The following is a 113,288-nucleotide window of genomic DNA, read 5'->3' as shown; positions in this document are numbered from 1 at the left end:
TGGCCGAACGGGTTCTCGTCTTCCTGCAAAAAGATCGCCTGCTCGAAGGGCGGCAAACCAAATCCGGCCGGGCGACCACCGACGCGATCGTGCTTGGCAATGACGCCGAGACATCGAAAATGATCGATGACCTCATGACCAACGTTCGTGTGATGAATGATGGCCGGTCGTATACGATTTACATCTCCTATTATGCCGGTGATCCGGCGCTTGCCGCAAAAGTCGCCAATGCTTTCGGGGAAGCCTATATCGACTATCAGATCGACCTCCAGACAACAGCAACCCGGCGTGTGAGCACATGGCTCGGGGAGCGGCTGGTCAGTCTGCGGACGGAACTCGAGGAGTCCGAACGCCAGGCGTCGCAATTTCGCGAAAAATCCGGATTGATAGACACGGGTGGCCTTCCCCTGCAGTCGCAGCGTCTTTCAAGTCTGAATGTCGAGCTGACGACGCTACAAGCCAAGCTGGCGGGGTCAAGGGCGCGCCTGGCCACAGCGCTCGAACTGCAGAAAAGCGGCGATGGGCTCGGGATCACCGAAGTTCTGTCCTCTCCATCGATCCAGCTTTTAAGGGCCGAGCAGGCAAGGGTCATCAGAGCCATTGCCCAGATCGATGAAAGCGGCGCCGTCATGAGTCCGGAGCGGCCACAGTTATCCTCCCAGCTCAGTTCACTCAACAAGCAGATCGATTCAGAGATCGCGCAGATCATCGCTGCCTTGCGCAACGAGATCGAGGTCAACGAAAAACAGCGGCAGGAAGTCGAGGCCAGTCTCAATGAAGTGCAACGCGCCATTTCCACGACGGATATGGCAATGGTTCAATCCGGGCAACTTGACCGGGAAGCAGCAGCGAACCGCTCGATCTACGAGACATACCTCGCACGCTACAAGCAGACCATCGAACAGGACGGTATTGCAACTGCCGAGGCGCGGATCATATCGAGCGCAATGCCGTCCCGTAAGCCGACCAGTCCGGACGCGGGTCTGTGGGGCCTCGTTGCACTTCTTCTCGGTTGCGGCACCGGTTTGGCAACGGCTTTCATCCTGAATTTCACTGACCGGTCCGTTGGCTCCATCACGTCTCTTCAACAGAAAACCGGACTGAACGTCATCGGGCGCATTCCACGCAGTTCCTTCGGAGAGTTCCAGAACAAGCCCGGGAAATTCAGCAGCGGCGCGGCGGATTTCTACAGCGCGTTTGCCGACCTTCAGACCCACCTGCAGTTGGCCGAGAGCAAGGCGAAAGTGATCGCCTTCACCTCTTCGGCCGATGGGGAAGGCAAGACGTTCGTGATTGCCAATCTTGCCAGATCTCTTTCCATGAGCGGCGTTAATCTGCTGCTGATCGATGCCAATCTGCGGAACCCGGCTCTCGGGGGCGAATTCGATGTGGGATCGACGTCGCATGTTGCCCAGGCGGTCAGCCGCGAGGTGTCCCTGGACGACGTCATGCAACGCGATCAGGCCTCCGGGGTCGACATCATCGTCGCCGAGAAAAGCGACCTGCCGCCAAATCTTGTTCTTGGAAGCAAGCGCTTCGCCGGACTGATTGCAGAGGCGAGACAGCGATACGAACTGGTATTGATCGAGGCCCCATCCGTTGCCCATGACCTCGACCTGTTGCGGATCGCCAGTCTGTCGGACGCCGTATCCTTCGTGGTCCGACAGGACGTCGCCGATGGCACGGGCATGAAAAACGCCGTCACCAAGCTGCGGGTCGCGGGCCGGTCGATCACAGGCATCATCCTCAACGGAATACGACGCCCGAGAAAGCGTCACCTCCCGGTCTGGCCGAGGATTTTCCGGGACTGGAATACTCATTTCAAGCTGCGGAAACGGGCGACCAGCCTGCGCGCCCCGGCTGTCGTCCATAGCGAGAGGTGAAACATGCGCGTCGCGAAAAAGTCCAAACCCTTTTCCCTGATGATCGCCAGTGCCGCCTTTCTGTCTCTGGCCGTTTGTCAGTTGCCGGCCGCTGCTGATGGAACCAACTACAAGGTCGCTGCCGGCGACGTCTTGACAATCTCCGTCTATGGTGACCCCGGGCTGACCGGCCTCTTCCCTGTCAGTGCGGATGGAACGATCGGTTATCCGCTTCTTGGCAATGTCAACGTTGTCGACGAGACGGTGAATGAAATCGGGGCGCGGATCAGCCGCGAGCTGGCGAGCCATGTGGCAAACCGCTCCGTTGCCGTTGCGGTCAAGGAATATGCTCCGATCTTCGTTGTCGGCGACGTCCAGAAGCCGGGAAAATATGAATACCGTCCCGGCATGATCGTGCTTGAACTCTTCGCACTCGGCGGCGGATTGCGCGAGTCGAATGCACAGAGGGATACCTCGGGCATACAGTTGATCGCTGCCCAGCAGGAATATGAAGATATGTCGATGCAACTCCTGTCGCAGGATATCCGGCGCGTCCGGCTGGAAGCGGAGCTGAACGACACCGAATTCGAATATAAGGGCGACGAAATCGGACTCGTCCGGGATCGCGCCGCATTGGAGAAGATCGTGGATTCTGAAAAAAGCCTTTTCCGCCTTCGCCTCTCGGCGCAGCAGGACGAAAAGACCAACCTCGAGGTCCAGCGACAGAACTTCATTCAGGAAATAGACACGCTTCAGAAAAGCAACGTCATGCGCAGCCAGCAACTTGAACTGCTCGACATGGACGTCAACGCCTCGAAGGAACTTGTCACGCGCGGGGCAGCCTCCGAAGCTGCCCTGAGAGAGCGCAAGCGCGAATTGCTATCCATGAACCAGCAGGTGCTGGAATCCACATCGTTCCTGGCGCGTGCGCAACAAAACAAGAGCGAGGTGGAGCGGCGTATCCTGGAGCTTAAGAGCAAAAGGCATAACGACGCCGCGACCGAATTGCGGGAGACCTCCCTGGACATCATGCGCCTGAAAAAGAAACTGGCCTTCAGCCTTCAATCCATGGCCGAGATCAGCTCGACCGCGCGGCGGGTTTCCAGCCTCGAGGACACGATCCAAACCAATTTCTTCATCGTGCGTCAGGTTGCCGGCACTTATCGCGAAATAGTTGCGGACGAGCATACTCAGGTCCGGGCGGGAGACGTCGTTCGCGTCCGCCTGTCGGTATCAGGCAGAGACCCGGTTTCGGAAACCATCGTCACAGGAAGCGTCAACTAGAGATCTGCGCGTCGCCGATGCCCTAGTCGAGCGGCCCTTAGATGGCAGCTACCGCTTTTGACGAGCTGTAGCCTCAGGCCGCAATTTGCTATCCTGAACAACTATATCGAACGTTCTTCTAAGAACCGCGCCCGCAAAAAAGAGTCCACCGCCGTTCCGACGGGCAGGCTGGCAACGTCCTTCGGAGAACAGGATTAATCGACACCAGTGGCGAGGAGACGGAGATGGAGCCTGCGATCGTTCCGGTTGGGTATCATATGGTCAAGCAGCATGCCGTCATCATCGTGAACGGCGAAAGAGGGCCGCAGCCCATCCATGTGACGCAAGATGCCCTGAACGACATCCTGTCTCCCCCGCAGTGCGATGCGCAACGTCTTGCGCAATTCGTCGACGTGTTTGCAACGATAGCGGCATGCAAAATCGAGAAGGGAATGTTTGCGTTCGATGGACAGATCTGGATCACAGCAACCGACGTCCGAGCCTGGCACAATTTGGCGACGGAGAACCGGCCGGCCGAGTGACATCTCCCAAACTCTGAAGCTTTTGTCCTTCTGCCAGCACCCAAGCTCGAAAAGTTGGCAGCCAGTAGGTGGATGGACGCGAACCCTACCGCTTGAAGCAAGATTGAACCGAAGCGATAAAAGCGGTTTGTAAGAATAACCCGTCGCCCCTGATACTTTAGCGGGTCCTTGGTAACGGGGGACAATTGGTGACTGGGAGGGGCCCGCTCGTTCAACCGGGCGAGCCAATTTGCGTTCTGCACAAACCGTCACCAGCGCCGCGCAAATCTTGTTGTGTCGACGGGTTCAGATTGAAATCTGCAAGAATATTGCCCGGCTCAAACTGGAACCACAGACCGCTCGCCACTCATACCACATTAGACGTAGTTTGCGCGGATTGTCCGAGAACAGACGCCGGCTCAATCCCGTGTTGGGCTTGCAGCATGGGAGGCACAATTTAACGGCGCTGACGGCGGGCTCCCGCTCTATATAGAGCCGTTTCCATCAGGTGGAGCTATCGTCAGTCAGCAAAGCAGACCCCATCTTCCTGATCAGAAATAGCGCCGTTGGCCCTTGTGGGCTTGTTAAATGGCTTGTCGTAATATGTCCGACTGCAACGACTTCGTTTGTCGCCACCGCTGATATAAATCCTGAATTCCGTCTCTGAGCTCGACGGTCGAGTTCCAGCCAAGCGCGTTTAGCAGAGAGCAGTCGAGCAGCTTTCTGGGGGCTCCATCCGGTTTGCTGGTGTCAAACACGATCTCCCCATCGTAGCCGACAATATCTGCAATCAGACGGGCCAGATTGCTTATGGATATCTCATGCCCCGAGCCTATATTGATCAGCGGAAAATGCGCCGCCGATTTCATGAGGAAACAGCACGCATCCGCCAGATCGTCCACATGGAGAAATTCACGCAAAGGGCTACCCGTTCCCCATAGAAGGATCCTGTTCTGACCATTGATTTTCGCTTCATGCATTCTCCTGATCATCGCAGGAATGACGTGTGAGCTTTGCGGATCGAAATTGTCGTTCTGCCCATAAATATTGGTCGGCATCACGGAGACGCAATTCAGGCCGTATTGACGGGAATAGAATTGGGAAAGCTTGAGCGCGGCGATCTTCGCAATCGCGTAAGCCTCGTTGGTCGGCTCCAGCGAACCCGTCAAAAGGGCATTTTCCGTGATCGGCTGCGCGGCGAATTTTGGATAGATGCAGCTCGACCCCATCCAGAGAAGCTTATCGACACCAATATCCGCAGCCGTTTTCATGATATTCATCGAAATCAGCGTGTTGGTGTAAAGGAAATCGGCCGGACGGGCCGCATTTGCAGCGATGCCTCCGACCTTCGCAGCAGCGACAAAAATGACCTCAGGTCTTGCCGCAGCCATCCATTGCTCCGTCTCGTGCTGCCGGGTCAGATCAAGTTCTTTGCGAGAGACTTCGAGGATTTCGCAATTCTCCTGCTGCAGGCGTCGCACAATTGCCGAGCCAACCATTCCCGTGTGGCCGGCCACCCAGACGCGCTTGCCATTCAAGCTGAACGGAATTCCTTGCGGTTCATGCGACGAATTCATTTCTTCCCTCTTCCAACATCACGAGGCGAAGATCCGCTTCGACCATTTCCTGAACGAGGTCGCAAAAGGAAGTCGTGTGGCTCCAGTCGAGTTTCCTGCGCGCCTTGCTGGGGTCGCCGAGGAGGAAGTCCACCTCCGCCGGGCGAAAATATCTGGGATCGATTTCGATGATCGTGTCGCCGGTTTTGGCATCGTATCCCACTTCGTCGCTGCCATCGCCGTGCCACTCGATGGCTTTGCCAACCACGCCGAACGCAAGCTCAACGAACTCCCGCACTGTATGCGCCTCACCGGTCGCAAGGACATAGTCCTCCGGTATTTCCTGCTGCACGATGCGCCACATGCCTTCGACATAGTCGCGCGCATGCCCCCAGTCCCTCTTGGCGTCTAGATTGCCAAGACGCAACTTGCTCACGAGTCCGCGTTCAATGGCCGCGACACCGCGGGTGATTTTCCGCGTGACAAAAGTCTCCCCGCGAATGGGACTCTCATGGTTAAAGAGAATGCCGTTGGATGCGTGAAAGCCGTAACTTTCCCGGTAGTTGACCGTCATCCAGTAGGCGTAGAGTTTTGCCGCAGCATAGGGGCTTCTCGGATAGAACGGCGTCCCCTCGTTCTGGGCAACGGTGCCCATCCCTCCGAACAGCTCCGATGTGGACGCCTGATAAAACCGGCAGCGGTCGCCAAGGTTCAAGATGCGCATGGCTTCCAGCAGCCTGAGCGTGCCAAGGGCGTCCGCGTTTGCCGTGTATTCCGGCGTCTCGAAGCTGACCTGGACGTGACTCTGGGCGCCAAGATTGTAGATCTCGTCGGGCTGAACCTCCTGAATGACACGGCACAGGTTTGTGGCATCCGTCAGGTCACCGAAGTGCAGACGAAAGCGAAGGTTTTCCTCAAAGGGATCTTGATAAAGGTGATCGATCCGGCCGGTATTAAATGAGGAGGACCGCCTTTTCAGGCCGTGCACGATATATCCCTTGGCAAGAAGCAACTCGCTGAGATAGGCGCCGTCCTGCCCGGTTACGCCGATAATCAAGGCTCTCTTGTCTACCATCCACGACATCTCCCAGCGGTTCCGGCCCCGCATGGCGCCCCCTTAAAAAAGGTATAACGAGGCCCTGCGCCACGGCAGCATACCAAAAGGGAGAGGACGGCGGCTCAGAACTGGCTGATTCACCGTCCACCACGCCGATATCTGCCTTTAAGGGGAGGCGGGGTGGGTATCCTCCCTTCCGACTTAAGCCTTTTGGCCGAGTTGCAGGTCGCGCAGGCCGTGTCAGACTTCGGAAATACGACGCCGGGTCGCGCACGATCGCTACAATTGCAGCGATCACGAGACGACATCATCTACGGTTGATGGAGACGGATTTGGATGGGTACGTTCGCGACGACTTACGAAAAAGTGCAGAACTTTAACTGGGTGACGCGCTTTCTGCATGCGGGCCGCTATCGAAAGCTGCTTGAGGTTCTGCAATCAGTGCAGAAGGACGTCGGCAATCGGAAGGTCAGAATACTGGATATCGGCTGCGGTCCTGGAACTGCGGTCGGACATATTCTGAAAAAATTCGACGTCGAGTATGTCGGTATCGATTACGATCCAATTTTTATCGAGGCCGCGCGCGATCGTTACAGCAAATACGAAAACTGTCGTTTCATCGTAGGCGACGCCACCGACAAGAGCCTTTACGAAACGATTGAGGCCGACCTCGTCATCGCTTTGGAAACGCTTGAGCATATCCACCTCAACCGGGCGGTCCGGGTCATAGAGCATGTCTGCATGATCGTTCGTCCCCGGATTTTCCTTGTCACGGTGCCGGTTGAAGTCGGGCCAGCCGTATGGATCAAGAACTGGGGCTCCGCCCTGATGGGCTACAATCGGCAATCCGGGAACCTGAAAGAAACGTTTTGGGCAGGGCTATACAAAATGGACCGGGTGCCCGCGCACCGTATGTCACATCAGGGCTTCGACTGGCGGTGTCTGGCGCAGCTCATACGCGTCAACGCGCCCTTGCGCGAAATAGACAGCCTGCCATTCTCCTTCGTTCCGCGCGCGATCAGCCCGAACGTCGCGCTGATCGCCGAGCCCGCAAAATCAATGATCGATCTGGCAAACGACGACCCCGAGGCATGGAAGATCAACCATGGCCAGTCAGCCTCGAACCACCTGCATGGTGTTCGCGACGATGCCCCCCTTCACGCCAAGTCCTTTTGAATAGCCCCGAGTTTCGTAGACACCCTCGAGTTGGATTTTCTGCTGCTTCTCGAACTCGATGTGCGACAGTGTTCCGTTTCTCACGTGCTTGCGTTTCGGGTTGTAGAACATCTCGATATAGTCGAATACATCGTAAAGAGCTTCATCGCGTCAAGGGCAGGCCTTGCGATGTATCCTCCCTGCTTCAGGAGATAGAAGAAGCTTTCGGCACCCCACCAGTCCGGATCGAGAAACCGTTATCAGTGAGGTCGAGGGCAATAAGGATGGATGAGAAGAGGCACAGTATAGCAACAGCTTTTCAAAGGTGTTCGTACCAAGATACTTATTCAGTGCCTTAGGGATTGGCAATGTCTGGACGGCAGTGACGGCGAAATAATCCAGCCATTCAAAAATCTTGTCGCCTTCCAGCTTAAGAATTCCCATGATCATCTCCCGCCTGTTTCAACGCCGTCGACACACTCAAACCGATCAAGCCATTCGGTGAGAACGCAATATCCAACGGAGAACAGCGGGTCCTCCGCCGCTCCAACAACGTTCCGCAGAAACCTGTTCCGGCTTCGGAATGGGCTGGGCATGGCAACTTCTCCTGCGCCAGTTGCCTCTGTCTTGGCCCGACAAGGATTTCAGCTCCCATACCTTTTCTAGCTTAATGATTTTTTCGCAATATACACTTTTTAGAGTAAGCGGCAAGCTGAGGCCGTTCAGGCCTTGTAGCTCCACGGCATAAGGACATCGATTTCGCTACTAGGCCAGCCATTTGCGAGGCGCTCGAGTGTTTGCGTCAGCCAGGCCTGGGGATCGACAGAATTCATCTTTGCAGTCTGCAGCAGCGTCGCGATTGTCGCCCATGTCCTGCCGCCGCCATCGCTGCCGGCGAAGAGGCTGTTCTTTCTCGTAATTGTCTGGGGCCTGATTGCGCGCTCAACTATGTTGTTGTCGAGCTCGATGCGGCCGTCGGTGAGAAAGCGCTCGAAGATGGAGCGACGCGAGGTGGTATAGCGGATCGCCTCGGCCAGCTTCGACTTGCCGGAGATCCGCGGTAGCGTCTTCTGCCAGAGGGCGAAGAGCTCCGTGACAACCGCAGCAGATGTCGCCTGGCGCGCGGCGACACGGGCGTCAGGGCTTTGGCCGCGGGCCGTTTCTTCCACCTGCCAGAGCTTCGCCATCAGTTCCACCGTCTCGGTGGCGATCCTGGAGCTGTCTGAGGCGTGGAGCTCGTAGAACTTGCGCCTGCTATGGGACCAGCAGTAGGCCAGCATCACGCCGTCATTGCCTCCGTCAGATCTGGCAAGCTTGTTATAGGCACCATGTCCGTCAACCTGCAGAATACCGCGATAGCCACTCAGATGCCGGGCGACCCGATCGCCAGCACGGCTATCTTCGAAGCGATAGGCAACCATCGGCGGGCTACTGCCACCAAAGGGTCTGTCATCCCGGGCATAAGCCCATAGCCAGGCCGTCCTGGCCGATCCGGATCCGGGCGCGAGTGTCGGCAACGTTGTCTCGTCAGCGAAGATACGCTCAGCCTTCTTGATCTCGGCGAGGATGTAGTCGGCCAGGATATCAAGTTCAAAGCCGAGCTTGCCCATCCATTGAGCCATCAGCTTCCGGTCAAGCTCGACCTTGTCGCGGGCATAGATTGCCTCCTGCCGATAGAGCGGAAGGCCATCGGCATACTTCGAGACCGCGATCTGGGCGAGAAGCGCTTCCGTCGGAATGCCGCCCTCGATGATGTGCGCGGGTGCGGCTGCCTGAATGACACCGTCTTCATCTTTGAAGGCATACTTCGGTCGGCGGGTGACGATGACGCGGAACTTCGCCGGCACGACGTCCAGTCGCTCCGAGACGTCTTCTCCGATCAGCACCTTCTGTTTGCCGATGTGTTCGGGCAGTTCATCCGGCTCGATCACCACTTCGACCCGCTCCAGATGAGGAGCAAAGCCCTTGCGCGGTCGCGGCGGACGCTTTTCGGTATGGGCGGCACCCTTGTTCACCTTGGCTCGGATCGCCGCGATGCCGGTCTCGATTTCCTCGAAGACAAAGGCCTGCTGCTCATCATCGATGCCTGGAGAGCCGAGCTTTTCCGATCGCCGGCCAAAGCGGGCACGATCGAAGGCTTTCAGGATCTGGGTCAGTCGTTCGATGCGTTCATCAGCATCGGCGTTTCTGGCTTTCAGGTCTGCGACCTCGCTCTCAAGAGCATCGGTGCGCGCGGCCTTCTCGGCCATGGCAAGAACCATGGCTTTCAGGGTATCTACATCATCCGGGAGCTGCAGATCGGGCGGCGTCATGACGTCTACCAGAGCATATTTTGCTCCGGTTTGCCTGCCCTTTCAGGCGGGTGATTCACTTTGCCGCAGGCATTTACCCAACAATCTCCGGCGGCTTCACCGCCACCGAGCGCACCCGTTTCCAGTCCATGCCGTCAACGAGCGCCATGAGCTGGGCATGGTTGAGCTGGACTCGGTTGTGGCCTATCCGCGGCCAGCAGAACTGCGCCTTCTCCAACCGCTTCGAGTAGAGGCAGACCCCGGATCCATCCCACCAGACGATCTTGATCCGGTCGGCCCGTTTGGCCCGGAAGACATAAAGCGAGCCGTTGAACGGATCACTGCCAGCATCGCGCACCAGCGACAGCAGGCTGTCCGGCCCTTTGCGGAAGTCGATGGGATGGCTGGCGAGGAAGACCTTTACACCTGCGGGGATCATGCTGAGCGAACCGCTCGGATGACACGCTGCAGATGCACTTCTTCGACATGCCGGCCGGCCCGCACGACGATACCGTCAATGACGATTTCGACGACGGGGTCGGGGTCAGGTGCGACGCTCTGCGGATCAACTGCCGCTGGTGCTTGTCCAGGCTCATCACTGCCCAACAATTCTCTACGCCAGCGGTAGAGTTGAGACGGCAAGATCCCGATCTGCCGCGCCACTGCCGACATGTTCACACCGGGCTGACAAGCCTGCTCAACCGCTGTGGCCTTGAATTCGTCGGACCAGAACCGCCGCAACTGTCGCGGCGACCCGTCAAGGCGATCGGGCACCGCCTCGATCATTCGCATCAACCCAAGGCTAGCCGCAGGTCTAGACATAGATCCTCACATTCAGAGAACTCCTACGCCCGAAATACCCTACTCAGCATCAGCCGCGCCAGATGGGGTTTCCTTGCCGCTTACGATTTGAACACGGTTCAAGCCGTCGGAACGCGTCGCCAAGCTTCGTGAGTTTCGTGAACATCAAGTGGGCAATGCCGGTTGAACAATGGAACAGCTAAGAAGGGATTCATACCAGATGGAACCAAAGCCTGATCAAATGATCCTATTTCGCAATACGATGAAGATTGCTGAAGGTCATGTTGACGCGTTCAAGCAAGCCATTCACGCCGCGGTGGATTTCGTGAGCGAAAATGGCCCGCAACTCATGGTGCAAACGTTCATCGACGAAAAGCAATTGACTGCCATCAGCTATCAACTTTATCGGGATTCCGAGGCGATCCTAGAACACTGGCGGCTTGCCGATCCGTACATTGCTGAAGTAATGCGGCATTGCACGGTTGCCGCATTCGAGATTTGCGGAGAGCCTAATGCCGCGGTTATGGAACGGATGAACACCATGCTTCAGGACGGTCGAGCTACCCAAATGGTCCGTCTCGCGGGTTTCGTTCGGCTATACGCTGACGCTTGATCGCCTTCACGCGCGCAATAAAGCTGAAAGGGGCCGGTGAGCAGCGCCCGGTTTACAGCAAGAGCTTCGCCCGCCTTGAGGGAAGTCGAGCAGACGACAAAGCGATGTCCAAGGCGACCGCCAAGTGCCGTTTCGCACCGGCGATAATGACAGAATGACCGGTTGAAGTGTCACATTCTTCTCCTAGATTCTTGCACGCCGACTGACCAAGAAAGGAGGACGCGATGACAGTCAATCTGTTCGAACACCCGCTATTCGTTCAGCGAAAGCACTACATTGAGGAGATTGCCAGCCTCGATGATGCCTTCGATCTGCTCGAGACTTGGCCCCACGACCAACGTGGGCTTCCCCATGAAACTCTGCTTCGGGCGTGCCGGGAAGCTGCGAGTGGGCGCTACCCGCTCGCAGCGGCGCGTAGCAATCTCGAGCGTTTTCTGAAGAAGGCGGGTATACTGGCAGCCATCGAGGACGTGCCGAATTTCGCCAATGTTGCGTATGACCGCAACATAAGCGGTATGTAGCGATGCCCGCGACCGCCAACAGCCGCCGCGGCCATCTTTCAAGATCGCCCAGATAGGACTCCATGGGAGATCTGCTCATCGAATCCCCGCAAGCTGCCACGAACGACTGGGCGCCGAGGCATGGCCGGGCGCCTGCTTGCGCACTGCACTGTGATGGAACCTTAAGCCGCCTGCTTTTCCGCCTCGATCTGCTTGATCTCGGCCTTCGGCGGAGCGTTTCCCTCGCAATCTCGATCCGACGCGGCCTCATCGCCTCAGGAATCTCGCGAACGAGATCGATAGACAGAAGACCGTTGCGGAGATCGGCGCCATTCACCCTGACATGGTCCGCCAGTTCAAAACGGTGTTCAAAAGGCCGGCCGGCTATACCGCGATGAAGGTATTCATCGGCGGAGGCGTCCTGCTTCTTGCCGGTAACGGTGAGAAGGTTGGATTGAAAGGTGATGTCGAGCTCGTCCTCGGCAAACCCTGCGACCGCGACCGAAATCTGGTAGCTGTCATCGCCAGTCTCGACGATGTCATAGGGCGGCCAGTCGCTGATCGAACGGGCGCGCTGGGCCAAAGCGCAATCGTCATAGCGCGACGATCGCGCGAAGACGGAACAGTGTTGGGATCGTCAGTGCACGGCCTTGCTCACCATCCGGTAGGGATGGACGGCATTGAACTGTGAGATCATGGCCGTGGCCTGCAGCAACACACGCTCGGCGTTTTGGATATCGTCGCGTGCCAGTTCATCGGCATTGACGCGGATCGCCTGCGCCATATTGGCCGAAAGTGCGGCAAAGTGGCGGTTCCCTTCGACATAGGCCTCGTATGCGGTCCCTTCCAGGACGCGCGCGACGTCGACAAACACCTCTTCGCGTTCCTCGATGCTGAGGTCTTTAATAATTTTCATCTTCTCTTCCATTTCGGTCTCACTCTGAACAGCGATGCCGACCGAGCTCATCAAGCCTCGGCCGCGAAAGAGCTAGGAATAGCAGATTTTAGTGTCAAGCCCTCATTGCAGCTTGAGCTCGCCTTCGACGCGTCGCCATTCGTTCGGCCCGATCAGCCTCTGGTGGGTGTAGCGGATGGAATGGAGCGGGCCGTCGAGACTCGCCTGCCAGAAATCGAGGAACTTGTGCATCTCGGGAAAATCAGGGGCCAGATCGTACTCCTGCCAGACATAGGTCTGCAGAACGGATTCGAAATCGGGAATGCGGTAGAGGATGTGTGCGGTGGTGAGGCCGTAGCCATTCAGTTGCCGTTCGAGATCGGATGAGAATTGCATGCTTCATCTCCATTTCATGACAATCCCAAGGTGGCGCAAAATTTTGCAGCCATCAACGAATTTCCGAACGCGTTAACTCAATAGTTGTTCCTTTCCAAAGCGTTAGCATCCATCTGGGCCGAGTGCTAATTTTTTCAGCCGCTCCTCTTGAAATCGAAAATCGCGAAACCAGATCATGTCGCGCAAAACGCTCGATCGAGGTTTTGCACCCGCCCGGACTGGTCATCCGGTCCGGCCAAGGGAACAACGTCACCATTGTTTGTCCATTGGAGGAAACATGTCGTTCCGACCGCTTCATGACCGAATTCTCGTCCGTCGGGTCGAATCCGAAGAAAAGACCAAAGGCGGCATCATCATTCCCGACACTGCCAAGGAAAAGCCACAGGAAGGCGAGGTCATCGCCGTCGGCCCCGGCGCGCGCAACGAGTCCGGCCAGATCCAGGCGCTCGACGTTAAGGTAGGCGATCGCATCCTGTTCGGTAAATGGTCCGGTACCGAGATCAAGATCAATGGCGAAGACCTGCTGATCATGAAGGAAAGCGATGTCATGGGCATCATCCAGGCTCAGGCCGAGCAGAAGAAAGCCGCCTGAGTATCCAGCACCACAACCATCAGTCAGATAGCTGCCTATTGAGGAGTAAAAAAATGGCTGCAAAGGAAGTCAAGTTCCACACCGATGCCCGTGAACGCTTGCTGCGTGGGGTCGATGTTCTTGCCAACGCTGTAAAGGTGACGCTCGGCCCGAAAGGCCGCAACGTGGTGATTGACAAGTCGTTCGGTGCGCCGCGCATCACCAAGGACGGCGTTTCGGTCGCAAAGGAAGTCGAGCTTGAAGACAAGTTCGAAAACATGGGAGCGCAGATGTTGCGCGAAGTCGCTTCGAAGACAAACGATCTGGCCGGCGACGGCACCACGACCGCAACTGTCCTCGCCCAGGCAATTGTCAAGGAAGGTGCCAAGGCGGTAGCCTCCGGAATGAACCCGATGGACCTGAAGCGCGGCATCGATCTTGCGGTCGATGCTGTCGTCAAGGAGCTGAAGACCAACGCTCGTAAGATAACCAGCAACTCCGAAATCGCCCAGGTTGGAACAATCTCTGCGAACGGGGATACGGAGATCGGCCGCTATCTTGCCGAGGCGATGGAGAAGGTCGGCAACGAAGGCGTCATCACCGTAGAGGAAGCAAAGACCGCAGAAACCGAACTTGAAGTCGTCGAAGGCATGCAGTTCGATCGCGGCTATCTGTCGCCCTACTTCGTCACCAACCAGGACAAGATGCGGGTCGAGCTTGAGGACCCCTATATCCTTATCCACGAAAAGAAGCTCTCGAACCTGCAGGCCATGCTGCCGGTCCTCGAAGCGGTGGTCCAGTCGGGCAAGCCTCTCCTGATCATCGCTGAAGACGTCGAAGGCGAAGCCCTTGCAACGCTCGTCGTCAACAAGCTGCGTGGCGGCCTCAAGATCGCTGCCGTCAAGGCGCCTGGCTTCGGCGACCGCCGCAAGGCCATGCTGGAAGACATCGCCATCCTGACCGGTGGTACCGTCATCTCCGAAGACCTTGGCATCAAGCTTGAAAACGTCACGCTCAACATGCTCGGACGCGCCAAAAAGGTGGCTATCGAGAAGGAGAACACCACCATCATCGACGGTGTAGGTTCCAAGTCCGAGATCGACGGTCGTGTTGCTCAGATTCGCGCCCAGATCGAGGAAACCACCTCCGATTACGACCGCGAAAAGCTGCAGGAGCGTCTCGCCAAGCTCGCCGGCGGCGTTGCCGTCATCCGGGTTGGCGGCTCGACGGAAGTCGAAGTAAAGGAAAAGAAGGACCGCGTCGACGATGCGCTGCACGCCACTCGTGCAGCGGTGGAAGAAGGCATCCTCCCGGGCGGTGGCGTTGCGCTGCTGCGGGCCGTCAGGGCTCTCGACAATCTCGTCACCGCCAACCAGGATCAGAAAGTCGGCGTCGAGATCGTCCGCCGTGCAATCGAGGCACCCGTCCGTCAGATCGCCGAAAACGCCGGCGCGGAAGGCTCCGTTATCGTCGGCAAGCTGCGCGAGAAGACGGACTTCTCCTTTGGCTGGAACGCGCAGACCGGCGAATACGGCGACCTCTACGCGCAAGGCGTCATCGATCCGGCCAAGGTCGTCCGTACCGCGCTCCAGGATGCCGCTTCGGTCGCCGGCCTGCTGGTGACGACGGAAGCCATGATTGCCGAAAAGCCCAAGAAGGAAGCCGCACCGGCGCTGCCGGCCGGCGCCGGCATGGACTTCTAAACTGATCGAGGAGGCCCGCAGCGTCCGTCAGAGGCGGGCCTCCCACCATTCAACCAAGTTCCATCGGTCAAGATCAATGGAGCCAAGCCATGAGAAAGGAAAACATCAGGAACTCGGTACCGGAGAAAGCCACAGCCGCGATCACCGCCGCGCATCTGCTTCACCCGGCCAAACATTTCGATCACCCTCGTGACGTGCTTGCTGCCGACGGCATCGGCGACGAGGAAAAGCGGGCCATTCTTGCCTCGTGGGCATCCGACATCTTTGCCATCAAGTCCATCCCGGGCTTTCGGCTTTATCCGGGTACGGATAACGCGGTCTCCTATGACGACATCATCGAAGCCCTGAAGGCGTTGGATAAGGACGATGAGCAAAGCGGGGAACTGGGCTCGTCTTCTCCCTTCAATCTCCAAAGAACCAATCGCCGGAGACCGAGAGTGCGCCGATTTGGCGTCCTGGGCCTGTGCAGCTACCGGAAAGAAGACAGCCGCCGACGGCCACTCGAGATCTAGCCCGTCCATCTGACCTGCCGCGTGCCTCCTTGAGGACGCGGACCTGATTTTTACCGACGACTCTTTGCTCAATTGAGGAGGTTTTGCCGATGAGCTGGGGACCTACGTCCTTGCGCTCGACGGAGACAAACGGTCCTGCCGGGTGCGATCCTCCAATGCAGGCCACGCGCTCTTCACCGGCATAGCCTATCCGGAACGGGCGAAACAGGTTGCCCACACGGTGATGAGCGCGTCGTCCTTCTGCGGTTGGGGCATCCGCATCATTCCTTCCACCGAGACGCGCTATAATCCTATGAGCTACCACAACGGCTCGATCTGGCCGCACGACAATGCCCTGATTGCCAGCGGACTTGCTCGCTATGGCTATCGCGCTGAAGCGGCGCGGATCTTCGAGGGGCTGTTTGCGGCTTCAACGTATATCGACCTGCGCCGGCTTCCGGAACTCTTCTGCGGTTTGCCTCGCCAGCGCGCACAGGGGCCGACCTTCTATCCCGTGGCCTGCTCTCCACAAGCATGGTCGGCCGCAGCGCCGCTCTTCCTGCTACAATCCTGCCTCGGCCTCGATTTCGATCCGCATGGTTTGCGCATCAAATTCGAGGAGCCACACCTGCCGGCCTTTCTCGACGAGGTCACACTGAAGCACCTGCTGGCTGGCACCGGCTCGGCCGACGTTGCTCTTCGCCGCTCCGGCCGCCATGTGGTGGTTGACGTGATCGACCGCAGGGTGATGTCCGGATTCTCACGACGGCATGACCGGTTCAGCGATTGCGCCAGCGGCAGCCTTGCCGACCGGGCTAATCGGCCTGCTCTTCCTCATCGGCGGTCAGCAGATCAACTAGCGCGGCCACCCTGCCTGCCGGCAGACGCCGCCCTTCGCCGATCAACGCTTCATCATTGTTGATCCACGCAACGGCCTCGGAGAGTTCAGCCTGCGTAGCGCCCGTCGCGATGACATCGGCCACAAGAGTTTCGTCGACAGGGCCAAGGATGGTGATGACGTCGTCGGACTTCATTGTCATGTCCATTGCTCCTTTCTTGGCTTCTTTGTATCTGCCCTCACCCGAATCTGGTGACGCAAACAAAAAAATCAATTTTTTACCGGGAGCCAGTTCCTCACCCCTTGAAACCACAAGTCACTGAATTATATCAGTATTATTCGATTGCCCAATCGGGGATCGACAAGTCCAGGAGGCGCCATGTGCTCTTGGCGTCTCCTTGTATCCATGTTGCTTATAAGGAGGATATGGCTATGAGGACAAACCTCGATTTCTCCCCCCTGTTCCGGTCGAGCATCGGTTTCGACCGAATGCTGAATGCACTCGAAGCCGCAAGCAGGATCGAGACGATCGACAACTGGCCCCCGTATGACATCGTCAAAACCGGCGATGACGAGTACCGCATTGCAATGGCAGTGGCGGGCTTCTTGCAGGACGAGCTGACGATCACCCAGGAACAGAATCTGCTCTTCATATCGGGCCAGAAGGCGAATGCCGACGATGTGCAGTATCTGCATCGTGGCATCGCCGGCCGGTCGTTCCAGCGCCGATTTGAGCTTGCCGATCATGTCAAGGTCGTGAGCGCTGGCCTCGTCAATGGTCTGCTGACCATCGACCTCAAGCGCGAAATCCCTGAAGCGATGAAACCGCGCCAGATCGAGATTTCGACCGATATGGCTCTGCCGAAGGCCGAGACGAAACAAATCGAGGCCGGAAAGCAGGCAGCTTAAGGTCATCAACAACAGCACAGTTAGCAAAGAGGGCGCCGGGTACATCGTCCGGCGCCGTCGGAAAGGCTTTGCTCATTGAACCAAACAGAAAGGAGAAAACCATGAGTGTTCGTGATTTGATTCCCTGGAACCGCAACAACGGTAACCAGGTTCCGAGTCTCCTGCGCGATGACGACCGTGATCCCTTCCTGTCGCTTCATCGCGAGGTAAACCGTCTGTTCGACGACGTCTTCCGTGGCTTCGGTACCGGCCTGCTGCCGTCCTTCGGCAGGGGCTCCGCCCTCAGCGCCGGCTGGCCGAACGTCGAGATTTCCGACGCCGACAAGGAGATCAAGGTGACCGCCGAAGTGCCCGGCCTTGAAGAGAAGGACATCGAGGTCCTGCTCAGCGACGGCGTGCTGACGCTGAAGGGCGAAAAGCGTTCCGAGAACGAGGACAAGGATCGCCAGTTTTCCGAACGTTATTACGGGCGCTTCGAGCGCCGCATCCCGCTCGGCGTCGAGGTTAAGGATGACCAGGTCGACGCCCGTTTCAGGAACGGCGTGCTGACCGTGACCTTACCGAAATCCGAGAAGGCGCAGTCGCAGGTCAAGCGCATAACCGTCAAGAGCTGATCGATGACACCTGGCTGGCGGCCGGCCTTTGGCGGCCGCCAGTATCCTTCGCCAACAGGGAGGGATGAACGATGGAGATTTCCAGAGAGATACAGCACGAAACCGCAACGCCAACTTCTGCCTTCCGCGCCTCGAACGATAACCGGCACAGTGAACCTGATGTAGGGCGTTCGCTGTTTCCCGAAGATGCCGTTGCCCGCATTTTCAAGCCGTCGCGCTCAGTGACGACGTCAGGGACCGTGCGCACGAAGGGATGGCGCCTGGTCTTCGATCGCCGCACCGCGCCGTTCATCGAGCCGTTGATGGGTTACACGGGCGGTGACGATACGCTGACACAGGTGGAACTCGAATTCCCCACCCTTCGATCCGCAATCCGTTATGCCGAGCGGCAGGGCCTGACTTATGTCGTGCAACCGGCAAAGAACGCTGCTGTCCCGGCGACGCACATAACCGCCTTGAGGCCTGACCGGTCGTCTCACGCCTTTGTGGGTGCCACACTTAAGCGGCTTGGCCTTGCCGCGCTGCATCAGACCTACGGGCAGGCGATGCACGGGATCGCAGACCGCGACGTTTCCGAACAGGCTGCATGGTCGTGTCCGATGGACGTCGTGTGCGATCCGACGCTATCACTCGAAGCGAAGCGCTCAATCCTAATGAACTGGGCCTGGACCGAATATCTGGCTGACCAGGCGACCAATGAAGGCATGCCGGAGAATGGACGGCCATCAGGCCTTCATGAGGTGGAACAGGCGCTGCTCGCACTGGAACGCGATGTCGAGCTTCGCAATGTCCATGTCACGACCGATCGAAACGCCGCATGAGGTATAGCCATGGACCCGCATGTCGTTTTCAATTGCCAGAAGGTTCTTCCAAACAGATATGCGCTGACGCTCGCTGCTGCCGCACGCTGTCGCTCGCTTGCTCGCGGAGCCGAGCCAAGACTTGGTCACCACTGCGGCAGGCCCGACCGAGCTTGCGCTCCACGAGATCGCGCAGGGCGCCTTCACTCCGGATGAACTCGCGCCGTACCTGATCGAACCGGGAGAGGCGACGCGGCGACTTTCCTGCGGTTCGAAACTCCCCCTTTGCGGCGGTGGAGATGCCGCCGCACCCGTCTCCTATTGTGAGGAGGCGGTCCATTGATGATGCAACCAACCGATGAGGAGAAATGAACGATGCCGAAGTCACTGTCTTCGAACAACCGATCGGCGCTTGATATCGCCAATATCGTTGCCGGTCTTGGTCTGCTGATCTCGCCCTGGCTGCTCGGCTATGCGGCAGAGACCTGGGCCGCCTGGAATGGCTGGATCGTCGGCGCGGCCATCGCCTTGGTCGCCGGGGCTGCGCTCTACGCGTTCCATGAAGCAGAAGAGTGAATCAACGTCGTGCTTGGGATATGGGCCATCGTCGCTCCATGGATTCTCGGCTTCTCGGCCGTGACCACTGCCATGTGGGCGCATGTTATTGCCGGCATGGTCGTCGCGGTGCTTGCCGCCGGTGGCATCTGGTTCAGTAACCACCGTCCATGGTCGACTGCATGAGCCAATCGAACGGGCCCGGGGCCGCCGGGCCCGTTCATTTATTCCTTCTATGCCTCACGCCAAAAAAGAAGAAATCCATCAATTTAAGGAGCAACCGATGTTCGATCTCGCCTCGAAGCGCGGGCTCGCCGCGTCCGCGGCCATCGCCGCCGGAGCCATCCTGTTCGCCGTCACCTCGGTCGTCGCGCAGATATCTGCGCTGGAACCTTCGTCCACCAGCCTTCCGACCCAGGCAATGACGCCCAGCCGTGGCGCCGCAGGCATTCCCGCCGTATGATACGAATTACTCGCTGAAATCGGCGGCGATGGTGGCGGAGCGCGGCGAGACCGGATTAGTCTTAAGCCTCGCGCTGCCGATCTTCATCCTAGTTAATGCCGCGATTGCTCTTATGGTCATCCTCAGCCTTGTCGCGCTCCTCCGAGGCAAGCTCATCCCGCGGTGAGCCTTCGATTACTCCGGGACAATATCCAAAGCGGCTTGGCGATCGCTGCGAGCGGATTGCCAATGATGTCTGGGACGGCAACCGACAACTCGTCAGAGCCGAAGAAGCTGCGGAGCGGCGAGGCGGTCTTTTGTCGTCTCGGAGATCGGCCGAGGCCAAGAGCCGCGTGTGTGCTTTTGCGGGTGGCATTGTTTTTCTGGAGGATTTGGTTGCGGGGCATGAAGCACAGAGACTTGTTAATTTTCTCGCTCTTGATGCGTTTCGAACCTGAGACCAGTCGCTCCGTCACCGTATTCGTATTAATTATCCAATCCGAGCTAATGGTTATTTTCGAAGCAGCTCGAAATGACCTGCCAGCAAACCATCCGCTCACTGAACAAATGTGAAAAAAGGCGGATAACGCCGCCTGAGCCGACCCACGTCCGCTATCTGCTCGCGCGACTACCTCTTGACCACTGACGGCAAGCGCAAACCTAGTCCAGTTTCCACCGCACCGAACGCGCGACCGATGGGTTACGGGATCTGACCTTACACCCGGACTGTAAAATCCTTCCACGATTGACCAGCTTATCAAGTGTGCCGAGTTGCGGCATTTTTCTCCTGCTTCTGTTTAAAGCAACATGCGCAATCTGATCGTCTCGCGCCATGGGAAATATCATGACCACCGCTGTTACCATCACGCGCCACCAAGCAAATGCCGCAGGTCCCTTCCTGATTGCGGGAGCGTCCTTGGCTGCCTTGACCGAGGCAATCGCGGGAACAGCCCTTTCGGTCGCGCGTCTCGACATGATGGGGGACGTTGCAGCAACATCAGACGAGTTTGCCCGCATGGATTTCGGCTATACGGCCGCAAAACTCATCGGGTTCGTGATGACCGCATGGCTTTCGGGACGCTTCACGCTCGGCTCATCGCTCGTTGCGGCAACGGTCACGATGACGGCCGCGTCGGGGCTTGCGGCCCTCACCGATGATCTGAACACCCTTTTTGCACTGCGCCTTCTCCAGGGCTTCTCCGGCGGTGTTCTCCTGGTGAGTGCCCAGTCATTGCTCCTGAAATCATTCCCTTGGCCGCAACAACCGCTCATCCAGAGTGTCTTTGCGGTCGCCGCCGTGGTCGCCCCCGCCACGCTCGTTCCTTACGTCCACGGCTGGCTGCTGGACAGTCATTCCTGGACATGGATATTCTTGGGCATCGTCCCGATCGGTATGATGGCTCTCGCTTTCCTGATCTTGGGTCCTCCGGCTGAGGATGAGGCGCCCAAGCGAATTGGAATGAACTGGCCGTCGCTTGCTTTGTTTGTGATCGCCGCATCTTCACTGACCTTCGTGTTGAACCAGGGCAATCGTTGGGACTGGTTCGAAGAACCCACCATTCTCCTGCTCGCTATGGTCGGTGTCGTTGCGCTTGCCGGCGTCCTCGCCTGCCAGTTCCTTGGAGACCAGGATCACTATCTGCTCGACTTCTCGGTATTCATGAACGGTGGTTTCAGCTTCGGCTTTCTGGCCAGCTTCGCAGCAGGCTTCGCCCTGCTTGGCAGCAGCTATTTGATCCCCTCCTTCGCCATTTCGGTTCTTCGAATGACGCCGACGGAGGCCGGAGCGCTCCTCCTTCCGAGCACGGCCGCCTTCATCACCACACTCTTCGCCACCGCCTTTGCCATTCGACGTGGTGTGCCACCGCCGCTCACCATTCCGCTCGGCATCCTCGGTCTTATGCTGTCGATGTGGATGCTGTCCGGCTCGACCAGTGGAAGCGGTATCCCGGATATGTTGCTGGGTGTCCTGGTTCGGGGATGTGCGCTCGGCTTCCTGTTTCTGTCGATCACGCTGATCACGATGTTCGGATTGAAAAACTCCGCAGTCGTTGTTGCTGTCGCCCTTTTCAACGTCGGCAGGCAAACCGGTGGTCTCGTGGGTATTGCGTTTCTTCAGACATTCCTGGAAAACCAGACCGCCCAGAACCGCGCCGTCCTCGCGGCCTACATCACACCCGGTCGCCCGGAAGTTATCGACCGTCTGTCCGGTGTCACACGGTATCTCTCGACCCATGGTCTGGAACATGGGGCGAGCAAAGCGTCTGCATTGCTCATCGGCAAGTCCGTCGCAGTGCAATCGACAACGATTGCCTTCAACTCGGCCTTCGTCGCTGTGGCCATGTTTTTCCTGGTAGCAGCACCTATCCTGATTGTTTCGAAGATACTTATCGGAAAGGTGATCGCAAAACGCCTTCAAGCACGCGTGCAAACCGCGATGGTTTAGGCCATCCATTTCCGATGCTCGACGAAACGTTCGACCAGAAGATCGATGAACAACCGGACTTTTGTCGGAAGCTGGCTTCGTTCCGGAAACAGGGCATCGATGGAAAATTCGACACCCCGGTAGTCGGGCATGTTGGACACGAGGCGTCCGGCCTTCAGATCGTCGAAAACCAGGAAGCTCGGCGCGAGGAACATGCCGTGTCCGGCGAGTGCCAGTTCCCTCAGCGTCTGCGGACTATTCGAAACGAGGGTCCCCTGGACTTTCACGCTTTCCTCAACGCCCGCAAGGCTCTCAAAATGCCAAGATGGCCCGAAAGCGTAATATGAATATTGAAGGCAGTTGTGGCTTGCCAGATCACTCGGACGTTCCGGCGCCGGATGTGATCTGAGATAGTCAGGCGAGCAGACGACAAAGTGCCGCCATGGTGTCAGCTTGCGCGCGATCAGTCTGGAATCCTTCAGCGTCGTGCGGATGACGAGATCATAACCCTCTTCAATCATATCGATCATTCGCTCGCCGATATCCAGCTCGATCATAACTGAAGGGTATTCCCGCATGTACTCGCTGATGAGCGGCACGAGAAACGGCGCAATCGCCGTGTTCGTATACAGTTTAAGTGTTCCCCTGGGCGTGGATACCAACGCGCTGGCGAAGAGATCTGCCTCCTCAAGGTCGGCAAGGATTTGCGAGGAGCGTTCAAAATAGAATTTTCCGGTTTCGGTGAGGCTGACCTTTCGCGTCGTCCGATTGAGCAACCGAACACCGAGACGATCTTCCAGAGACTGCACGTGATTAGCCACCATTGTCGTCGACATGTTCATGCGCCTCCCGGCGGCAGAAAATCCACCACATTCAACGACTTGTCCAAAGACCGCCAGGCTCGTTAGCCGATCCATGCTTCTCTCCGATTATCTAACCAGACTTTACGGTCCTCACACAATTTCCGAGATTATCATATTCGCTGCTAAGGCGCATTCTCCTTTCACAGACACAATGCCCCGTTGGACAGGAACGAAGAAATGGACACGGCTGAGCCAGCCCGCAATCCAGTGTTGAAAATCGTCGGAACACCTTCCGCCAAAATCCAGGATGAACCGTCGGCTGCCACATCGGTCGCGAACGACGGGAAGGGCAAGCGTGCCATCAAGCGCGGCGTGCTCTCGCTCGTTCTGCTTGCCGGTTTTGCCTACTCAGCTGAGTATGGACACCAATATTGGACGGTTGGCCGCTTTACCGAGACCACCGACAATGCCTACGTCAAAGCCGACTTTACCGCCATCGCCCCGAAGGTTTCTGGCTATATCAGGGAAGTTCTCGTCCAAGATAATGAGACAGTGAAGCAGGGTCAGATTCTTGCGCGCATAGACGACCGGGATTTCCAGGCGGCATTGTCGCAGGCCAAGGCCGACGTCAAGGCGGGCGACGCCGCGATCGCCAATATCGATGCCCAGATCGCGCTTCAGGTGTCTCTCATCGCTCAAGCCACGTCCGCCCTGGATGCGTCGAAAGCATCGTTCAAATACGCGCATTCGGAAGCTGCCCGTGCGGCACTGCTCATCACCAGTGGAGCAGGCAGCCAATCCCGCGTGGAACAAAGCCAGTCCATCCGGGAGCAGGCTTCGGCCGCAGTCGCGCGCGATGAGGCCGGTCTCGTCGCCGCACGCAACAAGGTTCCGGTGCTCCAGACCCAGCGCGACCAGGCTGTCGCACAGCGCGAAAGGGCCGCTGCGGGCCTCAGGCAAGCCGAGTTGAACCTGTCCTACACGCAGATAGTTTCGGCCGTAAACGGCACGGTCGGGGCAAAGTCAATTCGTATCGGCCAGCTTGTCTCTGCCGGAACCCAGCTTATGGCGATCGTGCCACTGGACGCCGTCTACGTGGTCGCGAATTACAAGGAAACGCAGCTTGCAGAGGTCCGTCCCGGCCAACCAGCCCAGATCGAAGTCGACGGTCTGCCAGGAGTAGTGATCAAGGGCCACGTAGACAGCATCTCGCCCGCAAGCGGCCTGGATTTCTCGCTGCTTCCGCCGGACAACGCCACGGGCAATTTTACCAAGATCGTCCAGCGCATCCCCGTAAAGATCGTCATCGACGATATTGGATTCATAGGGTCGCTGCGCTCCGGCATGTCCGTCGAGTCCACAATTAACACCAAGGTGGATGTCGAGACTTCATCGTGGTGAAGCTCGAAAAGAACCTTCCATATCGCATTCCGCATGAAACTCGCGGTTGCGATCGCAGCTGGAGTTGCGATGGACGGCGTTGGTCTGCGAAGAGAGCGCGGGCTTAGTCCCAAGGGAAGTCTTCAGTCTTCTGCGCCCTGACAGCTCCCCAACGGCGGAGCGGGCACTCGCCAAGGAACATCCGGTTTCTGATCTCCGATTCCGAGTTTCCGATAGTTGACCAGATTCCGGATTGACAATGTTACAATCCTGGATAATATCTATCCATGATTAGGAGAGGCATCATGAAACTAAGCGAAGGCGTAGAGCAGGCCATCCACTGCGCGGCATTCCTGGCGGGACTGTCCGAAGACGGCGTCCTGTCGGCTGCAGCACTGGCCGAACTCCACGGCGTTTCAACGAGCTACCTCCTTAAGCACCTGCAGGCGATGTCTGGCGCCGGGATCGTCGCAACGACGCCGGGTCCGAAGGGTGGATATCGGCTGGCCAAGGCGCCGAAGGATATTAGTGTCCTCGACATCGTCCTGGCGGTCGAGGGACCGGCCCCGGCCTTCCGCTGCGCCGAGATCCGCCAGCGCGGGCCAAATCCCCTTCCGGCGCGCTACTTCACTAAGCCCTGCCAGATCAACGCCGCCATGCTGAGGGCCGAGAAGGCCTATCGCGCAGAACTCGCCAAGGTGTCCGTCGCGGACCTTCTGGCGGACGTCGGCGCAGACGACGACGGCGGTATCGCCGCCCGCGGATGCGCCTTCCTCGAGCTCCACGAACGCAAGACGGGCAATCGCGCCGCGTCATAGGAGAAAGCAGAAATGAGTACGTTAAAGAAGGTCGCCGTCATCGGCGGCACGGGCCTGATCGGCTCGAAGGCAGTGAAACTCCTGCAGGACGCCGGTCACGAAGCCATCGTCGCAAGCTCCCGCAACGGCATCAACGCCTACACGGGCGAAGGACTGGCCGAAGCCCTCGCGGGCGCTGACGCCGTCATCGACGTGTCGAACATGATGTCCTTCGACAAGGCCGTCATCACCGACTTCTTCGACACGTCGAGCCGCAATCTGACGAGCGCCGAACAGGCAGCGGGCGTGCGTCATCACGTCGTCCTCTCGATCGTCAACGCCGACCGCCTCGCCGCGAACCCATACATGGCCGGAAAACTCGCCCAAGAAGAGGCCGTCGCGGCATCGGGCCAAGCCTACACCATCGTGCGTGCGACGCAGTTTCACGAATTCACGGAGACGCTTGTGAGCGCCTACTCGGCCGACGGCGCGGTGAAAGTGCCGGATATCGACTTCCAGCCGATCGCGGCTGACGACGTCGCCGCTGCTTTGGTGGAAGCCGCGCTCGGCGAGCCGAAGAATGGACCCGTCGATCTTGCCGGGCCCGAACGGGGACCGTTCGGATCCTTCATCCGGACCTATCTCAATGCCGAGGGCGACACTCGTCCAGTCGAGGCCGACGCGGCCGTAGACTACTTCGGCGCTCCCGTTGTCACCGGCTCACTGGTTCCCGGCGGAGATTACCTCAAGGGCATGATGACGTTCGCCGAGTGGCTCAGAACATAGGAAGAAAAGAATTATGAAGACAATGTTCTATGCCGCTACAGCACTTGCGGTCTCTCTGACCACAGCGTCCGCTCATGACGTCGCCAAGCCTGGACTTGCATATGACACGAAGGACGCGAAGGTGAGGCTGGTTTACGAGCATCCCCTCCCGGACGTTCCCGGCAAGAGCGTGAAGGGCGTCCTCGTCGAGTACGGCCCCGGCGGCTACAGTTCCGCTCATACGCATGCAAAATCCGCCTTGATCTATGCGACGGTTCTCGAAGGAGCGATCCTAAGCGCCGTGAACGGTGGCGAGACGAAGACCTTCACTGCCGGCCAGAACTTCACAGAGCTGCCGGGCGACCGCCACGACGTCAGCGCCAACGCCAGCAAGACCGAGCCGGCGAAACTGCTCGCGGTCTTCGTCGTCGATACTGATGACACCGCCCTGACGACGCCGCGCAAGCCGTAGCGCTACCTACCAGACTACCCCTCACCTACCACAAGCAACGACGCTTTCTCCGGCGAACGGAGAACCGTGTCCACGAGAAAGGAAAACAATATGTCCCGCATGAACTGGTCCGAAGTCGCCCCCGAGGGTGCCAAGGCGCTCTTCGGCGTCCATCACTACGTCACCAAGAAAACGAACCTGCCTGAAGAGCTGATCCATCTCGTCTTCCTGCGCGTGTCGCAGATCAACGGCTGCGCCCATTGCATCGACATGCATAGTCGCGATCTGCGCAAGACGATGTCCGTCGATAAGATCACGCTTGTTCCGGTCTGGGACGAGGTGCCTCACCTGTTCAGCGAGCAGGAACGAGCAGCACTGGCTTGGGCTGAAGAAGTCACGAATGTCAGCCAGACCCATGCCTCCGATGAGGCCTATGCCGCCGCCGCCGATGCATTCGAACCGAAGGATCTCGTCGATCTGACGATCACGATCGCTGCGATGAACGCGTTCAATCGCCTCGGGGCGCCATTCAGGCTTCCAGTTGCAGCCAAGGCCTGATCGCTCTGGCAGCGCAACGCATAGGCGACTCCCTGCCGGGCCGTCGAAGTCCGACCGGCTGTTCCGATTGTGGCGGCATCACGTCTGTCCGCGCTGCCATCTCCAATGACGGACGGCATTACCCGATCGGCAGGCATAGCAACGCCCTTGAATGGTCCCGGTCAGCACTCGGCAACGACCAGAGACTTCTGGCAGTCGTCGAGGTACCAGCCGAGACGTCCTCCACCAGCGGCGGCGCGCCGAGCAACACTGACGTTGACGCGCCCTGCTCTATCGTCTTGCGCAGATATTCGTCGGGCCAGAGGCCGTCGGTGTGTTTCTGAAATCCAATTGCTATCTCTGCGCGATTAAGGGCGTTCGACGTTATCCGTCCCGCTGTGCCGACCGGCATCAGGACTAGGCGACGTTCGCGCCCGATTGTCACGTAGGAGCTTGATCGCATCGACGATCACTTCGGGCTCGTATGTGGCGAGCGCGCCGAGGGTCTGCTTGATAAAACCGGCACGCGGAAGCCGCGTTGGCGTTCCGGCACACATTGAAGCAGAATGGCATCGAGCGCCGGAATTGAAGCCAAGATGATGGTAGCTGCACAGTTGGCACCGAGCAGATGTGAACCCAACCAAGGGAAGCTGCTCCGATCGAGCGAGCCATATGCCGCGGTCTTTAGCAGTGGGGGGCGCCCGCGGCAGAGGTATAAGAGAACGGAGGCACCATTGGGCGACCCACCTGGCGCAGTGCCGACCGCTGAGACGTGCCGACTGAACTGCGCAATCAAGCTCTGCAGGCTCCCGGCTTCTTAAGGCCAGCGCGTTGAACGCAGCACTTGATTGTTCGACCATGGCAGCATTTTGCGTCGTCTGATCCATAGGGTTCGAGGCAGAATTAACCTCAGTGAAGCCGGTGTGCATGGCAGACATAGCGATTGCCTATATGCGACGATAATCTGCGCGCAACATGCTGGCTATCGACCAGACACATAGCCGGACACCTTATGGGCCGGCAGCCACCTCCAATTTGGTAGGCACGCCGCGCCTCATCGAATTGGCTACCGTGCAGACCGCCCAGGCCCGATCGATCAACATCTGGGCGTCGGAGCCATCCAACGTCGCGCATCTAACCGACAAGACGGCGTTGGTAGCTATCAAAGGCGCACCGTCTAACTCCAGTTTCACCGTTACCTCGATCTCTCCAATAGCAACACCGACATCGTGCGCGACATATCGGAGGTCGTTGCAGTAGCAACCGCCGATGGCCAGAGCCAACAGTTGGCCGCCATTGAAGCCGAGACCCATGCCACCAGCTTTGCCATCCGGTCTATCCACCACCACAGTGTGACCACCAGCCCAACCGATTGCCGCTTCAGTACCCGGCATGTTCCGCAATTCCACGATCGACTGGACCATCTCATCTCCGTTGGTGCGAGGTTCGTCGCCAGCTTCTGAAAAATGCTCCACATGTCAACGGCAAGCACGAATGTTTTGCGGATAGACCGGAGCACCGTGCTCATTACTGATATTCTCTGTAACTACGGCGCTCCGTTGATCTCGATGACATTCAAGTCGGGGTCACGGAGGTAGAGCTGCGGAAAGCCGGCAAGTCCGGTACGAAAGATCAGCAGACAATGTGGATCGCTCTGAGGCAGGTCTTCGCGGAAACCAAGTCGCATCAGTCGATCGACGGCGCCGTCGAAATCGTCCGTGCGGAAAGCGAGATGCCAGTCGTTACGGTCGACAGCAGGGTGCTGCCGGAACGTGCCATCCGGATATTCGACAAGATGCACTTGTAGGTCGCCACACGCCAGCCAGGCACCGTTTACGGAAAAACTCGGCCGCGCGATCTCGGTGAGGCCGAACGCGTCGCGATAAAACGGCAATGATTTACCAAGGTCGGCGGTGATGATCGATACATGATGCAACGCAAGCAAAGACATGGCTGCCCCTAACGATACTGCAACGTCCTACACTACCAGAAGCCTGACGTGTATGCCATCGGAGGGGCTATTGCGCAGATAGTAGTTGCTGAGCCCGCAATCGAAGGAAAAAGCGACCGGGCACTGTCAGCCGGCTCCAACCGGCCGCCTTTATTTATATTTTTTCCCTCGCATAACGAAAGGCGTCCTCAAAAACTATTTTGAGTTTTGAAGCTGCGTCTCGGCAGAATGAAGGCCTCCCGCTTCGATATCGGCAGCATCAAGTAGTGTTCTTCCCGGATAATGCGTTTTACGGTCGCCCATGGAACGATCGAGTCGGCCACGCTCGACCTCACGCGAACGGCTTCGTCGCTTAAACTTATGGTGATGGTTGCGTCGGCGGACGCGATTTGCCCGTAGTACAGAAACGATGCTCCCCATGCCAGCCAGTGCGTGGCGAGCGAGAGTAAAGCCACAACGAGGAGGCATGTCGGAAGCCAAAGCCAGAAACTGCTTTCAGCAATAACGTTGATCAAGGTGACCGGATTGTAGAGATCTGTGAAGAAAACCAGAAGGCACCAGACAGAGAGCAGCCAAAGCGCCAACGTGATTACGCTGCGGTGCCAGGGCCGGCGAGTGAGCGCCCGCGCCATCGCAGCATAATCCCACGCGGTAAGGGTGTAGGTGATCTGGTACTTTGGCTCGTCTAGCATTGAGATCCTCAGTGGCAGCAGCGCAGTCTGAAATAACCCTGAAAAAGACGCTTTCACCAGACGGCCATCGACATCAAATCAGATTTTTGGCTCGATGTAGGAACCCCGTCCGCATAGCGGGCAGAACAAAGCGTTTTAGCTGCTAGCTTTACTTTGTCGGCTGAGACCGTGCGGTAATTTTATGTCCGTCCGGATCGCGAAGATAGGCGACGAAGGCCCCGTTCGGGCGCTCTTTTGGCGGGCTCTCGATTGATATCCCACCATGCGTGGTGCCGGCCTCGTGCCACGCCAGAACATGCTGGCGGCTGGCAGCGGCGATACCGATCGTTCCGCCGTTGGCGGTGGTCGCCGGCTTACCGTCGATCGGTTTCGTGATCATTAGTCGACCGCCATCGTGGAGATAGATCAGCCTACCTCTCGCATCCATCTCGCCGGGCTGACCTCCCAATGCAGCGAACGTGGCATCGTAGAAGTCTCTCGACCGCTCCAGGTCGTTGCTGCCGATCATGACGTGCGTGAACATGGTCTTATCTCCAGTTTGGTACCCAGGGGCTTCGATCCGAGGTATTTGTCCGCCGCGGGGGGCAGCCACAAAATGCCTGAATTGATAACTGACAGTCGCGAAGCCGCAAAGGGGAGATTGCTGATGCTAAAGCGTACAGCCGGCTGAGTTCGCTTACAGGGGAGTTAGTGGAGCAAATTCGCTATGACGCGAAAAAGGGCCGGAGACGATGTCTCACGGCCCAAGTTTTTCTCAACGACGCGCAGGGAGGAGATCGCGTCGGAAATTCCAAACTAGCGGATCATGGTTAACAAAGCGGAAACGCTGGGCGCGGCGTGGGTGTCGCTTGCGGCTGTTGCTTTAAAGCGGAAATTTTCCGTTCCATGATCTCACGACGTCAGAACACGAACCTTTGCAACTGATCGGTAGCTTTAGCGTTCAGGCAGACTCGCTGTACTTCCGTTTCGATGCCCTCGACGACGAACGTCACGCCGAGACGTCCGCCGAGCGCCAAATTGTCTGGTGACCGATTGGTCCGGCCGGAGCCCGTCAAGCAGGATAGCAAAACAGACATGCGTTATGACCACTCGATAGCGGGTCTGACAGTTTCAACGTGCTCTTGAAGGGATATGAACCACCGGCAAGCTAATGTTTAAATGTATTCTCGCGATGCCATTGTATAAATTGAGGATGCGGGCGTTCATGGATACCTCTTGGCACGATCGCTCTTCCAGTCTTGTTTATGAGGCCTTGGATCTATCGCGATCGTTTGCATGGCGCGAGACCAGTACTTCCAGATTGTCTGACAAGCCGATGAGCCCACGATCGAACATCCAGTGGGCTGTCCCCGACAAGGCGATGCCGTTCGACAGGATGTCCGGACCATTGGCTTCAACCGGACGAATGTGGGCGGCATCGACCTCAGCCCGGCCGCCGCCGTTGATCAGCTTCAAGCCCGTGATCGCGCATCGCTTATCGTAGGCCTGTAATATCAAGCGACGAAACACGCGATCGCGTACAATCCGCGACGAAAGCTGTGTGACCCGCGCCCTCGCCTGTTCGAATGTGAACGGAGGCTGGGCACTGTCCGAAAACCCACTCTGCTCCGACGTCACAGCCGCTTCCCCGGATCGCGGCAACTCCGGTCGATCTTCCGCCAGCCCGCTCGACAGAATGCGATGGAAATCCGCTGCTGAGACTGGTCGCACTGCCGCCTGCGCGCGTCCCGAAATCCGTCCCTCTTCGTTCAGAATGCCGCGCTCTATCACGCCGCCTGGACCACTGAAGGGAACGGCGCTGACGAAATCGAGATAGCTGCCAGGTTCCAGTAGAGCCAGATACATTCCCGATGCTTCGGGATCCTGAACCACCTGTGCGACTTTGGCCACCGCGAAATATCCACGCGTCGCCGCCACCTTTCGGGGCTCATAATATATGATCCAGTCTCCGACGCAGGCCTGAACACGGCCAAGATATTGGCTCGGGAACTGATATTGCTCAGCCGGGCTGTCGTCATAGATCGAATCTGTGCGGTGAATGAAAACGCCGAATCCCATGCTCGATCTCTACCATGGTGACCGCATTCAAACCAGGGAGATCAGTCATTATGCATGCCCCCAGCCTAGTACAACATTTAGTCACTGCGCCACCGGGTACTCAGTCTGCACATGTGCAGAGGATCGGTGTCATCAGCCTGACATGTGCATCCATGCGCTCGAGAACCTTTGCCGGAACGACCTCGCGTTCCGGTAACGACCACCAGCGATCATTTACGCGCTCGACCGTCTCGCCCACCACCCTCAAAACCGCAGCTTCTGGCAATCGTGCGCGATTGGCGAAGGCTTTCCATCGCTGTGCATTCAATGCCTTGAAAGGACGCTCGCCCGCGAGCGACAGAGCCATGGCGTCCGCAGGGTTGTACGGGATCGTCGAAAGCACGTCATAGAGAGGCGCGAGTTCCGGTTTGTCGCCGACACCCCGATAGATCAATGACCAGTTTTTCAGATGCATGTCGCCATTGCCCGTCAGGGCAGCCAGAGTCAATCGGCGGGCGAACTCGAGAGCGGCGGCGGACGACACGGCAATGTTTAAGGCCGCAGCGATATCGTGATAGGCGGCTCCTTCATACTTCCGCGAAGGACTGACGCCGAAGACCTGGGCGAAGTCCTCGATATGGATCCGCTCATCATTGATGCCACGATCGAAACGTTTGACGAGCAGGACTTTGCCATCTGACATCGTTTCGAACTCTTTTGGAATTCCTTCGAACTCCGATTGCTCGACAAGTTCGCGCTCCGGCACCTCCATGCCGATCGCTTCTGCCAACGCAAGATTGGCATACTCGTTCTCCGAGACGCCGGGAAACGAGGTGGACGGAAACTTGGCGATATACGACCCTTGCTCGTCACCAAGCGGCAGGGTCAGGCCGCCGCCCTTCCCCATGTTCTTGATGACTGAAAGCTTCATTTGCACACCTGCAAGCGAAAACCGGACTTTCGGTTTCGGTACTTGTATATCGTTGAGATGCACTACTGTTCCGTCGCTCGGCACGACGCGGACGGCACCCGGCAGGTCCGAGCCGAGTGCGACAAGCAGGTCGAAATCGTTCCCTGCGCGTATGCTAGCGGCGTGATGCTTTTCCATCGCCTCACGCAGCTTGTCCTCAGGGAGAAGGTTGGCGAAGAATGCCGGCAAGGCTCTGGCTACGGGCTTCGGGTCTTTGCGCAAGCCCCCGTTGGCGGCGCGAAAAGACAGGCTAAGAACGGGAAATCCGCCGCTCGCGCGATAGCTATCATCGAAACTGAACGCGCTGAAATCACCGGGCGTCCTTACGATCGTGCCCACCTTCACGTCGTTCAGCAGCACGTCGAGCGACGAGATGGATCTCGGATCGGGAAAGGCCTCAGTCACCACGTTCATCGTCTGGGGTCGCAACGAATGCAGGAAGATCATCGAGATCGTCGTTCGGCCGCAGTAACGCATCAACGGCCGGAACCATCGCCTGCGGGATAAGCATTAACTCGAGTCCGAGAGCACGGGCGATGTTGATTAAGGTCGTCGTACGCGCGGCGCTGCTTCCAGCCTCGATTTCACGGTATCGAGGACGCGATATGCCTGCCATATCGGCGACCTGCTCTTGGGTCAATCGCCTGACCTTTCGAGCGGTCTTCAGCAGTTGTCCGATATCCAGCAGTGCGTCGGAGCGTGCCATCATCCTTCCTCGGCGTCTTCTTATAACTGGTGGAAAATTAGCAGATAATCCCTTCCAGTCAAACGCAAAGATATATACACAGATCATTTTAGAAGGATTGATCTGTTTAAATATCATAAATTACGTTTCTACACGGCGCCGAGACGTCCGCATGCTTCGTTAACGCCGACGCTTATTTCCGCTTTTCTTTGGCTCTGGTGCTGACAAGGAATGGATTGAGCATGCCCAAACACTACCTCTCATCACGTCAATCTGAGAAAATATTTTCCGAGTTCTGCGAGGTGCGGGAACGTCACCACGCAATTCCGATACGTCCCTTCACGGGCACGACACAGGAGTTTGGGCCGGCAAAACAACGCATCGGTGGGATGAATCAGCCCATCCGCATTCTCTTGGAGGAAGCGAGCCTTCAAACCCGCCATTGCAAAATCGCCGCTTTTGAGCCGCGTCACGCCTGCATGCTTAAACGTGCAGCATACGGGACAAATCATCGGTTTAATAAGGCGCACCAAGCCGTACTGGAAGGGCAGAAAGCTGAAGGAGACCATCAGGCCTTCGACCATTCTCGATGACGGTCTCCTTAGGGCATCGCCATTGCCAAGACCTGACGCAGTCTGCATTATAAGCCGGAGCTTCCCGGGTTGAGCTCGGACCTACATCGACGTGGAGGCGGTTTTGAAAATCGATGCCGGCGGCCCGCGTCGCCCATATTCCATATCTCCTGCTTCACCATCGCGTATGCCCGCTTTTGCGACCGTCCTCGCAGTCGTGGCAATCTTGTATTTTGCGAAAGAGGTGCTTCTTCCGTTAGCGATTGCGGTGCTGTTGACATTCGCTTTGGCGCCCATAGCGTCTCGCCTTCGCAAGCTCGGACTTCCTCGTATTCTTGCCGTCGTGACCACTGTTCTGCTTGCTTTCCTCGCTCTTGCACTTTTTGGGCTGGTCGTGGCCTGGCAGGTCAGCGAAGTCGCTCAGGATCTTCCAACCTATCAAGACAACATTATTGCAAAGATTCGTGCTCTCCAGGAGAGCGGAACCGACAATGGCATCGTACGCCGCCTGACTTCGGTCGTTGAAAGCGTCGGGCGAGAAATCAACAGCGCTGGGGGCAACAACCAGGGCACTCCAGGTACCCCTGCCGGATCGCGAGAGCCGATGCTTGTCGAGATTTTTTCGCCAAGCCGCCCCATCGAAACCCTCACCAGTCTCATCAGTCCGCTGCTGGGTCCGATCGCCTCGCTCGGGCTCGTCGTCGTCGTCGTCATTTTCATGCTTCTGGAGCGGGAGGAGCTTCGGGACCGTTTCATCCGGCTCGTTGGTTACGGCGACCTGCATCGCACGACCGAGGCCCTGCAGGAAGCAGGCAGCCGCGTCGCCGTCTATCTTCTGATGCAACTTGTCGTAAACTGTGCCTACGGTATTCCTCTCGCATTCGGCTTGTAGGCACTGGGTATCCCCAATGCGGTGCTCTGGGGAATGCTCGCAATCGTTCTCCGGTTCGTTCCCTACATCGGGCCCGTCATAGCGACCGTCCTGCCGCTATTTCTGGCTTTCGCCGTCGATCCCGGCTGGAGCCTGGTTCTATGGGTCGCGGCAATCTTTCTCCTGCTTGAGCTCATCAGCAACAACATCGTTGAACCATGGCTCTATGGCTCGCGCACGGGGCTGTCTCCATTGGCGATCATTGTCGCGGCGATCTTTTGGGCATGGCTTTGGGGCCCCGTGGGCCTTATCTTGTCAACGCCGCTGACGGTATGTCTGGCGGTACTCGGGCGCTATGTTCCGCAGTTCGAGTTTCTCGAGGTACTATTCGGAAGCGAGCCGGTTCTTGATCCAAGGGAACGACTGTATCAATGGCTTCTTGCCGGTGATCCTGATGAGGCGACAGATCAGGCCGAGGAGATGCTCGAAGACGATTACCTCGAGGACTACTACAACAATGTGGCTATTCCTGCGCTCCTTCTCGCTGAACGAGACCGCAAACGAGGCGTGCTTAAGACAGAGCAGATGGAACTGATATACGAAACTGCCACGGCCCTGGTTTCGAACCTCGAAGACATCGCGCAAGAGGAGGGCGAGGAACACGAGGAGGATAGAGACGAGGCCGCAGGCGGACATTCCGAACACCCTGCTGACGGGGAAAACACGCCGGGGAAAGAGGACCTTCCCGATGGGAACGGCAAGACCGTGGTCTGCCTCGGAGGTAGAGGGCCACTTGACGACGCAGCGGCGGCGATGCTCGCTCAAGTCCTCAAGGTTCAGGGAGCCGAAGTTGTGGTAGCCCGCCGCTCCGACATCGCAACGCGCCGAAGTCGCGATCTCATGCCAAAGGAAGCCGATGCCATCGTTGTATGCTTGCTAAATGAGGACTCTGCGAAACATGCAGGCCTGCTTGTGCGCCGCTTCAAGCGGTTTTATACCGGCTCACGAGTAGGTGCAGTACTTTTGTCCGACGGTGCGGAGCCACGAGCACTGCCGGCGATGGGAGACGCGGACTTCATCGCCTGCACTCTGACCGGAGCGACTCGTGAGGCCCTCCGTGGAGATGCGCCGACGGTGCCAGTAATGCCGAGGAAGATCCACTTTCGAAGGCGGTCTACAGCAAAAGGTACTACCGATCAGGTGTAAGGCCCAGAGCTAACCGAGATCCGTCGGCATGGAAGCAAATCCTTGGCACGGTGTTGGCTCGAACGCGAACAATAGCGGTAGCTACCTCGGGCAGGCCCCGCATGCCGGAGACGTGGTATCTTTCACGGGTCCGAATGAGCCGACCGTCGTACACCGACGATCCGTCGCCACGAAACGTCATTTCGGCGTCATAGCGGTAGCTGGCTCTACTACGAGATAGAACTTCACCTCGTCGGTATATACAAGGCGCCGTTGTCGATCCGGGAAATGGACACTGCCGTGTCGGGCGCGCAATTGTGAACCATATCACGGCCCGTAGTGGCGATGGCACGGAAGGCATCGCAGGACGATTTGAAACGGGCGGCCGGGCTCATCTCCATGCTCGCTCATGGGCCTGACGCCCGCCCGGCATTGACGCCGCGGATTGTTGACAAGATGCCGCCTCTGATTGGGAAGCGATTGTCCGGTGGTCGAATAATGCGGGCCCGGGCCCGCATTGCGGATGTGACGCCTGATCATCGGCCGGATACTCGTTTTAAAAGGCGTTTATCACTAGCGAAAGAATATCTGGACGTGGAACCCATTATACCGGTTGTTCGTTCACGGCCGCAAATCCACTCCTTGCGGGAACTTCATCTGAAGTCACTGGTTTGAGACTGCAAGCCCCAGACAGGCAGCGTGGTACACCGCGTGGACAAGGATGATATGACGCTCTTCTTCGGCAAGAGCATTCTCATAGTGGAGGAGAGCGGCCTTCTCGAAACGAAGGTTCAGGAGCGTCTGGCTCATGCGGACGCGCATTATTGGTCCACTCGATGTCTTCACTGAGGTTCAACTTGCTGTAGGCATCTTCCCGATAGATGCTGTCGTCATAGACATGGAGCTCGATGTGGAGGCGATAATCGAATAAGTCGAGCTACTCGATCATTTTGCGATCGGGTACCTTTTCGCCTCCGTCAACGCAGGCCGGGTTCACCCTGATCAGTTCGTTCTAAGCTCTGATATTGCTGACTTGGCGGATATTGGGCGAGCGCTGTTCCGTCCTCCTATTCCTGCTGTGACTATTCATTGATGCGCCGATCAGCCGGGTGGCCCTCCTGACGTTGATACCACGTCGGGATCCCGCTCAATGCCGAAGTAATCGAGCGCAACCCGTCGTACGATTGGTAGAAGCGTTTTCGAATTGGCCTGGATAGGTTCTGCTTCAGCAACAAGACTGCGCAAGGCACGCTCCACAATCACTTCGCAAGCTGCGTCTGAATAGGTAAAGCGACATGCTAACGCGTTAAGGAGATCACGCATACGCCGCATAGAATCCTCTTCGCTGCAGAACTGAGACATAACCCGATCCCAAAGCAGCCGTGAAACAGGGTTTCCGCTGCCAACTCCTACCGATCTTCGCTGCGATAGTAAGAATCAGGTTGCTTTGAATAGGTTCCACGTCGTCGCTATAGCGCCGGCCTTTTGACTGCTGGAACCCCGAATGCGTCGCGCGGAAGAGAGAGCCTGATCAGAAGCCCATGCTCGTGCCACTCCCTGGACACCTCGGCATTCAAAGCGCGTATCAACATCTTTTCAAGCGTCGTGCCGAATCCCTCTCCTTTGCTCTCGGAGGCGGTCGCGGGCGTCGTGTTCGACTCCAGCCACTCGATCTGGAAACAGCCCGGCTCCGGCGTGAGCGTGATGTCCAGCCGCCCTTCCGAAGCCGAGAGCGCGCCATACTTAACGGCATTCGTGGCGTATTCGTGAAATAGCAGGGCAAGGCTGGTAAGGCGGTCCGCGCTGATGGGGGTATCTTCACCATGCAAGTGCCACCGACGCGTATCTCTCCCTTCGAACGGGGAAAGCAGATGCGTCAGGAGTGTGAAGAACGTCGTGGTTTGATCTGTCGATTGAGCGAGGCCGCTGAAGGGCGGCAATGTCATTTGGTGAGCATGGGACAAGGAAATCTGGCGGTTCTTCATGCCTTCGGCAAGTTCCTCCGGCGTATGCGCGGTGCGCGCCGCAAGTGTTATGATGCTGCCGGTGATCGCGAAAAGGTTTTTTACCCGGTGGTGCATCTCCCGCAGCAGCATATTCTGATGCTCTGTGATCCGCTTCCGTTCGGAAATGTCACGAGCGATCTTGGACGCTCCAATAATCTTGCCGTCGCTTTGCCTGATCGGCGAGATCGTCAGAGATATATCGATGAGGGTGCCGTCCTTGCGACGGCGAACCGTCTCGAAATGCTCGACCCGCTCTCCAGCCTTCATCCGAGCAATAATCGCCGGCTCTTCGTCCGACCGGTCCTCGGGAATAAGAATGGTGATAGGCCGCCCCACAGCTTCGGCTGCCGTGTAGCCGAACAGACGCTCTGCGCTTAGATTCCACGTCGTGATGATCCCGTCCAGCGATTTGCTGACAATAGCATCATCAGAGGATTCAACGATGGCCGCAAGGAACGCCGCCGCATCATGGTCCGGCTGTGCCACTCTTGCTTCTGCTTGCAGCTCCTTTAATCGGTCCTCGCTCATTGCCCGCCTCCCCCGAAGATGCCGTCTCCATTGTGGCTCCCGTCTTGGCCCATGATTATAAAGGCATTTTATCCGGATCTCCAATCATCCGGGACCAGATGCGAAATTCGTTCCCATTCATGAGCGGTCGCCTCGCCTTGATCCAGAGGTTGGCTCAAGCCTTCCCACCTTCATGCGTGGTTGTTAATCGAACGGCCTCTCACCTCGACGGTGGCTTGAGAGGGTTATTGGCCTCTGAAGACATTCGCCAATGCTGAATTATGTCCTCTTCGATGGCGGAACAGACTGTTTCATACTCCCGCACGCGGGTTCGGTCTTCCTCTTTCCGGAACCTTTCAAGCGCGCTGGCAGCCATTTCGTAGGCTTCGAAGAGTTCATTGAGATCGGTGGTCTGTGCTGCGATGATCTGAAGCTGGCCTCGTAATGCGGGCAACTTCAACATCAGTCGCCACAGTCCTCTCCGCGCGGAATCTCTCGTTGTTCCAGCCACCCCGTTTTCCCTGCCCATCATCGCAAAAGCCTCCGCGCGAGGTGATCGCGTAACGCTAGATATCATCGTGGCGCTTGGAAAGTACGTTACCGTAAACGCGGGAGGCGCTACGGCCTGAGGACGCGTTTGCGCAGCGATTGAGCGGTCGGACGATGCACCGGGGACGGGCCTCCGTCCTCCCCTCGGAACAAAACCTGGAGTTATTGATTTTGCTTGTTGAGATAGTGTGCAGTGCTCCCGGTTCTCAGCGGGCCGCAGTCGAGCGCCTCTCTCTGTCCCGCCCGCGCCTCACCCCCATTCCATCGGGGACGGCAGGCTGATTAGTTACCGGGGATGCTCATGGCCAGCGATAAGCTTTCAACCTACAAGCAAAAACGCGATTTCCAGAAGACGCAGGAGCCAAGCGGAAAAACGAAGCTGAAAGCTTCAAACCGCAGGCGCTTTGTCATCCAGAAACATGACGCCACGCGGCTCCATTATGACCTGCGCCTCGAACTCGACGGGGTCTTCAAGTCCTGGGCTGTGACCAAGGGACCGTCTCTCGATCCCCAGGACAAGCGCCTGGCCGTGGAGGTGGAAGACCACCCGCTGGACTATGGTGACTTCGAAGGCACGATTCCAAAAGGCCAGTATGGCGGCGGCACGGTCATGCTCTGGGACCGCGGCTACTGGGAGCCGGAAGGCAACATGACGCCCGAGCAGGCTCTCGCCAAGGGCGACTTCAAGTTTACCCTTGAAGGAGAGCGGCTGCATGGCAGCTTCGTGCTGGTGCGGATGCGCAACGACCGTGACGGGGGCAAACGGACGAACTGGCTGCTGATCAAGCATCGCGACGACTTCTCGGTCGATGAAAACGGCGCCGCCATCCTTGACGAAAACAACACGTCGGTTGCCTCGGGCAGAACCATGGCCGCCATCGCCGCCGGTAAAGGAAAGAAACCAAAACCGTTCATGGTGCAGAGCGGCGATGTGCAGGCCGACGCCGTCTGGGACAGCAATCATGGACTGGCGGCAGACAAACGTGCGGCGGATACGAAGAAAAGGCGCCCGGCAGCGCGGAAAGCAGCGAAGTCCGCGATGCCCGACTTCATACCTCCGCAGCTTTGCGAAACGCTCGAACGCCCACCCTCGGCCGATGGCTGGATCCACGAGATCAAATTCGACGGATACCGTATTCAGGCGCGCATTGAAAACGGCGAAGTCACGCTGAAGACGCGCAAGGGGCTGGACTGGACGGCTAAGTATCCGGCGATTGCGACATCGGCCGCAAGCTTGCCTGATGCCATCATCGACGGTGAGATCTGTGCACTCGATGAAAACGGTGCCCCGGACTTCGCCGCACTTCAGGCGGCGCTGTCAGAAGGTAAAACGGATGCGCTCGTCTATTTTGCTTTCGACCTGCTGTTCGAGGGGAGTGAGGATCTAAGGCAACTACCGCTTACGGAACGCAAGAAAAGGCTCGAAGCGCTTCTGAGCGAGGCGGGGGAAGATCCGCGCCTGCGGTTCGTCGAACATTTCGAGACCGGTGGCGATGCAGTATTGAAATCGGCGTGCAAGCTCTCGCTGGAGGGCATTGTCTCGAAGCAGGCGGATGCCCCCTATCAGTCGGGGCGTACCGATACCTGGGCGAAATCCAAATGCCGCGCCGGACATGAGGTTGTCATTGGCGCTTACGCGAAAACCAACGGCAAGTTTCGTTCACTTCTTGTCGGCGTCTTCAGGGACGATCACTTCGTCTATGTCGGGCGGGTCGGGACCGGCTATGGTGCCAAAACGGTGGATACAATCCTGCCGAAGCTCCGGGAACTGGAAACCTCAAAGTCGCCCTTTACCGGAATAGGCGCTCCGAAAAAGGAACCCAACATCGTCTGGGTCAAGCCCGAACTGGTGGCCGAGATCCAGTTCGCCGGCTGGACCGCGGACGGACTTGTCCGTCAGGCAGCCTTCAAGGGTTTGCGCCAAGACAAGCCGGCGAAGGAGGTCGAGGCCGAAAAGCCGGCATCGCCGGGAAAGACCGATACTCCGACGCCGGCCGCGACAAAGTCATCGAGACCCGCGCGCGGCAAGAACGCCAAGGCCGAGGTGATGGGCGTGATGATCTCCAGCCCTGACAAGCCGCTCTGGCCCGATGCAAATGACGGTGAGCCGGTCACCAAGGAGGATCTCGCGCACTTTCATGAGGCCGTTGGTCCATGGCTGATCGACCATATCAAGGGACGGCCATGCTCCATCATCCGGACGCCTGACGGCATCGGTGGTGAGCAGTTCTTCCAGAGACACGCGATGCCGGGAACGTCGAACCTGCTCGAGCTGGTCAAGGTGTTCGGCGACAAGAAACCCTATCTGCAGATTGATCGCGTTGAGGGCCTTGCCGCCATCGCCCAGATCGGCGGCGTCGAACTGCATCCGTGGAATTGCGAGCCCAACGAACCGGAGGTGCCCGGCCGTCTTGTCTTCGACCTTGATCCGGGTCCGGACGTACCCTTCTCCATCGTGGTCGAAGCGGCCCGGGAAATGCGCGACCGGCTGGACGAACTTGGTCTCGTCAGCTTCTGCAAGACCACCGGCGGCACGGGCCTTCACGTCGTCACCCCGCTTGCGGTACCGAAGGGAAAGAAGCTGAGCTGGCCGGAGGCGAAAGGCTTCGCACACGATGTCTGCCTGCAGATGGCACGTGACAACCCTGACCTTTACCTGATCAAGATGGCAAAGAACCAGCGCAACGGCCGGATCTTCCTCGACTACCTGCGCAATGACCGAATGGCGACTGCTGTTGCGCCGCTGTCACCGCGCGCCCGGCCAGGCGCGCCGGTTTCGATGCCACTGACCTGGAAGCAGGTAAAAGCGGATCTCGATCCGAAACGCTTCACCATTCGCACCGTACCGGCGCTTTTGTCGAAGACAACCGCCTGGGAGGATTACTGCGACGGGCAGCGTTCGCTGGAGCAAGCCATCAAGCGGCTGACGAAGTCGATGAAACAGGCCGCCTGAGAGCGGCCTGGATCAAGACCCGTAGCGCCGGTCAAGGCCCCTCAGCGCAGCCTGAACCTCATCGATTGAGACGGGCTCCGGCGTTCCAGGCATATGGCGGTATGCCGGCCTTGAGTCGATCGTGTAGAGGTCCGAAGCCCAGGCGGCCAATATGGTCCGTTTTTCGTCGACCTCGAGCGTGGTTGCGTCCACCACATCGATCGGCCGCGCAATTTCCATACCCTTGAGCAGGATTGTCGTGCCCATCAGGGCGATATCGCTCGCGGCAAGCGGCGGATTCTCATGCATGTCGGCTTCCTCAGCGAACGTGCGGATCCTTGTCGTGCCGATGACGGGACGCGGAGATGAGATCAACGTCCGGGGCCAGCAGATCGTGTTTGGCGGCAAAGGCTGCAAACAGACCCCGGGCGGTGTCCGCTTCGATCTCACCGCGCAACGCCGCGGTGCACGCCTTCAGCGCCATTGAATGCGCCGTATCGCGCATCGATGCCGGCCATTCCGCCAGATGCCGGTAAGCGTCGATGACGCTACGAACCTCGGTCGGAAATCCAAGGCCGATAAGGATGGTTACAGGCTCTTTGAACATATCGGGTTTCATCGCGATCTCCTTCCTACCCCCGATGTTGACGGGCGCCGCTGCAACGGCGCCCGTTTTTTTAAAAATCGATCAGGCCGCCTTTTGAGCTTCGATCTGCGCCGGGGCAACCTTATGCTGAAGGGCCGGGCTGGTCTGGATATCGATCTTGCGCGGTTTCAAGGCCTCAGGAATCTCACGAACGAGATCGATAGACAGAAGACCGTTGCGGAGATCGGCGCCATTCACCCTGACATGGTCGGCAAGTTCGAAACGGTGTTCAAAAGGCCGGCCGGCTATACCGCGATGAAGGTATTCATCGGCGGAAGCGTCCTGCTTCTTGCCGGTAACGGTGAGAAGGTTGGACTGAAAGGTGACGTCGAGTTCGTCCTCGGCAAACCCTGCGACCGCGACCGAAATCCGGTAGCTGTCATCGCCGGTCTTGACGATGTCATAGGGCGGCCAGTCGCTGATCGAGCGGGCGCGCTGGGCATTTTCAAGAAGATTGAAGATCCGGTCGAAGCCGACGGTCGAGCGGAACAGGGGTGCGTAGTCATAAGATGTTGCCATAGCCATATCCTCCTTGAAGCAACATGGGTACAGAAGCGCCGAAAGGCGGCGCTTCCAGCAAGTCCAGCCCTGTCTCAGCAGCTGGCGGCAATCGATTTGGTTTCGGGAATTTACGATTCAAGTGCGTCGTCAAAAAAAATTGACGTCCTGGCGCCGGCCAAGACCAACTCAGTCGAGTTCATGGACCGCGGCGTTATCCTGTACCTCGCGCAGGCCTTTATAGGAGGCATGACGCAGGTTGCCATCGTCGGTCCAGCCACGGAACTCGATTTCGGCGATGAGCGTCGGCTGCGCGAAGACGTAATTCCTGCCCTTGAGCGGAACGACCGGTGTCTTCGTCTTCAGCCTATCCAGGGTCTTCTTCAGATACGCCGCATCTTTCTCCTTGAACCCGGTTCCAACGGCGCCAACATAGACCCAGTCATGTCCACGTCTCGCCGCCAGCAGCAAACTGCCAATCCCGCCGCGCGCCACCGCCGACTGCTCGTAGCCGACAATCATGAAGCTCTCGCTTTGAACACACTTGATCTTCAGCCAGTCTCCGGTCCGGCCTGAGCGATAAGGGCTGTCACGATGTTTTGCGATAACGCCTTCCATGCCGAGGGAGCACGCGCTCGCCAATAATTCAGCGCCGTCCGCTTCAATTTCTTCGGACAGCTGAATTGCGCCGGTCGCGTCTTCCAGCAGGTCCCCCAGCAAGTGCCGGCGGACCGACAGCTCGGTACGAGTGAGATCGTGACCATCGAAATACATAAGATCGAAGGCGAAGAGTACGGCTTCTGTCGACGCCCGTTTGCCGCCTCGCCCACCGAGCGAGCGTTGCAGAGCGCCAAAATCGGAGCGGCCCTCGCCGTTCAGCACCACCGCTTCGCCGTCAAGGATGGCAGTTGCAACTCCAAGGTCCCTGGCCGCTGCGGCGATAGCGGGAAACCGGTGCGTCCAGTCGTGGCCGCCCCGGGTAATGATCCGCACACCCTTCGGCTCGATATGGACCGCGAGCCTATAGCCGTCCCACTTCATTTCATAGACCCACTCGGGGCCGGACGGCGGGGCTGTCTTCAGGAGCGCCAGACATGGCTCGACGCGATCTGGCATCGGGTCGAACGGCAGATTGGGCTGAGCCGGATCGCGCCTGCGGCGCGGCTGCGATTTTGCCGTCAGGCTGTCATTATGCAGGAGCGGCTTGGCGGGGCGTTTCATTTGCCCGCCCGGTTCTCGGCCGCAACCGACTTCTTCAGCGCGTCCATGATATTGATGACGTTGCTGGGTGCCGACTTCGCCGGTGTGGATGTCCCGGGTTTTGCAGACTTCTTCAGCGCTTTCTTCTTGGCGGCAATGATGTCAAGCAACCGGTCCTGAACCGGATCGATGACCATCTTGGGGTCCCAGTGCTGCGTTTGCTTTTTGATCAGTTGCTGTACGAGACGCATCATCTCGCTATCGGCCGTTTCATCTTCTTCGATCCCGCCAAAGTAAGTATCCTCGTCACGGACTTCATCCCCATAGCGCAGCGTCCACAGAACAATACCCTTGCCGCGTGGCTCAAGCATGACGGCGCGCTCGCGGCGGGTAATTACCAGACGTGAAATTCCCACCATGTTCTGCGCTTCCATCGCATCCCTGATGACCGAGAATGCTTCCTGGCCGACGGCATCGTTGGGTGAAAGATAATAGGGCGTGTCGAGCCATATCCACTCGATGCTGTCACGGGGCGTAAACGTCGAGATGTCGATGGTCTTTGTGCTGTCGAGCGCAACGTTTTCCAGTTCTTCGTCTTCGAGGATGATGTATTCGTTCTCGCCACGCTCATAGCCCTTGACCTCATCCTCCTCCCTCACCTCTTTTCCGGTAACGCTATCGACGTAGTGGCTGACGACCCGGTTTTCGGTATCGCGGTTGAGGGTGTGGAAGCGGACCTTCTCACTTTCGGACGTTGCCGGCATCATCTGCACGGGACAGGTGACGAGCGAGAGTTTCAGATAACCTTTCCAATAGGGACGGACAGCCATGATTTCCTCCGTCAGCCGGCGCGGCGCGTCTGTGACGAGACCGCATTTGATTTGGCAGCAGCACCCGGTTTTGAAGCCTTCTGACGGCCACCACTCTTATTGGCGTTAGAAGCGGCGCGTTTCTGGCTGGATTTGGTGCCCATGCCAGCACTCTCACGCAGCGCCTGCAAAAGGTCGTTTTGCTTGGGGACCGCTGCGGCCTTCTTCTTCGGCAGGGCCCTGCCCTCGATCTTGGCCTTCACCAGCTCGGCAACGGCGGCCTCATAACGGTCGTCGAACGTGCTGGCATCGAAGGTCCCCTTCTTTGTGCCGATAATGTGCGCGGCGAGCTCAAGCATCTCGCCTTCAATCTTCAGGTCCGGCAACTCCTCGAAGGCCTCCGCCGACGAGCGGACTTCATAGTCAAAGTTGAGCGTCGTGGCGATCAGGCCCTTCCCGTGTGGCCTGATCAGCACCGTACGCAGGCGTCGGAAGAGCACGGTGCGGGCGATCGCAGCAACTTTGGCTCGTTTCATACCATCGCGCAACAGAACGAAAGCGTCCGTCCCCATCCTGTCGGGCGCCAGATAATACGGCTTGTCGAAATAGACGCTGTCGATCTCGCTGCAGGGGATGAAGGCGTCGATCTTCAGCGTCTTGTCGCTGTGAGGCACGGCGGCAGCCACCTCATCCGGCTCGAGAACGATGTACTGGCCGTTCTCGATCTCACAGCCCTTGACCTGGGCGTCCCGTTCCACAGGATCGCCGGTCTCGCTGTCGATGAATTCGCGTTTCACCCGGTTGCCGGTTCGGCGATTGAGGGTGTTGAAAGCGATCCGCTCCGATGATGATGCTGCAGTGTAGAGAGCCACAGGACACGCGACCCTCTCCGAATTTGATAAAGCCCTTCCAGTTCGCTCGCGGGGCAACCATGACGCAAAACTCCTGCCACAACCAATGCGATTCAAGCGAATCAGCATGCATTTGTTCCGAGTCAAAACGAATCATTTTTCAAGGACTTAAGGCCACGATCACCACTCGTTATGCGAGTCTGCGCTAGACGCTTGATTCGGATGCATCTTTTTGCGGCGACGAACGTTTCCCGTCACGAAACCTAAAAGAGGAGGCCTGCCATGAGCAAGCGTGAACTGATTGATACCGGGACCGACAAGCGTTATGTCCGCCGCGATAAGGACGGCAGGTTTAAGGAAAGCGTCGACGTCTCGCGATCGCTTTCTGCCGACGCGCGCCACGATGCTAAGCATGATGCGAAACCGGGCCAGGGCGACCGGGGTGATCGCAAGCGCTGACGAACCCGGTGAAGCTCGCCACGTACAACGTCAACGGCATCAACGGCCGGCTCGAAGTCCTGCTCCGCTGGCTCGATCAGGCAAAACCCGATGTCGTCTGCCTGCAGGAGTTGAAGGCGCCGGACGAGAAGTTTCCGCGCCGCCAGATTGAGCGCGCAGGCTACGGCGCCATCTGCCATGGTCAGAAATCCTGGAATGGCGTCGCAATCCTTGTCCGGGGTCAGGAACCTCTCGAGACGCGCCGGGGACTTCCCGGAGACCCTGACGACACCCACAGCCGGTATATCGAGGCAGCCATCGATGGCGTAATCATCGGCTGCCTTTACCTGCCGAACGGTAACCCGGCACCCGGCCCGAAATTTGACTACAAGCTGCGCTGGTTTGAGCGGCTGCATTCCTACGCGGCTCAACTGCTTGAGCTGGACGTGCCATGCGCCCTTGTCGGAGACTTCAACGTCATGCCGACCGATCTCGATGTCTATAAGCCAGAGCGGTGGCGAGACGATGCCCTGTTTCGCCCCGAGGTTCGCGCAGCCTATGCCGACCTTATCGCCATGGGCTGGACGGACGCCATCAGGCTGCTGCATCCGGATGATCAAATCTATACCTTCTGGAAGTATTTCCGAAATGCGTTTGCCCGTAACGCGGGTCTGCGCATCGATCATTTTTTGCTGAGTTCGTCACTAGTCGAACGACTGCAGGCTTGTGGCGTCGATAAGTTTGCGCGCGCGTGGGAGCACACCAGTGATCACGCCCCCGCCTGGATTGAGCTGGACGACCGATAGAGAGAGAATCAGGATGCTTCGCACGCCTCCCTGCTGGCGGCGATTGGCGGACCAACATTTCGCATGAGCGCTGTCATCGCGGCCGGGCTGGAAAGATCTTGTCCATAATCGAGCACGTGTCGACGCCTTTGGACTATCGTAACGCGCCCGAAAAGCCGGCGTCCATCTTGCTTGTAGAGAGGCAATCAAGTCGACGATTCAGGGGTCGCAACCGCTCTCAGATCTTAGCGGCTATCAAGGCTGCAAAAAGCCATGCGACTGTCTTCCTGAGGAGATCGGCCGATGACGGCGGCAGAACATTGGGCAGCCGCCTAACCTTCATCTTCGGCGCGCGTTCAAGTTGAAAAGACGCGAGCAGCATCAACGCGTTTTTGTCTCAACATACGGCACGTTCTTGCTTTGATACGCTCTTATACCCAGTTCTCGGTATGCCTGAACAAGTTCGACCGCGGCAGCTCTTGAGCGAGAACCCGCCATTGATATCTTGCCCGCATTAGAGCGGCAGCACGTGTATTGAGGAGTACGCGGCCGCTTTCTGGGGAGGATCTCATGAGATTTCTGTTGGCCGTTTCGCGCGCCATTGATGCAGCCAATTCCGCGATCGGCAAAGGTATTTCGTGGCTGCTTCTGGTGGCTATTTTCATCAGCGCCATCAATGCGGTCATGCGCAAGGCGTTCTCCATGAGCTCAAATGCATGGCTTGAATCGCAGTGGTACCTGTTTTCTGCCGTATTCCTGATCGCCGCCGCCTACACGCTCCTCAACAATGAGCATGTGAAGGTCGACCTCGTTTACGGGAATCTTCCGCGCAAAGGGCAGTTATGGGTCGATATTCTCGGCACCATCTTCTTTCTCATGCCCTTCTGCATCATCACGGTCTATCTCTCCTGGCCAGTGTTCCTGCAGAAATTCGCTTCCGGTGAAGTTTCGAACAACACGGGCGGCCTCATCCAGTGGCCGGTCTGGGCGCTGATCCCGATCGGTTTCAGCCTCCTTGCCCTGCAGGGTGTTTCGGAGCTCATCAAGCGCGTCGCTATCCTGCGCGGCGTTATTCCTGATCCGGTTGCAGAGGCAGACGCCGAAGCGGCGATGCTCTGATCGAAGGAAAACAATAATGGCATTCATTGCGGAAAATCTCGCGCCAATCATGTTCGCGGCGCTCATCATCGTGCTGCTGCTCGGCTACCCGGTAGCCTTCGCCCTGGCTTTCGTCGGCTTCTTTTTTGGTTTCATCGGGATCGAACTCGGGCTGCTGCCGGCAACCCTGTTTCAGGCCATTCCCGATCGCATATTCGGCCAGATGTCGAACGAAACATTGCTTGCCATACCTTTCTTCACCTTCATGGGGCTGATCCTCGAAAAGAGCGGTATGGCGGAAGATCTGCTGGACACAATCGGCCAGCTGTTCGGACCCGTCCGCGGTGGCATTGCCTTCGCGGTGATTTTCGTAGGAGCGATTTTGGCGGCTACCACAGGCGTTGTTGCAGCCTCTGTCATCTCGATGGGCCTTATCTCGCTGCCGATCATGCTGCGTTATGGTTATGACCGCAAAATCGCCGCCGGCACGATCGCAGCGTCGGGCACGCTGGCGCAGATCATACCGCCAAGCCTCGTCCTGATCGTACTCGCCGACCAGCTCGGACGCTCGGTTGGTGACATGTACAAGGGCGCACTTGTTCCGGGCCTGATGCTCGTAGGGGCTTATACGCTCTTTATCATCATCACCTCGATCATCAGCCCGGCGAAGGTCCCGGCCCTGCCATTGGAAGCGCGGACTCTGCGTGGCGGCAAGCTGCTGCTGAAGGTCATCACCTCCCTGGTGCCACCTCTCGTGCTGATATTCCTTGTGCTGGGCACGATCTTCCTCGGCATCGCAACGCCTACGGAAGGCGGCGCGATGGGAGCGGTGGGCGCGCTTGCGCTTGCGCTCGCCAACCGCAAACTCAATTTCGGTCTCATACAGCAGTCGCTTTACGCCACCGCGAAGCTGTCGTCCTTCGTGCTGCTTATCCTGCTCGGCGCGCGGGTCTTTTCGCTGACGTTTTACGGTGTGAACGGGCATGTCTGGGTCGAACATCTCATGACGTCGGTCCCGGGCGGAGAAATCGGCTTCCTGATTGTCGCGAACCTGCTGGTCTTTTTCCTGGCCTTCTTCCTCGACTATTTCGAGTTGGCCTTCATTATCATCCCGCTCCTGGCACCTGTCGCAGATGCTCTCGGCATCGACCTGATCTGGTTCGGCGTCATGCTGGCGGTCAATATGCAGACATCGTTCATGCATCCGCCCTTCGGTTTCTCGCTGTTCTTCCTGCGATCCGTGGCGCCGACACGCGCTTACAGGGATCGCATTACCGGGCAGACGATCCAGCCGGTGACGTCAACCCAGATTTACCTGGGTGCAATCCCCTATCTCTTTATTCAACTTGCCATGGTCGTCATCATCATCGCCTTCCCAGGCATCGTGATGCACTACAAGTCTGGCGTCAAACAGGTCGATCCATCTGCCGTCCATATCAATGTCCCGATGCCCAGCGCAGGCACGGACGCCGATCCTTTCGCGAATCCTTTCCTGGCGCCCGGCAACAGCGCGCCGAGCTTTGGAAAGCCCTCGACACCCTGAAATAGGTCGGGCACCGAGGCGCCCGTCACAGCCTGCCGGCGCGCCAAACGCCGGAAACATCCAAAGAAGGAGGAGGTAATTCATGAAGGTCAACCCAGGTCGCCGGCAACTATTGTCGGGCGGCGTGCTGGCAGGGGCGGCTGCGGCCGTTTCCACACTGGCAACGCCGGCCATAGCCCAATCTTTGCCCAACATTCGTTGGCGTCTCACGTCAGGCTTCCCGAATAATCTGGATACGATCTACGGCGGTGCCGTAGTCATGTCCAACGCCCTGAAGGCGATAACGGGAGGCAAGTTCGAAATCCAGGTTTTCCAAGCAGGCGAGATCGTCCCCGGCGCTCAGGCGATCGACGCGGTAAAAGCGAATACCGTCGAAATCTCCCATACCTGCGGATATTATTTCACCGGCAAGGATCCGACTTTCGCCATCGGCTCGACCATTCCGTTCGGCCTGAACGCCCGACAGCAAAATGCCTGGCTTTATCACGGCGGCGGAAACGAAGCTTACAACGAGTTCCTGTCCGACTATGGCGTCATCGGCATTCCCGGTGGTGCGACGGGTGCCCAGATGGGCGGCTGGTATCGCAAGGAAATCAAGGGTCTCGAGGATATCAAGGGCCTCAAGATGCGCATTGCCGGCGTTGCTGGACAGGTGCTGGCCAAGCTCGGTGCCGTGCCCCAGCAGCTTCCGGGCGGCGACATTTATCCCGCGCTGGAGCGTGGAACCATCGACGCTGCTGAGTGGGTTGGCCCCTACGACGACGAAAAGCTCGGGTTCTACCAGATCGCGCCCTATTATTATTACCCCGCGTTCTGGGAGGGTGGACTGACGATCCACTTCTTCGTCAACAAGGATCAATATGCGGCCCTGCCCGATGAATACAAGGCAGCGCTGGACACCGCTTGCAAGGCCGCCAATATCAACATGCAGGCGCTCTACGACGTCAAGAACAAGGACGCGATCCGCACGCTGGTGTCCAAGGGCACGCAGCTTCGACCGCTGCCCCGGGATGTACTCGACGCCGCCTACAAGGCGACCTTCGAACTCTACGACGAATACACCCAGAAGCACCCGGCATGGGCCAAGATCTATCCTGGCTGGAAGAAGTTTCGAGATGAGAGCTTTGAGTGGTTCCGCGTTGCCGAATACACCTATGACAGCTACGGCTATGCGATGCAGACGACAGGGAAATAAGCCCGCATAAACGTGTATCGGGCCCCGGGATGGCGACATTTTCGGGACCCGATTTTCAGCCTCGTCTTATTCTTTGATGAGCCCGTTATCTACCGCATAGCGAATAAGGCCGGCGGTCGTCGCGATATCAAGCTTCCGCTTGATGTTCTTGCGATGGGTTTCCATCGTGCGCTCGGAGATATCGAGCGCCACAGCAGCATCGCGGTTACTTTTGCCCCGTGCGATCAGAAGCAGAACGTCCTGCTCACGTGTCGTCAGCTCCTTCAGCCTACCGGACGATCCCTCCATAAGGACATCGCGGACACCTGAGGAAAAATAGGTTCCGCCGGCGGCCACGGTCTCGATTGCCACCACGATTTCTTCGATCGCCACGTCTTTGAGGATATAACCGGCAGCACCATACATGACCGACGTCGATATATATTCCCGGCTGTCATGCATGGACAACATCAGCACCCGAGAGGAAAGCTGCTTCTCCCTGAAGAGCTCAAGAGCATCGATGCCATTAATCTGTGGCATGTTTATATCCATCAGTACGACATGGGGTTGCGTGGCGACAGCCGTATCAATACCCGCCGTGGCAGAGGCCGCGGTCCCAACGACCTCAATATGCTCATACGTCTCAAGCACAGCCTTCAACCCGTCCAGAACCAGAGGGTGATTATCGACGAGAAGGACACGGATCGAATGACGGTTCACTCTGCAGCCTCCTGCAGACGTTGGCCTCGATCCTTCATGGCGGTAAGTGGCAGGACCGCGCGCAGAACAGTGCCTTTTGCGGAGCTTTCGACTTCAAGCCTGCCCCCGAAATGGGTCATGCGTTCCTGCATGTTTCTCAAGCCAAGGCCTTTGCTGGCCGGCATCTCCTTCTCTGTCCGGGCGGCTGGAAATCCGCGGCCATTATCGCTGACGACCATCTGCACCCTTTCATCCCGACTGGAGAACCTGATGGTCACCTGCGTTGCATCGGAATGGCGCTCGATATTGGTGAGCGCTTCCTGCGCAACACGATAAAGGGCGACGCGTGCTTCAGGAAGCAGCATGTGCTTGAAAGCCACGGACTCAAGCGTGGCCGCGATGCCGGTTCGTTCTGAAAAGCTTGAAATCAATGCTTCCAGCGCCGCAGACAACCCCAAATCGTCGAGAACGCGGGGTCGCAAATCATGAGAGATACGACGGACCTCCTTGATTGCCTCGGTCAATGCCGACGCACCCTTTCCAATCGCTTCGACAGCGCCCGTGTTTTCCGGCGTCACCTTGCGGCGCGCAAGATCGATTGCAAACCGGACGCCGACCAGGTTTTGGGAAATGCCGTCGTGCAACTCGCGAGCGATGCGCAGGCGTTCCTCTTCCTGAGTATCGATCACCCTCTGCATCAACGCCTTGAGACGCCCGTCTGCCAGCCGTTGCTGGCGCAGATTGAGCACCATACATGTGGCAAACACCAGCAGCACCGCAGGGACCGAAAACAATGCAACAATCAGGAAATTCCATGTGATGGAGTGACGTAGTTCTTCCTTGGCCGCCGCGGTAGCCGCGAAAACATCATCAAGATAGACTCCTGTGCCGATCATCCAGCGCCATTTGTCGAGACCGGCGGCGAAAGAAAGCTTGTCAGCCATCTTGCGTGTGGAAGGCTTCTCCCATTTGTACTGGACGAGCCCGCCCCCTTCCTTGGCTTTCTGAATCAAATCGTAGATGACCCGGTTGCCGTCAGGATCATAGAGATCGAGCCAGTTATTGCCGGGGCGGAAATTCTGCCGCGGATGAACGACATTTAGCCCATCATAGTCATAAACGAAGAAATAACCGTCCCTGCCATAATCGAGGTCCGTCAGAATACGCTTGACCTCTTCCTTGGCGGTTTCGTCATCCGGTCCCGCTTTATCGTAGACCGAACGGATCGCGGAAAGGGCGAGATTGGTGAGGTTGAGAAGTTCAGCCTCTTTTGCCGCAAGCATGTTTCGCTCGAACGCATCGATACTGGTGCGTGCCAGCGTCATGGACTGCCAGGTGATGAGCGCCGTGATAACGATAATAGCAAGAACAAGGGGCCCTATTGCCAGTGCAAGGATCTGGTTCCTGAGTCTCATGCGGCCCCTCCGACACATTCGCTCCGACGCATCATCACCTAACAACAGTTCGCGCTGCAAGTCGAGCATCCCCGGGCCCGTGACCAGGATGCCGCAACAAGCCTTTTTGACCGACGCTTAGTCTTTCGCTCGACCCGGAAGATCGGCCAGGCTCTGCGCCCATGGCAAAGCCGAAGAGCACCAGATCTGCGAACGGGGCCTGAGTTGCTGACGCTGGTTCACCGTTCCCAGTCTGATCCCAATCTGCTCTCCATCCTCATGCTCTCCGGTCGTGTAGACGGGCGATCCGCAGTCGGCACAGAAGAACTGGAGGCGCCGGCTGCCGTTGTCGGCGGTTTTCACGTAAAGTCTGGGCGTACCGGACGTGATCTGGAAGCGGTTGCGGTGTGTGCTGACGGTCACTCTATACGCGGAGCCGGTCAACCTCTGGCAGTCGGTACAGTGGCAGATTGCGACGTCCTGCGGGTCAATCTCGGCTTCATACGTGATCTTTCGGCATTGGCATGCGCCATCGACGTGCATGTGAGGCTCCTTTCATTGTTGCTATTGAAACGTCGAGGATGCCCTCCCAGTTCGACATTAAATCTGCCCCGCCCGCGCCCCGTCGTGGGCGTGGCCGTCCTTGCGCTTGCGTCGTTCGCGCATTTTCGCCTGCCGTCTCGCATCCCGCAATTCATCCAGTGTCGGCTGCCACCAACCGCGGTTCCTATCAAACTGGATCGGTTCGTGTTGTGCCGGCCAGGTGTGAATCAGCTCTTCCAGTGTGGGCAATCGCCACAGTACCCACACATGTTCATCGCTGACGCCAGGATGGTGCTCTGCGACCTCTGCCGGATCGACAAGTTCTCCGGTCACTTCGGTGGCGACAACTACTCCATAGGCAGGCGTAGCCACCGGTCGTCCTAGGGGCGGCATTTCGTCACTTGCAACGGGAAGCCTTTTCTTCCTGCGTTCCGTCGCGCGCCGCTTTGTCCTGGCTTCTTCCTCCGTGCCTCTTCTGGCTTGGGCTCTCTTGCGTCTTTCCTCTGGTTCGGCCCGTTTTGCAGCATCTTCAATAGCTTCCCATCGGCTCTGTAGTTCCTCATAGAATGCAAAGGGCACTTCCCAAGCTTTGGCTTCACCGTTCCAGCGGGCGAAGGAAATTTGTCGAAGTTCGTCAACGACCTCACGGGAATAGGGCGTTCGGACGCGTAAACCGCCGCCGTGGACCTCCAGGTATGGGCTCAGTATAGGCTCAAACTCGAAGAGGTCACGTCCCCTCTCCTCTTCGAAGGGAGCCTTGCGGTCGGCTTCCGACGCCAGCCACCGGTCAATCCGGCGCCGCGCGGTGCTGCCGGGAACCGTCCACGCCTTTAGGCGGTCGCTCCATCGCGCCTTGGGAAAAGTCTCTCGGAACCGTGCGACGGTCATGCGGTCAAACGGAAACGACACTGTTTCCAAAACTCGGTTGTTGGGCTGATGCTCTTGTTCGTCGTCCATTTCAGAAAACGATCCGCCGCGGGCCCGGTTGCGTCCAGTGCACGAATTTTAAAAAACTAAACGCGTCGCTAACCGTCCGCGAGACAATCCCCGACAGAAGCTGACCGACGAATGCAAGGGAACTCATGATGATGGCGATCGGGCTTGCGACGACGGAGTTCGAGAGCCGACTTGCCGTCAACGGCTCAGACGGTGGCGACACGAAGACATGGAGAGCATTCGTCCCCGGCACCCCGGCACCCCGGCATCAGGGCCGAGAGCCGTGCGAAAGCTGTCGATTTTGATGCTGCCGTTTTTGACAAGTAGTAGCGTCGCCAAAGGCGTTCGCGGACGAGACGTATCTTCGGTGGTCGCTGCGCCGGTTTCGCGGGCTCTCGTCAGGAAGCGCCATCTCGGCCAGATCGTGCAATAGTCTGTCACGCCCTGGAATCTTGATCTCATGTCTTGGGCGGCCGAGGCAATGCAGGCAATAGTGAAAACATAAGTTCGGATAGATGACCGCAACGCGTTTTTAGACAGGCCGCGGCGACCAGCAATTTACGCGACAGGTTGTAGCCGTTTCAGCGTCACGGCCTCAACGGCAGATGATCCCCTTGAGGGTCGATAAACCCTTATCTCTGGACGTAGCGCGAGAATCATGTTGTATCTTTGGCGGGATTTAGTCGGCAAACCGAACTTTGCCCGCCAAGGGGACGATATGGCGATAGCGAATAAGATCGAAGCGGCGATTTTGCAGAAGGAAGATGCGGGCGGCAAGATAGCACGTCACGCAAGCCTTTTGTCGCAGCAATTGCAGGAACTGCGAACACGCATGTATCCGCCTAAGTCAGAGAAAAGCCTGCGCCCCTTCCTGACCAACGAAGTATCCAAACTGACGTCCATTCCTGATTCAACCCTGAAACTTCTTTCGAGTGAGGGGCGCGGTCCTGTTCCCGGACGGCTGGAAAACAATCATCGCGTCTACACCCTGGCCCAGATCAACGAATTGCGGGAGCTTTTCGCAAGCCAGAAGCCTGCCGATGCATTGAGATTTTTGCCCCGGCGCCGCGAGGGTGAACACCTTCAGGTGGTGGCAATCGCCAACTTCAAGGGCGGCAGTGCCAAGACCACGACCTGCGTCCACCTCGCGCACTATCTGGCCTTGCAGGGCTATCGTGTCCTCGCACTGGATCTCGACCCGCAGGCGTCACTTTCCGCTCTCTTCGGCGCCCAGCCTGAATTTGACGTAGGCGCCAATGAGACGATCTATGCGGCGTTGCGCTATGACGATGCAGAGCGTCGGCCGATCCGCGACATCATTCGCAAAACATATTTCGACGGCATCGACCTGATACCGGGCAACCTCGAGGTCATGGAATATGAGCACGAGACGCCCAGGGTTCTGGCGCAGAAATCCGGCTCAGGGGCAATTTTCTTCGAGCGCTTGAAACTGGCATTGGCCGAGGTGGATCAGGACTACGACGTCGTGATTCTCGATACCCCTCCTTCCCTTGGGTTCCTCACCCTCAGCGCGATCTACGCCGCCACCAGCATGATCATCACCGTCCATCCGGCAATGCTTGACGTGGCTTCGATGAGCCAGTTCCTGTTGATGATGGGAGACCTGATCAGCGTGCTGAACGAAAGCGGCGCACAACTCGATCAGGATTTCATTCGCTATCTGGTTACCCGCCACGATCCGAACGACGCGCCGCAGTCGCAGGTAGTCGCGATGATGCGTCATCTGTTTGGCACGGATGTCCTCCTGCCGACCTTGATCGAGAGCACGGCTGTGGAAGCAGCGGGGCTTGCGAAGCGCTCCATCTATGAACTCGAAATGGGCCAAATCGGTCGTGACACGCATAAACGTGCTCGCGAGGCGGTTGACGCCGTGAACGAAGCGATCGTGAAACTCATCAACACAAGTTGGGGGCGTACATGACGAGCAAGTCGCGCAAATCGATTGTGGCAAACTTCGGTTTGCTTTCTGCCGAGTTGGAAAACCGGCTCTCGACCGAGAACCCGACCCCCGCTCCCCAGCCCGTGCCAACTGCGCGAGTGGGCGCAGGCGTGATCGGTGCGGCGCATCGGGCGATCGACGACATCAAATCTGAACGCGACCGCCTGAAGGCTCTGGTCGAAGCCGGCGGAGGCACGATCCGCGAACTCGATCCCTTAAGTATCGACCCCTCGCCCTTTCCTGATCGTCTTCCTGACGATGATGCGGCCGATTTCGAGGCGTTCCGGAACTCGATACGGTCCGAAGGCCAGAAGGTTCCCATACAGGTCCGCAAATCACCTTCGTCTCCTGACCGCTATCAGGTGATCTACGGCCACCGCCGGCTCCAGGCAGCCAGAGACCTTGGAATTCCGGTCAAGGCGATCGAGGTCGAGATTTCCGACGTCGAACTTGCTATCGCACAGGGTATTGAAAATGCTGATCGCCAGGATCTGACCTGGATCGAGCGCGCCCTCTTCGCCCGTCGCATGGATGATGCTGGTGTAAAGCCTCGGGATATCAAGGCTGCGCTGTCTATCGATGACCCCGAACTCGCTCGCATGCGGTCCGTCTACCGTGTCGTCCCGACCGAAATCATCGAAGCAATCGGGCGGGCGGGCAAGGTCGGTCGCCCGAGGTGGGCCGACTTTGCAAAGAACTATTCCGAAAGGCCGGATCTCCACGATGCATTGAGGAATGTTTTATCCGGCAGCGCCGAAAAGCGCCTGGGATCGGACCAGAAGTTTCTTGCAGCATTCAATGCTCTCAAACCTGAGGCCCCCCAGAAGGACACTGGAAAGTCCATTGCTGGACCCGCAGGCGAGCAACTGGGCAGGCTTGTTCGTACCGCGAACGAGGTTCGTATTTCAGCGCACACAGCGTCAGCGAAGGAATTCCTGAGCTTTATCGAATCGGAGTTGCCGACGCTGGCTGAGCGCTTCAGTCGTGAGAAGTCTAAGAACTGATCGAAGCCGCAAGCGGATTTCGACACGAATTCAGGAAGGAAAGCGCGCAAAAGAAAAAGGCCCCCGAAACGTTGCCGTCATGGAAGCCCTTCTCGTTGTGTGAGAGCTTGAGAATCGCATTTCCATGAATCCTAGTCAAGAGTCTTTGGCACCGTTTTGGTGAGCGTTTTTCTTTTGCCTTTTGAGAGGCGAGGACATGGAAGGTGGACAAGTAACGACGCCCTTTGGGCGGCGACAGGTTACCCTTGCGCTTGTGAGGCGGCAAATTGCCACGACCAGGATCGAGGAAGGTAAATCGGCAAACAAGTGGAAGGTTTTTCGCGACGCATCTGAAGCTCGAGAGGTGCTTGGTCTGCAGGATCGCAGCCTCGCGGTTCTCGATGCGCTTTTGAGCTTCTATCCGGAGAACGAACTGCGCCAAGACGCGCAGCTCGTCGTCTTTCCCTCGAACATTCAGCTGTCAATTCGTGCCCATGGCATTGCAGGCGCGACCTTGCGCCGGCATCTTGCGGCCCTCGTTGATGCCGGCTTGATTATCCGCAAGGATAGCGCCAACGGGAAACGCTACGCGAGAAAAGGCGACGATGGCTCGATCGAGCATGCGTACGGATTCGACATATCACCTCTTCTTATGCGAGCTGAGGAGCTTGCGTGCCTCGCACAGCAGGTTGCTGCCGATCGGATCGCCTTTAGACAGGCAAAGGAAAATCTGACGATCTGCCGGCGGGATATCCGCAAGCTGATCACTGCAGCTGTTGAAGAAGGGGCAGCAGGCGATTGGGACGGAATAGAGGAGCGCTATATCGCGATCGTGGGAGAAATTCCGCGCAATCCCACCCTGGCTGAACTCGGCGATCTTGGTCTCAGGATGAGTAGTCTACGCGAGGATATCGTCAAGCTCCTGAATTTCGGAGACTTTTCATCAAAAATGAACGCCAATGATGCTCATATTGAGCGTCACATACAGAATTCAAATACCAACCCGCCTAATGAACTTGAACCTAGCTCTGGAAAAGAGCAGGGAGCAAAGCCGAGTGAGGACAGGCAGCCGCAGCATGTGCCGATCAAGGCTTTCCCAATCGGACTTGTGCTGCGGGCCTGCCCCGAAATTTCAAACTATGGGCCCGATGGTCAAATTCGGAACTGGCGTGAACTCATGACAGCCGCAGTGGTCGTCAGATCCATGCTTGGGGTCAGCCCGTCTGCATATCAGGAAGCCTGCGAGGCAATGGGCCCAGAGAACGCGGCGGTGACGATTGCCTGCATTTTGGAGCGCGGTGGTCACATTAATTCACCGGGCGGATATCTCAGAGATTTGACAAGCAAGGCTAAGCGAGGCGAATTTTCACTTGGTCCGGTCCTAATGGCTCTGCTGCGTGCTGGGGGCCACAACGTCAAAGCCACTGGGTAATGTTGAGGCAACATAAGTGCGGGGGGAACAAAAATTGTTCCTCCAGGCAAGCTGAAGCGAAACGGACCGTGAATTCTAGGCGGAGCGCAGGTTACTGTGCGAATACCCTCGGTCGAGGAGACACTGGTGGCTGTACTGAGCCAGACTCGTAGGTGAGAATTGACGCGTAGGATCGTAGTGGGGGGACCAGCACATAGTGCCAAGTTCTGTCGCGGACTAGAATGCATCGATGCTAACCACGGTGGGGCGATCGCGGACACCCATGAATTTCAGTTCGTCGATACAAGGCGTGCTCGGATGTCGTGCCGTCATTGGTTTCAACATGACCGAAATCTGCTCCCAGCCCCGATCCTCGTCGCCTATCCCTGCGGGGACTCAGCCTGGCAATGTCACGTCGGCAGGCGGCCGGGCGCTGCTTGGTGACCCGTAGCTGTTCTCGTTTTCTAGGCGCTGGGCGGCAAGAGCCTCGATCTAGGCCGACCGTGCCAGACACTTGTTTGGCCCCCTGTTGCGACGTCGGAGATCGGGAAGTTTTGCGTAAACCAAAATCTTCCCATTGGCGCGAACTTGCCGTCTCCTCTGGTGCAAGCCTTCGAGAAGACAGAGCATGATGGACAAAGTGCGGGCGACACAGCGCTTACGATTTACCGACAGTTTCCTCGCTTCCAGCGACCGTGCAGGTATCGCTGGCGACAGGATTTCATTCGCGCCTAACTTGAACGAGATATCCCGCTTCCCGGGCCGAGTGTTCCCCTGCGCCATGCTCATCCCGTACGACCTGCGCTCGCCGCGCTTGCTGCGCCAATGAACTGCACCTTCACCCGACAGAATCGTCAATGTCGCTCCCGAGGGGGGTAGCGCGTCGAAAGAACGAGCCGTTCAACGCAGGTCAGCATGAGGATTGATAACAGGCTCATGAAGCCCACCAGTTCAATATCAGAAATGGGCGCGGGGCATCGGGGGTGGATACGAATATGTCACCGCGGCCGCAATGGTCACCGCAACGCATTCCCAAATAGCGAATTTGTACGGTGCGAACTGGTTTTCCGTTGTCGATGAATACTGCCGCTCTCCCCTTCTCGATCAGCTCGAGCACCAGGTACGTCCAGTCGGCCCCGGCAGTTCCATCGGCTCTTCCTAAACAATCGGTTAAACGAGCCTTCGGTTTGAGCGCTTCAAGCAGCTCTTCTGCGCGCTTACCCCGAATTTTTCCGAGCCGGTCAGCTTCGCTCCGCGGTTGACGCGGAGACGAGTTGGCGAGAGTCTCAAGGTACCGGTGCGATAGCGCCACTGAAATTAGACCGAACGTGATCTCGGCGCACGGAGCAGGCGTGGCCTCCAACAAGCGAATGGTTTGAGTTCGATCGACATCCAGCCCAGGCGCGGGCCTTCCGGATTCTGCCGAAGTTGATCCAAAACTGCCGATGAGCAATGCAAGAACACCCAAATTCGTTTTGCCGGTTGAAATCATAGTGTTTCGGTCAGCTGAGGAAAATCAGCCGATGTCACCATGACCGAAAAATTGTACTTGAAATCGTGGTCTCCAACGTATGTTCGTGCGATCTTGCCAAACCACGTGATCTTGAAACGATTGGAATTGCCGATCCGGTCGAATTTGATTTTGTGCTTGGCAACCGTATCATGGCCGAGCAGGTATATCTGAAACGCGAAATCATTCCGGTCTGTTATCGTTTCCGGGCTGGGGTCAATAAGCAGTTCGAGGCCGTCGAGAAACTCCGGCGTATATTCATCCTTGGAGCAGATTCTAAATCCGCCATTGTGCCAGTCATCCGACGACATTATGCAGGATTGATAGTTTTCCCAAGAGTAAGGCGTGTCCCAGTCGCTGGTGTAGTTCGAGCTTTCCTTATCTTTTATATCGCGCTCTGAATTGTAATTTGCCGTCTCGAGATGAATGTCGAACCACACTTCTCCGTCGATCTCTTTTGCTGACCATAAAGCTCTTTGATTGGATGTCCCTCTGGCCAGGGATTACCTTCGAAGTAGATCCTGTTTGATTCCATATATGTTTCTCCTCTTTCAATCAGGCGTGACTTGAGAAAATTCAGTCAGTCGCTTCGGGAGAACCCGAGAGACCACGGCGGCAAGTGGCGCGACTACGATGGCGAAACCCTTGCCGCCAACGCCTCGCGCTATCCGGAGGTGAGAACGGTCCGGGTGGCCCGCTGCAACGGGAAGATCAGTCCGAACATGACGATCGCTGCGCCGCCAAGTATGGCTACGACTATTAGAGAGACGGGGATGCTGAAATTCGCCATCGCGGACGCCATCACGAACGGCGCCAAGGCCGACAGCACCAGCTTGGACGCCATGGTCTTTCCCTGCAGCTTGCCATAGCCATCACTGCCGAACAGGTACAGAGGTAGAGTGCCGGCGACGATGCTCAGCAGGCCGTTGCCCATGCCGAAAATCACCGCAAACACCATGGCGCCGGGTACCGACGGGGCGAGCGCCAACAGGATCAGAGTGCCGCCGGGAATCAGGACGGCCGCGACAATCGCCAGAGAAAGCGCCGGCAAGTTCTTGCCGAACACCATGTTGATGAGGCGGCTGGCAACCTGGGATGGGCCGAAGAGCGTACCGACCAGGGCGGCCGTGGTGCCGAGTCCGAGACCGGAGAGCAACGGCACCATATGCACCAATAAAGCCGCGCTGGAGAGCGACAGCAGCGAAAACGCCGTGACCATCAGTGCGAAGCCAGCGCGGCGTTGTTCTGGTGGCAGTATTCCTTCAACCCGCTGCGGCGGAGCTTTGGTCGTCGACCGGCGCGCGGTAACGCCGTGCGAAAGCCAGGCGTGGATCGGCAGACATATGAACAGGTTCAGACCGGCATAAAGCAGATAAATATTTTGCCAGGAGATGTGCGCATGGAGAGCCGTCGTGATTGGCCAGAACATCGTGGAGGCGAAGCCGGCGAGCAGCGTCAGGTAGGTAATACTGCGCGAGGCCACATGCGGTCTGATCTGGACCAGGAGCGCGAACGCGGCGCCGTACTGCACCAGGTTGGCTGCCACCTGGATTGCGATAAGGGCAACGACGTAGGCCGACTTGCTTGTTGCAAAAGCGCAGGCTGCAAGGGCGACGGCGGCGATCGCCGACCCTATGGTCATGATCCGTCCGGCCCCAATGCGGTCGAACAAGCCGCCGAGCCAAGGCGCCGTCAGGCCGCCGATCAGGAGCGCAACCGATAGCGCTCCGAAGATCCACTCGGTCGACCAGGCAAAATCCGCGGCCATGTCGGGTGCTAGGATGCTGAAGCTGTAATAGAGGGTGCCGTAACCGATGTTCTGCGTGACACCGAGCGCGACAATAGCGGCGACGGGAGCGCGCTCGCTCATATGGATTTCAGGCTCACGCGCTGCTCCAGCTTTTCGGCTTCTTCTTTTCGCTCGCTGTAGCGATCGGTGAGGTAGGCAGAGACGTCACGGGTCAGGATCGTGAACTTCACCAGTTCCTCGCAGACGTCGACGACGCGATCATAATAGGAAGACGGCTTCATGCGGCCGTCGGTGTCGAACTCTTGGAAAGCCTTGGCCACCGACGACTGGTTCGGGATGGTGATCATCCGCATCCAGCGACCGAGGACCCGTAGCTGGTTGACCGCATTGAACGACTGCGAACCACCGGAAACCTGCATAACGGCCAGGGTCTTGCCCTGCGTCGGCCGCACCGAACCAACCGAAAGCGGGAGCCAGTCGATCTGCGCCTTCATGATACCGGTCATGGCGCCGTGGCGTTCCGGACTAATCCAGACTTGGCCTTCCGACCAGGCAGAAAGCTCACGCAGCTCCTGCACCTGTGGATGGCTCACCGGCGCCGCATCGGGAAGCGGCAGGCCCGCTGGATTGAAGATCCGAACCTCGCAGCCAAAATGTTCGAGCAGGCGCGCCGCCTCATTCGCCAGGAGCCGGCTATAAGATACGGCGCGCAGGGAACCATAGAGGATCAGAATGCGCGGCTTGTGCGATGAGAATGGAGGACGCAGGGCGCCCAAATCTGGCTGACAAAGATGCGAGAGGGATGCGGCAGGAAGATCAGACAATGCGTTTGCCCTCCGCATCGAGGACCTGCTCACCATCTTCTTTGGTGAAGGCGCCCTTGTGGGTGTCGGGCAGAATGTCCAGCACCACTTCGGATGGTCGTGCCAAGCGCGTGCCAAGCGGCGTCACGACCAGAGGCCGGTTGATTAGAATCGGGTTTTTAAGCATCGCGTTGAGCAGCTGATCGTCGCTCAGCTCCGGATTGTCGAGGTTCAACTCCGCATAGGGCGTGCCCTTTTTACGGATGGCGCCGCGCACCGTCAGGCCGGCATCAGCGATCATCTGCACAAGCTGTGCGCGCGTCGGCGGGGTTTTCAGGTATTCGATCACCGTGGGCTCAATGCCGGCGTTGCGGATCATCTCAAGGGTGTTGCGCGACGTTCCGCAGGCGGGGTTGTGATATATTGTGACGTCCATGGTCGTCAGGCCCTTTCGATGGTGGAAGTGGAGGAGCGGACGGCGGCGCCGCGCTCGTACCAGCCCTTGCTGCGGTTGACGATCCAGACCACTGACAGCATGACCGGCACTTCGATCAGCACGCCTACGACGGTCGCCAGGGCTGCTCCGGAATCGAAACCGAACAGGCTGATGGCCGCTGCCACCGCCAGTTCAAAGAAGTTGGATGCGCCAATGAGAGCGGAAGGGCCTGCAACGCAGTGCTGCTCCCCACTCGCGCGGTTGAGAAGGTAGGCCAGGCCGGAGTTGAAATAGACCTGGATGAGGATCGGCACGGCCAACAGGGCGATCACGCCCGGCTGCGCGAAGATCTGCTCGCCTTGAAAGCCGAACAATAATATCAGGGTCGCCAGTAGAGCGACCAGGGATACCGGCTGCAACCTGGCAGCGAGACGGTTTACGTCGGTCAGCCGACGCAGGATTTGCGCCGAGATTACCGGCAGGACGATATAGAGCACGACCGACAGGATAAGAGTATTCCACGGGACCGTAATGGCCGAAAGGCCGAGTAGCAGCCCGACGATCGGTGCGAAGGCCAACACCATGATCACATCGTTTAACGCGACCTGGCTCAGCGTGAAATGCGGCTCGCCTTTGGTCAGGTTCGACCAGACGAACACCATGGCGGTGCAGGGCGCGGCCGCAAGGATGATCAGGCCAGCGATATAGGAATCGATCTGGCCTGCCGGCAGGTAAGGCCGGAACAGATAGCCGATAAACAGCCAGCCAAGCAGCGCCATCGAAAACGGTTTTAATGCCCAGTTGATGAACAGGGTAACGCCGATCCCTCGCCAGTGGCGGCCGACCTGCCCGAGGGACGCGAAATCGATCTTGAGCAGCATTGGGATGATCATCAGCCAGATCAGCACTGCCACTGGCAGGTTGACCTTCGCGACTTCGGCCGCGCCGATCGTCTGGAAGGCCCCGGGCGTAAGGTGGCCGAGGGTCACCCCGACGACGATGCAGGCGATGACCCACACCGTCAGATAGCGTTCAAACGTGGACATGATTTTACCCTTGGATAGTCTTGGCAAACAGGCCGGCGGAGGCCGGGAAAAGGCTTGCCGCCTGGCCTGTTTGCAAGATTGCGGCCGGCGCGCTTGTGCGATCGACCTTCACGAAGCCCAAAATAATCAAAGAATGCAGTGGCCGTTTCTGTCAGCAGGTAAAGGGTGGGGGCACCATCGCGCGCTGCCTGGTCAAGCATCTGGCGTGAAATGGCTTCGCCATAACCGCGTCTGCGTTGGTCGGGCAGGGCGACCACAGAGCGCAACAGCGCGTAGTCTCCATAGGGCTCCAGCCCAGCGAAGCCGATAATCTGGGCCCGGTCCGCAAAGCGAAAGAAGGTGCGCCCGCTTTGCTCCAGATCGTCGATCGGAAGTCCCGCCGCCTGCAGTGCTGCCTGGAGGTCCTGATCGCGCCCGCTGGCCGGCTGCTGATCCAAAACGTCGCTCACGCGACGTCGCCCTTACGGCTGGTGCTGCCTTCCATCGTGCCGATCGTGCGGAGCTGAGTTTCCAGCGCCAGCTTGTCGATCGACGCGAGGGGCAGATTCACAAACGCGGTGATCCGGTTCTTGAGGTAGCGGGCGGCTTGGGAGAAGGCCTGGCCCTTCTCAACCACAGAACCTTCGACGGCTGCCGGATCTTCAACGCCCCAGTGGGCAGTCATCGGGTGGCCGATCCAGATCGGACAGGCTTCGCCAGCGGCATTGTCGCAGACCGTGAAGATGAAATCCATTTGCGGCGCGCCAGGCTCCGCGAAGACATCCCAGCTTTTTGAGCTGAACCCCGTTGCCTCGTATCCGAGGCTTCGCAGCGTATCCAAAGCAAGCGGATGGACCTCGCCCTTGGGCTGGCTGCCAGCGGAGAAAGCGCGGAATCGGCCCTTGCCTTCCCCATTCAAGATGGACTCGGCGAGGATCGAACGGGCCGAATTGCCGGTGCAGAGAAACAGGACGTTATAAACGCGATCAGCGGTCATTGTAGGTTCTCCTTTGCGGTTGGCGCGCAGCAGGCGGCGACCTCGGTGGCCGGTGCGCATATCTCCGGGTGCCCGGCGCAGCAGTCTTCCATCAGGAAGCGAACCAGCGCGCCCAGCCCATCGTAATTGGCGGTGTAGATAATCGAACGGGATTCCCGCTGCTGGTTGATCAGCCCGGCGCGTTCCAGCTCCTTCAGATGAAAAGACACGTTGGAGGGCGAGACCTCTGCCTTTTCGGCAATAGCACCGGCAGCCATTCCGTCCGGACCGGCTACCACCAGCATGCGGACAATATGCAGCCTTGTTTCCTGCGACAGTGCCGCAAATGACATTAGGGCTTGACGTTCTTCCATATTTCTACAATCCTTGAATTATTGAAACAGGAGTAGCCGAAATGAACGCACTCGACAAGCCCTTTCTCGAAACGGATATCAGCCTTGGCCACCTGCTCGACACCCTCGACGGCGTCCGGGATCTGCCGTTGATCTTCTCCTACGACGGCCGCCCGGTGAAAGGTGGCTATCACGTGACCGAGGTGAAGGCGGGACAGTTCGCAGCACTCGACTGTGGCGCCGAGCACGAAGAATGGTCTGAAATCTTCGTACAGCTGTGGGACATCCACGAAGACGACCGCTCGCATATGCCGGCCGGCAAGTTCGCCGCCATCTTCCGCAAGGTATCGGAGCATCTGCGGCTCGATGGATCGGCCAAGTTGACCTTCGAAGTCAGTGACGGCGTCCGGCCGATGCAGCTTTACTGTGCGGCGGCCCCCGCCCTGCACAGCGGTGCGGTACATGTAGACCTGGTACCGCGGCCAGCGAGCTGTAAGCCGCACGATCGATGGCTCGCCGAAGAAAATCGGAAGGCCTCGGCGTGCTCTGGCCCAACACAACAGACGGGCTCGTGCTGCTCCTGAGTCCGCCCAATTAGGGTCAATCCGGCGAATTGGGAGAACGCCTTGTTCTTTTGAATCAGCGAGTTAGAATCCGCTCGATTAGGACAGCCGACACACTTAACCTGGGCCAAATCACGCTCTGCAAAGGCTTCAAAACATGGAAGATCGCGTCCGCTTCGCGCTGGAAAAGTTGCTCAACGTCCCCATGGCGATACCGGCCAGAGCTGGAGGGTCGCCAACTTCATTCTTGCCTGGTGGAACGCAGACGTGCATGGCGACTTTAATCTCACAGACCTTGCCGACGTCGATCGCGACGTCTGCGAAGACATGGTGACAGTCTTCACTTTTCTCGCGCGAAGAGGATCTTGTTTACCCCGAGGCTTACAAACCGGAGATCATTCAAATCATTCGCCGCTGGCGGCCGGACGTCGAGATCGATTGATGTCGAAACCGCGCAACCAAGCTTCCCTGTCTAACAGCGAGCGGCGCGCTGTCGAGCTCGACACGATCGCATCGGTGCTGCCAATCGAGCGCAGGGACGAACTCGCCGAACTTCTGACTGACCAGGATGTCGAAACGCTAAAACATCTGGTCAACCAGGGCATGGGCGACAACACGCTGCGGGCGCTGACCTCCGATCTGGCGTATATCGAAGCCTGGGGATTGGCGGCGACCAAAAAATCACTCCCCTGGCCGGCACCCGAGGCGCTGCTGCTGAAATTCGTCGCCCACCATTTGTGGGATCCGGAGAAGCGTGCCAGCGACCCCGACCACGGCATGCCTGATGACGTTGAGGCAAACCTCAGACGCCAGGGTTTCCTGAAATCCATCGGCCCGCACGCCCCCGATACTCTGCGGCGCCAGCTTGCGGGTTGGTCGACCATGACCCAATGGCGCGGCTTATCCGGACCCTTCTCCTCCCCTTCCCTCAAACAGGTGATCCGGCTCGCGGTCCGCGCCGTTCCACGAAAGCGTCGTCGATAAAGCGCAAAAGCGGTCACGGGGGACATCCTGCAAATGCTGCTCGCCATGTGCGCAAGTGACAGCTTGCGTGACATCGGGGACAGAGCGATTTTGATGGTCGCCTGTGCAGCGAGATCGCAGGCCTCCGCATGGAGCAACTGACCGAGGAAACACCGATCGAGGTGCCTGACAGCCCTCCCCTACCCTCTTTGGCAATTCATCTTGGGCGGACCAAAACGACGACCGGAGAGGACGACGAAGTCGTCTATCTCACAGGCCGGCCTGTCGAGGCATTGAATGCCGGGCTGACGGCCGCCAGGATCGATATGGGAAGCGTGTTTCGGGGCATCGGAAGGTGGGGAACGGTCTCGCGCCGGGCGCTCGATCCGCAGTCGATCGACGCGATCCTTAAACATCGGGCGGAAATGGCGGGGTTGGATCCCGGGGAGTTTTCTGCGCACGGTTTGCGGTCAGGATATTTGACGGAGGCCGCCGATCGCGGCATTCCGCTGCCTGAGGCGATGGATACAGTCGCGCCATCGATCAGTGCAACAGGCGTCCAGCTACTGCAACAACGCGACAAAGCGAAGCGGGCGTGCGGCCCGATTGTTGTAGGATCCGCTATCACTGTTAGAATTGCCAAGGCGAGATCAATTCAAGTCCTGTTGTTTCGAAATCTTTGAGGTTTCTGGTCGCCAACCGGCCACCATTGATCCGCGCTATCGCCGCGATCATGCCGTCCGGAGCCGACATCCTCCTCCCCTGCCGCGCAGCGTCTCCCATGATATCGCCATAGGCCAATGCTGCTTCTTCCGTGAAGGCGAACATCTTGTCCGAGAACCGGCGACGCCAGCTCACAAGTCCTTCTTCCAAGCGATCTGCTCGCTGATCCGGCCTGATCTTTTGAATACCAAATGCGATCTCAGCAACTGCAACCGTCGGCAATGCCAATTCGGCATCGTGGCGAACCAGCCATGCTATGACCGCAGAATCGGGAGCTTTCTTAAAAGTCTCAGACATCACATTCGTGTCCAGAAAAATCAAAGCTCTACGCCTTTGTGCGCGCGTCTGTTTTCATTGATGATACTGTCGAAATCCATATCCGTACCCGACTGGGATGAAAGACGGCTATAGAATTTCGCAGCGGGTTCACGTCCCGCCTCTCGAGCCTCATAGGATTCGAGCGCGCGCTCGACGATTTCGGCAATCGTGCGATTTTCTCGGCGGGCGAGCTTATGGGCAAGGTCGCGCGCTTTGGAACTGCGGACAGATAGTTGCGGGGTTACCATTAAGTGCTCCTTCCTCTGGATCAAATTTAACTTAGAACGAAATAGCCATCAAGATGGCATCTGCCATTTTGATGGCTATCCGGTGTTTCTGATTTGGCGGCCTGTGTTTTCGTCCATCATGCACGGCCGTCCCGCGTGGAGACCAACACGTACCCTCCCCCGGACGCCATACGCCAAGCAATTTCGCCGTAGACGGCCACCGAAACGCATTTCACGCTGGTTTTAACCAGACCGCCGTCCGACCTCGGATCTCGAGGGTCGCGGGCCTGCATTAGGTCATAAAACACGCTTGCAACTGTTCAATTTCTCGCGCATTCGTTATCTGCACAAAGCACTCCGAAGATCGCGCGCGAAAATCATCAGTGCCTACAATGCCGCAGGCTATGTCGAGAAAAACGACACCAACCTATATACCCCCAACAATCTGACCGCCAATAAGGAGGGTGACGGACCGGTTCACGTGAAGTTTGGCGACTGCTCGGGCAAGACCGCTAATTGTATCCCGATTACCGCTAGTTGGAATTGCGCGGCAAGGCTCGTGGGCCGCAGCAGAAATTCTTGACGGCAGTTGGTCCTTCCCTGAAGCGGTTCCCGCACCTCAGTCGCGGGCGAAGGTAGAACCGGCCTTTCTTGGCCGAAGGTATCGCCACGTTCAACAAATTCCAGCGCAGTCCGATGGGTTGCAAATCTGCGTCCCCGCTACGCCCCTAATCCCAGCCTTTGCGGCCGCGCACGGTCACCAGTGTACATCTGCGCAACTAACTGGTCTCCCGCCCATCTGGCGTCGCTTCTCGCCTCTGGTGAGGCTGCGTTTGAATCATGTAGCGCGCCTGTAACTGACCAATTCGCCTCCGTTCTTTACAAAACACCTGAAGAACGCGTGCGAAAATCATGGCAAGCGGCATCTGCCAATCAGTTCGCCACAAAATGCCCTATCGACTACGCCACGCTTCTCCACCGACGACAGGTCCATGAGGTGCAGATCGACGAAGTGGCTGCTGAGCACTAAAGGGCCAAGGGGATAAGCTAATTTCCGGAACATTCTTCCAAGGTACAGAAGAGCGTTCGCTTCTTCTTCAACGGCAGAGATGAGAGCGATATATGGTGCCGGTCCTAAAGTGATGCCGGCCACGGCCAACTCGGTCAACCTATGGACGTCCTGGCTGCTAGTTGTCATCAAATTAACAGGCATTGTTGCCGCGTCACAGACTCGGCGGTTCAACGCATCATCTGTCAATCCAGGAACGAGAAAGCCGTCAGCGCCGGCCGTTGCATATGCTTCTCGCGGACAAGCGCCTCCTCGACTAAATCAGCGTGTGCGGTGCCCTGATCGGCTTTTAGGAAGACGCCTGTCCGGGCATTGATGAATGCTGGAACACCGGTAGAATCGGCTGAACGGCGAGCCGCGAGTAACCGAGCAGCCTGATCCTCAACACCATAGAGGCCGGGGCCATCCACGATCTGGTCCTCAAAATTGAAGCCGACAATGCGTAGTTCTAGTAACCTTCGGACGTTCTGCCCGACAATTTCAGGATCGGCAGCATACCTACCCTCAAAATTGACGGTGACCGGTAGCTTCACCGATTTTGCGATTCTCGTGACAACTGCAAGCATCTCCTCAAAGGGAAGCTGTTGGCCATCTGCGTAACCTTGGGCAGCAGCAACGGACCAGCTGCTGGTCGCAACAGCTTTTGAACCAGCGCGCGCCACCGCAAGGGCACTTCCGGCATCCCAGACATTGTAGAGAAACAGCGGGTTCGACGGTTTATGTAAGCTTCGAAAATACTGGGCTTTGTAGATTTGGGATGTCATGCAGGGTATTCCTTAATTACTGTTTTATGTTGTCGTTCGATTCGATCAGCCGCCGCTTGCGCCAGAGGCCTCCGTCATATCCCGTCAAAGATCCGTCTGCTCCGATGACCCTGTGACATGGAATCATGAGAGCTATTTGATTGGCACCAGTGGCACGTGCCACCGCCCGAATTGCGGTGGGGCGACCGATCTGACGTGCAATTTCGGAATAGGTTCGGGCTCGAGAGCTGGTATTTCGCGCAATACGTCCCACACGTGTTGAGTGAAGGGGTTGGCGGACATCGCAAGTGGTGTTGAAAACCTGTCGCAACGCGCCGCAAGATACTCAGTGAGTTCTGCCGTGGCCTGCTCCAAGAGGGGCATGCTACCGATACGGATACCCTCTTTGGACACCTGCTGGAGCTTTTTGAGCTCTGCAGGCAGACCTTTTCGATCCACGAATTCCAAAAAGACGCAGATGGCTCTGACTACTCACGGCGATCATGTCGCCGAGCGGCGTCGTTATCCATGTTGCCCGTAGCTGCTTGGCCGATTGCAACTGCGATGGAGATTGGCCGAGTAGACGCGCTAAAGCGGCGCGAAACGCGCTGGCAGATTCAAAGCTGGCCTCGTGTTGAGCCAAAACAACTTTCCTGCCAACGGCCAGCGTCTCCAATCCTTGGCGGAGCCGCCGTTGACGCGTTTTCGCGCTTAGGTTTTCGCGCAGGGAAGGTTAGATGACGAAAAACGCCGGTTGAAGCGACACACGAAGACTTGACCATCGAAACGTTCATTTCGGGCCAGTAAAGCTGCGTAGAGTGTGTCAGGGTCCGGAAGATCAAATATGATGCGGAATTCCTAGCCTTGCCACACCGCCGGCTTTCGGGCGTCTATTCATCTTTCCGCGTTGACCGGATCAAATTCCGCGCTTCCGCCGCTCCAACAGCTTCAATCCGTTTGCGCAACCGGTCCCCTACCCTGCCACGCAGGTTCTCCAACATGATATTGCCATTGGCCAATGTCGCTTCTTCCATGAAGGCAAACATCTTGTTGGAGAACCAGCGACGCCACCTCACAAGTCCGTCTTCCAGACGATCTGCACGCCGATCCGGTCTGATCTTTTGGATATCAAAGCGATCACACCAACCGCCCTCGCTATTACCGGGCATTCCCTGCCCTGCCGGCGCCCGAGGCGCTACTGCTGAGATTCTTTGCTCAACGCCTGTGGGATCTAGGAAACCGCGCCAGCGACCCCATTCACGGCAAGCCTGTTGAAGTAGGCCCGGACGCACTGCGTTAGGATAGTCCGGTTTAGGTCGGACACCAAAACCTTGTCAGCTGGCAAGGTTTTTGCCACCGAAGTAATGCAATATTCGCGGTCGCTCGGTTCTCTGATGCTGTACACGGGACCTGACTACCGCCGCAGAACCTTGTCAGCTGACAAGGTTCTCGTCTAATCCGAGATGCACCGGTCCGTGAAAAAGTGGTACTTCGACAAGCCTGGAGCAGACTACCACTGCGAAACCTTGTCAGCCGGCAGCGCATTCTACTGAGGAAATGCGAAAAAATTCGCAGCCGCTCGGTTCTCTGACGGTGCACCACGGACACGACTAACGCCGTAAACCTTGTCAGCTGACAAGGTTTCCACCATCCGGGTTGAACTCGTTCGTGACCGCGCGGGACTTCGGTACTGCGCTTTACACTAGAGTGCTGGCTCTGGAGGTTGCGGACGGTCCGCCAGGGGAGGAATGGTTGCTTTCAACGTTGCTACTCGGACCTATTCCCGGACAAGACCAGAGCTAATTTAAATTTCAAGGCAAGCGTCGGAACTGGCCATATAGCAAAGCCGCTTTTTGCGGAGGAGGAGAGGGGGCGGGGCTCGTTGCATCGGCAACAAGCATCCCCGTATTTAGTAAAGCGCGTCAAAGCACCACCCAGAAGATCGAGCTGCGCGATGGCCGCAGAATGGGCTTCAGTGTTGTTGAATTCTTCCGTTTCCGTCGCTTGCGAATAGGATGTTGGAGGTCTTCACGCCCGCAAGTGGGTCCTGTTCCGCGGCCGGCCATTGGCGATGAGCCTCACGTCGCCCGCGCCGCGTCGTGAGAACCTCCGGTGTAGTCTCCATGGAGAAACTCCTTGTCCCTCGTCCATGGAACGTCGATCACAGATCAGGCGAGTGCAGGCAACGTGGGGGCAGAACACCGGTTACGGTAAATCTCGACGTGACCAAAGCCTGTCGAGCGTGTGGTCCGGCACTTCTACCCCATCGACGGGTTGCATTCCAGGATAGGCAATGCGGCAAGCCAATGCTTCCCCGGATTGTTTGAGGTCGATCGAAGCGTAGCCAAGTAGCAGAAACTCGCCAGTTCGCCGTCCGGCAGGGCGATTGCGATCGATCAAGCCCCGCAGAATTTGGAATGCGTTTGGCAGGCGATGAACTTCGTCACGGATGACCAGCTTGTTACAAAGGCTTGCAAGATAGAGTTCTAGTTCCGCCAGTTTGGCCCAATCCGCCTCCGACTCCAGATCGAGATAAGTCGAGGGCCGGCTTTCGCCAATATTGCCTGCCGATGTCGCTTTACCGACCTGACGACGTCCCAACAGCGCCCCGCAGGGCTTTCGTTGACCATGTGTTGGAGTTCGGCTTCAATTCTTCGTTTAATCAGCCATGCGTTCATGGAGTTGTGTTCCGTGATTGCAAGGAGGAAAATCAATTATGTTAGGAGTCTGGTTGCCCGACCGCTTCTCCGCGTAGCATTGTTATAATAGCTCGAAGCCTGCTGCACCGATCGATGGCGCGACTGTTCCATTGCTTCGGGGAGGGGGATGCCGCGATTGGCGGCTTCCGTCAGATACCCTGACCGCAACCCGTGCGCCGAAAACTCCCCTGGCTCCAACCCTGCCATTTTGGCGCGCTGCTTGAGAATGGCATTGATCGACTGCGGGTCGAGCGCCCGCTTCGAAACTGTATTCCACCTGCCAATCCCCCGAAACACGCTGCCTTTTTCAATGCCTGCGACTGCCATCCAGGCATTAAGCGCCTCCACCGGCTGGCCCGTCAGGTAGACGATCTCATCTTGTTCGCCGGTGGTTGTTTTCGTCCGGCCGAGATGGATGGCGAGAGAGGGGAGGGGAGGGCTGTCGGGCACTTCGATCGGAGCCTCGACAGTCAGTTGCTCGACGTGCAATGAGGCAATCTCGCTGCGTCGGCGACCACCCGAGGCAAAGGCGACCATCAGTATCGCCCGATCGCGAACGTCGCGCAGGCTATCACTTGCGCACGTGGCTAGCAGCATTTGCAGGATGTCCCCTGTGACCGCTTTTGCGCTTTTTCGACGGCGCTTTCGGGGAACAGCACGAACTGCCAACCGGATCGCCTGTTTGAGGGCAGGGGAGGCGAAAGCGCCGTCAAGACCGCGCCATTTGGTGAGTGTCGACCAACTAGCCAGCCTGCGGCGCACCGTATCAGGCGCATGCGGGCCGATGGATTTCAGAAAACCCTGGCGCCTGAGATTCTCGTCGACATCGGCGGGCATGCCGTGATTGGGGTCGCCTGCGCGCTTTTCCGGATCCCACAGATGATGGGCGACGAATTTGAGCAATAGGGCTTCAGGTGCCGGCCATGGTAGCGATTGTCCGGTCGAAGCCAGCCCCCAGGCCTCTAGATAAGTGAGATCGGATGTCAGTGCGCGCAGCGTATTGTCGCCCATGCCCTGGTTGACGAGGTGACGCAGCGTCTCGACGTCCTCATCGGTCAACAGTTCGGCGAGTTCGTCGCGGCGTTCCAGCGGCAACACCGATGCGATGGTGTCGAGTTCTTCGGCGCGGCGCTCGACGGCGGTCAGCGATGTTTTTGGCACGGAGTGCTCCAAAAGAATGCGCGTTCTGGCGGCCGTCAGGACCGGGATTTGCTACGATTTTCGGTGATTTGCGCCGCGAAATCAACTACCATCGATAAGAGGTACTTATCGATGGTTAGGCCATCAACCGACAATCATACCATGTGAGGAACCATAATTTGCATATAGAGTTCGTTTAGCAAATCATTTACCATGATTTCAATGGCTTACGATACCGGAAAAATAAGCATGACAGCCTTGATGCGGCCAGCTTTCGACGCCGGTCTCGCGCTCACGCGTCTGGACGACCGCATCGCCCGTTCGCCGGTCGGCCAGGGATGGATCGAGCGCACCCATTTTGCCGACGCCTGCGCATCGCTGTGGATCGACGGCGAACTCGTCCATCTCGAAGACCTGGTTCTCCATGACGCCACGAAAGATATTCGCACACCGACCCATGAGCTGACAATCGCCCGCGACGTGCTGCGCACCCGTCGGCGTATTGCGGCGCAGCCGCCGTGCTGGGCGCTCTCTGCCGACGGCATCCGCTCGCTGCGGAAAACCTCGGAGATTGGGTCGGGCGGCGGGGACGAGGCGACGACGGCCGGAGTTATTCGGCCGGTGGTGGCGATCGTCGCGGAAGGGGAGGGGGAGGATGCCGACGACGTCGAAAATCTCCCCGGCGTCGACTATGCCGCGATCGACGCAATGCTCGCCCGATCGGAGGCCGCGATCGAGAGCGCCAAACGACTCGGCGGTGGCAGCGTTCAAGACAAAGACCCCATGATTTATGATCTCGACTGGGACGAGGATGCCCGGCTGGAGGAGTGGCGCGGCGTGCTGCGGCAGACGCAAGACCTTCCGGCGGTGCTGCAGGCGGTGATCGCCCTCGATGCCTGGAACGAGCTTTCCGTTTTGCAGCACGCGCCCTGGCTCGGCAGATTGTTCGCCGCATCGATTTTGCGGCAGGCCGGCATCACCACCAACGCCCACCTCGCGGCGATCAATCTCGGTCTCAAAACCATCCCCGTCGATCGGCGCCGCCATTGCGACCGGGAGACACGGCTGCTGGCGATCATGCGAGGGTTTCTGGCGGCAGCCGAGATCGGTATGAAAGAACATGACCGACTGGTTTTGGCTCGCACACTGTTGGAGCGAAAATTGGAGGGCCGGCGGACGTCGTCAAAGCTGCCGGAGCTGGTCGAGCTAGTGATGGCGAAACCCCTCGTGTCGGCCGGAATGGTCGCCAAGGCGCTGGAAATGACGCCGCAGGCGGCGCGGCGGATTGTTTTGGAGCTGGGCTTGCGCGAGATAACGGGGAGGGGAAGGTTTCGGGCCTGGGGTGTGATATAGCGAGCTTGGGCGAGATTAGGTTAATGTGGACCGAGCCGGCTCGAGGAGACGTGCAATTTCCACCCGCGACGTGGTTGCCAAGACTGCGACCCCAACGAATCCACCAGAGACATGGGCTTGCTTGCATCGCCAATACAGTTCTGGGAACGACTTCACGCTGCCGCCGACAAGTCATACAGCACAGTGGTCTGTAATCTGTGGTGCCAACGAAAGTCGTGAGCGCCGCCCGATGTTTAGGTTGCGGGAACGCATCTCATTTCGGGACCAAGTTCTTTTTTGGAATGCGCATCGTGCTGTCTAAGGCACTGAAAAAGTTCTCAAACAAGCTAGATGCTGGAAGCGACCTGATCTATGGTTTGCAACCAAAGCGACTCATGGGACTAGCCTCGACGGGATGAAAACATACGGTTGGCACGAGATCGGAAGTGTACCTGCCGCCCCCGGCGTCTACGCGTGGTACTATATTCCGGAAATCACCCACTTCGACCTTCGAGAAATGAAGTCGGAGGTTGAGACGCTTAAATCGCAGGGGAAAACCGACCAGGCAAAAGCATCTTTGCGCCAGTTTCTGGATCGCATGATCTTTCGCTATTTTCGTGAGCAACCTTACGAGACCCGGCTCAAAGGTGCATTGAAGCCGCGATACGAGGGAATGATTGCGCATGTGCCAATGCTCTCAGAATCTCTGATAGAGCGGCTCGTCGAAAACCCGGCAAGACTTGATACCATTCGAGACGTCTTGCAGGCGTCGGCCCCAGGCTTTTCGAGCCCTCTCTACATCGGCATGTCGGAGCGGTTGAAATTCAGGCTTGCAAGGCACAAGACCCTGATCGAACGTTACAGCGAGATCCCCGTCGGGGATGATGACAGTCAAGACGGCCGCGATCACAGCTTTGCTCGGGAAATTCATAGTCGCTCGATTCCTCCGACGAGACTCTTTGTCGTCGTCAACGTGATCGATGATTCTCACGGCACTTATGTCGATATCGAAAATATTTTAAACCGTATTCACTATCCGCTCTTGGGGAGAAACTGACATGAATTTTCGGCTGAGACAGGAAACAGCCCTCGATTTGACACTGGAAGGCTCTGTCGGGTCGTTCCGCGTTGGCTCTGGTACAACGGGGCCGAGCTCCTTGGAGGTCAAGTATCTGCTGACGCATGTCGGCCTAAATTTTGCGACGTCGTCCAACGACAAACTCCTAAGCGCACTCGCGCCAGTGAGGGAGGTATTCGATGCCGCCAGTCTGGATTTTGACGAGATTATGCAACGCGATATCGACGATGCGCGTGTTTCGTCCGAGTTGGTGCCCTATTTGCTCGATGACCAGTCCAAAGATATGGTCAAGCTTTTCCCGCCGATCGTGATCGTTGCTATGCCGATCCAGGAGGGTCGGAAGCGCCCGGATAGCAAATATCCGGTCGTTACAGAGATGATGTTGCCACCTGAGAAAGATCGTGAACACGAAGTACGCATTATTCGATCCGGCTCTGTGGGCAAGGAGGTTTTCGAGTTTGAACAGCCGTTGCTGGATGGTGAGCCGATCATGCACGACTTCGTGCGGCTGCGCCTCAACACAGCTCGAACAAAACTGGTGATCGTCGACGGACAGCACCGCGCCATGGCCCTGCTTGCGATCTACCGGAATTTGAAAGACGGGTGGACAGACGAGCTTCGTGCTCCATTCCGCGAATATTACTCTGCGTGGACGCCGAATTTCATCAATCAGTTCAACCTCAAGGAAATCAATTTACCCGTCATTATTTGCACCATCCCTGAGCTCGACGAAAACTATTCGGGCGACTTCGACATGAAGCGGGCTGCCCGGTCCATTTTTCTGACGCTGAACAAGACCGCCCGGCAGGTTTCGGACGCACGCAATAAGTTGCTCGACGATAATGACATCATCAGTGCGTTGATGAGGCGGACGCTGTCTGAGATTAAGCAGCGCGACCGTCTTTCCCCCGGTGCTATGCGCATCGAGAATATTGAGTTGGATCAGGACGGAAATAAGCAAAAAATTCAAACGCCAGTGGCGATAACCGGTGTTCCTCACATCTACTACATTATCGAGCACATGATGCTCGATAATGGCAGCGCCGTGGAGGGTATCCGGCCGCGATCTGGCAATTTCTCGATCCGCACCAAGATGCATGACTTGTTGGAGCGGCTCGATGGGAGAAATATCCTTGGCGCGGCTGCGGCAGATGCGGTGCGACGCGACCTTTTCAGTTCCAAGCAAGTCGATCAACTTGGCCGGCAGTTCGACGTCCAATACGGGGCCACTATCGTTAAGGCCTTCGATCGTTTCGCGCCTTATGACCGTCACAACCGGGCCGTCCTCGCTCTTGGAGAACAGCTGGAGGCCGAACAGGATCGCCAGCTGCGACCGATCCTACTCAATGGGCAGGGTATCGGCCGCGTTTTCGAGGCGCATCGTCAAAACCTAAAGCAGAAATTGCAGGACAAATATTTCAAGACGGATGTGCCGGAGATTGAAGCCAGTGCTGTTCGGCTCAATGCGACGGCTCAGCGCATTGACACTGCGATTCGCAGGTTCCGACAGGATCGGGCAGCGCGGTACTTCGCTGACTTCAGCGACAAGAAGGCGGTCCGTCAAGACGACGGGTCCGTGGTCCCGCGCGCAGTGGAGTGGCTCAACCGACTTTATGATGACGTCCTGACATCAATTGCCTTTCAAACGGCTCTGATCTGCGGTTTCTTGATGCTGGTAGAGAAAGCGGAGAGAAAAACTGCTCTTCTCGCAGGCGAACCGCCGGTCGACCGTGAGCAGGCCTTCGATGAGTATATCACGCAGGTCAACCAGTTTTTCATTCCCCGAACCCCGAGCCAGCTGAAGAAGCTGCTGCGCGTGTTTACCGGCGAGGTCGCAGAAGACCGCGAGATCTGGCAGACGATCCCTAGCAATCAGACATTTCGTAGTGTTGTCTTTCGATCAGAGATGCAGCCGGACCAGTGGCCCAAATACCGGTATCTCCTTCTGGAAGTCTGGAAACCGTCACACAGCGCGTTGAAGCTTGTCACCGAGGAAGATCGAGCCCTATGCCGAGGTGAGGTGTTTTCTGCACTCCATGAGCACCACCGCACCCAGTTCTGCTTGGAGAAGCAGAAGTTGGCGGATGATCTCAGTCCGGAAGAGAGGAAGCAGATTTTCGATCAAGCATTCGATCAATTTTCGAGCTTGCTCAAGAACCTTGGTGGAGAGACGCTTGATCGCAAGGCGATGAAGGAGGCAAGTTCCGTTGTGTCGGCAACTGCTTCGACCGAGCCGGAGGGCGATATCAATCTGAATCCGGACGAGTAGGGGATGCAGACAGGACAACTGTTCGCCAACTGAACTGACCGCGACCGAGCCGATCAATGTCAACCAACTGACGGATCGGTCGCAGACCAGCTGCCTGCGCGTCGACGAGGACGTCCTCCAAGTGCACCGGTGAAAATGCTCGGGCTGGATCGGCCGGGCCTTCTCGAAAGGTAATGACCAGTTGCCCGTGTTGCGATAGTAAACGACGAAGGCGCATCATCGCAGGCCCTCTGGCGCCATCCGGCAAATGCATCCACACTGCACTCACCAATATCAAATCAAAGGTCTGCGCGCCGAGGCTACGCAGGTGAGGGAGAGCGTCGTCCTCCCAAGCGATTGATAATCTCCGATGGAGTTTTTTTGCTTCCCCGCGTAGCAGGTGTGCCGGTTCAACCGCTGTCACGTCAAAGCCGAGCTTCGCAAAGGCCGCGGCATCTCTCCCGGATCCAGCACCCACATCGAGAACCTTGCCAGGTGGCGCGGGTAGAAGATCGAGAATCCCTGCATGGACGTCTTCAAAACGTACCGATTCATAGAGCTGCACCACACGGTCGGCATTGTCGTTATAATAGCGGGACGACCGATCTAAGTTGGTGTCCAGGTGACTGTCGGCCGGGGCGTTCAAAACTGTAACCAATCAGGTTTGAAAATTCCCAGAACCGAGGCGGCTGCTGCAATCAGCAGTGCCGCCGAGAAAGCGAAAATGACGACATGTGATCGGGTAAAGAGACCATTGCCAGGGGCACGGACAAATGACCCCGGGTTGAAGGCCTCGATCATGCGCAGATATTGGCCCATGACATAGCGAACTCTGATCAGCACGAAGATAAGGGCAAGATCAAGGACCGCGGCCAGCATGAACAAGGCACCCTTGAAGGATGCAGCGTTTTCGACATCGATAGCCGCAAACCAAAGCCCGCCTGTCACCGTGATCGCAACCAGTGGCACTTGCCACATCAGCTGATTCATCGCCCGAAATTGCTCGCAGTTCTGCTCATAGCAGACCTTATCTCGTTCAAAAATTTGATCGTCGGTGAGCTGAGTCATCTAAATCTCCGAGACGTGGTCGGTCTGTCTGAGAACGCACTTATAGGCAATGGGTCGAAGATCGTGGACATCTGGTGACCAGGGGTGAATGATCTTCAAGTCTCCGTTTGTTGCGGCGTACCCGCCTCGGGAGGCTGTGATTAAAATCGACGACACGATGAATAGGGCCATAGAGGCCGGATCCTGTTCTGCGAGTTTTTTTTCGGCGACAGTGAGGATGATTTCGTTGCCACTGCTTCGCGTGCCTTTCACTTCGACAAAGAGAGACTCAGCACCCCTGACGCAATGAAGATCGTAGGAACGGCTTTGCGAGACGTCGCGCACATTCCATCCCCGAGCGGTTAGCCAATTTGCGGCAACGGTCATCGCTCGGTCTTCAATCGCCTTTCTCTTGATTGGATCGGGCTCAAATCCCTGTCCGAACGTCTCTTCCAGCGGCGCCGATGCCCCGGTACCAGCGGCTGCGTTACGAAGGTGGTCTGCGATTAGCGTGCAATCATCATCTGGGTCACTTGCGAGGATCGCCACAACTTGGTCTTTCAGCGCGCGTCGATGAGCAGGATCAGCCCAGATCTTAGTCATCTCATCCGGCACAGAAACTTTGTCGAACCTGGATAACAGTTGTCCGATGCTATCGGGCTTGCGGGCGACGCCGAAATTTGAAGGCTCTACGCGTTTACCCGCCTTAGTGAACGACCACGCTCCATCATTTGATAAGTGCCAGAAAGGGCGCCATCCCATTTGCGCGCGGTCTGGGAAGAGGGAATGTACGAGCTCGCTGAACCGGCTTTGAATCGCTTCTAGCTTGATGTCAGCGGGATCGAGCGCTTCCTCGTCAATGAGTGACGCAGCCGCATAAAGGCAGACCGGCTTATAAAAGCGCGCATCGTGAGAGCGCCGCTTCTTCACTGATTCAAGCAATGGGCGCCAGACGTCGTCCTCGCTCTCCACGGCCTACTCCTATTTGTGGCAAGAAATGCAGACCTTGGCTGAGCCGTACACAACGTCGAGGTCGAGCGGTTCGGGGTCCGGCCGAAGAGGGTTCTGCGGCTGCTTCTCGCGCAAACGCGCAATACGGCGAGCATGGTCGAGCCGTATTTGGTCAACGCGTTCCGGCCGTGCAAGTTCATCCAAGCTTTCACCCTGAGACCACGTAAAGGGCGAGCCGTGATCAACCGCGTTTTTCTCGTAACGCTTGGCTTCTTCGAAAGCCTCAGGATGCTCTTCCATGAGACGCACCCATTCGATCTTTTGCTGATAGAAACAAAATGTGCAGCCCGAGCGCGAGCGCCAACGGTAGTAATCCGGTAGACCGACGCCGGATGCTTCGAGGATCTCGATCACGCCCTGCTTATCGATATTTTTTTCACGGAAAGGAAGTCGCACCGAAAGGTTAGGATGAGTGGAGGAGTAGCCTTCACGATAATCCTCGTCGCCGCGGATAGCGACGTAGCTGATGAACTTCGTGCCCCCCTCAAGCTCTGGCTTCAACCACTCCTCGAACGGCTTAATCTTCAATTGCCTTGTGCACCAACGGGTCTTGGGTGAAGGTAGAAAATTCTTGTACTGAGCGAGCCAGAAGTCGAAGGTCCGGTCAGGGTTCAGGCGCAATATCGATTTGCCAAGGAAGCCTTCGAGGCGGACTAGAAATTCGTAGACCTCCGGCAACTCCTTTCCCGTGTCGGTGAAAAAATAATCGATTTCAAGCTCTGGGTGGTTCTGGCGCATGTAGATGGCAAGAGCCGCGCTATCGCGCCCTCCCGAAAGGCCGAGGACATGACGAACATTTGTATCGAGGCCGTCCATTTCGTATCCTTACTTTCGCTGCCGACGCGGGGCTTTGATCTCGCCGGCATCGCTGTCAGCGAGCTTTGACCCAAGCTCCGCCAAAGCGGCGAACGCGATATCACGACCAACCCCAGCGTCCTTCAGGACTTTTTCAAAGGCGCCAACGAGCGCGGTTATTGTGGCTCCTTCTTCGGGAGCGACGTCAAAAACAGGGCGTATAGGGGAGGGCCGTTTGGGGTCCCCGATGAAGATTGCCATCGATGTGCGGCCATTTTCACGACCCTTGACGTGAGCGAACGCTTCAGCCTTGACGAATTCTTGGGCCAAAGCGGCAATCTCGACGCGTGCATGATCGATGTCTCGGTCCAGCCAGTCTTTGGGTGGCTTGTTGGCAGCCAGGCTGGCGATCCCCTCAACCTCTGAAACGTGGCCGGAAAAGGTCGAAAGTCGTGTTGCAAACGCATCAAGGCGATAGTTCCCAGTTAAGCCTTTGACCGCCTGGGCTCTGCTCGCCAACGCAACGCGCAGCTCTTGGCGGGCGAGGTCACCCGCCCTGAGCTCACGCAACATGACGTCTTCCAATTCGGCAAGCATCTTCGGATAGGCTTGCACTAGCTCAGTCAACCCGGACCGCAACTCGGAGATGACGCTGTCGGCGTCCGCCGCCTCAAGCCCTTTCCCTTCGCCATAGATAGAGGGGAGGTCATCAAAGAGAAACTTGTTTGGATCGCTTGCTAGCTTCGCGAGATTACGCACCTTCGCGGCTGCGGGAGACAATGACGTTGTTCTCTGCACCCAATTCGGCAGGTCGAGAACTAAGCCGACCAAAGCGCGTGCGACTTCTATCGTTTCTGGATGACTGGTCGGATTGTTGCCACCTGAAAGGTCCGCAACGACGTCGGCGACGCCGCTCAGCACCCTTGCATGGAAATCCCCGATCTCGGTCCAGCGGAGGCGGACGCTCTTTGGATCCTGCGCCAGACGATCGACGAGCAACGAAGAAATGCTCGGTTGGAATACCCCATCGAGATAAACCGAAAGTCGACCGGATCGCGACATGAGAAACGCGACAGCAAGGATAGGCATCAAGCCGTCTCGCACTCCGTAGGGAGGCTTGCGCCAGAGATCGTACAGGGAAGAAAGATCAGCGCCCGATGGGCCTGCTCCTAGGAAATGTTCGTCAGCCTCATTCCACAAAGGAAGCAGTCGTGCATCCCCGCCTTCTGGCGGATCGACAAAGTGAAAGCGCGCGTCGTCTTCAGCTGTAGCACGGTGTAAACCCGGTGCCTCGAGAATGGACGCGTAAAGACCTGCAGCCGCAGGGAAGCCCTCGAAGCCAAGTCGCGGCAAATGCCAGCGTTCGACCATCGCCTTCAACAATTCTTTTTGCGCGGCAATAGCATTGCTTGAGGGTTTGATACGATTGACCAGCTCGTTTTTGATCTTCGGGCCACTCGAATAACGATGATCGGCGATTTTCGAAGCAATGCTGTTCAGTGACGCTTTTGAGTTCGCATCAGGAATGAGGATGGTCTGCGACCAAGTCCATTCTGCCCGATTGAAAGCGCTGCTGATCCGGTCTTCCACTTCGGCAGACAGGCGCGCAATGCGGGCATTGACTTCTCGGCGAGCAACCTCGTCGCCCTGAAGCTCAGACCGCTCGGTTCTGACGGCCTCCATGCAGATCAATTCTGCAGCCAGTTCACGGATCATGAAACTGTCGCGGGTCCAGCCGACTGCGACAGGCCATTCGGTGGCCGCTGCCGCTGTCTCCTTCCAGAGGCGTTTTGCGGCGGCGTTCGTTTCGCTCTCCGAGCCGATCAAAAGGAGGAACAGGCCCGTGGCGTTGTTTTTGGGCCGAAACGCGCGTGCGCGCGCCGGACCATCAGAAAGCGCGCAGATATCGACATCGAACCAACGCAGCGCACCCGTCTCATGGTAATGGCGTTTTGCCAGGATCGGCTGCAGAAGTGCCAGACTTCTGAGCCGGGCTAGATCGATAACGGGCAGGCGCCCGCGCACTTCTGCAACGGCGGCATCAATATCAAAGTCGCTGCCCGCGTAGATGGCAAATGCGTTCAGGTGGCGCCTGAAGATGATAACTGACCAGTCTTTAAGATCTTCGAGGCATTCCGCTATCCGGCGGGCGCCGAAGTGCGCGAGGCTATGTTCGAGGACCGCTTTCGACGGTAAGAGCGCCGAACGTTCCTTGAACAGATCGATGAGGGCGATCGCCTTTACCAGCGCAACATGGATGGCTTCACCACCCTTAGCCTCTGTCCGTTCAACAGCATCAATTGCTAAAGACCATCTATGCCCATCGGGAGAGGCTAGGATTGAAGGCTCAAGATTGCTGCGGAGGTAATCCCACAACTGCGTTATCGGGTAAGACGTCGCGGCTTCTTGATCAACGGTGGCGAGGAAATCCTGAAAACCGAACGGTTCGGCCGAATTTAGAAAGCCGAAGACGCTTCGCTGATTTTGCCCGAATCGGCGCCGCGAGAGCGGCCCAAGCAAGACAGCGACTGTCGGATGCAATGGCCAACATCCATTGAGCCGCTCCGCCAGATCGGTACGGCTCGTCCGGCGCTGGGATGAGATGGCACTGGCAATCTCCCTTGCGTCGTCCGAAATGTCCTTTGGGGCATTATCGGCCTCAATCGCCCGCGACAGTATCTCAATTTGCTCCTCGCCGGCGACATTAATCGGTATGTCGGCGTAACGACCCTGGATCTTCAGCCATTCATCGCGGACTTCTCTGCCCAATCGGTGAGCATAATCATCGAAGGCTTGGTGAAGAATGCCAATAACAATCAAGCGGCCCTTGGTCCGCGAAGCGGCCTCTGCCAGAAGCTGGAAAAAATAAACATCGCCGGAGCCATAAGCGGCGTCTTCCAGAAATTTTCCCATCTCATCGATGATGAGCACGAGACCGGCCTTCTGTGTCGACATTGATCGTTCAACGAGAGCGTCGACGACCGTCGTCGATTTCAGCGGCGTCTGGTCGCCCACCTCCAACCCAAGCTTCTCCGCAATCGCTCCGGCCGGGTCTACGCGACTTCCAACCATGGGCAGGATCGCCCAGCCTTTTTCTTCCGGATCGAGTTCAGCTTCAATGGTAGCAGCAAGTTTTGGACCGAGCGCAAGTCTCGCCTCATCCCGCAGCGCTTCATCTCCAAGAAACGCAGCAAAGGCGATCGCCAAGCTGGACTTCCCGCATCCGTAAGGCCCCGTCCAGGTAAAGGCCGACTGGCCAGTTTCCTTAATCTGCCGGAGCATTGAGGTTATGGCCTCAACAGAGCTGTTGGGGCAAACGAAACCTTCAAGAGCTGCAGCGCGGATGTCGTGGTCGACCCTTATCGCACGCTGGAAACGACGGCGAACCCGGACTGAAGAGGCCAACATGTTCATGCTGCCCTCGCTTTTACAGGACGATAGAGATTTTCAATATAATGAAATGGATCAAGGCTCATAATATTGGGTGCATAGACTTGGCGCATCCCGGTCGACTCGTCCCAGGCAACTGCGCCGTTTGTGAGTTCAGTCAAACGCGATAGTCTCTCCGCAACGGTTTCCTCGTCGAGCATGAACACGCGGCCGGGCGAACCGGGCTCGTGAGTGATGGCTTCGACCGAAAATTCTCGGCGGCTCGGCCAAAGCTGCTGCCAGAAAGCGATCAACCCGAACAGAAACACCTCGTCAGGCAGAGAAGATTTCGGTCCCCGCCGAAATTGAAACGCGGTGCCGATGTTCACCGGCTGGAGGAGGCTGAGTTCGGTGAATGGGCACTCAAGCCCGTCCTCTTCGCCGCCACCACGAGCGTCAGGCTTAATTGCATAGCTGCGAATGAAGCACAGTACGTCGCTTTTCAACGTCGACTCGCTGATACGCGAATGCTTCAGCCTGTTGGATGCGCGAAGGTCCTCGCATCGGCGCACAAGATTGGACCTTAACAGATCTCGGCTGAAGGTCGGCTCGTTAAATTCGTTGAACGCCCAGTACCAAGTCGTTGCGCGACCCGGCACAGATGTCAGGAACCAGTGCAACAGCCAAAGAGACGCGGGTCGTTCGAGATAAGGGTCACCGTGATTCCCGAAAAGGAGTTTCGCAATACGGGTCGGACGGACTTGAGCAGAAGAGGATTTTTCCTCTGTGTATGTCTCAAGTATTCCACAGGCAAAAGACCAATGGCGTATAGACGTAACCATATTTTTGCCGACGCCGAAGTCTGCGATTGCGCGATCTTCTGTGAAAACGCTTCGAGAATCCTTATGGGGATCGGCAAGAGCTTGTTCGACCGCGTCAAAAGACTTCTTCAGCCAACCGTAGCGGAGCGGAAATGTTTCATGACCTGCAAATTGTAACTGAAACTGAGGTTCTTCGAGCAGGCTTCGTGCCATTTTGCGTATTCTCACTGGATGCTTTATCCAGTTTGATATAGCCTCTCCTGGACGATGCCGCCAGTGGGGAATTCATCGCTCGACGGATTTTAGCATGGATGTGAATGTACGAACCGGCCGGACTAACCTTGGCGTCTATATGGACTACCAAGCATCGACTCCTGTCGATCCACGTGTACTCGACTCGATGTTGCCTTGGCTACAATCAGGGTATGGGAATCCACACGCGAATGATCACGCGTATGGGTGGGAGGCCGATCGGGCAATCGATGACGCCCGCGGTAAGATTGCCGCTCTTGTCAATGCAGAGCCTGAGGAGATCATCTTTACCTCAGGTGCGACGGAGGCCAATAATCTCGCGATATTGGGCGCCGCCCGGGCGGCCGACGCAAGTCGGCGCCGCGTTATCGTCAGCGCCATCGAGCACAAATGTGTCCTCGGCGCCGCTCGATCCTTGGCTGAAGCCGGCTTTGATGTGCAAACCATTCCTGTGGATGATAAGGGCCTGATCGACCTTGAGGTGTTGAAGGGCATCATCGATGACCAAACGGCGTTGGTGTCGGTCATGACGATCAACAACGAAGTCGGGTCGATACAGCCGATCGATGAAGTTGCTGCTCTTTGCGAAATCCACGGAGCGCTTTTTCACACTGACGCCGCGCAAGCACTTTCCGTTCACGCCCTCGATGTTTCCTCCACTAAAATCGATCTGATGAGCTTTTCCGGCCATAAGGCCTACGGACCAAAGGGCATCGGAGGGCTCTTTGTGAACCGGTCCGCGAGACGACGAATTCAGCCGATAACCTTCGGGGGAGGTCAGGAGGACGGTTTGAGGCCGGGCACGTTGCCGACCTTCCTATGTGTCGGGCTTGGAGAGGCTTGCGCTATAATAGCGAAAGAACGGGATGCCGACGTGGCGCGAATGCGACGTTTACAATCTATGCTCATTGCCAGGCTGCAATCAGAGTTTCCTTCGGCTTTGATCAACGGCACAACCGAACTTCGCCACCCTGGCAATCTGAACATACGCATCCCAGGGGTTGAGGCAGAGCTATTGCTTGCACGCGCACACCCGCGATTGGCGGGGGCAAGCGGCTCGGCTTGCACGTCGGGAATTCCAGAACCCTCGCATGTCCTCGTTGCAATGGGGCAATCGGCTGTTCAAGCGCGAGCGGCCATTCGCTTGAGCTTCGGGCGCTTTACGCAAGAGCAAGATATCAATGAGACGATAGCCGCGTTAAAGGATGCTTTGACCGGCATGAACGATGCCGCGGGCGAGTTTGTCTAAGTACCTGTAAAGGCGCGATCGGTCGCCGACCGCGCCTTCTTTTCTCAGGCTGCTTCTCTCGGCGCAACAATCGGCGTCGGGAGCGAACGAGCGGTTTTTTTGCTTGTCTCGTCGTTCATGTCGATACCGAACGCTTGGTTATAGTTCCGGTGTATCGCGTCCCTCTCCTCCGTCGTCAGGACATCCGCTGCAATCAACCATACGATTAAATTCGCAGCTCTTGTTTTCGATTCGGAGCCGGCATCTATGGCGCCACTTGCTTTGATTAGAACACCTTCCCAGATGGGGGACTGCATGCGCCAATCAATTTGGTTTGCACGTGCAATTGCTTCGCTAAGACTCAGGCGGTTTTTAAAGGTTGCGGTCCATAGCCCTCTGACTAAGGCGATCTGCGCCGCCGGTTTGAACAAAAGGGACGAAGCTCCGCTCTCATCGCGCATCGAGGGTATCGTTTCCGGATTTTCAAGTGCATCGCGATAGGCGTCGATACCGGAGAGGATCTGCTTCCAGACGGTCGCGATCGTCTCGGTATCCTCATCAAGTTTGCTTTCGTCAGGTCTTGTCTGCGCAAGATAGTGATTGGAGCCTAGGATGATCTGAGCCGTTTCATAGACTGCGCTGATTGTCGTGAGCTGCTTGCTCCGTGTTGTCAGCGTGTTGCTCTTCCAATTGACGACTTCAAACGGCTTCCCGTTGACCTCCCGATTTCCAAGCGGCTGGTCGTCCCTCAAAAGGCGTCTAGTGACGATCGCATAACCATCGTCTTCACTGGTGATGATATTGTCGCCGCGACTTGTTTGTTTGGCGTACCGGTTGACTGTATTAAAGATCCTGCGTGTCTTCACCGGGTCTTCATGTGTTAGAAAGATGACGCACACCTCGTCATCGTTAATATCTTGCACGTATGGCCCATAGGTGACGCCTTCCTGCTTGGGCTCGTAGATGCTTTTGAGCGCGGCAAGTCGATGCTGGCCGTCAAGTACGATCAAGCTGCCGCCATCGATTGTCACGAATCCAATGCGACTGGCATTAGCGCGGTAAGCGCCCGGTACGCTGATCTTGAGATCTGCGATATTTTCGAACGTGACTTCTCCCTTGTAAACGAGGACAATGATTGACCCAAAGAAGCGGTCTTCGTTGCGGGTGAGATACGGAACGATCTGCTCGCGGACCCGCTTGTCGTCGAGCTCGCGTTGCATCCGTTCTTCAATACTGAAGTTTGCCCATTCGTCGAGCTCAGACGGCCTGCGGACTGCCTGAACAAGGTCGCGAACGCGCATTGTCGTCTCAAAGTATTCGGTATTGCCGATTTTGCCTTTGATGGCCGGAATTAATAGTGCCATGCGAAGTCTCCCTGGATTAGAGGATTGGAATATTCAGAAGCTGGGTATTGCAAACCGGCTGCAGGATCGAAATTAGATGGCGCTCTAGTTCAACGCGCTCCATCTCATCATCGACAAGGCGCCAAGAGAATTTGAGGATGCCAACCGGCTTGTCCAGCGCGAGGCGAAGGAGTCGGTTGCGTCGCAGATGATCATGCTGACGGAACCGCTTGCGCAAATTGCGTGACAAGCCGACGTAGAGGGCGCCGCGCAGATCATGAATCATGTAGACCCCAGAGTCTGACGGGACAAATATTTCACAAGCCATCGCTAACTCCGTTGAGCCGTCCGGGCTCCACGAAAGCTCGGTTCTCAGTAGCCTGTCGATCCTTTGATCCTGTATTTCTTGCTTCAGTTGAATAGAATCGGCCGCAACGCGCGAGCCGGTTCGAATTCGAAAAGACGCCATGTTTGCAGCCTCGACAAGTTTGTTTGTGCAAACATGAATTATGTCTGAGGAAACGTCAATAGAATTTGTGCAAACAAGAAAAGATTCTTCAAGTGTTCAAGTGTTAACATTTAAACACTTGAACAATTCGTTGACATTACTTTCTTGCGGGTTAAGGAGGTGGGGACCATCTCGAGATCGAGCCATGAAGCGACCACCCTCCCGCGAAGGGCTAACCCAAATATCCGCGCATTTTACAGCGGACGTTATCAAGGCCATCAAAGTTGTTGCCGTAGATCAGGGGCGGACCCAGCAGTCGCTACTGGCGGAGGCCGTGAATGATCTTCTGGAAAAATACGGCAAAGACCGGCTGGCGCGCGAAGAGGCCCTTCCACGTGGCGGAGCAGCGCGGCAGCGCAATTAGGGATTTCGGACATCAGGGCCTGCCAATTCTGAGAATTGCGTCAACAACGCATATAGGCAGGCGGTAACGATGGCTTTTCAGGGAAATCTCGATGGTCTGTGTGGCCCTTACGCGATCGTCAATGCGCTGGCCTATTGCGGCATGTCCGGTCGGGAAGAAGAGATGTTCATCGCAGCGTGTTCTTCCCCGTCCATCAGGCGCTGGCCGAACTTGTTGTGGGAAGGCACGACGTTTGGTGATCTGCAGCGGATGCTGACCATGTGTCTTTCGCTTCCTGGAGCGCGCGATACAGTTCGCGTCTTCTACCCGTTTTTGCAGTTCGTCCCCACGACTAACGCCGATTTCTGGATAAGCTTCGACGAGTTCTTTGCTGAAGAGGACACGCGATGCGTGATCTTGAGAATGACGAAGCCGAGCCATCATTGGATCGTTGCGTTTCGAGAACCTGGATCAACACGCATATCCTTCCTCGACAGCGATCCCTTCAAGCCGAGCCTACGTAAAAATAGAACCAATATTTTTGCTGGCGATAGACGTCATCGCGCTACGCAATGGCTAATCGACCGACGGGACGTGATCGTTTTCAAGGCTTGAAAGAATCGGGTTGCCCACGGTCCGGGCGACGCGGCAGGATAGAAACTTCAGATCGGTCTGGGACCAAAGCCCGCTAGCACCGAGCACTGGGTTCAGGTGGCAGCCGCAATTGTTCATCCGATATTCCTTCAGTGCTCGCAGCTTTGTTGCTTGTCGGCATTGGCACGGGCGTAGGACCTGACCGGACTTCCGGGGCGGGAGATTGAGCGTCGCTATCCGGTACCGCACTTGCTTGGGGATTGTGCGCCGCCAACAAGATGGAACTTCTTGAATTAGACTCCGTTTTCCGGTGACGGAACCCATCAGGAGAAATGCAATGGCAACCACGTCGCGGGGCAGAGCACAGGATCGAGCCAAGGTCGCTGGCGGACAGGATCATGAAGTCCGGTACGAGGCGAAGAAGGAAGGCGTCTCGAAGGATACGGTCAAGAAGGCTGTGAAGAGCGCCGGTAATTCTCGCAAAAAGGTCGAGCAGGAAATCGGCCGGCACTGATCGGTGAAGCTCGCGACCTACAACGTCAATGGCGTCAACGGCCGGCTCGAAGTTCTTCTCCGATGGTTAGATGAGGCCGAGCCGGACGTCGTTTGTCTGCAGGAACTGAAGGCGCCGCAGAATAAGTTCCCGATCAAGGCGATCGAAGCCGCCGGCTATGGTGCCGTCTGGCAGGGCCAGAAGTCCTGGAACGGCGTCGCAATCCTTGCCAAGGGTCAGGAGCCTCACCTTATGAGAAAAGGTCTGCCCGGTGAGCCGGAAGACGAACATAGCCGCTACATCGAGGCAATCGTCAATGGCATCGTCATCGGTGGGCTCTATCTCCCGAACGGCAATCCTTATCCCGGACCGAAATTCGATTACAAACTCCGTTGGTTCAAGAGGCTGCATGACTATGCGGCCGAGCTGCTCGAACTGGAGGTCCCGGTGGTTCTCGCGGGCGACTACAACGTCATGCCCGCAGAGATCGACGTCTACAAGCCGGAGCGCTGGACGAACGACGCGTTGTTTCGCGTGGAAGTGCGGGAAGCCTATAGGGATCTGGTCAATCAAGGCTGGACCGATGCTCTCCGCCATCTTCATCCGAACGAACGCATTTACACGTTCTGGGACTACTTCCGCAATGCCTACGCACGCGATGCGGGGTTGCGGATCGACCACTTCCTGCTGAGTTCCGAAGCTGCGGCAATGCTCTCCAACGCAGAGGTCGACAGGCATGTGCGCGGATGGGACCACACCAGTGACCACGCGCCCGTCTGGATAGAGCTGCAGACTGAACCGGTGAAGAAGCGGAGAATGAAGTAATCGATCTCCTTTGAAAGGGCAGGCGGGTTAGAGCAGGCTGCCTTGCTCCACCGGCTCGCCAGATTTCGACACGATCGATGATCCATAAGGTTCACGTGACAGGATGATAAGCGCGTCATCTGATAGTGGGCGCGCGAGGTGTTTAGCCTCGTCCCAAGGCGCCCGCATCCAGATATCGGTTTCTTCCTTCGTCAGCAGCAGAACAGGCATGGCCTTTTCATGGATTGGCTTGACGAGATCATTGGGATCCGTGGTCAGGAAGCCATAGAGATCGTCCGTGGTCATTCCATCCTTTACCTTCCGGACACTTTTCCATTGCGGCACGTGGATACCGGCGAAGAACATCAGCGACTTTGCCTCGTCGCGCGCAAACCAGGCATTTGGCACATTGCCATCTGCCTGTTTGCTCGCCGGGTCCGGTTCGGCAAAGCTAGTAATCGGAACAAGGCATCTGTGCTCGACGCCGAACCACCGCGTCCAGTGGTGGAAATTAAGCTTGCGGACATTGGTCGTGCCGCGATCCGGCTCCATGCGGATCAGTTCTTCAAGATCGTAGGGCTTACCCTTGGCCGCGAGCTTCTCGGCCCTGGCTTTGGCCGTCTTCTCCAGGGCGAAGCGAGGGGAGGGCATGCCCCATCGCGCATGCACGAGCTGCTTCTTTCCGTCAGCCGTGTTGCGGACGATTGGCCCCATCTGGTCGGGGTTCATCTGGTAGGCCGGCATCAGGTTGATAAAGCTTTCGGCGTCCTGAGCCCATTTCGAGACCCAGTCCTTGTCTTCCATGCGATAAAGATTGCACATGGCAGCAATTCCTCCGTTGCGACCGAATGCAGTTTGTCAGGTTTCGCCTGCGTCGCTAGTCGAGCCTGTAAACGTCGGCATTGTCCTGCCGTTCCCGCAGGCCCTTGTAGGAAGCGTGCCGCAGCTTGCCGTCCCCCGTCCACGCCCGGAACTCGATCTCTGCAATCAGGGTCGGCGCTACCCAGATTATCTCTGATTTCCCGACAAAGGGCACAGGCGGCTGCTTTCGCTTCCAGCGGAGCTTATCCAGCATCTTGCGCAGCCTGATCATCTCGGCTTCCTTAAAGCCCGTACCGACGCTTCCGACATGAACGAGATCGTGTTCACGATAGGCAGCAAGCGCCAGCGATGCGAAGCCGCCCGGTGATGCGGTGGATGGCTCATAGCCGACAACCATGAACGCCTCGCTCTCCACGCATTTCACCTTGACCCAGTCGCCGGTGCGGCCGGAACGATAGGGCTGATCGAGGTGCTTGCCGACGATGCCTTCGAGGCCAAGGCCGCGCACATGTTCGAGGAGGACGTTTGCGTCGGCATCGATGGTTTCCGACAGGCGGATGGCGCCATCTTTGTCGTTCAGCGTGTCCTCAAGAAGATGGCGGCGCGATCGGTACTCGACGCTGCGTAAATCGTGACCGTCGAGGTAGATAAGATCGAAGGCGTAAAGGATGGCATCAGAAGCTCGACGGCCAGCGGTCTTGCCGGAAGCGCCCAACGATTTCTGCAGCAGCCCGAAGTCCGACCGCCCTTGCTCGTCAAGCACCACCGCCTCGCCATCGATGATCATGGTCGCCGGTCCGAGCGCTCGCGCTGCCTCAGCAATTGCCGGAAACCGGTGGGTCCAGTCATGACCGCCGCGGGTGAGGATGCGGACCCCGGTCGGTTCGATGTGGACCGCTTGCCGGTAACCATCCCACTTCAGCTCCCAGCTCCATTGGTCACCTTTTGGCGGATGGGCCTTCAGCTCAGCAAGCGCCGGCTCGACGCGATCGGGCATCGGATCGAACAGAAGCTGTGGCTGTGCGGGATTGCGCTTCCGCCGCGGCTTTGAGCGGATCGGAGCTTCGGTATCACGAAGGAGCGGTTTTGATCTCGGGGGCTTCGTCATTGGAAGAGTTCAGCACAAAACTCTTAAAAACATTGCCACGCCATGCATTCATCCCCGCTATCCACCGAACGCGTGCACCGTCATTCGGCAGGCCTGCAAAATTCTTTTACCTATACGCGCTTGATTCCGCTTCGAATCTTCAGGATCGCTAATGCTGGGACAATATTCCTCGCTTGACTCTTGAGTGTCATAAGAACAAACAATGAACAGATAGCCACGCGACATGACGTCGAAACCGCCAACACGACCTTGAAGGGAGCCGTGAACGATGACCGCTGCCCGTCAGAGGGTAATCTGCGACTTGCGAGATCGCATCGCCGCGATGGAGGGCGTGTCGGCCAGACGCGCCGGCTGTCTGCCCTTCGGTGTCCCCGACATCGATGCGGCCCTGCCTGGCGGGGGTCTTGCCTATGGGGCGCTGCATGAGTTCGCGGGCGGGGGCTCGGGTACGGTCGATGGCGCGGCGGCCGCGCTTTTTGTTGCCGGAATAGCCGCCCGGACAAAGGGGCAGGTGGCATGGTGTCTGACACGGCCCGACCTTTTCATGCCGGCGCTGGCGCAGGTTGGCCTTCATCCGGACCGTGTCGTGTTCGTAGAGGGGGACAAGGAGGAGGACGTCCTGGCGAGCATGGAGGAGTGCCTATCCTTCGGCGGCCTCGGCGTCGTCGTCGGAGAACTCGTTCGATTGCCCATGACGGCGTCGCGGCGTCTCCAGCTCGTCGCGGAAAAGACTGGAACTATGGCCATCGCCGTCCGCCGCTGGAGACGGCAGACGGAGGCGAACGACTTCGGGCAACCGACGGCCTCGACCACTAGATGGCGGGTCAGCGTCATGCCTTCGGAAGAGCTTCCGGTCCCGGGGGTCGGGAGGGCCCAATGGTTTCTCGAATTGATGCGCGTGAAAGCGGGTGAGTGTGCTGAGTTTCTCGTGAGAGCGTGTGATGACCAGGGTCGTATCCATCTATCTTCCGGATCTGCCGACGGATCGCATTCGTCGGGCCGATCCCTCCATTCCGCCTGAGCAGGCCATTGCCGTGATTGCCAGGTCAGGGTCGAAGCGATGGGTCTCTGCCGCCGACGCGGCCGCCCGAAAGGCGGGCGTGAGGCCAGGAATGCCGGCTGCGAAAGCCCAGGCGATCTTCCGCGACTTGATGCTGATCGAGGCCGACCCTGCGGCCGACGCTGCTGCTCTTGAACGGATTACCGTTTGGGCGTTGACGGTCTATTCGCCGATCGTCGCCGTCGATGGGATCGATGGCATCGTCATGGATACGGAGGGCGCCGACCACCTGCAGGGCGGCGAGCTGCCAATGGTGACAAAAATAGCCAACCAGTTCCGGGCAAAGAAGCTCAATGCCCGCGTCGCCGTTGCCGACACTTGGGGTGCCGCCCATGCCTGCGCGCGGGCGATCAACAGGGAGACCGTCATCGTGCCGAGGGGTGGCACGGTGCGCGCTGTCGAGAAGCTTCCCCTTTCGCTGCTGCGCCTTCCGGAGAAGATCGTCGCTGATTTGAGGACGCTGGGCTTCCAGACGATCGGTGAACTGGCGAATACGGCCCGCGCACCGCTGACGCTGCGCTTTGGCCCCGAGATCGGTCGCCGCCTCGACCAGATGTTAGGCCGCATGTCCGAACCGATCGAGCCCGTGCGGGCGCCAGAATGGATCGAGGTGTCACGGTCGTTCGCCGAGCCTATCGGTGCGGCCGAGACGATCAACAAATATGTTGGAAGGCTGGTCACCCAGCTCGTCGGCGAACTCCAGCGCCGCGGCCTCGGCGTGCGCCGCACGGACCTGATCGTCGACAAGGTCGACGGTACCAGGCAGGCCATTCGCGCAGGTACCGCCAAGCCTGCCCGCGATGTAGCATGGTTGACCAAGCTGTTTCGGGACAGAACGGAAAAGATCGAGCCGGGCTTTGGCATCGAGAAGCTCATACTCGTCGCCGTCATGTCCGAGACACTGGACGAGGAGCAGCGGTCGTCCTCATTGGTCGCCGAAGAGACGACGGACATTACGCCCCTTATCGACGTCCTTGGAAACCGGGGCCAGCGGGTCTATCGCCTGGCGCCCGTCGCATCGGATGTCCCAGAGCGCAGCGTGCGGCGTGTCGCGGCCACCTCCGAGCCGGTCGGCGAGATCTGGACGCATCACTGGCAACGGCCCGTTCGACTGCTCGACAGGCCCGACCCAATCTCGGCGATCGCCCTGATGCCCGACTATCCGCCCCGAAGCATCACCTGGCGCGGCCGCCGGCACAATGTCGTGCGCGCCGATGGGCCGGAACGCATATTCGGGGAATGGTGGATGCGAGACAGCGAGTTCGAAGCTCTCCGCGATTATTATGTCGTCGAGAACGAAGCGGGCGAGCGCTACTGGATTTTCCGTTCGGGGGACGGCGTCGATCCCGAGACGGGGGATCGGCAATGGTACCTGCATGGGATCTTCGCATGAGCTATGCCGAGCTGCAGGTCACGACCCACTTTTCCTTTCTGCGCGGCGCCTCCTCTGCACAGGAATTGTTCGAGACTGCGAAACAGCTCGGCATCGAAGCACTCGGCGTCGTCGATCGCAATTCGCTGGCCGGGATCGTCCGCGCCCTGGAAGCATCTCGCGCCACGGGTCTGCGCCTGGTCGTCGGCTGTCGGCTCGATCTCGCGGATGGGATGTCTGTGCTGGTCTATCCGATGGACCGATCCGCCTATTCGCGCCTGACGCGCCTCATCACGCTGGGCAAATCGCGCGGCGGCAAGAACAACTGCATCCTGCACTGGGACGATATTGTTGCTTACTCCGAGGGCATGATCGGCATTCTGGTGCCGGATCTGCCGGATGCCACCTGCGCCGCGCAGCTTCGCAAGATGGCTGAGCTTTTTGGCGATCGCGCCTACGTTTCGCTCTGCCTGCGTCGGCGACCGAACGACCAGCTGCGCCTGCATGAGATATCCAATATGGCGAGCCGGTTCAAAGTCAAAACCGTCGTCACCAATGACGTGCTGTTTCATGAGCCGGGCCGGCGGCAATTGCAGGACATCGTCACCTGTATCAGGCACAACACCACGATCGACGATGTCGGCTTTGAGCGCGAACGCCACGCCGACCGCTACCTCAAGCCGCCGGAGGAAATGGAACGCCTGTTTCCGCGCTACGCGCAGGCACTCGCGCGAACCCTGGAAATCGTGCGTCGCTGCAAATTCTCGCTCGAGGAACTGACCTACCAGTACCCGGAGGAAGCCATCGCGCCGGGCAAGGATGCTCAAGGATCGCTCGAGCATTATGTCTGGGAATGTGCGCCCGATCGTTATCCGGAAGGCCTGCCACCGGATGTTTTAAAGACCGTTCGGCACGAGCTCGATCTCATCCGCACCATGAAATACGCGCCGTACTTCCTGACGGTGTTTTCGATCGTGCGCTTTGCCAGAAGCCAGGGCATTCTCTGGCAGGGCAGGGGGTCCGCCGCCAACAGTGCTGTTTGCTATATTCTGGGCATCACCTCAATCGATCCCTCGACCAATGATCTGCTCTTCGAGCGTTTCGTCAGTCAGGAGCGCGACGAGCCGCCGGACATTGATGTCGACTTTGAGCATGAACGGCGCGAGGAGGTCATCCAGTGGATCTACAAGACCTACACCAAGGATAAGGCGGCCCTCTGCGCCACCGTTACGCGGTACCGCGCCAAGGGCGCGATCCGCGATGTCGGTAAGGCACTTGGCTTGCCGGAGGATGTCATCAAGGCGCTATCGTCAGGCATGTGGTCGTGGTCGGAAGAAGTACCCGACAGAAACATCCGTGAGCTCAATCTCAACCCCGACGACCGGCGCTTAGCGCTCACCCTGAAACTCGCGCAGCAGCTGATGGGTGCTCCGCGGCATCTGGGGCAGCACCCCGGCGGTTTTGTTCTTACCCATGACCGGCTGGACGATCTCGTGCCGATCGAGCCGGCGACGATGAAAGACCGGCAGATCATCGAATGGGACAAGGACGATGTCGAGGCACTGAAGTTCATGAAGGTGGACGTGTCGGCGCTCGGGATGCTCACCTGCATGGCCAAGGCCTTCGATCTGATCCGCGAACACAAGGGCGAGAATCTCGATCTGTCGAAGATCGAGCAGGAAGATGCCGCGACCTATGCGATGATCCGCAAGGCTGACACGCTCGGCACGTTCCAGATCGAAAGCCGCGCGCAGATGGCGATGCTGCCGCGGTTAAAACCGCGCACCTTCTACGATCTCGTCGTGCAGGTGGCGATCGTGCGGCCGGGTCCAATCCAGGGTGACATGGTGCATCCCTATCTCCGTCGTCGCGAAGGCAAGGAACCGGTCGAATATCCGACCCCTGAGCTGGAGGCAGTGCTCGGCAAGACACTTGGTGTGCCGCTGTTTCAGGAGAGCGCCATGCGTGTTGCCATGGTCTGTGCCGGCTTTACCGGCGGTGAGGCCGACCAGCTACGCAAATCCATGGCGACCTTCAAGTTCACCGGCGGCGTCTCGCGCTTCAAGGACAAGCTGGTGTCAGGCATGGTCAAGAACGGATATTCGGCCGAGTTCGCCGAAAAGACCTTTTCGCAGCTGGAGGGCTTTGGCTCATACGGCTTTCCGGAAAGTCATGCGGCCTCCTTTGCGTTGATTGCCTACGCTTCGAACTACATCAAGTGCCATTACCCCGACGTCTTTTGTGCAGCCCTTCTCAACAGCCAGCCAATGGGATTTTATGCTCCGGCCCAGATCGTCGGGGACGCGATCAAGCATGGCGTCGAGGTGCGGCCGGTCTGCGTCAACCGCTCGCGATGGGACTGCACGCTGGAAAGGATTGGAGGCAGCGATCGTCATGCTGTGCGCCTCGGGTTTCGGCAGGTGAAAGGGCTGGCTGTCGCGGACGCCGCACGGATCGTTGCAGCGCGCATGAACAACCCGTTCGCCTCAGTCGATGACATGTGGCGCCGATCCAGCGTGCCGACCGAAGCGCTTGTTCAACTCGCGGAGGCCGACGCCTTTCTGCCATCGCTGAAACTCGAACGACGCGATGCGCTCTGGGCGATCAAGGCGCTGCGCGACGAGCCTTTACCGTTGTTTGCAGCCGCAGCCGAACGGGAGGCGACGGCGATTGCCGAGCAGCAGGAGCCAGAGGTGGCGCTTCGGCAAATGACGGATGGCCATAACGTCATCGAGGACTACAGTCACATCGGGCTGACTTTGCGCCAGCATCCGGTCGCCTTTCTGCGCAAGGACCTGTCGGCAGGCAATATCATCACCTGTGCCGAAGCGATGAATGCCCGGGATGGCCGATGGGTTTATACCGCTGGCCTCGTGCTGGTGCGGCAAAAGCCGGGATCTGCCAAGGGTGTGATGTTCATCACCATCGAAGACGAGACCGGACCGGCCAACGTCGTTGTCTGGCCCACCCTGTTCGAGAAACGCAGGCGCATCGTGCTGGGATCTTCGATGATGGCGATCAACGGACGGATTCAGCGGGAAGGGGAGGTCGTCCATCTCGTCGCCCAGCAACTCTTCGATCTCTCAGGCGATCTGGTTGGCCTTGCCGATCGAGATACGGAGTTCAGGCTGCCGGCTGGTCGCGGCGATGAGTTTGCCCACGGAGGCGGCGGGCCGGATTCACGCGATCGGCTGAAGCCGGTCGTCCCAAGGGATATGTTCGTGCCTGATCTCCATATCGAAACGCTCAAGGTGAAGAGCCGGAATTTTCAGTGATTTATGGGCGGAGACTACTGGCAGGAGGTTCGAATTTGTTCAAGAGCATGATTGTGAATTACTGGCCGTAAAGCTGGGCTCATTTCCACGTCGCGCGTAGCGTCTGGAGAGCTCGTCTGAACGCAGGTTCCGACGGCTAACCCGTCACTAATTCGCTGGCGGTGGGAGAACACCCAAAAAGCCACCGTCCATAGCGAACGGCAAAACCGTCTTGGGTCGGACGCAATCTTGGCCAAGTGCACGGCCGACCACCCCAGGCACGGGGTATTATCCCACATCCCCCGGGGCAAAAATGCGCATAAAGTCGCGGGCGCAAGGCGCGCCCAGGGTCACGAAGGAACGGGTTCCAAAACTGCTGCCGTTGTTCCATTACCGGCACCAGATCTCCTCGATCGAAATGTCCCGATGGTACATTTCCAGTGAAATCTCAAGGCTCCGCAATCGGAACGCCTTGGGGTCGAAACGGGCGATCATCGAGGATTCCTGGAAAGAGACAAACACATTCTCTCCAATTGTGTCGGAATGCATAAACGAGCATGGCAAACAAAACCATCTTCATATGGTCGAGGTCACACCCGGGAGCCCGCCTGGCACTGTCACCAGCCGTTCTCGCAAGTGCGAACGCTGATGACGGTATCGTCGAAGCCGTCGGGGTGGTTTCCAGCTTGTCAATCGGCGTTGAGGGTTTCCATGCCGAAACACATCATGCGATGGCTTGTTCAAATCGCCGTCGTTTGGGCAACGCCGGATCATGGTATAATAACAAAGGGGGCAAAATCACCCGGCAATACCCAGAGTGCATTTCCTGAGATGCCCTTTGGGAGCGGCTGGATCCGATCAGAATGCCTTTTCCAACGTTCTCGCTGTTGCTGCCGGATCGTCCAATAAACCCATTCGATACGGACGCAAGTTCTCGGATCGAAGCTCACAGATTTTGTCTGTCCGGAATGTGGGCTTCGGTGTCAGATCCAGGGTGCCGGACCGGAGAAGAGAGCGATGATCAATAACTTGCACTCGCGGCGAAATTTCTTGAAGGGCACGGTTTTGGCAACGGCGGGACTGGTGCTTGCCGTCCAGCTTCCGCGCCTGGGGAGAGCGGCCGTCGCCGCCGGACAGGAGAGCCAAAAATCGTTCTTCCCGAATGCGTTCATCAAAATCGATACCGACGGCATTACTCTGATCATGGCTCATCACGAGGTCGGGCAGGGCATCTTCACTTCCAGCACCATGATGATAGCCGAAGAACTCGAGGTTGGACTTGATCAGGTCAAGCTCCAACCGGCGCCTCCGGACCTCTCGAAATATCTCGATCCTCTCCTGTTCGACCAATCGACAGGGGGTTCAACGTCGACAAGAGCTGACTGGATGCGCCTTAGGCAGGCTGGGGCGGCTGCGCGGATGATGCTGGTTCAGGCGGCCGCGTCCGAATGGTCGGTGCCGGCCTTTGAATGTCGTGTCGAGCTGGGCGTCGTCCATCATGATGCCGCCGGACGATCCATGACGTACCTCGAGGCCGCACCCAAAGCTGCGCTATTGCCGGTTCCTGAGAACGTTGTGCTGAAAGTGCCCTCGGAATTCAGGGTCATCGGCACCCGCGCCAAGCGCCTGGATACCCCGCAAAAGGTGAACGGCAGCGCTATCTACGGGATAGACATCATTATTCCCGACATGAAATTTGCGACCCTGGCCATAAGCCCGGTAGTCGGGGGGCTGATCTCGAAGATGAACGAAGATGCAGCGCGAGCGGTCAAAGGCGTTCACGATATCGTCAAGCTGCCCGATGCCGTGGCCGTAATCGGCGATCATATGTGGGCCGCTAAGGCAGGCATCGATGCGCTTGAGATCGAATGGGAGGCCGGACCCAATGGATCGATGAATCTCAATTCGATCGTCGAGAAACTGGAACAGGCATCGCAGCAACAGGGTGTGATCATCCGCAACGACAAGGATGCCGCCTCGGTGATTTCGAATGCGGCGGTGAAGCTTTCCGCTGTCTATGAGTCCCCCTTTCTCTCCCATTCACCGCTGGAACCGCTCAATTGCACGCTTCACATTCAGGACCACAAGGCAGAGATGTGGGTCGGCACACAAGTTCCGGTGCGGGCACAAAAGGCCGTCGCGGAAGCAACCGGACTGCCGCAGGAAAGCGTAGTTGTGAACAATCAGTTAATCGGGGGGGCGTTCGGACGTCGCCTTGATGTGGATTCAATCGAACTCGCCGCCCGGCTCCTCAAGGATATCCGGTATCCGGTAAAGCTCGTCTGGACCCGAGAACAGGACATGACGCATGATTATTACCGTCCCTACTACTACGACAGGGTCGCGGCGGGACTGGACACGGACGGTCGGCTCATTGGACGAACGCACCGTGTGACGGGATCCTCGATCTTTGCACGCTACGCACCCGCAGCCTTCATCAATGGCGTCGACCCCGATGCGATCGACTGCGCCTCGGAAACACCCTACGACGAAGACGCAGTTTTCGTGGACTATGTCCGCAGCGAGCCCGACGGCGTCAATACGAGCTGGTGGCGTGGAGTTGGTCCGTCGCACAATCTCTTCGTAGTTGAAAGTTTCGTGGATGAAATGGCTGCGGCGACCAAACAGGATCCCGTCGAGTTCAGACGCAGGATGTTGACCAAAAACCCGCGCGCGCTGGCGGTCCTGAACGAGGCGGCGGAGAAGGCGGGCTGGGGCGAAAAGCTTCCAGCCGGAAGAGGCCGGGGGGTCTCCCTTCAGGTGGCGTTCGGAAGCTATCTCGCACATGTCCTCGATATCGAGATTACAAAAGAGGAAGTGAAGCTTCTTCGATCGGTCATTGCGGTCGATTGTGGGATCACGATCAACCCCGATACCGTCGAAGCCCAGATGCAGGGAGGTGTGATTTTCGGGCTGAGCAGCGCCATGTACAATCAGGTCACCTTCACCGACGGAGCAGTCGACCAGACCAATTTCGATATGTACCGAGCGCTCCGGATCAACGAGATCCCCAAGATCGAAATCTATCAGGTCAAGAGCCAGGAGAACCCGGGCGGCGTGGGCGAGGCAGCAACGGCTGCTGCCGCAGCTGCGCTCGCGAATGCGATCTTTGCGGCATCCGGAAAACGCATCCGTTCATTGCCGCTCGCGGAGGCAGCTCTGAGCTAGCAACAAGAGCTGAAAGACGGCGTTGGCTCAACTGTGGTCGCGCGCCGTCCTTTGGCTCAAACGAAAACCGACCGCAATGTGTCACGCGAATTGACACCTACAGCTGGCTAAAAGCGGGCGGTGCCATCTTCAGCACGAGACTACATGGTCGGTGCTGCGCGTTGTCGACGGGTCGCAGAGTGCAGTCTCTTTCTGGTCCGAAGTTCGGCTGGAATTTGTCGAGGACCACGGCGGAAGTCGAGAGGCCGGATAATTCCATCGGCAAGATCATGCGGCGTAGATTCCGTATACCGTTGTCTAATCTCCCACTCAATCGAGATCATCCAATGAAACTTTACACGCATCCTGGAGCAAGCTCGCTCTCCGTCCACATCCTGTTGCGCGAGACGCGTCTACCTTTCGACCTTGAGGTGATCAATGTCACTGCCAAAGTTCGCGCGGATGGCTCCGACTACTGGAAGGTCGCCCGGCGGGGAATGGTACCACTGCTGGAACTGGACAACGGCGAGACGCTGACCGAGAATCTCGTGATCGCTCAATACCTCTGTGATCTTGCGGGACGTCGTGACCTGATGCCGGAACCGGGGACCATGCAGCGCTACCGTGTCATGGAGTGGCAGAGCTACGTCGCTGCGGAACTGCATAAGAGTTTCGTACCGATGTTCTGGCCGATCGACGAGGAAATGCGGACGCTCGTCTTACAACGTATCCGTAGCCGCCTCGGATTCCTCGAAGGGAGCCTCAAAGGCCCGTTCCTGACCGGGGAGACCTTCACGGCCGCCGATGCCTATCTTTTCGTGATCGGGAGCTGGGCGAGGCATTTCGGGATCCCGACCGATGAGTTTTCTCGCGTAAGGAATTTGCTCAAGCTTGTATCTGAGCGGCAGTCGGTACGGGATGCTCTGAATGCGGAGGGGCGCGGGCTCGTTGTTATCGACGATCCTGATCCATTGCCGTGACGCGCAAATGAAGATATTCGGCGGCGATGTCGGACACCGCCGCCGAGCGTTCAAGGGGTGCTCGTGCTCAAACCCCTTGGCGCTTGAACCGCTGGTCAAGGAGTAGGGCGACAATTTCAGCTGCACCTGCTGCCACTCCGATGAGCCAGATGTCGCCGGCACCAACGATGGCCGCTCCGATAGCGCTTCCGATCGAGAAGCCGAGATACATCGTTGACGTATTCAACGAAAGAGATACCGACGCCTGGGACGGCGACGAGGCCTGGATGAGGCGCGCCATTTGTGCCGGGAAAAAGGACCAGACACTGAAACCCCACACGGCGATCGCAACGAGGGTCGGAACCAGTGCAGTTGATGGCGTCAGGCCCGTCACTGCGGCAAGGGCAAGGAAAGACAGTGCCAAGATGACTAGGGAAGCCGTGGCTACCTTGCGCGAGCCAAACCGGTCGTTGAGCGCTCCGCCGGTGGTTACTCCGATGGCGGCGGCGATACCCCACATTGAAACGGTTGCGGCGATGCCGGTCACTCCGAAGTCGAGCTCGGATTTCAGATAGGGCGCTATGTAAGGGTACGCAGTATAGGCCCCGAGAGACCAGAACAGGGTGACCGCGAGTAGCTCAAGTATTGCCGTCTGGCGGACGACACTGACCCGTTCGGAAAGGCTGGCGACGGCCATACCGTCTCCGACCTGCCGGCGTATGCCCGCCAGAATGCCAACGATCGCAATGAGGCCCATAAACGCAACAGCCAGGAACGTGGCACGCCAACCAAACGCATGGCCAACTAGCGCGCCGAGGGGCAGGCCAAGTGCAATCGCAATGGTCATCCCGCCGCTGACAATCGCAAGGGCGCGACCACGTCTTTGCGGACCGGCTATGGCACCCGCCAGCGCATTGGCATTCGGGACGTAAAGGCCCGATGCGACCGCCATCAAGACACGCGCTACGAGCAAGGTGGCGAAGGTGGAAGAGAAAGCGGCGGCAAGGTTACCGACGGTGAACAACGTCATCGCAACGATCAGCAAGTCGCGGCGATTCATTCGTCCGGTCGCGACGGTCGTGATCGGCGAGCTGATGGCCAGGACGAGCGTAAATACGACGACCAACATGGCGGTCGTCGAAATGCTCATGCCCAGATCGTCGGCGATGGTTGGTAGAAGAGGAGCGATCATGAAGCCTTCCGTGCCGATGGCAAAGGTGCCGAGGGCGAGGAAATAGGCTGGGACCAGGGACGGTGCCGACATTTCTGTATTCTGCACAACGCCGTCACCCGACATCCTGTTGTCTGTGATTTTCAGTCGATTTGACATGACGAATTCCCCGCAGAATTTGCTTCCCGGCCATTGAACGGGAAGCAATGCCGCGATTTTGAAGGCCTAGACTGGGATCGGATTTGCCGCCAAGGATTCATTGAATCCGTGAACGAAGGCGTGCTCGTTGTTCCCCGGATTGTCGCGAAGGGCCGCAATTTCCTCGACGTAAACTTCCGGGGCGTCGGTCTCGAGACCCTTCATCGTCTTTTGGATGAAAATATCCAGCGGCATCGCGCGCGGATCGCCGCTCTTTTTGACTAGGTCCGTATCGACCCATGGCGGAGCGATTTCCTGGACCCGTACATTAGTGTCGCGAAGCATGAACCGCTGCGAAAGCGAGTATGAATGAAGGGCTGCCTTTGTCGCTGAATAGACCGCGTTCGAAGCGAGTGGCACGAATGCGAGCACGGATGTGTTATTGATGATCGTCGCCTCGGGCTGCGCCTTCAGGTGCTCGACGAGCGCGGAGGTCATACGGATCGGGCCAAGCAGGTTCGTGTCAATGATGCGACGTGATACTTCGTCGTCAACCAGGCCGGACGCATCGTCGAACGGCATGATGCCCGCGTTGTTGACCAAGACGTTCAGCTTGGGATACTCGGCGATCAGCTTCTTGGCGACGCGATGGATGTCGTTGATGTCGTTGATGTCGAGCTCGACCCCATCGATCCCTGGGTTTGCCGCGGAGACTTCGTCGAGCAAGGCCTTGCGGCGGCCCGCGATGATGACCTTGTTTCCAAGCTTGTGGAAAGCTTCCGCCAGCCCGCGGCCGATGCCGGAAGTTCCGCCCGTAATGAAGATCGTGTTACCTGTCGTTTTCATGGATCGCTCCTATTCGTTGAGACGCGCGTATTTCTAGCCGCATCGCCTCGGTTTCGATTGGAGGATCATGTCCCAAAATGCGATCGTCTCAAATGTCAAGGAAACGGCATTTTAGGACATTATTTGCCCGTCAGCTCTCCACATTCTCCAGCCCAGCGCCTCCGATCATTTTAAGAGTGCGACGAACAGCTTGAGGCGGCTGACCGAATGAGCGAAGAAACGCGCGGCGCATACGATCCCGATCAGCGAAACCTGTATCGCGTGCCACGATTTCAACGGGATGGCTTCCGTCCTCGAGCATTGCCTTTGCTGCCTCGAGCCGAAGTCGCTCAACGGCTTTTGCCGGAGAATGTCCCGTTTCGTCGCGGAACAGCCGACTGAACTGGCGAGGGCTTAGGTTAGCGGAATCCGCGAGCTCTTCGACGCTCAAGGGATTTCGAAGATGCTCCTTGGCATAGATGAGTGCTTTTCGGATGCGGTCGGAACGTGGCTCGAGCTCGAGAAGAACTGAGAACTGGGACTGCCCGCCTGGCCTCCTGTGGTAGACGACAAGTTTGCGCGCAATCGTCTTTGAAAGCGCCGCCCCGTAGTCATCCTCGATGAGCGCTAAAGTCAGGTCAATGGCGGCACTCATTCCGGCTGATGTCCAGATGTTCTCGTCGTGAACGAAGATTCGATCTTCGTCGACATGAACTTGTGGGAACTTACGCTGCAGATTGCGTGCGTGTGCCCAATGGGTCGTGGCGAGCCGACCATCAAGCAGGCCCGCTTCAGCCAGGAGGAAGGCTCCAGTGCAGATTCCCGCAACACGCCTACTTTCCGTGGCAGCATTGGCGATGTATTGCCGAAGTGTCGGTGAGGGCGCACGTGGAACCAACTCGCCGACGACCATCAATGTATCGGGATACTCTTCGAGCTTCCGCGTCTGGATGCCGATGTTCAGCGAAGATCTGACCGTCCCACCTTTTTCAGACATCACGGTCAGCCGATAGGCCTCTTCGCCCAACTCCTGGTTTGCGAATTCGAACGCGGAGAGCGCCGCCAGTCCCATGACTTGGAAGCCGTCCTCGAGAATGAAACCCACGCTGCGCATGGTCCTGATTACTCCTGCTGTTTTCGGTGCAGTGCTGAATGCGGCACTGCCGACGTTGCTTCCTATCGGAGACGCCGGCAGACCTTCTATATGGAGTGGCGATATTGCGATTGCCACCGCGGCTTCCGGCTCGCGATGGCTTCGATCGGAGAGGGTTACTCAGCCGCCTGTCTCGTCTCGGGCACCCACTCGTCCTCGCCATGCTTCCTCGGTACATATCGCGACCGCAGCATTACGTAAAACACTGGAGTCAGGAACAGGCCGAACAGCGTGACTCCGATCATGCCGCTGAACACGGCGGTACCGAGGGACCGCCGCATTTCGGCGCCAGGACCCTCGGCAATCGCGAGTGGCAAGACGCCGAAGATAAATGCGAGTGCCGTCATGAGGATCGGGCGCAGACGCAGATGGCAGGCTTCGACAGCTGCTTCCACTGCGGTCTTTCCCGCGTCTTGCGCCTGGCGCGCGAATTCCACGATCAGGATGGCGTTCTTCGCCGCCAGGCCGATCAGAACCACGAAGCCGATCTGCGTGAGGATGTTGTTGTCCATCCCCCTTAGATAGACCCCGAAAAGCGCACCCAGCACCGCCAGCGGAACTATAAGGATGATTGCCGCCGGCAGGATCCAGCTCTCATATTGTGCGGACAGTGCGAGAAATACGAAGACTACTGATAGCGCGAAGATGTAGACAGCGCTGCCCCCAGCGTGGGTTTCCTGGTAGGACAGTTCGGTCCACTCGTACGCCGTACCCGACGGTAGCGTTTTTGCAGCAAGCTGCTGCATTTTTGCGATCGCTTCGCCCGTAGAAATCCCAGGAGCAGCGTTGCCCTGGAGTGGGACAGAGACATACATGTTGTAGCGCTGTACGAGCGTCGGGCCGCTCGTTTCCCTGATGTTTGCAAGTGTTCCTAATGGAACAAGGGCTCCGGCTGCAGATTTGACCTTGAGATCGAGCATATCGTCGCGTTCGAGGCGGAACTGTTTGTCCGCCTGGGCACGGACCTGATAGACTCTCCCGAATGCGTTGAAATCGTTGACGTAAGCGACACCCAGATTGCTGGATAGAGTGTCGAAGATATTGGGAATCGGAACGTTCAGATACTGGGCCTTGTCTCTGTCGATATCAAGGAAATACTCCGGGCTGGATTCCGAGAAGGTGGTGAAGACCCCGGTGAGACCTGGTGTCCGGTTCGCTTCGACCATCATCTGCTGAGCGAGGCCAAGGACGCGGGTCATGTTCGAGTTGTCCTGGTCCATAATTTGCATCTTGAAGCCGCCCGAATTGCCGATGCCCTGAACCGGTGGAGGAGGGATGGCAATGATGAAGGCCTCATCGACGCTCTGCAGGTTCTTATAGAGCGCCCGGATGATCTTTTCCGACGTGTCCCCGGTCGCCAGCCGCTCCTCGAACGGCTTGAATGGTGTGAAAATCACGCCAGCGTTCGAAGCGTTAGTGAAGGTTGCACCGCTGAAACCTGCAAATTGCACCGCGTTGGCGACACCAGGCGTGTCCTTGGCGATATTCCCGGCCTTCTTGATCACCGCATCGGTGCGGTCGAGGGATGCGCCTTCCGGAAGCTGGACGACCACGATCGCATAACCCTGGTCCATGATCGGAATAAAGCCGCTCGGCACCTTGGTGTTGAGGAACCAGGTTGCTCCGAGGAGAGCGACGAAGACGACAACTGCACAGCTTAGACCGGATTTCGAGCTGACGATACTCCGCACGATTGCTGAGTAGCCGGCGCTGAGTTTGTCGAAACAATGGTTGAAGATATCGGCACACCATTTCGTGAGCTTCGTCACGGGGTTCGTTTTCGTCTCCGAGTGATCGTGAGGGCGCAGGACGATCGCTGCAACGGCCGGAGACAAGGTCAGCGAGTTGAGTGCAGAAATTGCTGTCGCGATCGAGATAGTCACGGCGAATTGCCTGTAGAACTGGCCCGAAATTCCCGGAATGAAGGCCGTCGGCACAAACACGGCGATGAGAACGAGCGATATGGCGATGACCGCCGTACCCACTTCATCCATCGTAATGTGCGCTGCCCGACGAGGCGACATACCGTTCGCGAGATTGCGCTCGACGTTCTCTACCACGACGATCGCGTCGTCCACCACGATACCGATTGCGAGCACGAGACCGAAGAGAGTGAGCATGTTCAGGGACATGCCGAACGCCGCCAGGAAGGCGAAAGTACCGACAAGTGAAACCGGGATCGCGACGATTGGGACGATCGCCGTTCTCCAGGACTGCAGGAATATGAGAACGACGATGGCGACAAGCACGATCGCTTCGCCGATCGTCCTATAGACCTCGTTGATCGAATCCGACACGAAAGCCGTGGTGTCGTAGATGATCCGGTACTCCAACCCGGGCGGGAACTGGCCGGAGAGATCTTTCATAATCGATTTGATCTGCGCGGCCGTCTCGAGCGCGTTCGTACCTGGTCGCGCGAAAATGCCCATGCCCACCGCCGGCTGATTGTTGACATAGGAGTTCGTCACATAGTCCCGCGCCCCGAGCTCTATCCTTGCAACGTCTTCGAGTTTGACGAGCCTGCCGTCGGGCGTTGACTTCACGATGACGTAGCGGAACTGCCGGGCATCCTGAAAGCGGCCGTCCGTGCGGACGGTGTATTGGAATGGGTTCTTCCTGGCAGTGGGAGGGGCTCCGATCGAGCCGCCAGAGACTTGGACGTTCTGGTCACGCAGTGCGCTCACAACGTCCGTGGCGGTCATTCCGTATGAAGACAGCTTCTCAGGATCGAGCCAAATTCGCATCGAATACTGCCGCTCGCCGAAAATCTGAATGTCGCCCACCCCCTGTAGACGGACGAGTACATCCCTGACGCGGTTTCGCGCGTAGTTGGACGTATAAAGCTGATCGTATCGGCCATTCGGCGAAAGCAAATGCACGACCATGAGGAGGTCGGGCGAGCTTTTAGTCGTCGTGACGCCGAGGCGCTGCACTTCCTGGGGCAATCGAGGAAGGGCGACGGCCACGCGGTTCTGCACAAGGACCTGAGCCTTGTCCAGATCCGTTCCCAGCGCGAACGTGATCGTGAGCGTCATTGCTCCGTCCGCGCTCGAATAGGACGACATATAAAGCATGTCCTCGACGCCGTTCACTTCCTGCTCGATCGGCGTCGATACGGTGTCTGCGATCGTCTGCGAGTCGGCACCTGGGTAGGAGGTCCTGACGACGATGGTGGGAGGTGCAATCTCGGGATATTGTGAGACAGGAAGCTCGAAGTAGGCGATCGTTCCGACAATCATCAGCACAAGCGAGATGACGCAGGCGAAGATCGGACGGGAAATGAAGAAGTGTGCGAACCTCATTGGCCTGCCTCCGATGCCGAGGCGCTTTCCGGTGCTGAGGCGACCGAGTCGTTGTTTTCCGACGGTAGCGTTGTTTCTTTGGGATCGACCTTCATGCCCGGGCGCACACGTACTACGCCTCTAACGATGATGGACTCTGTTCCGTCGAGACCGCTGCGGACGACACGGTAACCGAATATTCGCGGGCCGGGCCGGATGGCCTTCGTGCTGACTGTATTGTCTTTCCCTACAACGAAAACGACGCGCTCGTCCTGGTCCGAGCTGATAGCCTCATCAGGGATGAGAACAGCCTGATAGGAATTCGATCCCTCGAGTTCGACCCTACCGAATAGCCCCGGCTGCAATGCGAAATCCGGGTTTGCGAACCGGGCGCGAGCGCGAAGCGTGCCTGTCTGGGGATCGACGCGGTTTTCGGCGAAGTCCAGGGTTCCTTGGAATTTGGTGCGGTTCCGATCACCAAGGGTGACGGAGACCTTGAGGCCACCGCCGCCGCTCTGCAGGACTTCGCCGTTTTTGCGTGCCGTCTCGGCGTAGTTCAGCAGCCTGCGCTCGTCGATGTCGAAATAGAAGTCGATCGGATCCAGCATGACGATGGAAGTCAGTAGCGTCTGGTCGGCTTGGACGAGATTGCCCACTGAAATCTGATGGCGATCGATCCGGCCACCGAGGGGTGCGGTGATCCGGCTGTATGTTAAATCAAGGTTCGCGCGGTCGAGTGTCGCCTGTGCGCCCTGGACATTCGCTTGTGCCGAATCCAGTTCACGGCGACGGTCGTCGAGGGTAGATATCGTCTGGCTTCCGGATTTCACCAGAGAATTGACGCGATCGAATTGCGCCTGCGCATAAGTGAGGCCTGCAGTGGCAACAGCGAGGGTGGCTTGCGCCTGGTTCAGTGCCGTCAAGAATGGGCGCTGGTCTATCTCGAAGAGCTGATCACCCTCCTTGACGAGCTGACCATCCCTGAAGTTGATCGCCTGCAAGTAGCCGCCAACGCGCGCCCGGAGTTGAACTTCCTCAGCAGCCTGGAAGCGGCCGATGAATTCATCGCGGTCTACGACATCACGCAGCACTGGCTTGGCCACAACGACCTGGGGCGCGGGACTTGTTTCCTGTGCAACTCCGGCCGAGGTCAAAGCGACACTGCAAGCGAGGAGCCAAAGTGAAAATGGAATCGAGCGGTACTTCATCAAAGCCCCCTGTGGTGTTGCGGAAATGCGCATCGTAGGTCAACGTCGGTGCGGCACATTCGAAAAGAGTGCCGGAGGCGAGCAAAAAACGATTGTAAGATCGGTCCTCCCCAGCGGAACCCGATCGTCCAATATCGATCCTCGGGTGGTCGCTAGAAAACGTCTGAGGTCAAAGGAGCTCGGAAACGATGAACATGAAGTTTGAGATCAGCGAAGAGGCTGTTCGGGACGGTATCGAAACTCTGCCGGAGTTATCGGACATCGCCCTCGTAGTGGGACACGCGCCTGCATCCCCTGCAGATGTGCTTCTCGATGAAGCCCTCCAGGAAAGCTTCCCGGCGAGCGATCCTCCGGCGTCCGGCAAGATGGAGTGAAGAAAAGCCTGGGCGCGTCCCGGGCATGTTACTCGAGCGCTTTCAAAGGCCTGGTACCTCGTGCGCGGCCTCACTGCGTGCAGACAAAAGGAACGGACCATGGATAGCGGTTCCCGCGACTATCAGAGATTTCCAACGCTGACGCCTTTGCAGGTCGAGACGGCCCGCAGATTCGCCAGCGCTGGGCCGCTTTCATTCGAGCCCGGCCAGGAGATATTTCCTGTCGGCGAGCGGAACGCGCCAGCCTTTCTGGTTCTCGAGGGGCAGATCGATGCGTTTCGGCATGACGGTTTTCGCGGCGATCAGGATGTCGCCGCACACAAAGCAGGTCAGTTCTCAGGCGAGATAAACCAGCTATCGGGCCGCCCGTCACTATCAGGACTTAAGGGCGGACCCGACGGATGCGTGGCTATCGCTTTCGATGCGCCCCACCTTCGCGCACTCATCATCGGGTCCGCTGAAGTCGGCGAGACTGTCATGCGCGCTTACATCCTAAGGCGCGTCGCCTACCTTGATGCCGGCGTAGGCGGCTCGATCCTGATCGGGACGTCAGCAGATCCTTCGCTTATACGCCTTCAAGGCTTTCTCACCAGCAACGGATATCCCCACACCGTGCTCGATGCCGAGTCGGATGAGGATGGGCTCGTTCTCGTTGAGCGACTCGGAATAACGGCGGTTGAACTGCCGTTGATGATCTGCCCAAGCGGCACGATGCTCAGAAACCCGACTGTGGGGGAGGCAGCGACATGTCTCGGTATCACGCCTGAACTCGATCCGGAGACCCTGTACGACGTTGCGATCGTGGGAGCGGGGCCTGCAGGTCTGGCAACCTCGGTCTACGCGGCCTCCGAAGGTCTACGGTCGATTGTTATCGACCAGCGCGCGATCGGCGGGCAGGCGGGCAGTTCATCCCGTATCGAGAACTACCTCGGGTTCCCCACTGGAATTTCTGGAGCAGCACTTGCGGGGCGGGCCTTCAGCCAAGCGCTCAAATTCGGGGTAGAGGTTGCGTTGCCGCTAAAGGTCAGGGAACTGACGGCCCCGGAAATATCTCGTGCAAGGTCGGCACCCATATCCCTGGAACTCGAGGACGGGCAGTCAATTCGTGCGAAGTCGCTCGTGATTGCCTCCGGTGCGCGGTATCGCACGCCCGAGATCGATGGTTTGCAGCGGATACAGGACACAGCTGTTTCGTACTGGGCCTCAGCACTTGAGGCCAAGCTTTGCGAGAACTCGGACATTGCCCTTATCGGGGGCGGAAATTCAGCGGGCCAAGCCGTAGTTTTCCTCGCCCCACGCGTCAAGCGGCTGCACATGATCGTTCGCCGCGACCTCTCCGAGACGATGTCATCATATCTCATCGAACGGATTGCGGCGTTGCCCAACGTCGAAATACATCTGGGTTGCGAACTGGTCTCGGTCAGCAGGGACGATGGACCAAATGTCTCAGGCATCCTGCAGCATAAGAAATCGATGCAAACGAGAGCCTGTGATTTCGGCCACCTCTTCCTGTTCGCCGGAGCTGATCCGAATACGAGTTGGACCGGCGGAAAAATAGACACGGACAACAACGGCTTTGTGCTTACAGGCAGAGAGTTTGATGAAGACGTCTCGTCTTTCCTCGGGCGGCAATCGTTCGCTCTGGAGACGAGCATACCCAACATCTTCGCAATCGGAGACGTGCGCGCCGGCTCGACCAAAAGAGTAGCGGCAGCCGTGGGCGAGGGGGCCGCGGTCGTCAGCCAAATACATCAGGCGCTGAAGTTTCTCGACGTCACGGTTTGACGGAAGCAAGCGCAGGCACGGTAAAGGCCACCAGCGGAAATGCGTTTATCCTCGACAAACGGGCGTCTCTTGTTGAGAAACGAAATCCGGTCCCGATAGAGCACGCGAAACGGACTTCGTACACTCCCTGCGCTAGCGTATTAGAAAATGG

Annotated in this window: 105 protein-coding genes and 10 pseudogenes (2 of these 115 only partly in view); 52 read left to right on the top strand and 63 right to left on the bottom strand. The window is 57.8% G+C overall.

Going from position 1 to position 113,288, the window contains the following annotated elements; translation table 11 throughout:
• From QE453_RS24770 to QE453_RS24760, 3 genes are all read left to right on the top strand, one after another.
• Nucleotides 1-1,883, top strand: the 3' portion of a protein-coding gene (locus QE453_RS24770) for a polysaccharide biosynthesis tyrosine autokinase (protein ID WP_309778595.1). The gene continues 280 nt to the left of window position 1, outside the view; 1,883 of the gene's 2,163 nt are visible here — the last part of the coding sequence; its start codon lies off the left edge, out of view; the stop codon is at nt 1,881-1,883.
• Between the two features lie 3 nt (nt 1,884-1,886).
• Complete coding sequence (locus QE453_RS24765) at nt 1,887-3,146, top strand: polysaccharide biosynthesis/export family protein (RefSeq protein ID WP_309778593.1); 1,260 nt, start codon at nt 1,887-1,889, stop codon at nt 3,144-3,146.
• 224 nt (nt 3,147-3,370) lie between these two features.
• On the top strand, nt 3,371-3,667 hold the full coding sequence (locus QE453_RS24760; RefSeq protein WP_142187274.1) for a hypothetical protein: 297 nt from the start codon (nt 3,371-3,373) through the stop codon (nt 3,665-3,667).
• A 563-nt stretch (nt 3,668-4,230) separates the two neighbouring features.
• Here the strand turns inward: QE453_RS24760 and QE453_RS24755 are convergent.
• Together QE453_RS24755 and gmd are read right to left on the bottom strand one after the other, a co-directional pair.
• Nucleotides 4,231-5,223 (bottom strand): GDP-L-fucose synthase, encoded by a 993-nt coding sequence (locus QE453_RS24755; RefSeq protein WP_182590779.1) that lies wholly within the window; start codon nt 5,221-5,223, stop codon nt 4,231-4,233.
• On the bottom strand, nt 5,207-6,277 hold the full coding sequence (gene gmd / locus QE453_RS24750) for a GDP-mannose 4,6-dehydratase (RefSeq protein WP_142187276.1): 1,071 nt from the start codon (nt 6,275-6,277) through the stop codon (nt 5,207-5,209). The genes QE453_RS24755 and gmd overlap by 17 nt, the downstream gene beginning before the upstream one ends.
• Before the next feature lie 318 nt (nt 6,278-6,595).
• Here gmd and QE453_RS24745 point away from each other — a divergent pair, with 318 nt between their 5' ends.
• Nucleotides 6,596-7,435, top strand: coding sequence for a class I SAM-dependent methyltransferase (locus QE453_RS24745; protein WP_309778590.1), 840 nt, complete (start codon nt 6,596-6,598; stop codon nt 7,433-7,435).
• Nucleotides 7,436-7,453: 18 nt separating this feature from the next.
• Here QE453_RS24745 and QE453_RS24740 read toward each other — a convergent pair.
• From QE453_RS24740 to QE453_RS24725, 4 genes and pseudogenes are all read right to left on the bottom strand, one after another.
• Nucleotides 7,454-7,644, bottom strand: a pseudogene (locus tag QE453_RS24740) (IS3 family transposase); the annotation flags it as partial.
• Between the two features lie 492 nt (nt 7,645-8,136).
• The gene (gene tnpC, locus QE453_RS24735) at nt 8,137-9,726 is read right to left on the bottom strand and encodes an IS66 family transposase (protein WP_309776119.1); all 1,590 of its coding nucleotides are present in this window, start codon (nt 9,724-9,726) and stop codon (nt 8,137-8,139) included.
• A gap of 73 nt (nt 9,727-9,799) precedes the next feature.
• The gene (tnpB, locus tag QE453_RS24730) at nt 9,800-10,144 is read right to left on the bottom strand and encodes an IS66 family insertion sequence element accessory protein TnpB (protein WP_309776121.1); all 345 of its coding nucleotides are present in this window, start codon (nt 10,142-10,144) and stop codon (nt 9,800-9,802) included.
• Nucleotides 10,141-10,527 (bottom strand): transposase, encoded by a 387-nt coding sequence (locus QE453_RS24725; protein ID WP_309776123.1) that lies wholly within the window; start codon nt 10,525-10,527, stop codon nt 10,141-10,143. Before QE453_RS24725 ends, tnpB begins: the two co-directional genes overlap by 4 nt.
• A 199-nt stretch (nt 10,528-10,726) precedes the next feature.
• Here QE453_RS24725 and QE453_RS24720 point away from each other — a divergent pair, with 199 nt between their 5' ends.
• Together QE453_RS24720 and QE453_RS24715 are read left to right on the top strand one after the other, a co-directional pair.
• The gene (locus tag QE453_RS24720) at nt 10,727-11,119 is read left to right on the top strand and encodes a hypothetical protein (RefSeq protein WP_309778589.1); all 393 of its coding nucleotides are present in this window, start codon (nt 10,727-10,729) and stop codon (nt 11,117-11,119) included.
• 224 nt (nt 11,120-11,343) lie between these two features.
• Nucleotides 11,344-11,640: a DUF982 domain-containing protein gene (locus tag QE453_RS24715; protein WP_309778587.1), complete on the top strand. Its 297-nt coding sequence runs from the start codon at nt 11,344-11,346 to the stop codon at nt 11,638-11,640.
• A gap of 161 nt (nt 11,641-11,801) precedes the next feature.
• On the opposite strand, the pseudogene QE453_RS24710 reads toward QE453_RS24715, so the two are convergent.
• The 3 genes and pseudogenes from QE453_RS24710 to QE453_RS24700 all read right to left on the bottom strand — a co-directional run.
• Nucleotides 11,802-12,199, bottom strand: a pseudogene (locus QE453_RS24710) (Hsp20 family protein); the annotation flags it as partial.
• A 57-nt stretch (nt 12,200-12,256) separates the two neighbouring features.
• Nucleotides 12,257-12,547, bottom strand: a complete 291-nt coding sequence (locus tag QE453_RS24705) for a hypothetical protein (RefSeq protein WP_309778718.1) — start codon at nt 12,545-12,547, stop codon at nt 12,257-12,259.
• 90 nt (nt 12,548-12,637) lie between these two features.
• On the bottom strand, nt 12,638-12,910 hold the full coding sequence (locus tag QE453_RS24700) for an aspartate-semialdehyde dehydrogenase (protein WP_309778585.1): 273 nt from the start codon (nt 12,908-12,910) through the stop codon (nt 12,638-12,640).
• A 277-nt stretch (nt 12,911-13,187) separates the two neighbouring features.
• On the opposite strand from QE453_RS24700, the gene groES reads away from it, so the two are divergent.
• The 4 genes and pseudogenes from groES to QE453_RS24680 form a co-directional block, all read left to right on the top strand.
• The gene (gene groES, locus QE453_RS24695) at nt 13,188-13,502 is read left to right on the top strand and encodes a co-chaperone GroES (RefSeq protein ID WP_309778583.1); all 315 of its coding nucleotides are present in this window, start codon (nt 13,188-13,190) and stop codon (nt 13,500-13,502) included.
• Between the two features lie 53 nt (nt 13,503-13,555).
• Nucleotides 13,556-15,184 (top strand): chaperonin GroEL, encoded by a 1,629-nt coding sequence (gene groL, locus QE453_RS24690; RefSeq protein ID WP_309778581.1) that lies wholly within the window; start codon nt 13,556-13,558, stop codon nt 15,182-15,184.
• Nucleotides 15,185-15,273: 89 nt separating this feature from the next.
• Nucleotides 15,274-15,696, top strand: a complete 423-nt coding sequence (locus QE453_RS24685; protein WP_309778579.1) for a hypothetical protein — start codon at nt 15,274-15,276, stop codon at nt 15,694-15,696.
• An 82-nt stretch (nt 15,697-15,778) separates the two neighbouring features.
• Nucleotides 15,779-16,449: pseudogene (locus QE453_RS24680) on the top strand (amylo-alpha-1,6-glucosidase); the annotation flags it as partial.
• Between the two features lie 41 nt (nt 16,450-16,490).
• On the opposite strand, the gene QE453_RS24675 reads toward QE453_RS24680, so the two are convergent.
• Nucleotides 16,491-16,715, bottom strand: a complete 225-nt coding sequence (locus QE453_RS24675; RefSeq protein WP_309778577.1) for a hypothetical protein — start codon at nt 16,713-16,715, stop codon at nt 16,491-16,493.
• A gap of 230 nt (nt 16,716-16,945) precedes the next feature.
• Between QE453_RS24675 and QE453_RS24670 the strand changes: the two genes are divergently transcribed.
• The 8 genes and pseudogenes from QE453_RS24670 (at nt 16,946) to QE453_RS24635 (ending at nt 22,279) form a co-directional block, all read left to right on the top strand.
• On the top strand, nt 16,946-17,422 hold the full coding sequence (locus QE453_RS24670; RefSeq protein ID WP_309778576.1) for an Hsp20 family protein: 477 nt from the start codon (nt 16,946-16,948) through the stop codon (nt 17,420-17,422).
• A 101-nt stretch (nt 17,423-17,523) separates the two neighbouring features.
• Nucleotides 17,524-18,036 (top strand): Hsp20/alpha crystallin family protein, encoded by a 513-nt coding sequence (locus QE453_RS24665; protein ID WP_309778575.1) that lies wholly within the window; start codon nt 17,524-17,526, stop codon nt 18,034-18,036.
• A gap of 71 nt (nt 18,037-18,107) precedes the next feature.
• Nucleotides 18,108-18,857, top strand: a complete 750-nt coding sequence (locus QE453_RS24660; protein WP_309778574.1) for an NADH dehydrogenase ubiquinone Fe-S protein 4 — start codon at nt 18,108-18,110, stop codon at nt 18,855-18,857.
• 121 nt (nt 18,858-18,978) lie between these two features.
• Nucleotides 18,979-19,179: a hypothetical protein gene (locus tag QE453_RS24655; RefSeq protein WP_309778572.1), complete on the top strand. Its 201-nt coding sequence runs from the start codon at nt 18,979-18,981 to the stop codon at nt 19,177-19,179.
• A gap of 32 nt (nt 19,180-19,211) precedes the next feature.
• Nucleotides 19,212-19,577: pseudogene (locus QE453_RS24650) on the top strand (SPW repeat protein).
• A 97-nt stretch (nt 19,578-19,674) separates the two neighbouring features.
• Nucleotides 19,675-19,854, top strand: coding sequence for a hypothetical protein (locus tag QE453_RS24645; protein WP_309778570.1), 180 nt, complete (start codon nt 19,675-19,677; stop codon nt 19,852-19,854).
• A complete protein-coding gene (locus QE453_RS24640; protein WP_309778568.1) occupies nt 19,826-20,020 on the top strand; it encodes a hypothetical protein in 195 nt (64 codons plus the stop codon). The genes QE453_RS24645 and QE453_RS24640 overlap by 29 nt, the downstream gene beginning before the upstream one ends.
• 657 nt (nt 20,021-20,677) lie before the next feature.
• Nucleotides 20,678-22,279: an MFS transporter gene (locus tag QE453_RS24635; protein ID WP_020808262.1), complete on the top strand. Its 1,602-nt coding sequence runs from the start codon at nt 20,678-20,680 to the stop codon at nt 22,277-22,279.
• On the opposite strand, the gene QE453_RS24630 is transcribed toward QE453_RS24635, so the two are convergent.
• Complete coding sequence (locus QE453_RS24630; RefSeq protein ID WP_158452057.1) at nt 22,276-23,175, bottom strand: LysR family transcriptional regulator; 900 nt, start codon at nt 23,173-23,175, stop codon at nt 22,276-22,278. The two genes, QE453_RS24635 and QE453_RS24630, sit on opposite strands and share 4 nt — an antisense overlap.
• 123 nt (nt 23,176-23,298) lie before the next feature.
• Here QE453_RS24630 and QE453_RS24625 point away from each other — a divergent pair, with 123 nt between their 5' ends.
• From QE453_RS24625 to QE453_RS24605, 5 genes are all read left to right on the top strand, one after another.
• On the top strand, nt 23,299-24,462 hold the full coding sequence (locus QE453_RS24625) for an HlyD family secretion protein (protein ID WP_309778564.1): 1,164 nt from the start codon (nt 23,299-23,301) through the stop codon (nt 24,460-24,462).
• Between the two features lie 284 nt (nt 24,463-24,746).
• Nucleotides 24,747-25,259: an Rrf2 family transcriptional regulator gene (locus tag QE453_RS24620; RefSeq protein ID WP_020808259.1), complete on the top strand. Its 513-nt coding sequence runs from the start codon at nt 24,747-24,749 to the stop codon at nt 25,257-25,259.
• 12 nt (nt 25,260-25,271) lie between these two features.
• Nucleotides 25,272-26,024, top strand: coding sequence for an SDR family oxidoreductase (locus QE453_RS24615; protein ID WP_020808258.1), 753 nt, complete (start codon nt 25,272-25,274; stop codon nt 26,022-26,024).
• 13 nt (nt 26,025-26,037) lie between these two features.
• Nucleotides 26,038-26,475, top strand: a complete 438-nt coding sequence (locus QE453_RS24610) for a cupin domain-containing protein (protein WP_139359815.1) — start codon at nt 26,038-26,040, stop codon at nt 26,473-26,475.
• Between the two features lie 90 nt (nt 26,476-26,565).
• The gene (locus QE453_RS24605; protein WP_020808257.1) at nt 26,566-27,012 is read left to right on the top strand and encodes a carboxymuconolactone decarboxylase family protein; all 447 of its coding nucleotides are present in this window, start codon (nt 26,566-26,568) and stop codon (nt 27,010-27,012) included.
• Nucleotides 27,013-27,130: 118 nt separating this feature from the next.
• Here QE453_RS24605 and QE453_RS24600 read toward each other — a convergent pair whose 3' ends face one another.
• The 9 genes and pseudogenes from QE453_RS24600 to QE453_RS24560 form a co-directional block, all read right to left on the bottom strand.
• The gene (locus QE453_RS24600) at nt 27,131-27,454 is read right to left on the bottom strand and encodes a hypothetical protein (RefSeq protein WP_309778561.1); all 324 of its coding nucleotides are present in this window, start codon (nt 27,452-27,454) and stop codon (nt 27,131-27,133) included.
• A gap of 547 nt (nt 27,455-28,001) precedes the next feature.
• Nucleotides 28,002-28,415 (bottom strand): OsmC family protein, encoded by a 414-nt coding sequence (locus QE453_RS24595; RefSeq protein WP_020808256.1) that lies wholly within the window; start codon nt 28,413-28,415, stop codon nt 28,002-28,004.
• 122 nt (nt 28,416-28,537) lie between these two features.
• A complete protein-coding gene (locus tag QE453_RS24590) occupies nt 28,538-28,942 on the bottom strand; it encodes a VOC family protein (RefSeq protein WP_309778559.1) in 405 nt (134 codons plus the stop codon).
• A 188-nt stretch (nt 28,943-29,130) separates the two neighbouring features.
• Complete coding sequence (locus QE453_RS24585; RefSeq protein WP_309778558.1) at nt 29,131-29,634, bottom strand: YcxB family protein; 504 nt, start codon at nt 29,632-29,634, stop codon at nt 29,131-29,133.
• A gap of 148 nt (nt 29,635-29,782) precedes the next feature.
• Nucleotides 29,783-30,157, bottom strand: a complete 375-nt coding sequence (locus QE453_RS24580) for a VOC family protein (RefSeq protein ID WP_031233257.1) — start codon at nt 30,155-30,157, stop codon at nt 29,783-29,785.
• Between the two features lie 624 nt (nt 30,158-30,781).
• Nucleotides 30,782-31,692: pseudogene (locus QE453_RS24575) on the bottom strand (HNH endonuclease).
• 100 nt (nt 31,693-31,792) lie between these two features.
• Nucleotides 31,793-33,055: a HipA domain-containing protein gene (locus QE453_RS24570; RefSeq protein ID WP_309778555.1), complete on the bottom strand. Its 1,263-nt coding sequence runs from the start codon at nt 33,053-33,055 to the stop codon at nt 31,793-31,795.
• Nucleotides 33,039-33,350, bottom strand: coding sequence for a helix-turn-helix domain-containing protein (locus QE453_RS24565; RefSeq protein WP_172873333.1), 312 nt, complete (start codon nt 33,348-33,350; stop codon nt 33,039-33,041). Before QE453_RS24565 ends, QE453_RS24570 begins: the two co-directional genes overlap by 17 nt.
• Nucleotides 33,351-33,589: 239 nt before the next feature.
• The gene (locus QE453_RS24560; protein ID WP_309778553.1) at nt 33,590-33,910 is read right to left on the bottom strand and encodes a hypothetical protein; all 321 of its coding nucleotides are present in this window, start codon (nt 33,908-33,910) and stop codon (nt 33,590-33,592) included.
• Nucleotides 33,911-34,085: 175 nt separating this feature from the next.
• On the opposite strand from QE453_RS24560, the pseudogene QE453_RS24555 reads away from it, so the two are divergent.
• A pseudogene (locus tag QE453_RS24555) lies at nt 34,086-35,975 on the top strand (AI-2E family transporter).
• A 642-nt stretch (nt 35,976-36,617) separates the two neighbouring features.
• On the opposite strand, the gene QE453_RS24550 reads toward QE453_RS24555, so the two are convergent.
• Both QE453_RS24550 and QE453_RS24545 read right to left on the bottom strand, forming a co-directional pair.
• Nucleotides 36,618-36,764: a hypothetical protein gene (locus QE453_RS24550; protein ID WP_309778552.1), complete on the bottom strand. Its 147-nt coding sequence runs from the start codon at nt 36,762-36,764 to the stop codon at nt 36,618-36,620.
• A gap of 659 nt (nt 36,765-37,423) precedes the next feature.
• The gene (locus QE453_RS24545) at nt 37,424-38,488 is read right to left on the bottom strand and encodes a PAS domain S-box protein (RefSeq protein WP_309778551.1); all 1,065 of its coding nucleotides are present in this window, start codon (nt 38,486-38,488) and stop codon (nt 37,424-37,426) included.
• A gap of 250 nt (nt 38,489-38,738) precedes the next feature.
• On the opposite strand from QE453_RS24545, the gene QE453_RS24540 reads away from it, so the two are divergent.
• A complete protein-coding gene (locus tag QE453_RS24540) occupies nt 38,739-38,912 on the top strand; it encodes a hypothetical protein (RefSeq protein WP_172873320.1) in 174 nt (57 codons plus the stop codon).
• Between the two features lie 405 nt (nt 38,913-39,317).
• Nucleotides 39,318-41,969, top strand: a complete 2,652-nt coding sequence (gene ligD / locus QE453_RS24535) for a DNA ligase D (RefSeq protein WP_309778547.1) — start codon at nt 39,318-39,320, stop codon at nt 41,967-41,969.
• A 12-nt stretch (nt 41,970-41,981) separates the two neighbouring features.
• Here the strand turns inward: ligD (QE453_RS24535) and QE453_RS24530 are convergent, their stop codons facing one another.
• From QE453_RS24530 to QE453_RS24505, 6 genes and pseudogenes are all read right to left on the bottom strand, one after another.
• On the bottom strand, nt 41,982-42,257 hold the full coding sequence (locus tag QE453_RS24530) for a hypothetical protein (protein ID WP_309778545.1): 276 nt from the start codon (nt 42,255-42,257) through the stop codon (nt 41,982-41,984).
• Between the two features lie 10 nt (nt 42,258-42,267).
• Nucleotides 42,268-42,567 (bottom strand): DUF982 domain-containing protein, encoded by a 300-nt coding sequence (locus tag QE453_RS24525; RefSeq protein ID WP_280171511.1) that lies wholly within the window; start codon nt 42,565-42,567, stop codon nt 42,268-42,270.
• A 69-nt stretch (nt 42,568-42,636) separates the two neighbouring features.
• Nucleotides 42,637-43,113 carry an Hsp20 family protein gene (locus tag QE453_RS24520; protein WP_142187311.1) on the bottom strand — a complete coding sequence of 159 codons (477 nt, stop codon included), beginning with the start codon at nt 43,111-43,113 and terminating at the stop codon, nt 42,637-42,639.
• A 168-nt stretch (nt 43,114-43,281) separates the two neighbouring features.
• The gene (gene ligD / locus QE453_RS24515) at nt 43,282-44,313 is read right to left on the bottom strand and encodes a non-homologous end-joining DNA ligase (RefSeq protein ID WP_309778543.1); all 1,032 of its coding nucleotides are present in this window, start codon (nt 44,311-44,313) and stop codon (nt 43,282-43,284) included.
• Nucleotides 44,310-45,122: a Ku protein gene (locus tag QE453_RS24510; protein WP_309778541.1), complete on the bottom strand. Its 813-nt coding sequence runs from the start codon at nt 45,120-45,122 to the stop codon at nt 44,310-44,312. Before QE453_RS24510 ends, ligD (QE453_RS24515) begins: the two co-directional genes overlap by 4 nt.
• An 11-nt stretch (nt 45,123-45,133) precedes the next feature.
• Nucleotides 45,134-46,034 (bottom strand): annotated as a pseudogene (locus QE453_RS24505) (Ku protein).
• 200 nt (nt 46,035-46,234) lie between these two features.
• Between QE453_RS24505 and QE453_RS24500 the strand changes: the two are divergent.
• From QE453_RS24500 to QE453_RS24480, 5 genes are all read left to right on the top strand, one after another.
• Entirely contained in the window at nt 46,235-46,411 is a 177-nt protein-coding gene (locus tag QE453_RS24500; protein ID WP_309778540.1) for a hypothetical protein, read from the top strand.
• A gap of 8 nt (nt 46,412-46,419) precedes the next feature.
• Complete coding sequence (gene xth, locus QE453_RS24495; protein WP_142187316.1) at nt 46,420-47,196, top strand: exodeoxyribonuclease III; 777 nt, start codon at nt 46,420-46,422, stop codon at nt 47,194-47,196.
• A gap of 549 nt (nt 47,197-47,745) precedes the next feature.
• Nucleotides 47,746-48,294: a TRAP transporter small permease subunit gene (locus QE453_RS24490; protein WP_022557685.1), complete on the top strand. Its 549-nt coding sequence runs from the start codon at nt 47,746-47,748 to the stop codon at nt 48,292-48,294.
• 13 nt (nt 48,295-48,307) lie between these two features.
• A complete protein-coding gene (locus QE453_RS24485; protein ID WP_309778715.1) occupies nt 48,308-49,816 on the top strand; it encodes a TRAP transporter large permease subunit in 1,509 nt (502 codons plus the stop codon).
• A gap of 82 nt (nt 49,817-49,898) precedes the next feature.
• Nucleotides 49,899-51,011, top strand: coding sequence for a TRAP transporter substrate-binding protein (locus QE453_RS24480; RefSeq protein ID WP_309778537.1), 1,113 nt, complete (start codon nt 49,899-49,901; stop codon nt 51,009-51,011).
• A 66-nt stretch (nt 51,012-51,077) separates the two neighbouring features.
• Here the strand turns inward: QE453_RS24480 and QE453_RS24475 are convergent, their stop codons facing one another.
• The 4 genes from QE453_RS24475 to QE453_RS24460 all read right to left on the bottom strand — a co-directional run bounded on the left by QE453_RS24475 (nt 51,078) and on the right by QE453_RS24460 (nt 54,583).
• On the bottom strand, nt 51,078-51,710 hold the full coding sequence (locus QE453_RS24475; protein WP_142187321.1) for a response regulator transcription factor: 633 nt from the start codon (nt 51,708-51,710) through the stop codon (nt 51,078-51,080).
• Nucleotides 51,707-53,104, bottom strand: a complete 1,398-nt coding sequence (locus QE453_RS24470) for a cache domain-containing protein (protein WP_309778535.1) — start codon at nt 53,102-53,104, stop codon at nt 51,707-51,709. Before QE453_RS24470 ends, QE453_RS24475 begins: the two co-directional genes overlap by 4 nt.
• Nucleotides 53,105-53,221: 117 nt before the next feature.
• A complete protein-coding gene (locus tag QE453_RS24465) occupies nt 53,222-53,626 on the bottom strand; it encodes a GFA family protein (protein WP_309778533.1) in 405 nt (134 codons plus the stop codon).
• A gap of 57 nt (nt 53,627-53,683) precedes the next feature.
• The gene (locus tag QE453_RS24460; protein ID WP_309778531.1) at nt 53,684-54,583 is read right to left on the bottom strand and encodes a hypothetical protein; all 900 of its coding nucleotides are present in this window, start codon (nt 54,581-54,583) and stop codon (nt 53,684-53,686) included.
• Between the two features lie 637 nt (nt 54,584-55,220).
• On the opposite strand from QE453_RS24460, the gene repA reads away from it, so the two are divergent.
• From repA to QE453_RS24440, 4 genes are all read left to right on the top strand, one after another.
• On the top strand, nt 55,221-56,504 hold the full coding sequence (gene repA, locus QE453_RS24455; RefSeq protein ID WP_309778530.1) for a plasmid partitioning protein RepA: 1,284 nt from the start codon (nt 55,221-55,223) through the stop codon (nt 56,502-56,504).
• On the top strand, nt 56,501-57,526 hold the full coding sequence (gene repB / locus QE453_RS24450; RefSeq protein ID WP_077987703.1) for a plasmid partitioning protein RepB: 1,026 nt from the start codon (nt 56,501-56,503) through the stop codon (nt 57,524-57,526). The genes repA and repB overlap by 4 nt, the downstream gene beginning before the upstream one ends.
• Nucleotides 57,527-57,722: 196 nt before the next feature.
• Nucleotides 57,723-58,937, top strand: coding sequence for a plasmid replication protein RepC (repC, locus tag QE453_RS24445; protein ID WP_309778529.1), 1,215 nt, complete (start codon nt 57,723-57,725; stop codon nt 58,935-58,937).
• Nucleotides 58,938-59,544: 607 nt separating this feature from the next.
• Nucleotides 59,545-59,745, top strand: coding sequence for a hypothetical protein (locus QE453_RS24440; protein ID WP_309778527.1), 201 nt, complete (start codon nt 59,545-59,547; stop codon nt 59,743-59,745).
• A 105-nt stretch (nt 59,746-59,850) separates the two neighbouring features.
• Here QE453_RS24440 and QE453_RS24435 read toward each other — a convergent pair whose 3' ends face one another.
• The 9 genes from QE453_RS24435 to QE453_RS24395 all read right to left on the bottom strand — a co-directional run bounded on the left by QE453_RS24435 (nt 59,851) and on the right by QE453_RS24395 (nt 65,790).
• Nucleotides 59,851-60,408 (bottom strand): hypothetical protein, encoded by a 558-nt coding sequence (locus tag QE453_RS24435; protein ID WP_309778525.1) that lies wholly within the window; start codon nt 60,406-60,408, stop codon nt 59,851-59,853.
• Nucleotides 60,405-60,866 carry a hypothetical protein gene (locus QE453_RS24430; RefSeq protein WP_173616058.1) on the bottom strand — a complete coding sequence of 154 codons (462 nt, stop codon included), beginning with the start codon at nt 60,864-60,866 and terminating at the stop codon, nt 60,405-60,407. The genes QE453_RS24435 and QE453_RS24430 overlap by 4 nt, the downstream gene beginning before the upstream one ends.
• Before the next feature lie 224 nt (nt 60,867-61,090).
• Complete coding sequence (arsK, locus tag QE453_RS24425; protein ID WP_309778519.1) at nt 61,091-62,296, bottom strand: arsenite efflux MFS transporter ArsK; 1,206 nt, start codon at nt 62,294-62,296, stop codon at nt 61,091-61,093.
• Nucleotides 62,293-63,018, bottom strand: coding sequence for an arsenical resistance protein ArsH (gene arsH / locus QE453_RS24420; protein WP_022557053.1), 726 nt, complete (start codon nt 63,016-63,018; stop codon nt 62,293-62,295). The genes arsK and arsH overlap by 4 nt, the downstream gene beginning before the upstream one ends.
• A complete protein-coding gene (gene arsC, locus QE453_RS24415; RefSeq protein WP_172873212.1) occupies nt 62,993-63,415 on the bottom strand; it encodes an arsenate reductase (glutaredoxin) in 423 nt (140 codons plus the stop codon). The genes arsH and arsC overlap by 26 nt, the downstream gene beginning before the upstream one ends.
• Before the next feature lie 5 nt (nt 63,416-63,420).
• Nucleotides 63,421-64,461 carry an ACR3 family arsenite efflux transporter gene (gene arsB / locus QE453_RS24410; protein ID WP_022557055.1) on the bottom strand — a complete coding sequence of 347 codons (1,041 nt, stop codon included), beginning with the start codon at nt 64,459-64,461 and terminating at the stop codon, nt 63,421-63,423.
• A complete protein-coding gene (locus tag QE453_RS24405; protein WP_234905377.1) occupies nt 64,437-64,910 on the bottom strand; it encodes a GNAT family N-acetyltransferase in 474 nt (157 codons plus the stop codon). The genes arsB and QE453_RS24405 overlap by 25 nt, the downstream gene beginning before the upstream one ends.
• On the bottom strand, nt 64,907-65,437 hold the full coding sequence (locus QE453_RS24400; RefSeq protein WP_309778515.1) for an arsenate reductase ArsC: 531 nt from the start codon (nt 65,435-65,437) through the stop codon (nt 64,907-64,909). The genes QE453_RS24405 and QE453_RS24400 overlap by 4 nt, the downstream gene beginning before the upstream one ends.
• Entirely contained in the window at nt 65,434-65,790 is a 357-nt protein-coding gene (locus tag QE453_RS24395; RefSeq protein ID WP_022557058.1) for a helix-turn-helix transcriptional regulator, read from the bottom strand. The genes QE453_RS24400 and QE453_RS24395 overlap by 4 nt, the downstream gene beginning before the upstream one ends.
• Before the next feature lie 41 nt (nt 65,791-65,831).
• Between QE453_RS24395 and QE453_RS24390 the strand changes: the two genes are divergently transcribed.
• Together QE453_RS24390 and QE453_RS24385 are read left to right on the top strand one after the other, a co-directional pair.
• Entirely contained in the window at nt 65,832-66,353 is a 522-nt protein-coding gene (locus tag QE453_RS24390) for a DUF6428 family protein (RefSeq protein WP_022557060.1), read from the top strand.
• 420 nt (nt 66,354-66,773) lie between these two features.
• Nucleotides 66,774-67,910: pseudogene (locus tag QE453_RS24385) on the top strand (integrase).
• Between the two features lie 15 nt (nt 67,911-67,925).
• Here QE453_RS24385 and QE453_RS24380 read toward each other — a convergent pair.
• The 6 genes and pseudogenes from QE453_RS24380 to QE453_RS24345 all read right to left on the bottom strand — a co-directional run bounded on the left by QE453_RS24380 (nt 67,926) and on the right by QE453_RS24345 (nt 74,235).
• Complete coding sequence (locus QE453_RS24380) at nt 67,926-68,339, bottom strand: type II toxin-antitoxin system VapC family toxin (RefSeq protein WP_045534923.1); 414 nt, start codon at nt 68,337-68,339, stop codon at nt 67,926-67,928.
• Complete coding sequence (locus tag QE453_RS24375) at nt 68,336-68,584, bottom strand: type II toxin-antitoxin system VapB family antitoxin (RefSeq protein ID WP_022557064.1); 249 nt, start codon at nt 68,582-68,584, stop codon at nt 68,336-68,338. Before QE453_RS24375 ends, QE453_RS24380 begins: the two co-directional genes overlap by 4 nt.
• 889 nt (nt 68,585-69,473) lie before the next feature.
• Nucleotides 69,474-70,396, bottom strand: a pseudogene (locus QE453_RS24370) (isocitrate lyase/phosphoenolpyruvate mutase family protein).
• Between the two features lie 16 nt (nt 70,397-70,412).
• Nucleotides 70,413-71,224, bottom strand: a pseudogene (locus QE453_RS24365) (bifunctional transcriptional activator/DNA repair enzyme AdaA).
• A 1,356-nt stretch (nt 71,225-72,580) separates the two neighbouring features.
• The gene (locus QE453_RS24350; RefSeq protein WP_309778511.1) at nt 72,581-72,976 is read right to left on the bottom strand and encodes an AAA family ATPase; all 396 of its coding nucleotides are present in this window, start codon (nt 72,974-72,976) and stop codon (nt 72,581-72,583) included.
• Nucleotides 72,977-73,089: 113 nt separating this feature from the next.
• Nucleotides 73,090-74,235 carry a site-specific integrase gene (locus tag QE453_RS24345; protein ID WP_034499261.1) on the bottom strand — a complete coding sequence of 382 codons (1,146 nt, stop codon included), beginning with the start codon at nt 74,233-74,235 and terminating at the stop codon, nt 73,090-73,092.
• A gap of 192 nt (nt 74,236-74,427) precedes the next feature.
• Here QE453_RS24345 and QE453_RS24340 point away from each other — a divergent pair, with 192 nt between their 5' ends.
• From QE453_RS24340 to QE453_RS24330, 3 genes are all read left to right on the top strand, one after another.
• Nucleotides 74,428-75,567, top strand: coding sequence for an RHE_PE00001 family protein (locus QE453_RS24340; RefSeq protein ID WP_309778509.1), 1,140 nt, complete (start codon nt 74,428-74,430; stop codon nt 75,565-75,567).
• Between the two features lie 394 nt (nt 75,568-75,961).
• Nucleotides 75,962-76,603 (top strand): hypothetical protein, encoded by a 642-nt coding sequence (locus QE453_RS24335; RefSeq protein ID WP_112569287.1) that lies wholly within the window; start codon nt 75,962-75,964, stop codon nt 76,601-76,603.
• Between the two features lies 1 nt (nt 76,604).
• Nucleotides 76,605-78,893: a DNA sulfur modification protein DndB gene (locus QE453_RS24330; protein ID WP_309778506.1), complete on the top strand. Its 2,289-nt coding sequence runs from the start codon at nt 76,605-76,607 to the stop codon at nt 78,891-78,893.
• On the opposite strand, the gene QE453_RS24325 is transcribed toward QE453_RS24330, so the two are convergent.
• The 6 genes from QE453_RS24325 to QE453_RS24300 form a co-directional block, all read right to left on the bottom strand.
• Complete coding sequence (locus tag QE453_RS24325) at nt 78,871-79,518, bottom strand: methyltransferase domain-containing protein (protein WP_309778504.1); 648 nt, start codon at nt 79,516-79,518, stop codon at nt 78,871-78,873. The two genes, QE453_RS24330 and QE453_RS24325, sit on opposite strands and share 23 nt — an antisense overlap.
• The gene (locus tag QE453_RS24320; RefSeq protein WP_112569293.1) at nt 79,515-79,940 is read right to left on the bottom strand and encodes a hypothetical protein; all 426 of its coding nucleotides are present in this window, start codon (nt 79,938-79,940) and stop codon (nt 79,515-79,517) included. Before QE453_RS24320 ends, QE453_RS24325 begins: the two co-directional genes overlap by 4 nt.
• The gene (locus QE453_RS24315; protein WP_309778502.1) at nt 79,941-80,891 is read right to left on the bottom strand and encodes a protein NO VEIN domain-containing protein; all 951 of its coding nucleotides are present in this window, start codon (nt 80,889-80,891) and stop codon (nt 79,941-79,943) included.
• Nucleotides 80,892-80,900: 9 nt separating this feature from the next.
• Entirely contained in the window at nt 80,901-81,746 is an 846-nt protein-coding gene (locus tag QE453_RS24310) for a phosphoadenosine phosphosulfate reductase family protein (protein WP_112569297.1), read from the bottom strand.
• Between the two features lie 9 nt (nt 81,747-81,755).
• Nucleotides 81,756-84,932 (bottom strand): ATP-binding protein, encoded by a 3,177-nt coding sequence (locus QE453_RS24305; protein WP_309778499.1) that lies wholly within the window; start codon nt 84,930-84,932, stop codon nt 81,756-81,758.
• A 203-nt stretch (nt 84,933-85,135) separates the two neighbouring features.
• Nucleotides 85,136-86,128: a DUF4007 family protein gene (locus tag QE453_RS24300; protein WP_112569301.1), complete on the bottom strand. Its 993-nt coding sequence runs from the start codon at nt 86,126-86,128 to the stop codon at nt 85,136-85,138.
• Nucleotides 86,129-86,222: 94 nt separating this feature from the next.
• Between QE453_RS24300 and QE453_RS24295 the strand changes: the two genes are divergently transcribed.
• Nucleotides 86,223-87,416 (top strand): cysteine desulfurase family protein, encoded by a 1,194-nt coding sequence (locus QE453_RS24295; RefSeq protein WP_309778496.1) that lies wholly within the window; start codon nt 86,223-86,225, stop codon nt 87,414-87,416.
• 44 nt (nt 87,417-87,460) lie between these two features.
• Here QE453_RS24295 and QE453_RS24290 read toward each other — a convergent pair whose 3' ends face one another.
• Together QE453_RS24290 and QE453_RS24285 are read right to left on the bottom strand one after the other, a co-directional pair.
• Nucleotides 87,461-88,759 (bottom strand): DNA sulfur modification protein DndB, encoded by a 1,299-nt coding sequence (locus QE453_RS24290; RefSeq protein ID WP_309778495.1) that lies wholly within the window; start codon nt 88,757-88,759, stop codon nt 87,461-87,463.
• A 16-nt stretch (nt 88,760-88,775) separates the two neighbouring features.
• A complete protein-coding gene (locus tag QE453_RS24285) occupies nt 88,776-89,024 on the bottom strand; it encodes a GIY-YIG nuclease family protein (RefSeq protein ID WP_162706933.1) in 249 nt (82 codons plus the stop codon).
• 367 nt (nt 89,025-89,391) lie between these two features.
• On the opposite strand from QE453_RS24285, the gene QE453_RS24280 reads away from it, so the two are divergent.
• The 4 genes from QE453_RS24280 to xth (QE453_RS24265) all read left to right on the top strand — a co-directional run bounded on the left by QE453_RS24280 (nt 89,392) and on the right by xth (QE453_RS24265) (nt 91,501).
• On the top strand, nt 89,392-89,610 hold the full coding sequence (locus tag QE453_RS24280) for a ribbon-helix-helix domain-containing protein (RefSeq protein ID WP_162706934.1): 219 nt from the start codon (nt 89,392-89,394) through the stop codon (nt 89,608-89,610).
• Nucleotides 89,611-89,679: 69 nt separating this feature from the next.
• Nucleotides 89,680-90,204 (top strand): hypothetical protein, encoded by a 525-nt coding sequence (locus tag QE453_RS24275; RefSeq protein ID WP_112569309.1) that lies wholly within the window; start codon nt 89,680-89,682, stop codon nt 90,202-90,204.
• Between the two features lie 316 nt (nt 90,205-90,520).
• Nucleotides 90,521-90,697 (top strand): DUF3606 domain-containing protein, encoded by a 177-nt coding sequence (locus QE453_RS24270; RefSeq protein ID WP_113414344.1) that lies wholly within the window; start codon nt 90,521-90,523, stop codon nt 90,695-90,697.
• A 3-nt stretch (nt 90,698-90,700) separates the two neighbouring features.
• Nucleotides 90,701-91,501, top strand: a complete 801-nt coding sequence (gene xth / locus QE453_RS24265; protein ID WP_309778491.1) for an exodeoxyribonuclease III — start codon at nt 90,701-90,703, stop codon at nt 91,499-91,501.
• A gap of 27 nt (nt 91,502-91,528) precedes the next feature.
• Here the strand turns inward: xth (QE453_RS24265) and QE453_RS24260 are convergent, their stop codons facing one another.
• Together QE453_RS24260 and ligD (QE453_RS24255) are read right to left on the bottom strand one after the other, a co-directional pair.
• Entirely contained in the window at nt 91,529-92,302 is a 774-nt protein-coding gene (locus QE453_RS24260) for an SOS response-associated peptidase (protein ID WP_309778489.1), read from the bottom strand.
• A 55-nt stretch (nt 92,303-92,357) separates the two neighbouring features.
• Entirely contained in the window at nt 92,358-93,410 is a 1,053-nt protein-coding gene (gene ligD / locus QE453_RS24255; RefSeq protein ID WP_309778487.1) for a non-homologous end-joining DNA ligase, read from the bottom strand.
• A 268-nt stretch (nt 93,411-93,678) separates the two neighbouring features.
• Here ligD (QE453_RS24255) and QE453_RS24250 point away from each other — a divergent pair, with 268 nt between their 5' ends.
• The 5 genes from QE453_RS24250 to QE453_RS24230 all read left to right on the top strand — a co-directional run bounded on the left by QE453_RS24250 (nt 93,679) and on the right by QE453_RS24230 (nt 103,223).
• Complete coding sequence (locus QE453_RS24250) at nt 93,679-94,431, top strand: ImuA family protein (protein WP_309778484.1); 753 nt, start codon at nt 93,679-93,681, stop codon at nt 94,429-94,431.
• Nucleotides 94,352-95,863, top strand: coding sequence for a DNA polymerase Y family protein (locus QE453_RS24245; RefSeq protein ID WP_309778483.1), 1,512 nt, complete (start codon nt 94,352-94,354; stop codon nt 95,861-95,863). The genes QE453_RS24250 and QE453_RS24245 overlap by 80 nt, the downstream gene beginning before the upstream one ends.
• A complete protein-coding gene (locus QE453_RS24240; RefSeq protein WP_309778713.1) occupies nt 95,860-99,117 on the top strand; it encodes an error-prone DNA polymerase in 3,258 nt (1,085 codons plus the stop codon). The genes QE453_RS24245 and QE453_RS24240 overlap by 4 nt, the downstream gene beginning before the upstream one ends.
• A 996-nt stretch (nt 99,118-100,113) precedes the next feature.
• A complete protein-coding gene (locus QE453_RS24235) occupies nt 100,114-102,264 on the top strand; it encodes a molybdopterin cofactor-binding domain-containing protein (RefSeq protein ID WP_309778481.1) in 2,151 nt (716 codons plus the stop codon).
• A gap of 326 nt (nt 102,265-102,590) precedes the next feature.
• Nucleotides 102,591-103,223 carry a glutathione S-transferase N-terminal domain-containing protein gene (locus tag QE453_RS24230; protein WP_309778480.1) on the top strand — a complete coding sequence of 211 codons (633 nt, stop codon included), beginning with the start codon at nt 102,591-102,593 and terminating at the stop codon, nt 103,221-103,223.
• Between the two features lie 67 nt (nt 103,224-103,290).
• On the opposite strand, the gene QE453_RS24225 is transcribed toward QE453_RS24230, so the two are convergent.
• From QE453_RS24225 to QE453_RS24205, 5 genes are all read right to left on the bottom strand, one after another.
• Nucleotides 103,291-104,466, bottom strand: a complete 1,176-nt coding sequence (locus tag QE453_RS24225) for an MFS transporter (RefSeq protein ID WP_031233278.1) — start codon at nt 104,464-104,466, stop codon at nt 103,291-103,293.
• 132 nt (nt 104,467-104,598) lie between these two features.
• Entirely contained in the window at nt 104,599-105,357 is a 759-nt protein-coding gene (locus QE453_RS24220) for an SDR family oxidoreductase (protein ID WP_020808337.1), read from the bottom strand.
• A gap of 130 nt (nt 105,358-105,487) precedes the next feature.
• Entirely contained in the window at nt 105,488-106,450 is a 963-nt protein-coding gene (locus tag QE453_RS24215; protein WP_309778477.1) for a GlxA family transcriptional regulator, read from the bottom strand.
• Between the two features lie 155 nt (nt 106,451-106,605).
• Entirely contained in the window at nt 106,606-109,791 is a 3,186-nt protein-coding gene (locus tag QE453_RS24210) for a multidrug efflux RND transporter permease subunit (protein ID WP_309778476.1), read from the bottom strand.
• Entirely contained in the window at nt 109,788-110,978 is a 1,191-nt protein-coding gene (locus tag QE453_RS24205) for an efflux RND transporter periplasmic adaptor subunit (protein ID WP_309778474.1), read from the bottom strand. Before QE453_RS24205 ends, QE453_RS24210 begins: the two co-directional genes overlap by 4 nt.
• 188 nt (nt 110,979-111,166) lie before the next feature.
• Between QE453_RS24205 and QE453_RS24200 the strand changes: the two genes are divergently transcribed.
• Both QE453_RS24200 and QE453_RS24195 read left to right on the top strand, forming a co-directional pair.
• On the top strand, nt 111,167-111,352 hold the full coding sequence (locus QE453_RS24200) for a hypothetical protein (RefSeq protein ID WP_111797270.1): 186 nt from the start codon (nt 111,167-111,169) through the stop codon (nt 111,350-111,352).
• A 99-nt stretch (nt 111,353-111,451) separates the two neighbouring features.
• Nucleotides 111,452-113,137 carry an FAD-dependent oxidoreductase gene (locus QE453_RS24195; RefSeq protein WP_309778711.1) on the top strand — a complete coding sequence of 562 codons (1,686 nt, stop codon included), beginning with the start codon at nt 111,452-111,454 and terminating at the stop codon, nt 113,135-113,137.
• Between the two features lie 132 nt (nt 113,138-113,269).
• Here the strand turns inward: QE453_RS24195 and QE453_RS24190 are convergent, their stop codons facing one another.
• On the bottom strand, nt 113,270-113,288 hold the end of the coding sequence (locus QE453_RS24190; protein ID WP_020808343.1) for an anti-sigma factor. It continues 329 nt past the right edge of the window; only the last 19 of its 348 coding nucleotides appear in the window; the start codon falls outside the window, past its right edge; it ends in the stop codon at nt 113,270-113,272.

The sequence above is a fragment of the Agrobacterium sp. SORGH_AS_0440 genome, from assembly GCF_031453135.1.
Classification (GTDB): domain Bacteria; phylum Pseudomonadota; class Alphaproteobacteria; order Rhizobiales; family Rhizobiaceae; genus Agrobacterium; species Agrobacterium pusense.
The sequence above is the reverse complement of the archived record's forward strand: the minus strand, read 5'-3'. Positions and strand labels throughout refer to the sequence as shown.

What these genes read in the sequence shown, in the direction of transcription:
- QE453_RS24670 (WP_309778576.1), top strand. Translation starts at nt 16,946, where the DNA reads ATGAGGACAAACCTCGATTTCTCCCCCCTGTTCCGGTCGAGCATCGGT.
- QE453_RS24665 (WP_309778575.1), top strand. Translation starts at nt 17,524, where the DNA reads ATGAGTGTTCGTGATTTGATTCCCTGGAACCGCAACAACGGTAACCAG.
- QE453_RS24760 (WP_142187274.1), top strand. Translation starts at nt 3,371, where the DNA reads ATGGAGCCTGCGATCGTTCCGGTTGGGTATCATATGGTCAAGCAGCAT.
- QE453_RS24705 (WP_309778718.1), bottom strand. Translation starts at nt 12,547, where the DNA reads ATGGAAGAGAAGATGAAAATTATTAAAGACCTCAGCATCGAGGAACGC.
- QE453_RS24220 (WP_020808337.1), bottom strand. Translation starts at nt 105,357, where the DNA reads ATGAAAACGACAGGTAACACGATCTTCATTACGGGCGGAACTTCCGGC.
- QE453_RS24725 (WP_309776123.1), bottom strand. Translation starts at nt 10,527, where the DNA reads ATGTCTAGACCTGCGGCTAGCCTTGGGTTGATGCGAATGATCGAGGCG.
- QE453_RS24675 (WP_309778577.1), bottom strand. Translation starts at nt 16,715, where the DNA reads ATGACAATGAAGTCCGACGACGTCATCACCATCCTTGGCCCTGTCGAC.
- QE453_RS24525 (WP_280171511.1), bottom strand. Translation starts at nt 42,567, where the DNA reads ATGAAACCCGATATGTTCAAAGAGCCTGTAACCATCCTTATCGGCCTT.
- QE453_RS24595 (WP_020808256.1), bottom strand. Translation starts at nt 28,415, where the DNA reads ATGGTCCAGTCGATCGTGGAATTGCGGAACATGCCGGGTACTGAAGCG.
- QE453_RS24715 (WP_309778587.1), top strand. Translation starts at nt 11,344, where the DNA reads ATGACAGTCAATCTGTTCGAACACCCGCTATTCGTTCAGCGAAAGCAC.
- QE453_RS24285 (WP_162706933.1), bottom strand. Translation starts at nt 89,024, where the DNA reads ATGATTCATGATCTGCGCGGCGCCCTCTACGTCGGCTTGTCACGCAAT.
- QE453_RS24625 (WP_309778564.1), top strand. Translation starts at nt 23,299, where the DNA reads ATGGACACGGCTGAGCCAGCCCGCAATCCAGTGTTGAAAATCGTCGGA.
- QE453_RS24470 (WP_309778535.1), bottom strand. Translation starts at nt 53,104, where the DNA reads ATGAGACTCAGGAACCAGATCCTTGCACTGGCAATAGGGCCCCTTGTT.
- QE453_RS24745 (WP_309778590.1), top strand. Translation starts at nt 6,596, where the DNA reads ATGGGTACGTTCGCGACGACTTACGAAAAAGTGCAGAACTTTAACTGG.
- QE453_RS24685 (WP_309778579.1), top strand. Translation starts at nt 15,274, where the DNA reads ATGAGAAAGGAAAACATCAGGAACTCGGTACCGGAGAAAGCCACAGCC.
- repB (WP_077987703.1), top strand. Translation starts at nt 56,501, where the DNA reads ATGACGAGCAAGTCGCGCAAATCGATTGTGGCAAACTTCGGTTTGCTT.
- repA (WP_309778530.1), top strand. Translation starts at nt 55,221, where the DNA reads ATGTTGTATCTTTGGCGGGATTTAGTCGGCAAACCGAACTTTGCCCGC.
- QE453_RS24635 (WP_020808262.1), top strand. Translation starts at nt 20,678, where the DNA reads ATGACCACCGCTGTTACCATCACGCGCCACCAAGCAAATGCCGCAGGT.
- QE453_RS24490 (WP_022557685.1), top strand. Translation starts at nt 47,746, where the DNA reads ATGAGATTTCTGTTGGCCGTTTCGCGCGCCATTGATGCAGCCAATTCC.
- QE453_RS24335 (WP_112569287.1), top strand. Translation starts at nt 75,962, where the DNA reads ATGAAAACATACGGTTGGCACGAGATCGGAAGTGTACCTGCCGCCCCC.
- QE453_RS24615 (WP_020808258.1), top strand. Translation starts at nt 25,272, where the DNA reads ATGAGTACGTTAAAGAAGGTCGCCGTCATCGGCGGCACGGGCCTGATC.
- QE453_RS24580 (WP_031233257.1), bottom strand. Translation starts at nt 30,157, where the DNA reads ATGTTCACGCACGTCATGATCGGCAGCAACGACCTGGAGCGGTCGAGA.
- QE453_RS24565 (WP_172873333.1), bottom strand. Translation starts at nt 33,350, where the DNA reads ATGATGGCACGCTCCGACGCACTGCTGGATATCGGACAACTGCTGAAG.
- tnpC (WP_309776119.1), bottom strand. Translation starts at nt 9,726, where the DNA reads ATGACGCCGCCCGATCTGCAGCTCCCGGATGATGTAGATACCCTGAAA.
- QE453_RS24290 (WP_309778495.1), bottom strand. Translation starts at nt 88,759, where the DNA reads ATGGCACTATTAATTCCGGCCATCAAAGGCAAAATCGGCAATACCGAA.
- QE453_RS24395 (WP_022557058.1), bottom strand. Translation starts at nt 65,790, where the DNA reads ATGGAAGAACGTCAAGCCCTAATGTCATTTGCGGCACTGTCGCAGGAA.
- QE453_RS24225 (WP_031233278.1), bottom strand. Translation starts at nt 104,466, where the DNA reads ATGTCGGCACCGTCCCTGGTCCCAGCCTATTTCCTCGCCCTCGGCACC.
- QE453_RS24245 (WP_309778483.1), top strand. Translation starts at nt 94,352, where the DNA reads ATGACCAGGGTCGTATCCATCTATCTTCCGGATCTGCCGACGGATCGC.
- QE453_RS24545 (WP_309778551.1), bottom strand. Translation starts at nt 38,488, where the DNA reads ATGAGCGAGGACCGATTAAAGGAGCTGCAAGCAGAAGCAAGAGTGGCA.
- QE453_RS24660 (WP_309778574.1), top strand. Translation starts at nt 18,108, where the DNA reads ATGGAGATTTCCAGAGAGATACAGCACGAAACCGCAACGCCAACTTCT.
- QE453_RS24720 (WP_309778589.1), top strand. Translation starts at nt 10,727, where the DNA reads ATGGAACCAAAGCCTGATCAAATGATCCTATTTCGCAATACGATGAAG.
- QE453_RS24230 (WP_309778480.1), top strand. Translation starts at nt 102,591, where the DNA reads ATGAAACTTTACACGCATCCTGGAGCAAGCTCGCTCTCCGTCCACATC.
- QE453_RS24320 (WP_112569293.1), bottom strand. Translation starts at nt 79,940, where the DNA reads ATGACTCAGCTCACCGACGATCAAATTTTTGAACGAGATAAGGTCTGC.
- arsC (WP_172873212.1), bottom strand. Translation starts at nt 63,415, where the DNA reads ATGGACGTCACAATATATCACAACCCCGCCTGCGGAACGTCGCGCAAC.
- QE453_RS24645 (WP_309778570.1), top strand. Translation starts at nt 19,675, where the DNA reads ATGTTCGATCTCGCCTCGAAGCGCGGGCTCGCCGCGTCCGCGGCCATC.
- QE453_RS24560 (WP_309778553.1), bottom strand. Translation starts at nt 33,910, where the DNA reads ATGGTCGAAGGCCTGATGGTCTCCTTCAGCTTTCTGCCCTTCCAGTAC.
- QE453_RS24700 (WP_309778585.1), bottom strand. Translation starts at nt 12,910, where the DNA reads ATGCAATTCTCATCCGATCTCGAACGGCAACTGAATGGCTACGGCCTC.
- QE453_RS24210 (WP_309778476.1), bottom strand. Translation starts at nt 109,791, where the DNA reads ATGAGGTTCGCACACTTCTTCATTTCCCGTCCGATCTTCGCCTGCGTC.
- QE453_RS24270 (WP_113414344.1), top strand. Translation starts at nt 90,521, where the DNA reads ATGGCAACCACGTCGCGGGGCAGAGCACAGGATCGAGCCAAGGTCGCT.
- QE453_RS24235 (WP_309778481.1), top strand. Translation starts at nt 100,114, where the DNA reads ATGATCAATAACTTGCACTCGCGGCGAAATTTCTTGAAGGGCACGGTT.
- gmd (WP_142187276.1), bottom strand. Translation starts at nt 6,277, where the DNA reads ATGGTAGACAAGAGAGCCTTGATTATCGGCGTAACCGGGCAGGACGGC.
- arsB (WP_022557055.1), bottom strand. Translation starts at nt 64,461, where the DNA reads ATGTCCACGTTTGAACGCTATCTGACGGTGTGGGTCATCGCCTGCATC.
- QE453_RS24530 (WP_309778545.1), bottom strand. Translation starts at nt 42,257, where the DNA reads ATGCATGAGAATCCGCCGCTTGCCGCGAGCGATATCGCCCTGATGGGC.
- groL (WP_309778581.1), top strand. Translation starts at nt 13,556, where the DNA reads ATGGCTGCAAAGGAAGTCAAGTTCCACACCGATGCCCGTGAACGCTTG.
- ligD (WP_309778487.1), bottom strand. Translation starts at nt 93,410, where the DNA reads ATGACGAAGCCCCCGAGATCAAAACCGCTCCTTCGTGATACCGAAGCT.
- ligD (WP_309778547.1), top strand. Translation starts at nt 39,318, where the DNA reads ATGGCCAGCGATAAGCTTTCAACCTACAAGCAAAAACGCGATTTCCAG.
- QE453_RS24600 (WP_309778561.1), bottom strand. Translation starts at nt 27,454, where the DNA reads ATGCGATCAAGCTCCTACGTGACAATCGGGCGCGAACGTCGCCTAGTC.
- QE453_RS24400 (WP_309778515.1), bottom strand. Translation starts at nt 65,437, where the DNA reads ATGACCGCTGATCGCGTTTATAACGTCCTGTTTCTCTGCACCGGCAAT.
- repC (WP_309778529.1), top strand. Translation starts at nt 57,723, where the DNA reads ATGGAAGGTGGACAAGTAACGACGCCCTTTGGGCGGCGACAGGTTACC.
- QE453_RS24510 (WP_309778541.1), bottom strand. Translation starts at nt 45,122, where the DNA reads ATGGCTGTCCGTCCCTATTGGAAAGGTTATCTGAAACTCTCGCTCGTC.
- QE453_RS24340 (WP_309778509.1), top strand. Translation starts at nt 74,428, where the DNA reads ATGATTTCAATGGCTTACGATACCGGAAAAATAAGCATGACAGCCTTG.
- tnpB (WP_309776121.1), bottom strand. Translation starts at nt 10,144, where the DNA reads ATGATCCCCGCAGGTGTAAAGGTCTTCCTCGCCAGCCATCCCATCGAC.
- QE453_RS24610 (WP_139359815.1), top strand. Translation starts at nt 26,038, where the DNA reads ATGAAGACAATGTTCTATGCCGCTACAGCACTTGCGGTCTCTCTGACC.
- arsH (WP_022557053.1), bottom strand. Translation starts at nt 63,018, where the DNA reads ATGCGGAGGGCAAACGCATTGTCTGATCTTCCTGCCGCATCCCTCTCG.
- QE453_RS24240 (WP_309778713.1), top strand. Translation starts at nt 95,860, where the DNA reads ATGAGCTATGCCGAGCTGCAGGTCACGACCCACTTTTCCTTTCTGCGC.
- QE453_RS24465 (WP_309778533.1), bottom strand. Translation starts at nt 53,626, where the DNA reads ATGCACGTCGATGGCGCATGCCAATGCCGAAAGATCACGTATGAAGCC.
- QE453_RS24295 (WP_309778496.1), top strand. Translation starts at nt 86,223, where the DNA reads ATGGATGTGAATGTACGAACCGGCCGGACTAACCTTGGCGTCTATATG.
- QE453_RS24570 (WP_309778555.1), bottom strand. Translation starts at nt 33,055, where the DNA reads ATGAACGTGGTGACTGAGGCCTTTCCCGATCCGAGATCCATCTCGTCG.
- QE453_RS24280 (WP_162706934.1), top strand. Translation starts at nt 89,392, where the DNA reads ATGAAGCGACCACCCTCCCGCGAAGGGCTAACCCAAATATCCGCGCAT.
- QE453_RS24275 (WP_112569309.1), top strand. Translation starts at nt 89,680, where the DNA reads ATGGCTTTTCAGGGAAATCTCGATGGTCTGTGTGGCCCTTACGCGATC.
- QE453_RS24755 (WP_182590779.1), bottom strand. Translation starts at nt 5,223, where the DNA reads ATGAATTCGTCGCATGAACCGCAAGGAATTCCGTTCAGCTTGAATGGC.
- QE453_RS24460 (WP_309778531.1), bottom strand. Translation starts at nt 54,583, where the DNA reads ATGGACGACGAACAAGAGCATCAGCCCAACAACCGAGTTTTGGAAACA.
- QE453_RS24540 (WP_172873320.1), top strand. Translation starts at nt 38,739, where the DNA reads ATGCTGAATTATGTCCTCTTCGATGGCGGAACAGACTGTTTCATACTC.
- QE453_RS24590 (WP_309778559.1), bottom strand. Translation starts at nt 28,942, where the DNA reads ATGTCTTTGCTTGCGTTGCATCATGTATCGATCATCACCGCCGACCTT.
- ligD (WP_309778543.1), bottom strand. Translation starts at nt 44,313, where the DNA reads ATGAAACGCCCCGCCAAGCCGCTCCTGCATAATGACAGCCTGACGGCA.
- QE453_RS24585 (WP_309778558.1), bottom strand. Translation starts at nt 29,634, where the DNA reads ATGCTAGACGAGCCAAAGTACCAGATCACCTACACCCTTACCGCGTGG.
- groES (WP_309778583.1), top strand. Translation starts at nt 13,188, where the DNA reads ATGTCGTTCCGACCGCTTCATGACCGAATTCTCGTCCGTCGGGTCGAA.
- QE453_RS24250 (WP_309778484.1), top strand. Translation starts at nt 93,679, where the DNA reads ATGACCGCTGCCCGTCAGAGGGTAATCTGCGACTTGCGAGATCGCATC.
- QE453_RS24520 (WP_142187311.1), bottom strand. Translation starts at nt 43,113, where the DNA reads ATGGCAACATCTTATGACTACGCACCCCTGTTCCGCTCGACCGTCGGC.
- QE453_RS24195 (WP_309778711.1), top strand. Translation starts at nt 111,452, where the DNA reads ATGGATAGCGGTTCCCGCGACTATCAGAGATTTCCAACGCTGACGCCT.
- QE453_RS24500 (WP_309778540.1), top strand. Translation starts at nt 46,235, where the DNA reads ATGAGCAAGCGTGAACTGATTGATACCGGGACCGACAAGCGTTATGTC.
- QE453_RS24215 (WP_309778477.1), bottom strand. Translation starts at nt 106,450, where the DNA reads ATGCGCAGCGTGGGTTTCATTCTCGAGGACGGCTTCCAAGTCATGGGA.
- QE453_RS24620 (WP_020808259.1), top strand. Translation starts at nt 24,747, where the DNA reads ATGAAACTAAGCGAAGGCGTAGAGCAGGCCATCCACTGCGCGGCATTC.
- arsK (WP_309778519.1), bottom strand. Translation starts at nt 62,296, where the DNA reads ATGAGCGAGCGCGCTCCCGTCGCCGCTATTGTCGCGCTCGGTGTCACG.
- QE453_RS24310 (WP_112569297.1), bottom strand. Translation starts at nt 81,746, where the DNA reads ATGGACGGCCTCGATACAAATGTTCGTCATGTCCTCGGCCTTTCGGGA.
- QE453_RS24330 (WP_309778506.1), top strand. Translation starts at nt 76,605, where the DNA reads ATGAATTTTCGGCTGAGACAGGAAACAGCCCTCGATTTGACACTGGAA.
- QE453_RS24375 (WP_022557064.1), bottom strand. Translation starts at nt 68,584, where the DNA reads ATGGTAACCCCGCAACTATCTGTCCGCAGTTCCAAAGCGCGCGACCTT.
- QE453_RS24300 (WP_112569301.1), bottom strand. Translation starts at nt 86,128, where the DNA reads ATGGCACGAAGCCTGCTCGAAGAACCTCAGTTTCAGTTACAATTTGCA.
- QE453_RS24630 (WP_158452057.1), bottom strand. Translation starts at nt 23,175, where the DNA reads ATGGATCGGCTAACGAGCCTGGCGGTCTTTGGACAAGTCGTTGAATGT.
- QE453_RS24435 (WP_309778525.1), bottom strand. Translation starts at nt 60,408, where the DNA reads ATGATTTCAACCGGCAAAACGAATTTGGGTGTTCTTGCATTGCTCATC.
- QE453_RS24765 (WP_309778593.1), top strand. Translation starts at nt 1,887, where the DNA reads ATGCGCGTCGCGAAAAAGTCCAAACCCTTTTCCCTGATGATCGCCAGT.
- QE453_RS24480 (WP_309778537.1), top strand. Translation starts at nt 49,899, where the DNA reads ATGAAGGTCAACCCAGGTCGCCGGCAACTATTGTCGGGCGGCGTGCTG.
- QE453_RS24550 (WP_309778552.1), bottom strand. Translation starts at nt 36,764, where the DNA reads ATGAGCCAGACGCTCCTGAACCTTCGTTTCGAGAAGGCCGCTCTCCTC.
- QE453_RS24605 (WP_020808257.1), top strand. Translation starts at nt 26,566, where the DNA reads ATGTCCCGCATGAACTGGTCCGAAGTCGCCCCCGAGGGTGCCAAGGCG.
- QE453_RS24200 (WP_111797270.1), top strand. Translation starts at nt 111,167, where the DNA reads ATGAACATGAAGTTTGAGATCAGCGAAGAGGCTGTTCGGGACGGTATC.
- QE453_RS24440 (WP_309778527.1), top strand. Translation starts at nt 59,545, where the DNA reads ATGATGGACAAAGTGCGGGCGACACAGCGCTTACGATTTACCGACAGT.
- QE453_RS24260 (WP_309778489.1), bottom strand. Translation starts at nt 92,302, where the DNA reads ATGTGCAATCTTTATCGCATGGAAGACAAGGACTGGGTCTCGAAATGG.
- QE453_RS24390 (WP_022557060.1), top strand. Translation starts at nt 65,832, where the DNA reads ATGAACGCACTCGACAAGCCCTTTCTCGAAACGGATATCAGCCTTGGC.
- QE453_RS24205 (WP_309778474.1), bottom strand. Translation starts at nt 110,978, where the DNA reads ATGAAGTACCGCTCGATTCCATTTTCACTTTGGCTCCTCGCTTGCAGT.